The 115,343-nt window shown below is 70.2% G+C and carries 91 protein-coding genes, 2 tRNA genes and 9 pseudogenes (1 of these 102 running past the window's edge); 54 read left to right on the top strand and 48 right to left on the bottom strand.

Annotated elements, in window-relative coordinates; all coding sequences use genetic code 11:
- Nucleotides 1-217 (bottom strand): annotated as a pseudogene (locus tag ACWDAG_RS17285) (flavoprotein); its annotated part reaches 116 nt to the left of the window's first position; the annotation flags it as partial.
- A gap of 5 nt (nt 218-222) precedes the next feature.
- Here ACWDAG_RS17285 and ACWDAG_RS17280 point away from each other — a divergent pair.
- On the top strand, nt 223-876 hold the full coding sequence (locus ACWDAG_RS17280) for an ATP-binding protein (protein ID WP_450696418.1): 654 nt from the start codon (nt 223-225) through the stop codon (nt 874-876).
- Between the two features lie 4 nt (nt 877-880).
- Here the strand turns inward: ACWDAG_RS17280 and ACWDAG_RS17275 are convergent, their stop codons facing one another.
- Entirely contained in the window at nt 881-1,432 is a 552-nt protein-coding gene (locus ACWDAG_RS17275; RefSeq protein WP_450696417.1) for a hypothetical protein, read from the bottom strand.
- Nucleotides 1,433-1,484: 52 nt separating this feature from the next.
- A complete protein-coding gene (locus tag ACWDAG_RS17270) occupies nt 1,485-1,844 on the bottom strand; it encodes a hypothetical protein (protein WP_450696416.1) in 360 nt (119 codons plus the stop codon).
- 887 nt (nt 1,845-2,731) lie between these two features.
- On the opposite strand from ACWDAG_RS17270, the gene ACWDAG_RS17265 reads away from it, so the two are divergent.
- Nucleotides 2,732-2,863, top strand: a complete 132-nt coding sequence (locus tag ACWDAG_RS17265; protein ID WP_450696415.1) for a hypothetical protein — start codon at nt 2,732-2,734, stop codon at nt 2,861-2,863.
- Between the two features lie 144 nt (nt 2,864-3,007).
- Nucleotides 3,008-3,373, top strand: coding sequence for a hypothetical protein (locus ACWDAG_RS17260; RefSeq protein WP_450696414.1), 366 nt, complete (start codon nt 3,008-3,010; stop codon nt 3,371-3,373).
- Nucleotides 3,374-3,503: 130 nt separating this feature from the next.
- On the opposite strand, the gene ACWDAG_RS17255 is transcribed toward ACWDAG_RS17260, so the two are convergent.
- Both ACWDAG_RS17255 and ACWDAG_RS17250 read right to left on the bottom strand, forming a co-directional pair.
- Nucleotides 3,504-3,866, bottom strand: a complete 363-nt coding sequence (locus ACWDAG_RS17255) for a hypothetical protein (protein ID WP_450696413.1) — start codon at nt 3,864-3,866, stop codon at nt 3,504-3,506.
- Between the two features lie 254 nt (nt 3,867-4,120).
- Nucleotides 4,121-4,723 (bottom strand): hypothetical protein, encoded by a 603-nt coding sequence (locus tag ACWDAG_RS17250; RefSeq protein WP_450696412.1) that lies wholly within the window; start codon nt 4,721-4,723, stop codon nt 4,121-4,123.
- 626 nt (nt 4,724-5,349) lie between these two features.
- On the opposite strand from ACWDAG_RS17250, the gene ACWDAG_RS17245 reads away from it, so the two are divergent.
- Nucleotides 5,350-8,544 carry an amidohydrolase family protein gene (locus ACWDAG_RS17245; protein ID WP_450696411.1) on the top strand — a complete coding sequence of 1,065 codons (3,195 nt, stop codon included), beginning with the start codon at nt 5,350-5,352 and terminating at the stop codon, nt 8,542-8,544.
- A 79-nt stretch (nt 8,545-8,623) separates the two neighbouring features.
- Here ACWDAG_RS17245 and ACWDAG_RS17240 read toward each other — a convergent pair whose 3' ends face one another.
- Both ACWDAG_RS17240 and ACWDAG_RS17235 read right to left on the bottom strand, forming a co-directional pair.
- Nucleotides 8,624-11,026, bottom strand: a complete 2,403-nt coding sequence (locus ACWDAG_RS17240; protein ID WP_450696410.1) for an FtsX-like permease family protein — start codon at nt 11,024-11,026, stop codon at nt 8,624-8,626.
- Nucleotides 11,023-11,727 (bottom strand): ABC transporter ATP-binding protein, encoded by a 705-nt coding sequence (locus ACWDAG_RS17235; RefSeq protein ID WP_450696409.1) that lies wholly within the window; start codon nt 11,725-11,727, stop codon nt 11,023-11,025. Before ACWDAG_RS17235 ends, ACWDAG_RS17240 begins: the two co-directional genes overlap by 4 nt.
- Before the next feature lie 205 nt (nt 11,728-11,932).
- Between ACWDAG_RS17235 and ACWDAG_RS17230 the strand changes: the two genes are divergently transcribed.
- Together ACWDAG_RS17230 and ACWDAG_RS17225 are read left to right on the top strand one after the other, a co-directional pair.
- Nucleotides 11,933-13,261, top strand: a complete 1,329-nt coding sequence (locus ACWDAG_RS17230; RefSeq protein WP_450696408.1) for a sensor histidine kinase — start codon at nt 11,933-11,935, stop codon at nt 13,259-13,261.
- Nucleotides 13,258-13,947, top strand: coding sequence for a response regulator (locus ACWDAG_RS17225; protein ID WP_450696407.1), 690 nt, complete (start codon nt 13,258-13,260; stop codon nt 13,945-13,947). Before ACWDAG_RS17230 ends, ACWDAG_RS17225 begins: the two co-directional genes overlap by 4 nt.
- Nucleotides 13,948-14,049: 102 nt before the next feature.
- Here ACWDAG_RS17225 and ACWDAG_RS17220 read toward each other — a convergent pair whose 3' ends face one another.
- The 4 genes from ACWDAG_RS17220 to ACWDAG_RS17205 all read right to left on the bottom strand — a co-directional run bounded on the left by ACWDAG_RS17220 (nt 14,050) and on the right by ACWDAG_RS17205 (nt 18,233).
- A complete protein-coding gene (locus ACWDAG_RS17220; protein ID WP_450696406.1) occupies nt 14,050-15,081 on the bottom strand; it encodes a LacI family DNA-binding transcriptional regulator in 1,032 nt (343 codons plus the stop codon).
- Between the two features lie 75 nt (nt 15,082-15,156).
- Nucleotides 15,157-15,993 carry an ATP-binding cassette domain-containing protein gene (locus ACWDAG_RS17215; protein ID WP_450696405.1) on the bottom strand — a complete coding sequence of 279 codons (837 nt, stop codon included), beginning with the start codon at nt 15,991-15,993 and terminating at the stop codon, nt 15,157-15,159.
- Nucleotides 15,990-17,003: an ABC transporter permease gene (locus ACWDAG_RS17210; protein ID WP_450696404.1), complete on the bottom strand. Its 1,014-nt coding sequence runs from the start codon at nt 17,001-17,003 to the stop codon at nt 15,990-15,992. Before ACWDAG_RS17210 ends, ACWDAG_RS17215 begins: the two co-directional genes overlap by 4 nt.
- Nucleotides 17,004-17,216: 213 nt before the next feature.
- Nucleotides 17,217-18,233, bottom strand: coding sequence for a substrate-binding domain-containing protein (locus ACWDAG_RS17205; RefSeq protein ID WP_450696403.1), 1,017 nt, complete (start codon nt 18,231-18,233; stop codon nt 17,217-17,219).
- A 240-nt stretch (nt 18,234-18,473) separates the two neighbouring features.
- Between ACWDAG_RS17205 and ACWDAG_RS17200 the strand changes: the two genes are divergently transcribed.
- Nucleotides 18,474-19,418, top strand: a complete 945-nt coding sequence (locus tag ACWDAG_RS17200; RefSeq protein ID WP_450696402.1) for a carbohydrate kinase family protein — start codon at nt 18,474-18,476, stop codon at nt 19,416-19,418.
- A gap of 44 nt (nt 19,419-19,462) precedes the next feature.
- Nucleotides 19,463-19,756: a putative quinol monooxygenase gene (locus ACWDAG_RS17195; RefSeq protein WP_450696401.1), complete on the top strand. Its 294-nt coding sequence runs from the start codon at nt 19,463-19,465 to the stop codon at nt 19,754-19,756.
- An 18-nt stretch (nt 19,757-19,774) separates the two neighbouring features.
- On the opposite strand, the gene ACWDAG_RS17190 is transcribed toward ACWDAG_RS17195, so the two are convergent.
- A complete protein-coding gene (locus tag ACWDAG_RS17190; RefSeq protein WP_450696400.1) occupies nt 19,775-22,702 on the bottom strand; it encodes a SpoIIE family protein phosphatase in 2,928 nt (975 codons plus the stop codon).
- Nucleotides 22,703-23,340: 638 nt separating this feature from the next.
- On the opposite strand from ACWDAG_RS17190, the gene ACWDAG_RS17185 reads away from it, so the two are divergent.
- Nucleotides 23,341-23,646 (top strand): hypothetical protein, encoded by a 306-nt coding sequence (locus tag ACWDAG_RS17185; protein WP_450696399.1) that lies wholly within the window; start codon nt 23,341-23,343, stop codon nt 23,644-23,646.
- An 86-nt stretch (nt 23,647-23,732) separates the two neighbouring features.
- On the opposite strand, the gene ACWDAG_RS17180 is transcribed toward ACWDAG_RS17185, so the two are convergent.
- Together ACWDAG_RS17180 and ACWDAG_RS17175 are read right to left on the bottom strand one after the other, a co-directional pair.
- Nucleotides 23,733-23,906, bottom strand: a complete 174-nt coding sequence (locus tag ACWDAG_RS17180; RefSeq protein WP_450696398.1) for a hypothetical protein — start codon at nt 23,904-23,906, stop codon at nt 23,733-23,735.
- A gap of 75 nt (nt 23,907-23,981) precedes the next feature.
- Nucleotides 23,982-24,203 carry a hypothetical protein gene (locus tag ACWDAG_RS17175; protein WP_450696397.1) on the bottom strand — a complete coding sequence of 74 codons (222 nt, stop codon included), beginning with the start codon at nt 24,201-24,203 and terminating at the stop codon, nt 23,982-23,984.
- Between the two features lie 405 nt (nt 24,204-24,608).
- Here ACWDAG_RS17175 and ACWDAG_RS17170 point away from each other — a divergent pair, with 405 nt between their 5' ends.
- Nucleotides 24,609-25,451, top strand: a complete 843-nt coding sequence (locus tag ACWDAG_RS17170) for a serine hydrolase domain-containing protein (RefSeq protein WP_450696396.1) — start codon at nt 24,609-24,611, stop codon at nt 25,449-25,451.
- A 2,060-nt stretch (nt 25,452-27,511) separates the two neighbouring features.
- Nucleotides 27,512-27,703 (top strand): hypothetical protein, encoded by a 192-nt coding sequence (locus ACWDAG_RS17165; protein ID WP_450696395.1) that lies wholly within the window; start codon nt 27,512-27,514, stop codon nt 27,701-27,703.
- Nucleotides 27,704-27,813: 110 nt separating this feature from the next.
- On the opposite strand, the gene ACWDAG_RS17160 is transcribed toward ACWDAG_RS17165, so the two are convergent.
- The 3 genes and pseudogenes from ACWDAG_RS17160 to ACWDAG_RS17150 form a co-directional block, all read right to left on the bottom strand.
- A complete protein-coding gene (locus ACWDAG_RS17160) occupies nt 27,814-30,240 on the bottom strand; it encodes a non-reducing end alpha-L-arabinofuranosidase family hydrolase (protein ID WP_450696614.1) in 2,427 nt (808 codons plus the stop codon).
- 448 nt (nt 30,241-30,688) lie between these two features.
- On the bottom strand, nt 30,689-31,624 hold the full coding sequence (locus tag ACWDAG_RS17155; RefSeq protein WP_450696394.1) for a hypothetical protein: 936 nt from the start codon (nt 31,622-31,624) through the stop codon (nt 30,689-30,691).
- A gap of 598 nt (nt 31,625-32,222) precedes the next feature.
- A pseudogene (locus tag ACWDAG_RS17150) lies at nt 32,223-32,327 on the bottom strand (Uma2 family endonuclease); the annotation flags it as partial.
- 726 nt (nt 32,328-33,053) lie between these two features.
- Between ACWDAG_RS17150 and chvE the strand changes: the two are divergent.
- The 8 genes and pseudogenes from chvE (at nt 33,054) to ACWDAG_RS17110 (ending at nt 40,020) form a co-directional block, all read left to right on the top strand.
- Complete coding sequence (gene chvE / locus ACWDAG_RS17145; protein WP_450696393.1) at nt 33,054-34,139, top strand: multiple monosaccharide ABC transporter substrate-binding protein; 1,086 nt, start codon at nt 33,054-33,056, stop codon at nt 34,137-34,139.
- Nucleotides 34,140-34,197: 58 nt separating this feature from the next.
- A pseudogene (locus ACWDAG_RS17140) lies at nt 34,198-34,401 on the top strand (hypothetical protein); the annotation flags it as partial.
- 12 nt (nt 34,402-34,413) lie between these two features.
- Nucleotides 34,414-34,620 (top strand): annotated as a pseudogene (locus ACWDAG_RS17135) (transposase); the annotation flags it as partial.
- Between the two features lie 215 nt (nt 34,621-34,835).
- Nucleotides 34,836-35,069 (top strand): MarR family winged helix-turn-helix transcriptional regulator, encoded by a 234-nt coding sequence (locus tag ACWDAG_RS17130; protein ID WP_450696392.1) that lies wholly within the window; start codon nt 34,836-34,838, stop codon nt 35,067-35,069.
- A gap of 101 nt (nt 35,070-35,170) precedes the next feature.
- A complete protein-coding gene (locus ACWDAG_RS17125) occupies nt 35,171-36,121 on the top strand; it encodes an AraC-like ligand-binding domain-containing protein (protein WP_450696391.1) in 951 nt (316 codons plus the stop codon).
- 157 nt (nt 36,122-36,278) lie between these two features.
- Nucleotides 36,279-38,069 carry an FAD-dependent oxidoreductase gene (locus ACWDAG_RS17120; RefSeq protein ID WP_450696390.1) on the top strand — a complete coding sequence of 597 codons (1,791 nt, stop codon included), beginning with the start codon at nt 36,279-36,281 and terminating at the stop codon, nt 38,067-38,069.
- A 2-nt stretch (nt 38,070-38,071) separates the two neighbouring features.
- Nucleotides 38,072-39,127, top strand: a complete 1,056-nt coding sequence (locus ACWDAG_RS17115) for a maleylacetate reductase (protein ID WP_450696389.1) — start codon at nt 38,072-38,074, stop codon at nt 39,125-39,127.
- Nucleotides 39,124-40,020 carry an intradiol ring-cleavage dioxygenase gene (locus ACWDAG_RS17110; RefSeq protein WP_450696388.1) on the top strand — a complete coding sequence of 299 codons (897 nt, stop codon included), beginning with the start codon at nt 39,124-39,126 and terminating at the stop codon, nt 40,018-40,020. The genes ACWDAG_RS17115 and ACWDAG_RS17110 overlap by 4 nt, the downstream gene beginning before the upstream one ends.
- 461 nt (nt 40,021-40,481) lie before the next feature.
- On the opposite strand, the pseudogene ACWDAG_RS17105 reads toward ACWDAG_RS17110, so the two are convergent.
- A pseudogene (locus ACWDAG_RS17105) lies at nt 40,482-41,174 on the bottom strand (DUF3631 domain-containing protein); the annotation flags it as partial.
- 127 nt (nt 41,175-41,301) lie between these two features.
- Here ACWDAG_RS17105 and ACWDAG_RS17100 point away from each other — a divergent pair.
- The 6 genes and pseudogenes from ACWDAG_RS17100 to ACWDAG_RS17075 all read left to right on the top strand — a co-directional run.
- Nucleotides 41,302-41,622, top strand: coding sequence for a tyrosine-type recombinase/integrase (locus ACWDAG_RS17100; RefSeq protein WP_450696387.1), 321 nt, complete (start codon nt 41,302-41,304; stop codon nt 41,620-41,622).
- Between the two features lie 563 nt (nt 41,623-42,185).
- Nucleotides 42,186-42,674 (top strand): hypothetical protein, encoded by a 489-nt coding sequence (locus ACWDAG_RS17095; RefSeq protein WP_450696386.1) that lies wholly within the window; start codon nt 42,186-42,188, stop codon nt 42,672-42,674.
- Nucleotides 42,675-42,720: 46 nt separating this feature from the next.
- Nucleotides 42,721-43,275: a hypothetical protein gene (locus ACWDAG_RS17090; RefSeq protein WP_450696385.1), complete on the top strand. Its 555-nt coding sequence runs from the start codon at nt 42,721-42,723 to the stop codon at nt 43,273-43,275.
- Nucleotides 43,276-43,290: 15 nt separating this feature from the next.
- On the top strand, nt 43,291-44,511 hold the full coding sequence (locus tag ACWDAG_RS17085) for an MAB_1171c family putative transporter (protein WP_450696384.1): 1,221 nt from the start codon (nt 43,291-43,293) through the stop codon (nt 44,509-44,511).
- A complete protein-coding gene (locus tag ACWDAG_RS17080) occupies nt 44,508-46,082 on the top strand; it encodes an amidase family protein (protein WP_450696383.1) in 1,575 nt (524 codons plus the stop codon). Before ACWDAG_RS17085 ends, ACWDAG_RS17080 begins: the two co-directional genes overlap by 4 nt.
- A 41-nt stretch (nt 46,083-46,123) precedes the next feature.
- A pseudogene (locus ACWDAG_RS17075) lies at nt 46,124-46,381 on the top strand (transposase); the annotation flags it as partial.
- Nucleotides 46,382-46,457: 76 nt separating this feature from the next.
- Here ACWDAG_RS17075 and ACWDAG_RS17070 read toward each other — a convergent pair.
- The 8 genes from ACWDAG_RS17070 to ACWDAG_RS17035 form a co-directional block, all read right to left on the bottom strand.
- Complete coding sequence (locus ACWDAG_RS17070; RefSeq protein ID WP_450696382.1) at nt 46,458-46,793, bottom strand: deoxyxylulose-5-phosphate synthase; 336 nt, start codon at nt 46,791-46,793, stop codon at nt 46,458-46,460.
- A 752-nt stretch (nt 46,794-47,545) separates the two neighbouring features.
- Nucleotides 47,546-48,112 (bottom strand): Uma2 family endonuclease, encoded by a 567-nt coding sequence (locus ACWDAG_RS17065; RefSeq protein ID WP_450696381.1) that lies wholly within the window; start codon nt 48,110-48,112, stop codon nt 47,546-47,548.
- 465 nt (nt 48,113-48,577) lie between these two features.
- Entirely contained in the window at nt 48,578-48,760 is a 183-nt protein-coding gene (locus tag ACWDAG_RS17060) for a hypothetical protein (RefSeq protein WP_450696380.1), read from the bottom strand.
- Between the two features lie 296 nt (nt 48,761-49,056).
- Nucleotides 49,057-51,969 (bottom strand): NACHT domain-containing protein, encoded by a 2,913-nt coding sequence (locus ACWDAG_RS17055; RefSeq protein ID WP_450696379.1) that lies wholly within the window; start codon nt 51,967-51,969, stop codon nt 49,057-49,059.
- Nucleotides 51,970-52,178: 209 nt separating this feature from the next.
- Complete coding sequence (locus tag ACWDAG_RS17050) at nt 52,179-53,483, bottom strand: tyrosine-type recombinase/integrase (RefSeq protein WP_450696378.1); 1,305 nt, start codon at nt 53,481-53,483, stop codon at nt 52,179-52,181.
- Nucleotides 53,484-53,918: 435 nt separating this feature from the next.
- Nucleotides 53,919-53,991, bottom strand: a tRNA-Arg gene (locus tag ACWDAG_RS17045).
- Nucleotides 53,992-54,054: 63 nt separating this feature from the next.
- Nucleotides 54,055-55,767, bottom strand: coding sequence for an IclR family transcriptional regulator domain-containing protein (locus tag ACWDAG_RS17040; RefSeq protein WP_450696377.1), 1,713 nt, complete (start codon nt 55,765-55,767; stop codon nt 54,055-54,057).
- Between the two features lie 68 nt (nt 55,768-55,835).
- Complete coding sequence (locus ACWDAG_RS17035) at nt 55,836-57,122, bottom strand: M6 family metalloprotease domain-containing protein (protein ID WP_450696376.1); 1,287 nt, start codon at nt 57,120-57,122, stop codon at nt 55,836-55,838.
- Between the two features lie 290 nt (nt 57,123-57,412).
- Between ACWDAG_RS17035 and ACWDAG_RS17030 the strand changes: the two genes are divergently transcribed.
- Both ACWDAG_RS17030 and ACWDAG_RS17025 read left to right on the top strand, forming a co-directional pair.
- Nucleotides 57,413-58,072 (top strand): TetR/AcrR family transcriptional regulator, encoded by a 660-nt coding sequence (locus ACWDAG_RS17030; RefSeq protein WP_450696375.1) that lies wholly within the window; start codon nt 57,413-57,415, stop codon nt 58,070-58,072.
- 156 nt (nt 58,073-58,228) lie between these two features.
- A complete protein-coding gene (locus ACWDAG_RS17025; RefSeq protein WP_450696374.1) occupies nt 58,229-59,770 on the top strand; it encodes an MFS transporter in 1,542 nt (513 codons plus the stop codon).
- 106 nt (nt 59,771-59,876) lie between these two features.
- On the opposite strand, the gene ACWDAG_RS17020 is transcribed toward ACWDAG_RS17025, so the two are convergent.
- Complete coding sequence (locus ACWDAG_RS17020) at nt 59,877-60,416, bottom strand: MarR family winged helix-turn-helix transcriptional regulator (RefSeq protein WP_450696373.1); 540 nt, start codon at nt 60,414-60,416, stop codon at nt 59,877-59,879.
- A 97-nt stretch (nt 60,417-60,513) separates the two neighbouring features.
- Between ACWDAG_RS17020 and ACWDAG_RS17015 the strand changes: the two genes are divergently transcribed.
- Entirely contained in the window at nt 60,514-61,305 is a 792-nt protein-coding gene (locus tag ACWDAG_RS17015; RefSeq protein WP_450696372.1) for a dioxygenase family protein, read from the top strand.
- Nucleotides 61,306-61,326: 21 nt separating this feature from the next.
- Here ACWDAG_RS17015 and ACWDAG_RS17010 read toward each other — a convergent pair whose 3' ends face one another.
- Nucleotides 61,327-61,845, bottom strand: coding sequence for an N-acetyltransferase family protein (locus ACWDAG_RS17010; protein ID WP_450696371.1), 519 nt, complete (start codon nt 61,843-61,845; stop codon nt 61,327-61,329).
- 195 nt (nt 61,846-62,040) lie between these two features.
- On the opposite strand from ACWDAG_RS17010, the gene ACWDAG_RS17005 reads away from it, so the two are divergent.
- Both ACWDAG_RS17005 and ACWDAG_RS17000 read left to right on the top strand, forming a co-directional pair.
- The gene (locus ACWDAG_RS17005) at nt 62,041-63,039 is read left to right on the top strand and encodes a sigma-70 family RNA polymerase sigma factor (RefSeq protein ID WP_450696370.1); all 999 of its coding nucleotides are present in this window, start codon (nt 62,041-62,043) and stop codon (nt 63,037-63,039) included.
- 454 nt (nt 63,040-63,493) lie between these two features.
- Nucleotides 63,494-64,093 (top strand): TetR/AcrR family transcriptional regulator, encoded by a 600-nt coding sequence (locus tag ACWDAG_RS17000; RefSeq protein WP_450696613.1) that lies wholly within the window; start codon nt 63,494-63,496, stop codon nt 64,091-64,093.
- 111 nt (nt 64,094-64,204) lie between these two features.
- On the opposite strand, the gene ACWDAG_RS16995 is transcribed toward ACWDAG_RS17000, so the two are convergent.
- On the bottom strand, nt 64,205-65,170 hold the full coding sequence (locus ACWDAG_RS16995; RefSeq protein ID WP_450696369.1) for a helix-turn-helix transcriptional regulator: 966 nt from the start codon (nt 65,168-65,170) through the stop codon (nt 64,205-64,207).
- 61 nt (nt 65,171-65,231) lie between these two features.
- Here ACWDAG_RS16995 and ACWDAG_RS16990 point away from each other — a divergent pair, with 61 nt between their 5' ends.
- A complete protein-coding gene (locus ACWDAG_RS16990) occupies nt 65,232-66,809 on the top strand; it encodes an MFS transporter (protein ID WP_450696368.1) in 1,578 nt (525 codons plus the stop codon).
- 510 nt (nt 66,810-67,319) lie between these two features.
- Nucleotides 67,320-69,152: an HEXXH motif domain-containing protein gene (locus ACWDAG_RS16985; RefSeq protein ID WP_450696367.1), complete on the top strand. Its 1,833-nt coding sequence runs from the start codon at nt 67,320-67,322 to the stop codon at nt 69,150-69,152.
- 70 nt (nt 69,153-69,222) lie between these two features.
- Here ACWDAG_RS16985 and fxsT read toward each other — a convergent pair whose 3' ends face one another.
- From fxsT to ACWDAG_RS16965, 4 genes are all read right to left on the bottom strand, one after another.
- Nucleotides 69,223-73,062 carry an FxSxx-COOH system tetratricopeptide repeat protein gene (gene fxsT, locus ACWDAG_RS16980; RefSeq protein ID WP_450696366.1) on the bottom strand — a complete coding sequence of 1,280 codons (3,840 nt, stop codon included), beginning with the start codon at nt 73,060-73,062 and terminating at the stop codon, nt 69,223-69,225.
- Nucleotides 73,063-73,264: 202 nt separating this feature from the next.
- On the bottom strand, nt 73,265-74,185 hold the full coding sequence (locus tag ACWDAG_RS16975) for a MoxR family ATPase (RefSeq protein WP_450696365.1): 921 nt from the start codon (nt 74,183-74,185) through the stop codon (nt 73,265-73,267).
- Nucleotides 74,186-74,267: 82 nt separating this feature from the next.
- Entirely contained in the window at nt 74,268-75,815 is a 1,548-nt protein-coding gene (locus ACWDAG_RS16970; protein ID WP_450696364.1) for a VMAP-C domain-containing protein, read from the bottom strand.
- Entirely contained in the window at nt 75,812-76,657 is an 846-nt protein-coding gene (locus ACWDAG_RS16965; protein WP_450696363.1) for a TIR domain-containing protein, read from the bottom strand. Before ACWDAG_RS16965 ends, ACWDAG_RS16970 begins: the two co-directional genes overlap by 4 nt.
- A 237-nt stretch (nt 76,658-76,894) precedes the next feature.
- Here ACWDAG_RS16965 and ACWDAG_RS16960 point away from each other — a divergent pair, with 237 nt between their 5' ends.
- The 4 genes from ACWDAG_RS16960 to ACWDAG_RS16945 all read left to right on the top strand — a co-directional run bounded on the left by ACWDAG_RS16960 (nt 76,895) and on the right by ACWDAG_RS16945 (nt 81,429).
- Complete coding sequence (locus ACWDAG_RS16960) at nt 76,895-77,656, top strand: DeoR/GlpR family DNA-binding transcription regulator (RefSeq protein ID WP_450696362.1); 762 nt, start codon at nt 76,895-76,897, stop codon at nt 77,654-77,656.
- Nucleotides 77,653-78,600 carry a 1-phosphofructokinase gene (gene pfkB, locus ACWDAG_RS16955; protein ID WP_450696361.1) on the top strand — a complete coding sequence of 316 codons (948 nt, stop codon included), beginning with the start codon at nt 77,653-77,655 and terminating at the stop codon, nt 78,598-78,600. The genes ACWDAG_RS16960 and pfkB overlap by 4 nt, the downstream gene beginning before the upstream one ends.
- Before the next feature lie 319 nt (nt 78,601-78,919).
- On the top strand, nt 78,920-81,007 hold the full coding sequence (locus ACWDAG_RS16950; protein WP_450696360.1) for a PTS fructose transporter subunit IIABC: 2,088 nt from the start codon (nt 78,920-78,922) through the stop codon (nt 81,005-81,007).
- A gap of 137 nt (nt 81,008-81,144) precedes the next feature.
- Complete coding sequence (locus tag ACWDAG_RS16945; RefSeq protein WP_450696359.1) at nt 81,145-81,429, top strand: hypothetical protein; 285 nt, start codon at nt 81,145-81,147, stop codon at nt 81,427-81,429.
- A 15-nt stretch (nt 81,430-81,444) separates the two neighbouring features.
- Here ACWDAG_RS16945 and ACWDAG_RS16940 read toward each other — a convergent pair whose 3' ends face one another.
- The 4 genes from ACWDAG_RS16940 to ACWDAG_RS16925 form a co-directional block, all read right to left on the bottom strand.
- Nucleotides 81,445-82,191, bottom strand: coding sequence for a DUF6227 family protein (locus ACWDAG_RS16940; RefSeq protein WP_450696358.1), 747 nt, complete (start codon nt 82,189-82,191; stop codon nt 81,445-81,447).
- A 168-nt stretch (nt 82,192-82,359) separates the two neighbouring features.
- A complete protein-coding gene (locus ACWDAG_RS16935) occupies nt 82,360-83,598 on the bottom strand; it encodes a L,D-transpeptidase (protein ID WP_450696357.1) in 1,239 nt (412 codons plus the stop codon).
- Nucleotides 83,599-83,745: 147 nt separating this feature from the next.
- Nucleotides 83,746-84,774 (bottom strand): P1 family peptidase, encoded by a 1,029-nt coding sequence (locus ACWDAG_RS16930; RefSeq protein ID WP_450696356.1) that lies wholly within the window; start codon nt 84,772-84,774, stop codon nt 83,746-83,748.
- A 39-nt stretch (nt 84,775-84,813) separates the two neighbouring features.
- Complete coding sequence (locus tag ACWDAG_RS16925) at nt 84,814-86,070, bottom strand: low temperature requirement protein A (protein WP_450696355.1); 1,257 nt, start codon at nt 86,068-86,070, stop codon at nt 84,814-84,816.
- Nucleotides 86,071-86,210: 140 nt separating this feature from the next.
- Here ACWDAG_RS16925 and ACWDAG_RS16920 point away from each other — a divergent pair, with 140 nt between their 5' ends.
- Nucleotides 86,211-86,393, top strand: coding sequence for a hypothetical protein (locus ACWDAG_RS16920; RefSeq protein WP_450696354.1), 183 nt, complete (start codon nt 86,211-86,213; stop codon nt 86,391-86,393).
- A gap of 19 nt (nt 86,394-86,412) precedes the next feature.
- Here the strand turns inward: ACWDAG_RS16920 and mscL are convergent, their stop codons facing one another.
- From mscL to ACWDAG_RS16890, 6 genes are all read right to left on the bottom strand, one after another.
- Nucleotides 86,413-86,871, bottom strand: a complete 459-nt coding sequence (gene mscL, locus ACWDAG_RS16915; RefSeq protein WP_450696353.1) for a large conductance mechanosensitive channel protein MscL — start codon at nt 86,869-86,871, stop codon at nt 86,413-86,415.
- Between the two features lie 147 nt (nt 86,872-87,018).
- Nucleotides 87,019-87,561 (bottom strand): hypothetical protein, encoded by a 543-nt coding sequence (locus ACWDAG_RS16910; protein WP_450696352.1) that lies wholly within the window; start codon nt 87,559-87,561, stop codon nt 87,019-87,021.
- A gap of 166 nt (nt 87,562-87,727) precedes the next feature.
- A complete protein-coding gene (locus tag ACWDAG_RS16905; protein WP_450696351.1) occupies nt 87,728-88,561 on the bottom strand; it encodes an S-methyl-5'-thioadenosine phosphorylase in 834 nt (277 codons plus the stop codon).
- Between the two features lie 100 nt (nt 88,562-88,661).
- Nucleotides 88,662-88,973, bottom strand: coding sequence for an FmdB family zinc ribbon protein (locus ACWDAG_RS16900; protein WP_099929449.1), 312 nt, complete (start codon nt 88,971-88,973; stop codon nt 88,662-88,664).
- 67 nt (nt 88,974-89,040) lie between these two features.
- Nucleotides 89,041-90,303, bottom strand: coding sequence for an MFS transporter (locus ACWDAG_RS16895; RefSeq protein ID WP_450696350.1), 1,263 nt, complete (start codon nt 90,301-90,303; stop codon nt 89,041-89,043).
- 277 nt (nt 90,304-90,580) lie between these two features.
- Nucleotides 90,581-92,122, bottom strand: coding sequence for a potassium/proton antiporter (locus tag ACWDAG_RS16890; protein ID WP_450696612.1), 1,542 nt, complete (start codon nt 92,120-92,122; stop codon nt 90,581-90,583).
- A gap of 240 nt (nt 92,123-92,362) precedes the next feature.
- On the opposite strand from ACWDAG_RS16890, the gene ACWDAG_RS16885 reads away from it, so the two are divergent.
- On the top strand, nt 92,363-95,146 hold the full coding sequence (locus ACWDAG_RS16885; RefSeq protein ID WP_450696349.1) for a penicillin acylase family protein: 2,784 nt from the start codon (nt 92,363-92,365) through the stop codon (nt 95,144-95,146).
- Between the two features lie 68 nt (nt 95,147-95,214).
- Here the strand turns inward: ACWDAG_RS16885 and ACWDAG_RS16880 are convergent, their stop codons facing one another.
- A complete protein-coding gene (locus tag ACWDAG_RS16880) occupies nt 95,215-95,829 on the bottom strand; it encodes a 5-formyltetrahydrofolate cyclo-ligase (RefSeq protein ID WP_450696348.1) in 615 nt (204 codons plus the stop codon).
- Between the two features lie 94 nt (nt 95,830-95,923).
- On the opposite strand from ACWDAG_RS16880, the gene galU reads away from it, so the two are divergent.
- The 7 genes from galU to ACWDAG_RS16845 all read left to right on the top strand — a co-directional run bounded on the left by galU (nt 95,924) and on the right by ACWDAG_RS16845 (nt 101,436).
- Complete coding sequence (galU, locus tag ACWDAG_RS16875; protein ID WP_450696347.1) at nt 95,924-96,826, top strand: UTP--glucose-1-phosphate uridylyltransferase GalU; 903 nt, start codon at nt 95,924-95,926, stop codon at nt 96,824-96,826.
- Nucleotides 96,827-96,831: 5 nt separating this feature from the next.
- Nucleotides 96,832-98,154 carry a molybdotransferase-like divisome protein Glp gene (gene glp / locus ACWDAG_RS16870; RefSeq protein WP_450696346.1) on the top strand — a complete coding sequence of 441 codons (1,323 nt, stop codon included), beginning with the start codon at nt 96,832-96,834 and terminating at the stop codon, nt 98,152-98,154.
- A gap of 86 nt (nt 98,155-98,240) precedes the next feature.
- A complete protein-coding gene (moaC, locus tag ACWDAG_RS16865) occupies nt 98,241-98,720 on the top strand; it encodes a cyclic pyranopterin monophosphate synthase MoaC (RefSeq protein ID WP_390699167.1) in 480 nt (159 codons plus the stop codon).
- A complete protein-coding gene (locus ACWDAG_RS16860) occupies nt 98,717-99,223 on the top strand; it encodes a MogA/MoaB family molybdenum cofactor biosynthesis protein (RefSeq protein WP_450696345.1) in 507 nt (168 codons plus the stop codon). Before moaC ends, ACWDAG_RS16860 begins: the two co-directional genes overlap by 4 nt.
- A gap of 20 nt (nt 99,224-99,243) precedes the next feature.
- A complete protein-coding gene (locus ACWDAG_RS16855; RefSeq protein ID WP_450696344.1) occupies nt 99,244-99,846 on the top strand; it encodes a GNAT family N-acetyltransferase in 603 nt (200 codons plus the stop codon).
- A gap of 212 nt (nt 99,847-100,058) precedes the next feature.
- Entirely contained in the window at nt 100,059-101,273 is a 1,215-nt protein-coding gene (gene sepX / locus ACWDAG_RS16850; protein WP_450696343.1) for a divisome protein SepX/GlpR, read from the top strand.
- 89 nt (nt 101,274-101,362) lie between these two features.
- Nucleotides 101,363-101,436 (top strand) — tRNA-Ala (locus tag ACWDAG_RS16845).
- A gap of 120 nt (nt 101,437-101,556) precedes the next feature.
- On the opposite strand, the pseudogene ACWDAG_RS16840 reads toward ACWDAG_RS16845, so the two are convergent.
- A pseudogene (locus ACWDAG_RS16840) lies at nt 101,557-102,030 on the bottom strand (GNAT family N-acetyltransferase); the annotation flags it as partial.
- A 68-nt stretch (nt 102,031-102,098) separates the two neighbouring features.
- Between ACWDAG_RS16840 and ACWDAG_RS16835 the strand changes: the two are divergent.
- On the top strand, nt 102,099-102,902 hold the full coding sequence (locus ACWDAG_RS16835; RefSeq protein ID WP_450696342.1) for an exodeoxyribonuclease III: 804 nt from the start codon (nt 102,099-102,101) through the stop codon (nt 102,900-102,902).
- On the opposite strand, the gene ACWDAG_RS16830 is transcribed toward ACWDAG_RS16835, so the two are convergent.
- Complete coding sequence (locus ACWDAG_RS16830) at nt 102,890-103,516, bottom strand: MerR family transcriptional regulator (protein WP_450696611.1); 627 nt, start codon at nt 103,514-103,516, stop codon at nt 102,890-102,892. The genes ACWDAG_RS16835 and ACWDAG_RS16830 overlap by 13 nt on opposite strands.
- Before the next feature lie 152 nt (nt 103,517-103,668).
- On the opposite strand from ACWDAG_RS16830, the gene ACWDAG_RS16825 reads away from it, so the two are divergent.
- The 4 genes from ACWDAG_RS16825 (at nt 103,669) to ACWDAG_RS16810 (ending at nt 107,251) form a co-directional block, all read left to right on the top strand.
- On the top strand, nt 103,669-105,168 hold the full coding sequence (locus ACWDAG_RS16825; RefSeq protein ID WP_450696341.1) for a flavin-containing monooxygenase: 1,500 nt from the start codon (nt 103,669-103,671) through the stop codon (nt 105,166-105,168).
- Nucleotides 105,165-106,082: an alpha/beta fold hydrolase gene (locus tag ACWDAG_RS16820; RefSeq protein ID WP_450696340.1), complete on the top strand. Its 918-nt coding sequence runs from the start codon at nt 105,165-105,167 to the stop codon at nt 106,080-106,082. The genes ACWDAG_RS16825 and ACWDAG_RS16820 overlap by 4 nt, the downstream gene beginning before the upstream one ends.
- The gene (locus tag ACWDAG_RS16815) at nt 106,079-106,963 is read left to right on the top strand and encodes an SDR family oxidoreductase (RefSeq protein ID WP_450696339.1); all 885 of its coding nucleotides are present in this window, start codon (nt 106,079-106,081) and stop codon (nt 106,961-106,963) included. Before ACWDAG_RS16820 ends, ACWDAG_RS16815 begins: the two co-directional genes overlap by 4 nt.
- An 87-nt stretch (nt 106,964-107,050) precedes the next feature.
- Complete coding sequence (locus ACWDAG_RS16810; protein ID WP_450696338.1) at nt 107,051-107,251, top strand: hypothetical protein; 201 nt, start codon at nt 107,051-107,053, stop codon at nt 107,249-107,251.
- A 54-nt stretch (nt 107,252-107,305) separates the two neighbouring features.
- Here the strand turns inward: ACWDAG_RS16810 and ACWDAG_RS16805 are convergent, their stop codons facing one another.
- The gene (locus ACWDAG_RS16805) at nt 107,306-110,611 is read right to left on the bottom strand and encodes a S41 family peptidase (RefSeq protein ID WP_450696337.1); all 3,306 of its coding nucleotides are present in this window, start codon (nt 110,609-110,611) and stop codon (nt 107,306-107,308) included.
- A 176-nt stretch (nt 110,612-110,787) separates the two neighbouring features.
- Here ACWDAG_RS16805 and ACWDAG_RS16800 point away from each other — a divergent pair, with 176 nt between their 5' ends.
- The 4 genes and pseudogenes from ACWDAG_RS16800 to ACWDAG_RS16785 form a co-directional block, all read left to right on the top strand.
- On the top strand, nt 110,788-111,381 hold the full coding sequence (locus ACWDAG_RS16800) for a TetR/AcrR family transcriptional regulator (protein WP_450696336.1): 594 nt from the start codon (nt 110,788-110,790) through the stop codon (nt 111,379-111,381).
- Nucleotides 111,382-111,539: 158 nt separating this feature from the next.
- A complete protein-coding gene (locus tag ACWDAG_RS16795; RefSeq protein WP_450696335.1) occupies nt 111,540-113,756 on the top strand; it encodes an MMPL family transporter in 2,217 nt (738 codons plus the stop codon).
- Between the two features lie 237 nt (nt 113,757-113,993).
- Entirely contained in the window at nt 113,994-114,548 is a 555-nt protein-coding gene (locus ACWDAG_RS16790; RefSeq protein ID WP_450696334.1) for a cysteine hydrolase family protein, read from the top strand.
- A 36-nt stretch (nt 114,549-114,584) separates the two neighbouring features.
- Nucleotides 114,585-114,874: pseudogene (locus ACWDAG_RS16785) on the top strand (aldo/keto reductase); the annotation flags it as partial.
- 97 nt (nt 114,875-114,971) lie between these two features.
- Here the strand turns inward: ACWDAG_RS16785 and ACWDAG_RS16780 are convergent.
- Nucleotides 114,972-115,343, bottom strand: a pseudogene (locus ACWDAG_RS16780) (RICIN domain-containing protein); the annotation flags it as partial.

Raw genomic sequence — 115,343 nt, 5'->3', positions numbered from 1 at the left:
TGCTATCTCGCCCAGCCTCTCAGACTCTGGCGGTCCGGAGTGGGCGGCCTGTCCGGAGTTCAGGAGGACGGCGGTGGGGATGCCCATGCCGTACGCCTCGCACAGGATGCCCAGGGCGGGGGTGTCGGAGATCCCGCGGCCCACTTGTTGACGTGTTGAAGGTGGCCGGGGCCACGGCGATCGCGACTGCGGGCGGGAGAGGGCGGGCCTCACTGGGCGGACTTGGGCAGCGAGGTGGTACACACGGCCGCGTTGGTCATCAGCGAGTTCGTCACCAACACTGTCCGGTACGCCGGCAGCGGCCACATCTCGATGACCGTACAGCTCACCAAGGCCGCCCTGGAGGTCGACGTCCGCCACCCCAACCCGGCGCTGCCGCAGCCCGGCCTCCACAACGAGCACAGCGAGAACGGCCGGGGCCTGTTCCTGGTCGCTGCTCTCGCCGACCGGTACGCCGCCGAGCCGACGCCCACAGACAAACGGTGCTGGACCGAGATCGCCCGCGCAACCGGCCCGGGCCGCCGTATATCACCTTCCCTTGCAGAGGAGCCGATCGTGACAACCAGTCTCTCGGCCTCGAAACGGTCCGTCGAGATGATCGCCGTTCGCCCAGGTCCACCGCTCGCCGACACCGTGACCGTGGACGGCTCCAACAACGCGGCCTCGCCGCTGCTGGCCGCCGCCGCAGCGCTGGGCAGCCCGGTGCAGCTGAACAACATCCCCGGCAACACGGATGTCCAGATCATGCTCGCGCTCGAGGCAGAACCGTATGCCTTCATGTGCCTCTGCCTCCGGTGCGGAGCTGGGTATTTCCGCAAGCCGAGCAAGGTGACTGCCTGGCCGGAATCCGAGGATTCGGCGACGACTGCGTTGTGAGAGGTCACTCCGCGCCGTCCCAGAGCCGGTGCATCGAGGTCAATTGCATTCTCGCGACATGCCGGGAGGGGTAACCCGGCTGACAGATTTCGCACATCACGACCTCTCGGCCCTCCCGTAGGGCGCGATCCACCTCGTCGGGGGTATGGCATGCGCGCACGTCGTGCGCCTCGCGCACCGCTGCGTTGCGACGACGGTACGCCTTCTGGCGGCAGGCGTTGGAGCAGTACTCCCGGGGCCGCCGACCGCCCTTGGCCCGCCTGGCAAAAGGAACATCGCACTGCCGGCAACGTGGCGCGAACCGCTCCTCGATCCGCCACTCGCGGATCAGGGCCCGCAGGTCGTCGTCGATGACGATGGTGTCCCCGCCCTCTGGGAACAAGCTGCCGAGCAGCTCAACACCCAACAACAGGCTTTGCCGGTACGCGTGATAAGTGGCCCCCGATCGTTCGACAAAGGCACTGGTCCAGCGCTGCCCCAGAGCGTGGGAGAGCTCTTTCGGCGTTGTTCCGTACAATGCGCAGGCCAAGAATGTCTCTGCCTGTTCACGGTTCATGGCTCGCAGAACCGTGCTCCAGGACGTGATGCGCTCCACCCGGGGGCGCTGGTTAGCCCTCTCCCTGCGTCGGCCAGTCATCGTTCACCCCCGGGTTGTTTGGCCGCGGCGCTACCTCGTTCCTCGTGACCACCAGGGTCTGCGGTGGCGCAGTACTCGGCTCGGGGTCCGACCCGCCCGGCTTGAGAAGCGCTGCCGGAAGAGAGGGCTTGCCCCAGGGCAAGAGGCCGCAGGACGCGGAGATAACGTGGCTGAGCCCGAGCAGGACCTGCGGCAGATCAGCCGGCGTGGCCCGCCGCGCGATCAGCCAGCCCATGAAGGCCACCAGGCCGGGCACAACCACCAGGACGAACACGGCCAGCATCACGAGCCAGGTGGGTGCCCCCAACAGGGTGGCGGGCAGGGTGGGCAAGGCGTACCTCCAGAGACGAAAAGAGCCCCTGGGATGTCACCCAGGGGCTCAACAGTCGGGAAAACAGAAACGGCCCGTCTTCATCGAGGAGAAGAGGAGCCGTGATGCATGCGGGCATACGTATGGTGCAGCTCTCAGAGGATGCCAGAAGCGCGATCTCCGCGTCAACTTACACAAACGTGCTGGTAGTTGAACCAGGTCGCCCTACAGATATCTTTGCGGAATTTCGTAACGCAGGTCGAGGGCGGCGCTGGGCGCCACGGACAGGGGCCGACCGACAGCCGGGCCGTGGTCGTTCTCACCGAAAGTTTTCCAAGACTCGGCTCCCTCACCGGCGCACGTGCGCTCGCCAGCCCCCTCCCCTGGGGAGCACCGCGGGAACGGTCATGGTGTGCATGCCCGATCGCCCCTGGCACTCGCCCTGCGGGGCCCGCTCCAAGCCACCTCCACCCCAGGCTGCTCGGCCGCCGCCCCTTGTCCCCTATGTGCTCCTGCAACAACAGCCTTCCAATCAACCCTCGCTTCCATGGCTCGGCCGCTCGCCAGCTCCCAGAGGTGCCCGTCATGCCTACGAGCCGACGGCGTGCCCACAGCGTGCCCTTAAGAGTGGTAAACCACGGTCAACAGCGGTGCGATCCTAAGCCCCTGGCCGCCAACCCAGAGCACATACTTGCAGGTCAGGAGCTATCCAGCTCGGCAAGCGCCGTCGCTTCCCAAGCTGATGTTCCTGAGAACCGCGGCTGCGGAGCGCAGCCAGGCCGACTGAGGACGCCTCGTCCTTGCCAACCAGCACCTGTTCCAGCAGTTCCCGCCCCTGGACTGCAAAGCCCGACCGGCCGAGGGCTCGCATCGAAGCGCGTGTGTACCCGTCGCGTACCATCCCGCCCATGAGCGCAACGGCCGTCACCATCGCTGTGGCATTCGTCGGCTACCTCGCTACCTACCTCAACAACCTGCCACTGTCGCAGCGGCAAGAACGACTCTCACGCGTGAACCGACAGCTCAGCGAGTTCTACTAGCCCATGCTCGCTCTCGCGGAGACCGGAACGCAAATATTCAACGCTTTCATGGAGCGTGCTGCGACCCGCCCTGACGGCCGATCACCCTTCGCTGCCGGCGGGGAACCTCCAACAAGTGAGGAGTTGACGGAGTGGCGACTGTGGGTGAGTACGGTGTTCCTGCCGAGCATCCAAACCATGCGTGACATTGTGGTCACCAAGGCGGACCTCCTTGCCGAGCGGCAGGTACCGTCGGTGTTGCTTGAGCTGAGTGCGCACGTCTCCGGCTATGAAATCACTGCAGCCAAATGGGCGAACGGCGACTACACGCAGCACCTCTCCGTCACACCGTTTCCTGGCGAGGAGCTCACACGCTACGTGCGAACCAGCTTCACCCGGCTCAAGGAGGAGCAAGCCAGTCTTCTGGGCCACCGTCGGAGATGGTCACGCAGCCCTGTATCTGACAACGACACGGTTCCACGGGCAGGTTGGCGTCGCCTCGATTCGGCAACCAATGACATCACCAGGTGACATCAACAGCCGCGGACAGCAGCGGGACTGAACGTACAAGGGTGGCCACACCCAAGCGGGAGCACAACAGCCCAACTGCGAAAACTCAACCCCTGGATCGAACTCCTAAAGCGGGTGTCGAGGGCCGACGTCATTCCTCGCGGTGCTGAGCGAATACCTGCTGCTGCTCGTCTCGCCAGCTCCAGTTCGCCGGCCGGGAAAAGGGCTCTCTTCCGGCAAGGCCGGAGAACTGGTCGGACGGCTCCCGGCTGGCCTTGTTCACCACGATCGCCGAGAGCATCGGTGCTCGTCCGTCTTCGTTGCGGTGGAGGCAGACATCCTTGAGCAGGTAGGTCACGACTCCGCGGTGAGGCGGGATGGAGTCGAAGCCTTGTGCCGCCAACTCGACGCTCAGCTCCCCGTACGTGATGGTCTGTCCCTGCCGGGCCCGCTTCCGCAGGATCTCCACGGCCGCTTCGACCGCTGCCGGGTACTCCGGGTCCTTGATCCTCACTGTCCCTCCCCCACCGCATGGACACTGCTCAGCCTGCGCATCGTATCGGCCAGGAACCGCCCGTACTCCTGAAAGCGGACGAAGAGGTCGTGCCAGAACAGTGCCAGATGGCGCAGGGAGCCGCGGGGAATGACGAGGAAGCAGGGGCGCCAGCCAGTCCGGCCCCAGAGCCGCCCCGCCGCAATTCAGCGAAGCAGCCACCACCAAGCACCCAAGCTGAGCGCCCGCCGCCTGGCCACGAACCCCCGGAGGAGTCAGAGCAGGTCCCGCCAGAAGGGGACCGTCGCTCGCGGGTTCCAGCTCTCGTCGACCTCACCCCGAGCCTCGTCGAACTCCTGGTGCATGTAGTCGACCAGGTCCAGGCCGTAGTAGATGACGTCGGTCTGCCAGATTGAGAGCACTGGGTGCCCGAAGCTTCCCCGGCCGGCGGGCAGGTATCGGTGGGCATACACGGGCACCAGTACCGGCGCCTCCGCCAGTTGATACCGCGCCATTGCCAGTGCTGCCATCCTGTCGGCTGGACGCTTTCCCCAGCTCTTGTGCCAGAACCCGTTGTGCTCAACGTCGAACAGAACCCCCTCAACCGGACCGTCGAGCTGTCGACGCAAGCTGTCCAGGTCGCCGCCACGCCACTCAGGCCAGGGCCTGGACCAGGTCTGCCCTTCCTCAGGGGGGACGTTGACCGGAAGCCCGGCTGCAAGAAACGCACGGTGATCGTCTGCGAACTCGAAGCCATACTCGTGCTCGATACGCTCGAACTCGGCGTCCGTAAGCCCCGGCTCAAACTCAAAGAGGCCCGTCTCTGCCAGGCGGCGGGCGGCCTCCGCACCCAGACGTGCTCCCTCGCTACTGATCACCGCGGCACGCTAACGCAACCGGATGCCGTAGTCACCCGAGGTGCGCGCGGGTCCCGTCTCAGTTGGAAAGCCTGTTGGCACGGGAGCACGGCGTGTCAGCTGGACCGCTACTCCTGGACGGGAAGATCCGGATGGTTAGCCAGAAAGATCATGTAGGTGATCGCCGCTGTTGCCCCTTGGAGAGACAACACGGCACCCACTACGGCTCGCGGTTTGCTCGCTCGACCCGACTTTGATGCGTGGTACTCGACGCAGGCTCGCACGAGGCCGACGAGGGCCAGGGGCAGTGCGATGAAGGAGACCAGTATCCAAAACGGGCAGCAGAGCCAGCACGCCATGGACGCCCCGCCGAGCCAGACCGCGAGCTCTGTCCTCTCTCGTGTCTCGTCCGGTGCGACAGAAGTCATGGACTGATCCAAGCAGAACACTTGTGGGAGTTGGGGAGCAGGAGGAGTCCTACCACTCGGCTGGCGACGGCAGGCCAAGGCCGCCAGGACGGTGCCACAGCACAATTGCCGAGACGCACCGCGCTGACACGCGACCATGGCCGCGCGCCGGCGACACGACAGAGTGATGGCTGGGGACAGCGTTGAGCCCGAGGCTGCCGGTACAGCAGTGTTGCTGCCATGGACTGTGACCGGACCCCCCACATTTTCCGTCCGACCCGACGCCAACTCCTGGCCGCCACAGGCGCATTACCTCTTATCGGCACGACCGCACCGCCGGTACGAGCCCGCACCGGCACCCCCTCCCTGTCCTTCACCCGGGCCACCAACGGCTCGGCCACCCTCGCCCCGGCCGGTGACCGCCTGATCGCCGAGGCGCAGGGCACCCTCTGGTCCCTGCCCCGCACCGGCGGCAAGGCCCATCCCTTGACCCCGGCCGATCTCGAACCCAACCGGCCCACCCACTCCCCGGACGGCACCCTCGTCGCCTTCTGCGCCTACCGGGGCGGCGGCTTCCACCTCTGGACCATGCGCACCGACGGCTCCGATCTGCGCCGGCGCACCGACGGCCCCTGGGACGACCGTGGCCCGGCCTGGTCACCCGACGGCACCCGGCTCGCCTTCGCCTCCGAACGCGGCGGCGACCCCGAAGGCGCCGCGAGCGGAAGCCCGTACCGCATCCACGTGCTTGAGCTGCGCACCGGCCGCATCACCCGTGTCACCGGCCTGAGCGGCCAGGACGGCCCCCTCCAGGACGGCCCGTGGGAGGACTTCGACCCCACCTGGTCACCCGACGGCAGCCACATCCTCTTCGTCCGCGCGAAGACGGTCACCACCGCCCTGGGCCTGACCGTGGAGGCCCGTACGATCGCCGCCGTCCCCGCCGACGGCACCGGACCGGTCGTCGTGCGCCACACCGAAACCGAGGCCGCGCAGGTCATGACCCCGGCCCTGGCCCCCGACGGCCGCCTGGCGCACCTGCGCACCACGGCCGCCCCGAACGGCTCCTGCACGCTGGTCGTGGACGGGCACTCCGTCCCGGTGACGGGGGACATCGCCCCGGTGCCCCCGCGCTGGACGGCGGCGGGAGAGCTGCTGCTGACGCTCGACGGCGCCTTCACCCTCGTACGACCGGACAGCCCCGAACAGCCGGAGACCATCCCCTTCGAGGGCGTGCTCCCTGTGCGGCGGCCGCGGTACGAGACCAAGGAGTACGACCTGGGGGAGGCGGGTCGGGCGCGTCCGGTGCGCGGCATCCATCTGCCGGCACTCTCGCCCGACGGGCGGCAGATCGCCTTCGCTGCCCTCAACTCGCTCTGGCTGGCGGGGAGTTCGGGCGGGCTCCCGCCCCGGCGGCTGAGTACCGCCTCCCGCACCAGGTATCTGCTCGCGCCCGCCTGGGCCCCCGACGGCCGCTCGCTCGTCTACGCCGACGACCGCGACGGCCTCCTCGGTGTGTACCGTCACGATCTCGCCACCGGCGAGGAGACCGCGCTCGCGACCGGCGGCCGCGTCCACCCCGCGCTCTCCCCGGACGGGCAGCGGCTCGCCTGCCTCGACCTGACCGGCCGGCTCCTCGTCCGCGACCTGGCCTCCGGTGAGGAACGCGTCCTCGCCACCCCCCTCGGCGGCGGCGGTCTGCCCGGCCGCCCCAGCTGGTCGCCCGACGGCCGCCACCTCGCCCTCTGCGACCGCAACCGCCTCAACTCCCGCTTCCGGGAGGGCTACAACCTCGCCCGGATCGTCGACACCACGACGGGCACCGACCGGCTGCACACGGTCGCGCCCCACACCTCGATCTCCGACCGGTACGACTCCGGGCCCGTCTGGTCGCCCGACGGCCGCTGGATGGCCGTGATCGTCGAGTCGGCGCTCTGTCTGCTGCCCGTCGACCCCGACGGCACCCCGGCCGGCGAACTGCGCACCCTCACCACCGAACCGGCCGACCACCCGTCCTGGTCCGGCGACTCGGCCACCCTGCTGTATCTGTCCGCCGGGCGGTTGCGGCTCGTCGGCGTCGACGGCGGTGACGCCCGCACCGTCCGCGTCCCCCTCGACGCTCCCAGGCCCACACCCGCGGATGTGGTGGTGCACGCCGGACGCCTCTGGGACGGCACGGGCGAGACGACCCGGGAGGACGTCGATGTCGTCGTGAGCGGCGGACGTATCAAGGCAGTCGAGCCCCACCGCTCAAATCGCCGGTCTGCCCTCCGCCGTATCGACGCCTCGGACCGCACCGTGATCCCCGGCCTGTGGGACACCCACACCCACCCCTGGCAGACCACCTACGGCGGCCGCCAGACCGCCGGCCAGCTCACCTACGGCATCACCACGGCCGTCTCCCTCGGCGGCTTCGCCTACGAGCAGGCCCGCCTCCGCGAGGCGGTGGCCACCGGACAGCTCGCCGGGCCACGGCTGCTGACCACCGGCGAACTCCTCGACGGGGCTCGCGTCGCGTACAGCATGGGCCGCGCCCACCGCACCCGGGAGGGCCTGCGCCGCTCCCTGGAACGGGGCGCCGACCTGGACTGGGACTTCGTCAAGACGTATGTCCGGGCGCCCGGTTGGATCATGGAGGAGGCGGCCCGCTTCGCCCACGAACGCCTCGGCGTGCGCACCGGAGGCCATCTGCTCTCACCGGGCGTACAGCTCGGCCAGGACCTGACGACCCATCTGCAGGCCACGCAGCGCGCAGAGTTCGGGCACGCGATCACGGCAAAAGGGCGCGCGTACCAGGACGTGGAGGAGATCTACACCGCGAGCGGAGTGCGCTTCTCCATGATCGCCACCCCCTTCACCTCCGCCCCCCTCCTCGGCGCGGACCCCGCCCTCGCCGACGACCCGCGGGTCACGGTGGTGATGCCCCCGTGGGACACGGCCGCCGTCCGCCAGTCGGCGGGCGCCCCGCCCACCCCGGCCCAACTCGCCACCCTCCGCACGGAGACCGACATCTACCGGCGCATCCTGGCCGCCGGCGGCGTGGTCGCCCTGGGCACCGACCAGCCGCTGGTCCCCGTGGGCCTCTCCCTCCATCTCGGCCTGCGCGCCCTCCACCAAGGCGGCCTCTCCCCGGCCCAGGCCCTGCGCACCGCCACCGTCCTGCCCGCCCGCCTCTTCGGCGTGGACGGCGATGTCGGCACGGTCGAGGAGGGGAAGCTCGCCGACCTGACGGTGATCGACGGCGACCCGTTCACGGACTTCGCCGCACTCGTCCGTACGGTGTCCGTCCTCAGGGGCGGAGTGCCGTATACGACTGAGGAACTGGTCGCCGCCTTCAAGCCGTCGGAGGGGGCTGCGGCGGCGGCCGAGGAGGACTGGTTGGGTATGGGGCGCCTGATGAGGAGGGACGGGTGCTGCGACGGGCACGGAGGCTAGGTCCTGTTGTTCAGGGGCCCGCGACGCCGAGCTGATCCAAACGGCAGGGCCTGGGGTCCTTGGGCTGCGGAAGGCCGCCTCACTCGGTCCGGAGTGCGGCGGCCGTGTCCTTCCGCGCAGCCCAGCCCGCCGGGAGCAACGCCCCTGTCACCGCGATGACCAGCCCGCCGAGCGCGAGCAGGGCCAGCTGCGGGGCGTGGTAGACCGCGATGTCCGCCGTCGGCAGGGCCATGCCGACGGCCCGGCCCATGAGTGGAGTGACGTACCGGTGCAGGGCCACCCCCGCCGGGACCGCCGTCGCGCCGGCCACAAGACCGATTGCGGCGACCGAGGTGATGACCATGGCCACGGTCTGGCGGGGCGTCATGCCCAGGGCTTTGAGGACGCCGAGGTCGTGGATGCGGTCACGGGTGTCGAGGACGACCGTGTTGAGTACGCCCAGGCCCGCGACCGCGACCAGCATCAAGGTGAGCATCCCGACCAGGGCGTCCATGGTCACGATGACATCGGATCCCTGGGTGGTGTTGGCCTGCGCCATGGCACCGGTCGGGTCCAGTGCGGCGTTCAGCGAGGTGAGGTAGTGCGTCAGATCCGTGCCGGGTTGCGTCTGCACGGCGTACCGGCCCGGTTGCGCGTCGAGTCCCAGTGCCGCGAGGGTCGAGGTCCGGGTGAGGAGCTCCATGCCCTGGCCCACGGTGAAGAACGCCTCGCCGACGATTCGTACCGAGGTCCTGCGCCCCTGCTCCGTCAGGGTCACCGTGTCTCCGACCCGTATCCCGGCTGCCTTCAGGAACCGGGTGGTGACCACTGCCTGGCCCGGGCCGTCGAGCCAGTGGCCCGAGACCATCTGGGGGGCGGCCCACGCCGCGTCGCCCTGGTAGGCCACCACGTCGGTGGCGCCGGTGATCCCGGACGCGGCGACCTGCGCCTGGGCCGTGCCGTAGAAGCGACGGGTCCCGGGCTGTGCACGGAGTGCGGCGGCGACCGCCGCCGGGTCGGCCTGCCGGGTGCCGCGACCCCCGTCGGCGGGGACCGCCTGGGCTCCGGGCGGCGCCTGTCCGCCGCCGGCCTCCACCACGACCGAACCGGCCGCATCGAGCATGCGGCCCGACTGGACGGCCCCGAGCGTCAGGGCGAGCCCGACCCCGAAGGTGACGGTGGCCGCGCCGAAGGCGACCGCGGCGGCCGTCGTCGCCGAACGCGCCGGCCGGGCAAAGGGGTTCGCCAGCCCGAGGCCGACCGCACGCGGCAACGGCAGCCGTCCCGTCAGACGGCGGGCCAGGCGGCCCCGGCCCGCACCCGGCGTCCGCCCCACGGTGATCGCCTCCACGGTGCGCAGCCTGCCGGCCCGCAGCGCGGGCACCAGAGCGGCACCGGCGACCAGCGCGAGGGCGCAGAAAGGCACAACGGCGTCTATCCACAAGGGAATTGATGCCGAAGGGCCGTCGAAGGCCCTGCCGACCTCACCGATCACCGGAATGGCCAGCAGGTTGCCCAGGACCAGCCCGAGTGCGCAGCCGACGGTCGCCGGGACGAGGGCCTGTCCGACGTAGGCCCGTACGACCTGCGCCGGGGTGAAGCCGAGGGACTTGAGGATGCCGATGCGCCGGGTCGCCGCGCCGACCGCGCCGCTGACCACGATGCCGATGACCAGGACGGACAGCAGCAGTCCGAGGACACCGAAAGCGGCGAGGAACGGCACGAACGCCATGGTGTTGGCGGTCTGGCGCTGCCTGACGGTCAGATAGGAGGCGGACCCGGTCAGCGCGCCCTTCGGCACCGCCGCGGCGATCGCGGCACGGTCGGCGGACACTTGCCCGTCCGTACCCGCGTGGCGGAAGCGGTAGAGCATTTCGTACGTGGGTGGGCCGCCCTTCGTGGTCAGCGCCTCGGCCTGCGCGGGAGTCACCCAGGCGTCCGCGGTGCCGGTCACCGAACGGGCGAGGCCGACCACGGTCAGCGTGGGCCTGCCCGGCGCGGTGCGGAACGTCAGGCGTGCGCCCGGTTCCACGGGCAGTCCGCCGTAGGCCACCACGATCTGGCCGGGCCGGGTGGCCCAGGCGCCCGTGACCAGGCTGAGCCCGTCGACGCGGCCCTCGGCATCCGCCCGGCCGACGACGCTGAGCGGTGGCAGATCGACACCGGCCGGAAGCACGTCCGAGCGCGACGCCGTGCGCGGCCGTAGCGAAAGGGTCCGGAACGGGCCCGCCGCGGCGGTCACACCCGAGGCGCGGGCGGTTGCCGCGAGCTGGGGGGCCGTCACCTTCGTCCCGTCGAACTGCGCGGTCAGATGGGAGCCCCGCTGCTCGGCGAAGGCGTGGTCGAAGGGCGCGCGGGCCGCGACGAGCAGTCCGGCGGCGAGCACCGACGCTGTGACGGCCATGAGCGTGGTCAGGACCATCACCGCGGTCTGCACGCGCCGCCGTCCGACCCCGGCGCGCACCACGCGGCCAAGAGCGCTCACCGGGCCGAGGGCGCTCATCGGGCCACCGTCACAGTGTGCTCGGTGTCCCGTACGATCCGGCCGTCGACCAGCTCCACGGTCCGGGTCGCGGACGACTCGGCCAGGCCCAGATCGTGGGTGACCAGGATGATCGTCTGGCCTTCCGCGTTGAGTTCGGCGAGCAGTTCCCGGACGTCCTCGCCGGAGGCGGTGTCCAGCGCGCCGGTCGGCTCGTCGGCCAGCAGCAGCGCCGGACGGTTCATCAGGGCCCGGGCGACCGCGACCCGTTGGCGCTCACCGCCGGACAGCCTGCCGGGGTAGGCACCTGCGTACCGGTCGATACGGAGGTGCTCCAGCAGCCCGGCGGCACGCCGGCGGGCCTCGGCCCGGGGCAGGCCCGCCAACTGGGCCGGCAGCAGCACGTTGTCGGTGACCGTCAGGTCGTCCAGGAGGTTGAAGAACTGGAAGACCATGCCGATCTTCGCCCGCCGGTACCGCGCCGAGGCGGCCTCGCTCAGCCCGTCCACCCGCACTCCGTCGACCGTGACGCCGCCCGCGCTCGGCCGGTCGAGTCCGGCGATCAGGTTCAGCAGCGTGGACTTGCCGCTGCCGGACGGCCCCAGCACGGCGACTGCCTCTCCGGCACGCACGCTCAGTGTCACGCCGGCGAGAGCCGGCGGCCCCTCCCCGTACGTCCGGGTCACCTCGCGGATGTCGATGACGGGCGCGGTCGCTGCCACGATGCCTCCATGGGCCGGTGGTTGACGGTTCGGCCCGAAGGTAGGGGCCGGGCCGTGCCCGGGGCGTCGCCTGCGATGGGGAGACGATCTGGCGCCCCTGGACGACCCCGCCGGTCGCGTCATCCCTGCGATGTACACGCGGGATGTAGTAGCCGTCCGCAGCAGGAGGGATGTGGCCGGGCCCGGGGCTTGCCACACTGATCGCATGGGTGGGGCTGTTCGGGCGGAGATCGTCAAGCGGTGGCGGAGGGCTGTCACAGTGCTGCGGCACCGCAGCCCGCTGCCCCGTCCTACCCGGTGGATGTGGGCCGCCGACGCGATCCTTGCCGTCGTCCTCGCCGGCTGCACGCTGGGCGCCGCCCTCCGGCAGGGCGACGGCGCCGTCCCGGTGCCCCCGGTCATGGTGCCCACGACGCCGCCGGTGCCGACGCCGGCCACCCCGCCGGTTGCTCCCCTCCCGCCGCCGGGTGTGCTGCAGCACCTTGAGTCCGTCCATGCCTGGCAGTTGCTGCTGGGCGTGCTGACCGCGTTGCCGCTGGTGGTGCGCCGCAGGTATCCGCTGGCCGCGTTCTGGGCCGTGATCGGCACGAGCCTGCTGTTCAACCACAGCCTGGGCGGCGGCGACACGACCGTGTACACGTTCCTCTCCTGTGCGGTCGCCGCCTACAGCGCCGCCGTGTACAGCCCCCACCGCGCCCGCGCGCTCACGAGTCTGGTGGTCGGCGCCGGCCTGCTCGCGGTGTTCCACGACGAGAACTTCCCGTCCTTCGCCCCCGGTCTGGTGCCCTTGCTCGTGCTGCTCGGCGTGGGGCTCGGAGCCAACGCGATCCACACCTGGAAGCAGCGCCTGCGCGTCCTGCAGGAGGAGCACAAGGTCGCCACGAGGCTGGCGGTCGACCGCGAACGCTCCCGGATCGCACGTGAGTTGCACGACGTCGTCACGCACAATGTGAGCGTGATGGTGATCCAGGCAGGGGCGGCACGCAAGGTGATGGACACCGCGCCCGACCGGGCCCGCGAGGCACTGCTGTCCGTGGAGGCCGGCGGGCGCACCGCCATGGCCGAACTGCGGCACGTCATGGGCCTGCTCACCATGGCCGACGACGGCCCCGACCCGGCCACCGATGTCGACCTGGCACCGCAACCGGGCCTCGGCCAGGTCCCGGCCCTCATCGACCGCCTGCGCGAAACCGGTGTCCCCGTCGAACTGACCGTCACCGGAACCCCGCTGCCCCTTCCCCCCGGCGCCGACCTGGCCGCGTACCGCGTGGTGCAGGAGGCGCTGACCAACACCGTCAAACACGCCGCCGGCGCCCGGGTGCGCATCGCCGTCGACCATGCCGACGGCGCCGTGCACATCGACGTGTCCGACAACGGCGGCACCTCCGAGGCACTGGCAGGTCCCGGCGCCGGCCGCGGACTGATCGGCCTGCGCGAACGGCTCGCCGTCTACGGAGGCACCCTCAAGGCGGGCGAACACCCCACCGGCGGCTTCCGGGTGCACGCCGTCATACCGGTCGAGGAGCCCTTGTGACCCAGCCGCCGCGCGTGGTGATCGCCGACGATCAGGCGCTGGTCCGCACCGGCTTCGGCCTGATCCTGGCGGCGGACGGCATCGACGTCGTCGCCGAGGCCTCCGACGGGGACGAGGCGATCGAGGCGGTCCACCGCACCCGCCCCGACCTGGTCCTCATGGACGTCCGGATGCCCGGCACCGACGGCCTGGAAGCGACGCGCCGCATCCTCTCGGGGCTCGTGCCCGATCCGCCGCGTGTCCTCATCCTGACCACCTTCGACCTCGACCGCTACGTCTATGCCGCGCTCACCGCGGGGGCGAGCGGCTTCCTCCTCAAGGACGTCACCCCCGAACACCTGGTCGCCGCCGTCCGCCTGGCCCGCTCCGGTGACGCGCTGCTCGCTCCGGCCATCACCCGACGGCTCGTCGAACGCTTCGTCTCCCGCGACTCCGAGACCGCCGCCCTGCACCGGGACCTGTCCGTCCTCACCCCCCGCGAGCTGGAGGTCCTGCGTGCACTCGGCAGCGGCTTGAGCAATGCCGAACTCGCCGCGCGCTTCCACCTCAGCGAAACCACCGTGAAGACCCATGTGTCCCGGATCCTGGCCAAACTCCGTCTGCGCGACCGCGCCCAAGCCGTCGTCGTGGCCTACGAGACGGGGCTGATCGCTCCGGGAGCGGGCGCCCCGGTGACGGAGCCGTAGACAGGGAGACCAACTCCCGTAGGTGTCAGGCTTCTCGCAGCGCGCGGGCGCGACCAGCCACGACGGCGCAGCAGACGACCGATCGAGAATGGCGACCCCCGGTCAAACCGCCCGCACCGCAAGCGAAGACTGCTCCCCCGACCCCCGCACGATCAGCCGTGTGGGCACGGTAATGGTCCGCGCCCGCGACCGATCACCGTCCAGCCGCGCCAGCGCGGTCGCCGCAGCGGACCTGCCGATCTCCTCGGGGTCCTGGGCCACCACCGTCAGGGCCGGTTCGAGCGCCTCGGCGAGCGGTACGTCGTCGAAGGCGACCACGGCGACGTTCTTCCGCCCGCTGCGGGCGAGTTCGGCGACCACGCCGAGCGCGACCATGTTGTTGCCGGCGAACAGGGCTGTGGGCGGATCGGCCAGACCGAGCAGCTGGGCGGTCGCCGTCGCCGCCGCCGGCTGGTCGTGGGCGTTGGTGACGAGCGAGCGGTCGTAGGGGAGGCCGGCCTCCTGCAGCGCCGTACGGTATCCGGCCAGACGTTCGCGGCGGGTGTACAGCTTCACGGGCAGGTCGCCGATGAAGCCGATACGGCGGTGGCCGTGGGCGATCAGATGGGCGACGCCGTCTCGGGTGCCCGCACGGTTGGAGCTGACGATGCTGTCCGTGGACAGACCGACTCCCGGACGGTCGAGGAAGACCACGGGCAGCCCCGCCGAGCGGTGGCTCTTGAGGTGGGAGTGGTCGGCGCCCACGGACGGCACGATCATGAGGATGCTGACGCGGCGCGCCAGGAACTTGTCCGTCAGGGCCCGTTCCCGCTCGGGGTCGTCCGCGGAGGAGCCCATGAGCAGCGTCAGCCCGCGTTCGCCGACCGTGTCCTCTATGGCGCGGGCCACGGCCCCGAAGAAGGGGTTGGCGAGGTCGGGGATGACCAGGCCGATGGTGGTGTCCGGGCCGCCGACGCGGATGTTGCGGGCCATCAGGTTCGGCTGGAAGCCGAGTTCGGCGACCGCGGCGAGGACCTGTTCCCTGGTCCGGGGCGACACGGGGCCGTCCTCGTTGAGGACCCGGGAAACCGTCTTGGCACTGACACCTACTTCCCGGGCGACGTCGGCCAGGGTGGGGCGGCGGCTCGCAGCCATGGAGGAACGTCTCCTGTCAGCTCCCGGGTTCCGGCCGCGGCCTCGGCCGGAACATGAAGGAGCTGGGTCGTGGTGTCAGTTGGCCTGGACTCCGGCCGCCTTGGCAGCCTCGGAGTCCGCTACGACGGTACCTCCGGCCGAATCGACGGTGAGCGCGCCGGTCATGATGGCGACGACCTCCGCCATGGAGTAGTCGGACGGCTTGATCACGGCAGCCCGCTTGCCGAGCCGGTGGACGTGGATCCGGTCGGCGATCTCGAAGACATGCGGCATGTTGTGGCTGATCAGAACCACCGGCAGGCCCTTGTCCCGGACGCGCCGGATCAGGTCCAGGACCTGACCCGACTCCTTGACGCCGAGCGCGGCGGTCGGTTCGTCCATGACGACGACGCTGCCGGCCCAGGCGACGGAACGGGCGACCGCGACGGCCTGCCGCTGCCCGCCGGAGAGGGTCTCGACCGACTGCGTGAGCGAGCGCAGGCCGATCTTCAGGTCGGCCATGTGCTCGGAGGCCTCCTCGCGCATGCGCTTCTTGTCGAGCATGCGGAAGACACTGCCGAGGACACCGGGACGGCGCAGCTCGCGCCCGAGGAACATGTTCGAGGCGATGTCCATGGAGGCGGCCACGGCGAGATCCTGGTAGACGGTCTCGATGCCGTGGGCGCGGGCGCTCTGCGGGCCGGAGAAGGTGATGGGCTTGCCGTTGAGCCGTATCTCGCCCGCGTCGGGGACCAGCGCGCCGGTGAGGGCCTTGATGAGGCTGGTCTTGCCGGCGCCGTTGTCGCCGATGACGGCGAGCACCTCGCCGGGCAGCAGATCGAAGTCGGCGCCGTCGATGGCGGTGACATGGCCGTAGCGCTTGACCAGACCGCGGGCCTGCAGCACGGGCGTGGGGGAGGAGTTGGCGGTCATCGTGCCTTCTTCCGGGAGATCTGGTCGACGGTCACCGCGAGGATGACCAGCACGCCGGTGATCAGGGTCTGGTAGATGGAGGCGACGCCCATCAGCTGCAGGCCGTTGCGGAACACACCGACGATCAGGACGCCGATGAAGGTGCCCAGGACCGAGCCGCGTCCGCCGAAGAGGCTGGTGCCGCCGAGGACGACGGCGGTGATGCTGTCGAGGTTGTCGGTCTGACCCGCCTGCGGGTCGCCGACTCCGGTGCGGGAGATGAGCAGCAGGGCGGCGATGCCGTAGAGCAGGCCCGCGACGGTGTAGATGCCGATGGTCAGGCGGGAGGTGCGGATGCCGTTGAGGCGGGCGGCTTCCTGGCTGTTGCCCAGGGCGTAGACGTGCCGGCCCCAGCTGGTGTTGCTCAGCGAGTAGGCGAGCAGCAGGAACAGGGCGATGGTGACCAGCGAGCCGTACGTGATGTCGGTGTGGCCGAGCGGGAAGGTCTGGCCGAGAGCCGTCAGCGGGCCGGGCAGGCTGGTGATGGTCTGTTCGTTGGAGTAGATGTGCGTCAGCGCGAACGCCACGTTGAGCATGCCGAGCGTGACGATGAACGGCGGAAGCGGGATCTTCTGCACCAACAACCCGTTGAGCAGGCCGAATCCGGCGCATACGGCGATGCCCAGGGCAATGGCGACGAGCGGCGGCAGGGTGCCGTTGGCAGCCATCTTGGCGATCACGATGCTGCCGAACGCCATCACGGCACCGCACGACAGGTCGATGCCCGCGGTGAGGATGATCAGGGTCTGCCCGATGGCGAGGGTGCCGACGACCATGACCTGCTGGACGATCAGCGAGAAGTTCCCGCCGGTGAGGAACTGGTCGGTCGAGATCGAGAAGAAGGCGCAGGCCAGGAGGAGGGCGACCAGAGGGCCGGTGGTCGGTGCCGTGAGCAGCCTGCGCAGCGTGGTCGGCGCCTTGAGTTCGGCATACGGCGAGGACGTGCCCGGGGGCGTGGTCGTGGCAGTCATGCGAAGTCCTTGTCGGAAGACAGAAGTCCTTGTGGGAGGACCAAGGGGGCGGCCGCCCCGGGTCGGGGAGCGATCGGGGCGGCCGCCCCGCCAAGGGGAGAGACGTTTCGTACGGTGCTGGGGAGCGCCCCTTTAGGGGCGCGGGGAACTGCGCGACAAGCCACGACTTAGCCGCAGACAACTGACGGCCCATCGCGGCACAACCCAGCGGAGCTACCCCCAGCAGTTCTGCAGACCGAACCCGGTGTCCTTGGACGTAACCCCCGCCTGCGCCTTGTCGCTGATCAGGTTGACGCCGGTGTCGGTGTAACCGGACGCCTTCTTGCCGCTCTTGGCGTAGTCCACGACGGCCTGGACGCCCTGGGAGGCCATCTTCAGCGGGTACTGCTGCGAGGTCGCGGCGATCTTGCCGTCCTTGACCGCCTGAGTACCGGTGCAGCCGCCGTCGACGGAGACGATCAGTACGTCCTTCTCGCGGCCCTTGGCCTTCAGCGCGGTGTACGCGCCCAGCGCCGCGGGCTCGTTGATCGTGTAGACGAGGTTGATGCTCGGGTCCTTCTGGAGACAGTTCTCCATGGCGGTCTGGCCCTTGGCCTGGTCGCCACCGGTGTCCTGGGCGCAGGCGACGTCCTTGTCGGTGGCGCCGAATCCCTGCAGGAAGCCGTTGTGCCGCTGCACGCCGACGGAGACGCCGGGCGCGAGGTCGAGGGTGGCTATCTTGGCCGTCTTGCCCTTCATGGCGGCCTTGGCGTACTGGCCGATGAGCTTGCCGGCGTCGAGGTTGTTGGTGGCGAAGAGGGCGTCGACGGCGCTCTGCGGCTCGGTCGGGGTGTCCAGGGCGATGACCAGGACCCCCTTGGCGCGGGCCTTGGCGATGGCGGGCACGATCGCCTTGGAGTCGCTCGGGGTGATCAGGATGCCCTTCACTCCGGCGGCGACCATGTTCTCGATGGCGGTGACCTGCCCGGCGTTGTCCCCGTCGAACTTGCCCGCGGCGGTCATCAGCTGGGCGCCGTCCGCCTTGGCGGCCTTCTCCGCGCCCTCCTTCATCTTCACGAAGAACGGGTTGGTGTCGGTCTTGGTGATCAGACCGACCTTGACCTTGCCGGAACCGGAGCTGGTGGAACTCGACCCGGAGCCGGAACCGCAGGCCGTCAGGGTGAGGGCCGCGATGCCCGTGACCGCAGCGGCTCTGACGAGGGTGGGTGACAGACGAGTGGTGCGAGACATGAACGACTCCTGCGGGATAGCGAGCGGCGGGGTCGGCATCAGAGCGTGTGCGCATGTTGCCCGGTGTTGCGCAGTGTCATCGTTGACTTATGTCAACGTTGACACCGTCTGGCGAGGATGATGGACTCCGGCTCGCGGCAACGTCAATGCCTTGTACTCGTCACAAATCGGCAACGTCCCCTCCGCTGCAGGTCCGCAGCCGGAAAGCAGCCGGAAGGCAGCCGGAAAGAAGGCCAGCCCATGAGCCCGCGTCAGATCACCGTCCTGGGAGAGTGCGTCGCGGACGCCTTCACCGAACCGGCAGCCGCCCCGCACGAGCTCGCCCTGCGCGTGCTGCCGGGCGGCGGACCTGCGAACACGGCGGTGGCTCTGGCGCGGCTGGGCACCCCGGCCCGCTTCCTCGCCCGGCTCTCCGGCGATGTGTTCGGCCGCCTCTTCCGGGCTCGTCTGGAGGCCTCCGGAGTGGACCTGTCCCACGCCGTCGAGGCCACCGAACCCAGCACGCTGGCCGTCGCGGAACTGGATGCCCTGGGGCAGGCCGCGTTCTCCTTCCACGCCCAGAACACGGCCGACTGGCAGTGGACGCCGCCGGAACTGGCAAGGGTCGACCTGTCCGAAACCGCCTGTGTGCACACCGGTTCCCTCGCGCTGGTACGCGAGCCCGGCGCCGCGGTGGTGGAGGACTTCCTGGCGGCCGCCGCTCCCCGGACCACCATCAGCATCGACCCCAACGTACGGCCGCTGCTGGTGCACCCCGACGTCTACCGCTCCCGGCTGGAGCACTGGTGCGGCCTCGCCGACGTACTGCGGCTGAGCGAGGACGACCTGGCGCTCCTCCTGCCGGACACGCCCCCCGAGAAGGCCTGCGACATCTGGCACACCGCCGGAGCGCGGCTCGTCGTGATCACGCGCGGCGCCGAAGGGGCCCTGGCCTCCCTCGACGGCGAACGGCTCCAGGTGCCCGCGGTCACGACCCAGGTGGTCGACACGGTCGGGGCGGGGGACTCCTTCACGGCCGGTCTGCTGCACCACCTCGGCGCCCGCGGATTCCTCGGCGGCCGACTTCTGGACCTGGACCTGGCCGCCCTCGCCGAAGCCTGTGTGTTCGCCACCCGGGTCGCGGCCCTGACCTGCGCGGTCGCCGGCCCCAACCCGCCGTGGCAGAGCGAGCTGGCCGAGTGCTGATCACACCCACCGGACACCCCCTCGACAACGCAAGGAGACACCGCATGACCAAGACCCTGTTCGCCGAGTTCACCGCCCGCGAGGGAGCGGAGGGCGAAGTCGCCCGCCTGCTGCGGGAGTACGCCGAGAAGGTCCGCGAGGAGGAGGGCAACCTCGTCTTCGACGCCTACACCAAGGCCGACGGCCCGCGCGCCTTCTGGATCTTCGAGGTGTACCGCGACGAGGACGCCTTCCAGGCTCACCTGAAGCAGCCGTACGGCGCCCCCTTCAACGCCGCCCTCACCCCGCTGATCGAGGAGGACGCCTCCGTACTGACGTTCCTCGATCCGCTGAACTGACCTCGCCGACTCACGGCATCAGGCGTCAACTGGGCTGCCCGGCAAGGGCTGTTCGGTCCAGATGGACTTGCCGGTACGGGTGTGGCGGGTGCCCCAGCGCCGGCAGAGGGCGGAGATGAGCTGCAGGCCGCGACCGTCCTCGTCGGTGGCGGAGGTGTGCCGGATGTGCGGCGTGGTCAGGCTCGCGTCGGAGACCTCGCAGATCAGCGCACGGCTGCGGAGCATGCGCAGCCGGATGGGGCCGTAGGCGTGCCGGATCACGTTCCCGACCAGCTCGCTGACCAGGAGCTCGGTGGTCATGACCAGGTCCTCGTCGGCGAGGCCCCAGTCGGTGAGCTGGGCGCGGATCAGCTCGCGGGCCTGACCGGCCGCCACCGGGTCCTCCGGCAACGGCCACTCGGCGACGTTCTCCGCACCCAGCGGATGGGTGCGGGCCAGCAGCAGGGCGGCGTCGTCGGTCAGCGCGCGGTGGGCGGGGAGCAGGGCGGAGGTGATGGCTGCGCAGAGGCCGTCGAGGTCGGACCCGTCGGCCGGTGCGGCCGTTCTGGCGTTCACGGACTCGAAGAGCAGCTCGGCGAGGCGGTTCATGCCGGTGGTGACATCCCGGTCCTTGCTCTCCACAAGCCCGTCGCTGTAGAGGGCGAGCAGACTCTCGGCGGGCAGCTCGGTCTCGAGCGTCTCGAACGGGGGAGTGGCCACACCCAGCGGCGGGTCCGGGGTCATGGGCAGGAAGGTCACGGTGCCGTCGGGCCGGGCCACCGCCGGGGGCGGCTGACCGGCGCTGGCGTACGACAGCTGCCGGGTCACCGGGTCGTAGATGCCGTACAGGCAGGTCGCGAAGGCGTCGGTGCCGGGTTCACCGACGATGTCGTTGAGGTGGCCGAGGATCTCGTCGGGCGGCAGCTCCAGCTCCGAGAGGGTGCGCACGGCTGTGCGCAGCCCGCCCATGGTGGCGGCCTCGGCCATGCCGTGGCCCATGACGTCGCCGATCACGAGCGCCACCCGGGCAGCGGAGAGCGGGATCACGTCGTACCAGTCGCCGCCGACGTCGGCCCCCTGCTTGGCCGGCTGGTAGCGCGCCGCCACCGTCACCTCGGGCAGCTCGGGCAGCGCCTGCGGCAACAGGCTGCGCTGGAGGGTACGGGCCCGGGTCGTCGCCTCGTCGTAGAGCCCCGCCCGCTCCAGGGCCTGCGCGATCAGTCCGCTGAGCGCGGTCAGCAGCGTCCGTTCGTCGTCGTCCAGCGCCCGCGGCCGGTCGAAGCAGATCACCGCCGCGCCGATCCCGCGCCCCGACACCGCCAGCGGCAGAAAGGCCCACGCCTGCTCGCCGCCCTCCCGCATCAGGGCCTCGGCTTCCGGATAGCGTTTCCGGAACTCCTCCAGGGAGGCGATGTGGAGGGGGGTGCGGGTGCGCAGGGCGTCCCCCACCGGGTTGGTGGTGTCCCGCACCGTCCACTGCTCTTCCAGCACTCGTGTGAAGTGCTGCGGGTAACCCCGGGAGCCGACCACGGCCAGCCGGTCGTCGACCACGCCGAGCATGATCAGTCCGCTGGCGCCGAGAGGGGACATCACGCCGTCGGCCACCGCCGCCATCACATCCTGGGCCGTGACGGCCTCGGCCAGCTCCCGCGTGATCCGCTGCACGAGGGCCGCCCGCTCCGCGGCCGCCCGTTCCGCGGCGGCCCGCTCGACCTCCCGCAGATGCCGCTCGGTGGTGTCGGTGATGTAGAGGGTGAGACCTTCCGGCACCGGCACCAGCCGCAGGTGGTACCAGGAGGTCCCGTCGGGCCACGGCACGTCGAAGCCGGCGGGCCGGCCCTCGGCCGCGATGGCCCGGCACCGCTGCTCCAGACCCGGCACGGCACAGACCGCGGGAACGTTCCAGAGCAGCGCCCCGGCCACCTCTCCCGCGGGTCCGAAGAGGCGCTCGGCGGCCTGGTTGAGGAAGTCGATGCGCCAGTCCGTGTCCAGGGAGACGAAGCCGTCGCTCATGTGCCGCAGCGCCCGCCCCACCGACTCGGCGGCGGAGTGCGTCTCGCTGCTGTCCCGGACGGTGCCGATCACCTTCACCGGAGCCCCCGCCTCGTCCGTGATCGTCCGGGCCCGCGCCTCGATCCAGACGTACGTGCCGTCCTGCTGCCGGATCCGGTACTCGTGCTGGAAGCCGCCGCGCTCCTGGATACCCGTGTCGAAGCCGGCCACCGCCGCCGGCAGGTCGTCCGGGTGGATCAGCGCCGCCCACGCCTCGATGCCGCCGGTCATGATCTGCGGATCGATGCCGGGCAGCACCTCATCGACGGGCCCGTCGGCGGTCAGCTCGCCGGTACGCAGGTCCCAGGTGTACGTGAGGGCCGGCGCCCCCTCCGCGTCCTGAGCCGGGGCATCCCGGGGCCCCGGCCCGTGCGCCAGGGCCTGCAGCAGGGTGGGGGACGGATTGAGGATCCCGGACGACCTGAGCCTCCCGGACATCCAGGCCGCCACCTCGTTCAGGAACGCGTGCTCCGCGGCGCCCGGCTCGGCGCCCGGAGCGAAGAGCACGGAGAGAGCACCGCGCCGCCCGCCGCCGCCCGGAACGGGGACGGCCAGGTGCCCGATGCCCGCCGGGAGCCCGGAGGGCCACAGCGCGGCGGGGTCCCGGCCGGGCACGGGATCGGGCGGGGCGAGGTCGGGCTGCCAGGCGACGATGTCACTGCGGGCGGCCCTGCTCGGTGGCGCCTTGCCCCGGGCCGGGATGATCAGCCAGGGCCGGGTCATCGACTCCGGCAGCCCACTGTCGGCGACCAGGTAGAGAACGCCGCTCATTCCGCCGCCCGGCAGATGCACCATGCCGCCGAGGCCGTGCACCTCGGCCACCGCCTGCTGCAGCGCGGTCAACAGCACCTCGACATCGCGCCGGTCCTCGTCGACGGCGCCGAGCAGCCGCATCCGCATCAGCTGCCGCTCCAAGGGCCGCACGGTGCCTCTGGCATTCACCACGCCCGACTGTCGCCTCCGCTCACCGCTCGGGGATCCACTGGGCCGTCTGCGATCGGGACCTACAGCGATCTGCATCCGTCGAATTCAGCCCGCCTGAGCAACTTAGGCGATTTCACCTGTCTTGGGGAGGTTTTCGCAGCCGATCGACGAACCTGACCGGCCGTAGCCGCCCGTGCCGCCTCAGTGCGCGACGGGTCGGTCCGCCACGTTCTGTCGACCACCGGGACCAGCGCCGGTACGAGATCCTCGGCAGCCCGCGGCCGGATGAACGTCGTCCAGCACGGCGAACACCCGTCGCCGTAAGCAGGTCAAGGGGTCGGCGGACAGTCGTAACCACCGGTCGGCCGGGGGCCGAACGGCCCAAGTCGCCTCACGCGCGCGGCACCGCCGCACGGGTGGTTCCACGCGGACTGTCTTCGCTCGCTTCATCCTCCCAACGCCTCTGCCACGCAGGGGAGTTGGGACAGGAGCCGGAGCCGACGTCCGCGCTCGTTGATCGGACGATCCGGCGTGCCGACGAGCACATATAGGAAATTTGCGCATTAACCTCCAGTCACCTTATGACGTGGCGGATCTCGTTCGCGTCCGTTTCAACACCCGGAGAAGACATGCGCAAGCCTCACAAGACCGTTGTCGTGGCAGTCCTCCTCGGCACCGTCGGCTTCCTCGGCGCCGGCACCGCTTACGCCCACGGGGACGGGCAAAAACACGGACACGGCCACGCGCGCGAGCACCACGGCCGAGAGAGCCAGACGATCAAGGTCAACCAGAGCACCACGTGCACGGTGACCGAAGACAACAGCGACGTACAGGGCGAGACCGCCGCGTTCGGCCCGGACGGCCGGCCCGAGACGCAGAACACCAACGTCGGCTCGAACCTGGGCTGCAACAACACCGTCAGCTTCGGCAAGTAGCCCACCCGGGCACACATCAGAAAGGCCCTCCGTGATCTTCACGGAGGGCCTTCCTCGTGCTCGTGGAGCCCTTGAGATGGTTTCTCTCAGGCAGCCTCGGGCCGCGTCGCGCGCGTGCCCGAGGCGGACTCCTGCGCATCCTCGGACCGGAAGATCTCGTCCTCCCCGAAGTCCGGGGCCTGGAAGGGTTCCGTCGTCGGAGGCGGCGATGGTGCCGTGGAACGGCGGGGTTGCCCTTCGGGGGCGGAGAACAGCGACATCGTGTCGATGACAGATCTGCCTTTCGTTACAGGCCTCTGACGGGGCCTGGCGTGCCGTGACCGGGCACAGCGGCGCTACAACTTGGTCATCTTGGCGTACGGGCTCAAGATCCGCATTTGCGTGGACCCGAAATCCACGAGCGCGGCGATTCCGTCCTCCATGCCGATCACCCGGCCGAGGCCGTACACATCGTGGGTCACTTGGTCGCCCAGGGCGAAGTGCTTGGGGGCCGGAGTGACCGGGGCCTTGAAGGGGCTGGTGGGCAGATGACGCTTCGGTGCCGCAGGCTTGGTCATGGCTCAGTATGAGCCCACGATTCTCCCGCCCGCTGTGGCCGTGGGCACAGATCCACGCGGGATCAACTGCGTCACGCCGCTGACCTGGTGTTTCGAGACCCAGGGGCGGCGAAACTCGACCGAAGATCCCCTTCGCCGACGTGGCTGACCCGGCACTCGGCACGGTGGGAGTCCGTGGACTCCCTGCTCGGGGGCCCCGCGCGTCCGCGCAGAAGGGGCCGCACAGTCGTTCCGGCGCCCATGGCCGAAACCGGAGCATCGGCGCCGGGTGCCGGGCAAGCTGGGGCTGTTCTGGGTCTCGGCGTACGGCGTGTACGGGGGAGTCCCGGCGGCGGCACCGGCCCCCGACACGGGGCAGGGCACGCCAAGCGGCACCGCACACCGGACGTACGACGGAAGGCCGACATGATCCGAGTTCCCACCTGCGTGCTCAGCAGCTTCGAGCCGCCCCGGATACAGCACGGCCACAGCCCGGATCTGTTCGTGCAGATCGGGTCCCTGACCAAGACGTTGACCGCGACCGTCCTGACCGCCTTGGCAGGCCGCGGTGCCCTGAGCCTCGACGACCCGCTGGAATCGTTCCTGCCTGCTCCCGAGGGCACCGGCATCACCCTCCGCCACCTCGCCGAACACACCTCGGGCCTGCCACGGCTGCCCCCGGGCATCGGCGGCCGCGATCCCTACGCGACCTTCGACGCCCAAGCCCTGGACGCGGTCGTACGGCAGCTGGACACCCTGGTCACGGCTCCCGCGGGTACGACCGAGGAGTACTCGAACTTCGGATACGCCCTCCTGGGCGCGGCCCTGGTCGCGGCCACCGACACCTCGTACGAGGAACTCCTGCACCGGCATGTCCTCGCCCCCCTGGGCGTCACCGACGTCGCGGCCGATCCACCGTCCGACAGACGGCTGTGCCGCCGGGGTTTCTTCGGACAACCGCAGCGGCCCTGGACCATGACCGGCGCGATCCTGCCCGCCGGCGGCCTGTGGGCCACGCCCGAAGCCACCGCCCGCCTCGTCACCGGCCTGCTCGTCGACCGCAGACTCGGCGAACCCGCACCGGCCTGGCAGAAAGCAGGACGCCTGCTGTGGCACAACGGCGCTACGGGTGGCGCCTCGGTCTTCGCGGGCGCCGCACCGCAGGGCTGGATCCTCGTCCACCGCCTGTCCGGCCGGAGCGCGGCGACGGATCGACTGGCCTTGGAAACCTTCAGACGTCTCGTAGACGCCTCGTCCCACCAGAGTTGAGCCCTCCGGGCCGAGGCCCCGGCCGACATCCGTCCGGGGCGAGGCCGAGAACAACCATCGGGAACCGGGGCCTGGCAAACGATTCAGGCCGATTGCTCAGGCCCTCACTGGAGCCCGGCCATGTCCCGGGCTACGGAGCCCGGGACATGGCGCCGGGACATGGCACTGCGTGCCGGTGCTCCCTGACGACGGGGTCCTCATGCGCGGCGACCGGTCCCTGATCGCGCCCGCGCCGGTCTGTGTCACGGGCTCACCCCCAAGACCGCCCCAGGTCCAACTTGCCAGCAATCAGTGGCCCCTTGGGCGTCGATGGCCAGGGCTGCCGAGGTGGTGATCAGACGAAGCAAACTTGAGCAACGATCACTCAAGGCCATGCCAGGGGGGAGCAATGGTGGATTCATCCATGCCCCGGTAGCGACCCTCGTAGGTGAGCACCACACGCGGCATGACGCTTTGTCGACCCAACGGCCAAATAGCTCGCACGTCCGTGAGATGACTCTCCCGTGCCACCACAATCGGGGCTATCCTCGGCGATGCGCTCAGCGAAAGTGCGATGCCACGCTTGGGCGTGCATCTCTACGCTGGCGATGCAGAAACACATCAGACGTGGTCAACCCACATCTGGCGAGGACCGCCGCGCCCCAGCTTTGGCCAGAGGGGGCGCGGCGGTTTCTGCTTCTGGGCACTGAGCGGGCGCTCACCCTGTGTAACCATTATGCAGGCTCGCTGCATCACACGGGGGCGAGTATTCGCCAGGTCGATCAGCCCTCTTGAATTCTCGAATTCCTTCAGGAAAAGCGCATGAGTGGCTCATTAAGTGGCTTTAATATCCCGTTTAATATAAGCGGGGCGTAAGTTCCGCTTAAGGTGTTTGCTTCAGCAACTACATCACGGGCCGTCGATGACCCGCAACTTACGGCAATGTTCAAAAGTACTTGCTAGTCACTCATCGCCCGTAAGGAGCTTTTGCTCATAGATGTCCGCATTGGCGGCAATTGCAGACCATCGGCATGTGGCCTTGGTCATACCGATGGTGGTCGGTCCGTGCGCGCTTCGGATCGCAAGTGACCCCCAATGGGCGAAGGCTGCTCATGTAAAGAGTCTTCTTACCGAAGGGTAACTGACATGAGATGACCCCGTTTCAGGTGACTGGCCATCAAATGTCCACCAGGGTGGAAGGGATTCTACTCGCTCCCCCTGACAGTCGACCGGACAGCCTGAACGCGCCCATATGCAAGTCCAGTTGCTATCGCGTATCCGGATGGCGTATTACTTCGGTCCACTGCACTGGCGCAGAAGACTCTGAACGCCTCTGGCCAAGAAGCTGAGTTCAGAGCCTTGTCCCTCGTCAGGAAGGGCGCCCTAAGGAGCGCTCGAGAAAGTGGAGTCAGACCCATGAGTCAGATCTCAAGCACCACCCCGGGCCCCAACGGGGCCCAGCCGGGCACGGGAAGTAACCTTTCCTCCCCGCCTGCCGCCGCGGCCGCCACCCCGGGGGTACCCCCCGATGACGGCCGCCGCCGGCTCGAACTCAGCGTCGACCGGCACCTTGAGCTGCGGCTGTACATCTCGCCGCAGCTGCTCCGCTGGGCGACCGGCGCCCTCACCAGCCTCGGCGCCGGCGCCTGGTACCTCACCCACTAGAAGCTCAACCCGCCAGTGCAAGGAGCCCCGGGGCGTCCCCCGGGGCTCTGTCCGTTTGTTCGCCCAGTCCTCCCTCTCCAGGACGACCGAGTGCCGCCTCGACGTGCCGACGCAGGAGGCCCCGGCAAGCCCCCTGGAGGCCCTCCTGGGCCCCTCCCGTCCCTGCGCCGCGGATTGCCCCCGGGCGCCTCCGAAAATCGCGACGAGGCGACGGGCTTCCTCGGTGAAGAGGCTTTGCCATCCCGCCGGTCCGTAGATATGAGCACTTTGGGTCGATTGTCATATTGTGCTCACGTGAGTGTCATCGGCCTTCATTTCCTGGCACTGAGTGCCGCCTGCAGCCTCCGTCACTCTCACGCAAGCGCCGTCGGGCGGCCACCGGTGTTCCCCGCGGGCGACAGGTTTGTACATCGTGGATGCGCGCGTACGGCGCCATCGCCCTGGTCGTCAAGAAGGTCTTCGACAACAGCCGCCCAACAGCGAGCCCAAGCTGCGGGCCGGGTTCGACAAGCCGGTGGCGAAGGGCGGCGAAGGCCGGCACCGTCCTGGTGATCGTGGACCAGCCCGGTGAAGGACTGCCGGCGGTGCCGACAGGACGGGACCGGTGAAGATGCCGATAAAAAGGTGGCTGTGGGACGAGGTCCTCTGACGCGGAAAGGCCCCTGAACTGCCCATATCGGCAGTTCAGGGGCCGTCCGAGTCTCGCTGGTCGGGCGGGTCAGCGCTGCAGGGTGAGGACGCCCGGACGCCACGGCAGCTGGTCGTAGGGGCCGCTCGCGGAGGGGGACTTGCCCTGGTAGAGGAGCTGCAGGTTGCAGGGGTCGATGGTCATGGTCTGGTCGGGGTTGTTGCGGACCAGGTCACCGTGGCTGATGTCGTTGGTCCAGGTGGCGCCGCTGTTGGCCTTGCCCGCGAAGGGGTTGGACTCGGTGGCGGCCTGCGGGGTCCAGGAACCGTTCAGGCTGGAGGCCGTGAACGAGCGGAAGTAGCGCTGCTCGTTCGCACCGCGCGCCTCGACGATCATGAGGTACTGGTTCTGGCCCTGGACCTTGTAGACCTGCGGCGCCTCGAACAGGTTCTTCACCGTGTCGCTCATGACCGTGGTGTACGACGAGCCGAAGTTGCCCGGGAAGTTCCCGATCGGCATGCTCGCCCGGTAGATGCTGCCGTTGTCACCGGCGAAGAACAGGTACATGTTCTGGCCGTCGCCGATCAGGGTCTGGTCGATCGGACCGGTTCCGGAGCCCGGGATGCTGCCGGTGAACAGCGCCTGCGGCGCGGACCAGCCGTTGGGGTTGGTGGGGTCGCTGGAGGTGCGGTAGACGAACGGCGCCGCGCCCCACTGGGACACCAGCACCCAGATGTTCTTGGGCGCGAAGTAGAACAGGGTGGGCGCCACCGCTTTCTGGCTCATGCCGGTCTGGCCGGCCGACGCCATGTCCGCCCAGTTCGTGAACGGGCTGAACGCCATCGAGCCGTACGACGATCCCGACACGTTCGACGCGTAGACCAGGTGCTTGCCGTTGTACACCACGTCGGTGAAGTCCTTCACCGAGGCCCACCCGTTCGCCGGCTGCGCCAGCGCACCCGTCGAGGACCACCGGTAGGTCGACGGAAGAGCGCAGGTGCCGCCCGTCGATGTCGATACCGGCGTCGGCGTGGACGCGGGCGTGGACGTGGCCGATCTGAAGTTCCAGTGCTGGTTGGCGGCGCCCCAGGAGTCCCAGATCTGGACGGGGGTGCCGTTGGCGGTCTTGCCGCCGGGGGTCTCCAGGGCTCGGCCGCTGGCGACGTTGGTCAGCGTGTAGGAGCCGTCGCTGTTCCGGGCGGCCTTCCAGTGTTGGTTGGCGCCGCCGTTGGAGTCCCAGACCTGCGTCTTCGTGCCGTTGCCGGTCTGGTTGCCCGGCTCGTCCAGGACCCGGCCGCTGGCGACGTTGGTCAGCGTGTAGGAGCCGTCGCCGTTCTTGGTGGCCCGCCACTGCTGGTTGGTGGCGCCGCTGGCGTCCCAGACCTGGAGCGGGGTGCCGTTGCCGTTCTGGCCGGCGGGCTCGTCGAGAACACGTCCGGTGGCCACGCCGGAGAGGGTGTAGACAGTGCCGGAGGTGATGTCTCCGGCCGCTGTGCCGCCGCTGCTGCCGCTGCCGCCGCTCGCGCCGTTCAGGGTGGTGAGCACCGCGTCGTAGGCGGGCTTCTTGTTGCCGTTGTTGTCGAACAGCAGCGGGTTCTCGCCGGTGCGCCAGGAGTCGCTGTCGCGGATGCCCCACACGGTGATGCCGGTGCAGCGGGCGACGTTGAGGCAGTCCTGGACGGTGTTGGCGTACGCGGTGGCGGACGCCTGCGCGATGTCCAGCTCGGTGATCTGTACGTCGACGCCGAGCGCGGCGAAGTTCGACAGCGTGGTCTGGAAGCTGGCCGGCGGGCCGCCGGTGCCGAAGTGGCTCTGGAATCCGACGCAGTCGATGGGCACGCCGCGGGACTTGAAGTCCTTGACCATGTTGTAGACGCCCTGGGTCTTGGCGTCGGACCAGTTCTCGATGTTGTAGTCGTTGTAGCAGAGCTTGGCCGCCGGGTCGGCGTTCCGGGCTGTGCGGAAGGCCTCCTCGATGAAACCGTTGCCCAGCACGTTCTGGAACACCGAACTGCGGTGCTGGCCGGTGCCGCCGTCGGCGAACGCCTCGTTGACCACGTCCCAGGCGTAGATCTTGCCCTTGTAGTGGGTCATCTCCTGGGTGATGTGGTTGTCCATCACACTGCGCAGGGTGTTGGCGTCGGTGATGGAGCTGACCCAGGACGGGAGTTGGGAGTGCCAGACGAGCGTGTGCCCGCGCATCCTCTGGCCGTGCGCGGCGGCGTGGCCGACGATCTGGTCGCCGGGCCCGAAGTTGAAGTTGCCGCGGGACGGTTCGATGGTGTCCCACTTCATCTCGTTCTCCGGGGTGATCATGTTGAACTCCCGGTCGAGAAGGGTGGAGTACGTCGAGTCTCCGAGCCTGCCCGCGGCCACGGCCGTGCCGAAGTAGCGGCCGCTGCCGGCCGCCGCATCGGCGAGCACGGTCGGCGTGCCGGCGTTCGACGTCAATGCGGCCTGGGCGACCAGCGGTACGGCAGCACCCACGGCGGCGAGCACCGCGGCGGCGGCGATCAGGCGGCGGGTCGCCGGACGGCGGCGATGAGAGGGGTTCTGATCTTGCAACGGCTTGTCCTTCTGGCGAAGCGGGCCTTGGTCTCGGCTCCCGTTTCCTGTCAGTCGCCGCCGCGCACACAAAGGTTGCCGCGATCAGGGAGACACGTTCTGCCGATCCGGAGACTGGCGCGATGCTCCTGTTCAGAGACGGCGCGCCGGGTGCCTCGGCGGGCGCCGGCCCCCGAACGCCGGTTGAGGAACCACTGACACAGACCTCCCGTGTATCCACGAGGCACGGCAGGGTCCCAGGGTCGTGCTGCAGCCAAGAGTGAGTGTCGCCGTGCGCAGGACGACAGGCAGGCCGGCCGGTGAACGATGTCGGAAGCCGTATGCGGAGAGCCGCACGTACGGTTCGAGAATGCGGGGAGTCGACACGGAGCGGCAGCCACCGCGCCGGTCCCCGACGCCACTACGCGCGGTTCTGGGCAAGCGCCGGGTTCTGGGCGGGGGTGTCGGTCGGGGCCGGGACGTCCTTCTCGGCGTTCTCCGTCGCGCCGAACCAGGCCACCGCGACCGCGCCCGAGACCGCGAGGACGAAGCCGATCACCGCCGGCCAGGCGAAGCCGGGGCGTGAGGCGTCCCCCAGCCACCAGACGCCGATCATGCCGGGCAGCACGGTCTCGCCGACCACCAGCGCCGCCGTCGCCCCGTTCACCGAGCCGAGCTGCAGCGCGACGGTGTGCAGGTACATGCCGCCGATTCCGGCGACCGCAATGGCGTACAGGGCCGGGTCGGTGAGCAGCGTGCCCAGGTCGAACGGATCGATCCCGCTCAGCACTCGCACGCCCACGCCGAGCGCGCCGAAGCCGAGACCGGAGAGCAGACCGGCCAGGATCGCGGCCCGGGCGCCGAGCCGCCGGACCAGGACCGTGCCGCCCGCCATCAGGAGCAGCGAGATCGTGAGGAGCCACCAGTGGGTGGTGATCGGCGTGTGCCCGCTGCCCTCAGGGCCCGCCGCGCTCGCGAGCAGCACCAGCGCCGAGCAGACCACGGCGATCGAGGTCCACTCCGCCCGGGTCAGCCGGATGCCGAGCAGCTTGACGCTGAGGACGGCCGTGATGATGAGGTTGGCGCTGATGACCGTCTGGGAGAGGAACAGCGGCAGCAGACGGGCGGCGAGCGCGCCGAGCCCGAAGCCGACGAAGTCCAGGACCGTGCCGACGGCGAACTCCCAGGTCATCGCGGCCTGGGCGGTGGAGGAGAAACTGGGGCCGCCGTGCGTTGTGACCTGTCCGGCGGCGGCCGCCTCGCGGCGGGCCGACTTGCGGGAGCCGACGGCCTGGAGGACGGAGCCCGTGCCGTAACAGATCGAGGCCGCAACGGCGGTCAGGAGTCCTATGAGCACCGAGCACTCCGTTCAGGGGGTGGTTCCTGGCTGTTCTCCCTGCCAGATGCGGGATCGACCGCCCGCGTTGCGCGGGACCGGGTCTACGTCGAAATGGACGTGAAGAGGGCCGTCCGGCATCCCGCAGGGACGGACGTACCGATCAAACGGAGATGCCAGCCACCTGTTCACGCTGGAGTACGCACCTGCGATGTTCGGTTACTGAGGTGCGCCGCGTGCGGTCGCAGCAGGCCACGGGCTGCGACCGCCGGCAACGCAGACACGACCCCTGCAGCGCCGCCCCGGGGCTCGACCGGGGCCGGACGCGTCAGGTCCACTTGGCGGCGAGCGCTTGGCAGACGCGCTTCTGCATGGTCGTCAGGTCGGCCTTGCCGTTGCCGGATCCGTTGGATGCGGACTCTCCGAACAGAGTTGAGCTTGGTGTTCCGCATCCTGTGGAACCATCGGATCCTTGCCGGACGGTGCCCGGTGCTGCCGTCTGGTGCTGTTTTCCCTGTTCGGAACGGCACGGCGAGCCACTTGATCCGGCTCATGCCGCCCTGTGTCGGGCCGTCCACTCACGCATCGCTCACGCCGCCGGCTGCTGAGCAGCGCCAGGTCAGACCTGCCGCAGGTCGATCTCCACCGGGAAAGGGGCCACTACCTTGAGGACGCCGGTGAACACGTATCCGTCCCGGTAGGTCTTCGTCGCGGGGTCGAGAACGTCTCCTGAAGCCCGACGCAACTGAAGGCTGCGGTCCGGCCTGGTGCCGGCGGGTGCAGACGCAAGCAGCGCAGGGGGGCGGAAGAGCCGAAGGACAAGGACGGCGGCTCGAGCCGCTCTTGAAGTCGTACGGGCACGGCGGCAGTTCGGGCTCTGGCCAGATGAATGAGCGATCTCCAACCTCTTTCTGTAACCGTTCCAGTTCGCCCCGTTGACACCCCGCACACCCGCCCCTAACGTCACGCCAGCATTCCGAACATGTGACGAGATTTCGAACATTCGAAAGGCGATTGTCCTGTGCATCCCCGGAATCAGCCCGCACGTGGCCGGAACGCCGTGGCGAAGCCCGGTGTACGTACAGGAACACACTGGCGACGGGATCGGTGATCTGCGGGACATCGAGGCGCATGAGTACCGACTCGTGCAGCGTGCCGGGCCAACCTGGCCTCAACCACTCGAGCGAGCCCGCCGGTTGTTCACTCGCCTTGGAACCTGTGCACCAAGACCCCCGACGACATCGGCGGCTACGTGCGGATCCACGAGTGCGCCGAGCCGGTCCGCCCCAGCGCACCGCGCTGTCTGAAGTTCGGTAACCCCGGGAGCGGGTACGGCGCGTCCGACTCGCTCGCGACTCGCCTGCCTGTCGCCCGCCGGCTCCACCGCCCCCGTCGACGCCTGATACGCCGTCATCCTCCTCAACGACGAGAAGAACAAGGAACGATCACCATGCTCAACCGAAGATCCGCCCTCGCTGGAGCCGCCGGCCTCGCCCTCGCCTTGTCCGCCTGTGACCAGAAGAGCGAGAGCAGCTCCGTGCGCAGGTCCGGGCGCGGTACCGTCGGCCTCGCCATGCCGACGCGGGCCTCCGAGCGCTGGCTCACCGACGGCAAGAGCCTCGTCGAGGACCTGAAGGGCAGTGGGTACGAGACCAAGCTGGTCTACGGCGACGACGACCCGAAGGCCCAGGTCTCACAGATCGAGAACCTGATCAAGCGGGGCGTCGACGCACTGATCATCGCGGCCATCGACGCCAGGTCGCTGAACGGCGTGCTTCAACAGGCCGCCGATGCGCACATTCCGGTGATCTGCTACGACCGGCTCATCCTCGGCACCAAGAACGTCGACTACTACGTCAGCTTCGACAACGAGATGGTCGGCCTGATCCAGGCCCACCACATCATCAAGAAGCTCGGCCTGGAGGACGGCAAGGGTCCGTTCAACATCGAGCTGTTCGCCGGCTCCCCCGACGACAACAACACCAAATACTTCTTCAACGGTTCGATGACGCTCCTGCAGCCGTTCCTGGACAGCAAGCAGTTGGTCGTCCCGTCCGGCCAGACCGAACTCAGCAAGATCACCACCCTGCGCTGGGACGGGCCCACCGCGCAAAAGCGCATGAGCGGCCTCCTCACCAAGTGGTACGGCAGCAAGAAGGTCGACGCGGTCCTCTCGCCGTACGACGGCATCTCCAGGGGCGTCCTGTCCGCACTGAAGCAGCACGGCTACGGCTCCGCCGGCAAGCCCCTCCCGGTCATCACTGGTCAGGACGCCGAACTGCCCTCGGTGAAGTCCATCATCGCGGGCCAGCAGTCCCAGACCGTCTTCAAGGACGTCCGCGACCTCGCCAGAGCCGCCGCAGACATGGTCGACGACATACTCAGCGACAGGGGGCCGTGGGTGGACAACAGAACTGACTACAACAACGGCGTCAAGGACGTGCCCGCCCGCCTGCTGCAGCCGGTCGACATCGACAAGACCAACTACAAACTCCTGCTCACCGACGGCTACTTCACCGCCGACGAGCTCAAGTAGCGGCACGGCCCCTGCGTGATACGCCGCCACGACGCTCACCACGGCATTGCCGGCCGGAGTACGCGCCGGCCACGCGGATGAGGGCCGTCGGGGACTGCTCGATCTGTACCAGTCCGTCGAGGCGGGCACCGCCGCTCGGTTCGGGGATGCCGCGGTGCCGGCGGGCCTCACAGGGAACGGTGAGGCCCGCCATGAGGTCCGCGCGTGGCTGTGGCGTGGGCTCCTCCACGACGGCACCCGAGCCCTCACCACTCAGGGACGTCGGACCGACAAGGAGCTGCGCCGCCGCACCGACGTGGTCGGCATCTTCCCCGACCGCACCGCCCTGATCCGCCTGGTCGGCGCGGTCCTGGCCGAACAGAACGACGAGTGGACCGAGGCCCGCCGCGGCATGGGCCCCGACCTGCTCGCCAAGGCCCGCCTCCACCCGATCGAGTCGGAAACCGACGGCACCGTCCTCCCGACCGAACTCACCGCATAGCCTCAAAGAAGAGATCACCGAGTGGCCGTTGACACACCACTCCAGCGGACGTGACCTAGGGATGTCATCACCGAAAAGCAGGTTCGGCACGATCCCGGCGAGACCGCCCACGACACCTGCCGACAAGAGGCTCACCAAGGCTACGCGGGCTCGCGGAACACACCATCGGAGTCGTTCCAATCTCTGCCGCCTCACGCCCAAGGGCATTCACCACATTGCTCGACCGTCTGGAGGGACGCCGGCTCGTCACCAGGACCATCGATCCGGCCAACCGGCGCATCCGCATCGTTGCCCTTACCGACGAAGGCCGCGCATACCTGGACGAAGCCTTGGTGAAAGCGGCGCGACTCCAGGAGTACCTGGCAGGGTTCTTCGACGACGATGAGCTGGGCCGCCTCGTGGTCCTCCTACGGCGACTCGGCGATGTGCCACCACCCCAGGACGCCTAACTGGCTGTTGTCGTTCCGATCTTGAGCGGTGGCGGTCGAACGGAACGACGACAGCCACTGACGGGTTGGGAACCCCCGATTGCGGACCTACGCTCTGAACCATGCACCCGGCACCCGCAGCAGCGCCCCGCCCGGCGCAGGTGTTCTCGACAGCGCACCTGCCGCCGGCGGAGCGGCTGCGGGCCTGGGAGGCGCACAACGCCGACGCCCTGATCGCCTTGATGTGCCGCACGCCGGGCGGCGAGGACTTCCGGGCCCGTGAGGACAACCTCGAACTCGGGCGGGTGCATCTGGCGCGTGTGCGCACCACGGCGCACGTGGTCGAGCGTCCTGCCGACCTCATCGAACGGCGGCCCACGGGCTCCGTCGCGATCTACGTCTCCCTGCGCGGGGAGGCCCAGTTCCAGCAGGGCGGCCGGCGGCAGGTCGTCCGCCCCGGCGACGTCCTGGTCTGCGACGCGGATGGCAGCTTCGTCCGCGGGTTCGGCCAGGGGCTGGACGAGCTGGCGGTGCGCGTGGACCGCGGTGCGCTGCCGGACGGTGTGCAGGTCGGGGAACCGCTCATCGTCCGGCGTGACGAGAGCAACCCGTACGGCCGCGCGCTCGCCCGCCTCGTCGGACGCGCCGTCGGTGTCGAGGGCGCGACCCGGCCCGACGAGCAGGCCCTCGTCGATCTCGCGTCCGTGCTCGTGAGCGACGGGGCCACGCGTCGGCCCGTCGTCCACCGCGCGTTCGCCTGCGCCCTCGTCGAGGACCGACTGCACGATCCGCGTCTGTCGGCCCCCGAGGTCGCCGGCGCTGTCGGCATCAGCGTCCGTCAGCTGACCCGCGTCTTCGCCGACGCGGGCACGACGTTCCCACGGTATGTGCTCGGCCGGCGCCTCGAAGTCGCCTACGGCCTGCTGACCGGACCGGCCGCCGCCGAGGTGCGCACGGCGATGGTGGCGACCAGGTGCGGATTCAGCTCGGCCGCCCACTTCTCGCAGACCTTCCACACCCGGTTCGGCATCACCGCGGGCGAGTTGCGCCGTACGGCCACGAAGCGGGACTGAACTCAAGCAGGCGACAACGGGCGCCACAGCGACGAAGCGCCCTCGAAAGAGCCGCGTCATACGGATTTCGGCCGTTCTCCACCCCGTCCCGCCCGATGCGGTCGCGGCCGGGGGCACGCTGCCTTCAAAGCTCCGCGAGAAGAAGGCGAGAGGCCTCATGCCCGAGTTCAGCGACGGTCAGCCAGAGACCGAACTCCCGACATCGGCGCACGTCGAGACCGATGTCCTGATCGTCGGCTCCGGCCCGGCCGGCGCCTCGGCGGCGCTGTTCCTGTCGACCCTGGGGATCGACAACATCGTGATCACCAAGTACCGGTGGACCGCGAACACACCCCGGGCGCACATCACCAACCAGCGGGCGATGGAGATCTTCCGCGACATGGGGATCGAGGACCAGGTGCTGGCCGACGCCACCGGCCACGACCTCGTCGGTGACACCGTCTTCTGCACCTCCATCGCGGGCGAGGAGATCGGCCGTATCCACACCTGGGGCACCCGGCCCGACCGGGAGGCCGACTACCGGCTGGCCTCGCCCTGTCTCACCGTCGACATCCCGCAGACCTATCTCGAACCGATCCTCGTCAAGAACGCCACCGTCCGCGGCACCCAGACCCGTTTCTCCACCGAGTACCTCTCGCACACGCAGGACGACACGGGCGTCATCGTCCGGGTCCGTGACCGGCTCACCGGCCAGGAGTACGACATCCGCGCGAAGTACCTCATCGGCGCCGACGGCGCCCGCTCCCGGGTCGCCGAGGACATCGGCCTGCCCTACGAGGGCGCGATGGACATCGCCGGTTCGATGAACATCACCTTCAAGGCCGACATCGAGTCCTACGTCGGCCACCGGCCCTCGGTCCTCTACTGGGTGATCCAGCCGGGCGCCAACGTCGGCGGTATCGGAGCCGGCCTGGTCCGGATGGTCCGCCCGTGGAACGAGTGGCTCATCGTGTGGGGCTACGACATCGCGGGCGAGCCCCCCGTGGTCGACGAGACCGAGGCGATCCGCATCGTGCGGCAGCTGCTGGGCATCCCGGACCTGGAGGTCGAGATCACCGGCACCAGCCTCTGGGGCAACAACGAGATGTACGCCACCCACCTGCACAAGGGCCGTGTCTTCTGCGCGGGCGACGCCATCCACCGTCACCCGCCGAGCAACGGCCTGGGCTCCAACACCAGCGTCCAGGACTCCTACAACCTGGCCTGGAAGCTCGCCGCCGTGCTGCGCGGCCAGGCCGACCCGTCGCTGCTGGAGACGTACTCGGTGGAGCGGGCGCCCGTCGCGAAGCGGATCGTCACCCGGGCCAACAGGTCCAGCCGCGAGTTCGTCGACATCTTCCAGGCCCTCGGCGTCCTCGACGCCAAGGACGAGGACGAGATGCGGGCCCTGATCGAGGAGCGCAAGGCCAACACCCCCGAGGGCGCGGCCAAGCGGGCCGCTCTGGTGGCGGCGATGGAGACCAAGAACTACGAGTTCAACGCGCACGGCGTCGAACTCGGCCAGTTCTACGAGTCCGCCGCCGTCGTCTCCGACGGCACCCGCCCCGCCCCGAGCCGGGACGAGGACCTCTACCACGTCATGTCCACCAGCCCCGGCGCGCACCTCCCGCACGCCTGGGTCGGCGACAACGTCACCAAACTCGCCCTGATGGACCTGGCGCCGTACACCCGCTGGACCCTGCTCACGGGCATCGCCGGTGAGGACTGGGCCGGTGCCGCCGACAAGGTTGCGCAGGACCTCGGCATCCCGCTCGAAACGGTGGTGATCGGCCCCGGCCGCGAGGTGACGGACCTCTACTACGACTGGGCCAAGCTGCGCGAGGTCGAGGAGTCCGGCGCGATCCTGGTGCGCCCCGACAAACACGTCGCCTGGCGCTCGATGAGCCTCGCCAGCGACCCCGAGGCGGCCCTGCGCGGCGCCCTCGCCCAGCTCCTCGGAAAGGTGTGACCGTGCGGTTCATCCACGAGACCCTGCCGCAGCGGGTCGTCTTCGCCCCCGGCGCGGCGCCGGCCGCGGTGGCCGCCGAGGTGGCCGCGCTGAACGCGACGAAGGTGATGCTCGTCGCCGCACCGGGGGAGGCGGCTCTCGCCGACCGTGTCGGCGCGGACCTGCCGGTGGCGGTGCGCCACGACGAGGTCGTCATGCACGTCCCGGTCGACGTCGCCGAGCGCGCCCGGAAGGCCGCGACGGAGGCTGCCGTGGACGCGCTGGTGTGCGTCGGCGGCGGCTCGACGACCGGTCTGGCCAAGGCGGTGGCGCTGACGACCGGCCTGCCGATCGTGGCCGTCCCCACCACCTACGCCGGTTCGGAGGCGACGAACGTCTGGGGCCTGACCGAGGGCGAGGTGAAGACGACCGGCGTCGACCCGCGGGTCCTGCCGCGCTCGATCGTCTACGACGCCTCGCTGCTGACGAGCCTGCCGCTGGAGATGTCCGTGGCCAGCGGACTCAACGCCCTTGCCCACTGCGTCGACTCCATGTGGGGGCCGCGCGCCGACCCGATCGACCGGGCCCTGGCCGCCGAGGGCATCCACGCTCTGGCCCAGGGCCTGCCCGCCGTCGCCGCCGACCCCACCGGACTGGAAGGGCGCGAACAGACGCTGTACGGCGCCTACTTGGCCGCCGTCGCCTTCGCCTCGGCCGGCTCGGGCCTGCACCACAAGATCTGCCATGTGCTGGGCGGCATGTTCAACCTGCCGCACGCCCAGACCCACGCGGTGGTGCTGCCGCACGTGCTCGCCTTCAACGCCCCGGCCGTACCGGAGACCGAGCGGCGCATCGCCGAGGCCTTCGGCAGCCCCACCGCGTCGGCGGGGCTCACCGCACTGCGCGAGACGCTCCATGCCCCCCACGCCCTGCGCGACTACGGCATGCCCGAGGACGGCATCGCCCGGGCGGTCGCCCCCGTCCTGGCCGCCGTCCCGGTCGGCAACCCCACCGCTGTCACCGAGGAGAACCTGACCGCGCTGCTGCGCGCCGCCTGGGAAGGAAGTGCCCCCGTATGACGCTCCACGATGTGTCCTCCGAGCAGGCGGCCCGGGAGGAAGACCTGATCGCGCGCGTACAACGCTCCTTCGACACCTGCCAGGACCCCCGTCTGAAGGAGCTGATGCAGGGGATCGTCAAGCACCTGCACGCCTTCCTGCGCGACGTCCGCCTCACCGAGGAGGAGTGGAACAAGGGCATCGAGTTCCTCACCGCCGTCGGCCATCTGACCGACGACAAGCGCCAGGAGTTCATCCTGCTCTCCGACACGCTCGGGGCGTCGATGCAGACGATCGCCATCAACAACGAGGCCTACGGCGACGCCACCGAGGCCACCGTCTTCGGCCCCTTCTTCGTGGAGGGCTCCCCGAGGATCGAGCCGGGCGGGGACATGTCCTTCGGGGCCGCCGGCGAGCCCTGCTGGGTCGAGGGAACCGTCTCCGACGCCGACGGCACCCCGATCGCCGGAGCGAAGATCGAGGTGTGGGAGGCGGACGAGGACGGGTTCTACGACGTCCAGTACGACGACGACCGGGTGGCCGCCCGCGCGCACCTGTTCACGGAGGCCGACGGGAGCTACCGCTTCTGGGGCGTCACTCCCACGCCGTACCCGATCCCGCACGACGGCCCCGTGGGCAGGATGCTGGCGGCGACCGGCCGCTCGCCGATGCGGGCCTCGCACCTGCACTTCATGGTCGAGGCGCCCGGGTGCCGCACCCTGGTCACGCACATCTTCGTCCGGGGCGACGAACTGCTCGACTCCGACACGGTCTTCGGCGTCAAGGAGTCCCTGGTCAAGGACTTCGACCGGCGTCCGGCGGGCACGCCGACACCCGACGGGCGGGCCGTCGACGGCACCTGGACACAGGTCCGCTTCGACATCGTCCTCGCCCCTGCCGACGGGCGGGGATGACCGGGTCCGCGGCGGGGTCGTGCCTGCCTGAGACCTGCCGGACGTCGTGCGCATGACGGCCGTGGGGCGTGGCCTCCTCGCTGCCCGGCCACGACGGTGCCGTCGCCGCCAGGCAGGTGGAGCGGGTCCGTCGCGGCCACCGGCACGCAGTCGACAGGCGTCGCGGTGGCGACCAAGTCGGCCCAGTCGGAGTCGTCCGGCCCCAACTCGGCCCGCCCCTGCAGCCGTTGCACGATCACCCGCTTCTCCGGCTTGTGCCCGGCGAGTTCGGTCGCGCGGTCCAGCAGCGGCTTGTACGGGATGACCTGCTTGCCCTCGATGCCGCAGGAGGCGGAGACGACCATCTTCGGGGCGGCGTCGTCGATGCGGACGGCGAGTTCGAGCGCGGCGAACCCGCCGAAGACGACCGAGTGGATGGCGCCGATGCGGGCGCAGGCCGGCATGGCGACGGCCGCCTCGGGGATCACCGTCTGCTCGTCCTGGACGGCCTCGTACCGGGTCCTCGCGACACAGGCCGCACGGGCGCTGATGGGCCAGTGGCCGCCGGCCAGGTCGGCGATGACGACCAGCGGTTCCCAGGTGTCCGCCGCCCGGTCCTCCACCGGCATGGTCGGCGCCATGCGGCCGGCCGTGCCGCGCAGCGGTCCCAGCCAGGCGGCCAGATTGTCCCGCAGCGCGTTCAGTTCCGGTGTGGCGTAGCGCGAGCGGAACGGGGTCACCTTCTCGCCCGGCTTGCGCTTTTGCATGCGGAGCACGATCGCGCGGTCCGTGATCGTGTCGGGCAGGTCGCCGATCGAGGCGAGTGCGGCCATGGCGAAGGTCGGATACGGGGTCGGCTTGTGCTCCGGACCGGAGATGCGCCGGGCGGGCCGGTTGCGCTGGTGTCCGGCGTTCAGCAGGCCGCGCAGTTCCTCGTTCTCGCCGGCCTTGCTGGAGACGGTGTCGGCCTCGTCCACCAGGATCGTGCGCGGGTTCTTGCCGATGATGCGGAAGAGCACCGCCGTGGACATGTTCACCGTCATGATCGGCTGGTGGACGGTCTCGTGAAGCACGTCCAGCACCCGGGACTTGCCGCAGCCCTTCGTCGGGCCTACGACCGCCGGACGCGGCGCGTGCTGCAGCGCGGTCTGGATGTGCGTGGCCGCCACCCACAGGGCCGGGAGCCGGTCCCGTGATCACGGTCCCCGTACGTCGACGGGACCGGTCCCCTCCTGCTGGGCGGTTCCCGCCGCGGGGTTGTCAGTCCCCGACGACTGGCGGAGACCGTGATCACGGTCCCCATTGCGGTCCCCTGGTGCAAAGGCCGGGCTGGGGCATCTCAAGGTCACCCCGCACAAGCTGCGCCACACGGCGGCCTCGCTCGCCATCGCCGGCGGCGCGGACGTCAATGTCGTACAGACGATGCTGGGCCACAAGTCCGCGACGCTGACCCTGGACACCTACGGGCATCTCTTTCCCGACCGCCTGGACGAGGTCTCGAAGAAGATGCGCAAGCGCCGCTCCAAGCAACTGGCCAAGGCGAAGGCCAAGCTGGAGAAGGCGGAGCAGAAGGCCCGCAAGGCTGCCGAGGCCGTGACCGTCCTGGAGGATCCCGCGGCGTGATGTGTGCCTTGTCCGTGCTGTCTATGACAGCAGGGGTCGCTTCGGTGGCGCGGCGGAACGCCCCCCGCTGTCGGGCTGCCAGGGCCGGTTAGCCTGGTTGGGTCGTGAAGAGCCACCCATGCACGAACGGGGCATCTGTGCACACCGTCACCCTGGCGCGGCTCGGCAGTCCCGAGGTGCCTCAACCCGCCGAAACCCGGGATTCCCGGGCGTGTCCGCCCTATGTTCGGCATGTTGCGCCGAGCCCGAGGAGCGAGCTTCCCGGTGTCGCATTCCGTTGTTTCTCGCAGCGGGTGCGCCGCATCGGATTCGAGCATTCGGCATCACGAATTCGGGAGGACCAGCCGGGGCTGGCGCCCCGGTACTGGTCCCGCCCACACGCAGCCGGGGCGGTGATCTGGTCAGTCCGGCGACTCACTCGTCACGAGTGCCCCCCTGACGGTCATCTTCCTGGGCTCCCCTGTGGCCCAGGAAGAATCCCGCTGCTTGCGAAGGTGAAGGTAGCTTCCAGCCAGCCACAGCGTCAACTATAGTTTAGATACGTCGAGAGAGAGCAGCGCATCGTGCCCCGTGCAGGCGAGACAGCGGACCGTGAGACGCCATCGCCGGCGCCCCCGGTTCCCGTACCCGGTCCTGGCGCGTCCTTCGCCGACCGTCTGAACTACCTGTTCGACAGGGTCCGGGCTCCGGGCGCGGACGAGTTCAGCAACGCCCACGTGGCGCGGACGATCTCCTCGTACGGCCAGGAGAGCATCACCGGCGCGTACATCGGCCAGCTCCGCAAGGGCAGCAAGACGCCCACCGTCAAGCTCGTCCCGCTGTTCGGCCGGTTCTTCGGCGTGGAGGCCGGCTTCTTCGTCGAGGACGAGGTGACCCGCAAGGTCGCCGAACAGTTCGAGCTGCTGCGCAAGCTCAGCCAGGCGGGTGTGAAACAGATCGCACTTCGTGCCATCGGACTGTCCCCGCACAGCCTCAACGAGGTCATGCAGAAGATCGATTCAGTGCGGGAGAAGGAGGGCCTGCCCCCCTCCCTCGAAGACGACCTTTCCTGACCAGCCACTACGCTCAACTCCCACGGGGCTCTCGAGAGGAACACGCATGTGGCACAGCCGCCGTGCGCGCCGGCCCGTCGACCGAACCGAAGAAGTCGAGCGGCGCAGCAGAGCGTTCGTCGAGGAACTTGAGCTTCCCGCCGTCAACAGCGTCCTGGAGTTGCGTCCGTTCATCGAGCGGAAGCTCAACCGAGAGATCCGGTTGATGCCGTTCACGCCGGACCTCTCGGACCCGGCCTCTTTGGACCCCTCGACGCCGTGCGGTCTTTGGCTTGCCACCGTCGACACGGACTACCTCTTCTACGACGAAGGGGTCAGTGCGGCGTACACCGAGATCATCGCCGGCCACGAGTTCGCCCACATGCTCAAGCACCGCCACAAGAAAGAGTCCTTGAGCGTCGCCGGCCTCGGCGGCCTCATCACGGACATCGACCCTGCCACTGCTCAGCTGGTCCTCGGCCGGACCCAGTACGACGAACCCGACGAGTTCGAAGCTGAGATGATCGGCTCCCTCCTGCAGGAGCACGTGCGCAAATCCCGCGAGGCTGCCGCCCGCGGCTCGCAGGACGACGACCCCATCGCCCGTACGCTGCTGCGCTGACCAGAACAGATCACCGTGAAAGACATACTCCACCCCCTGTGTCTCGCGATAGCCGGCACAGGGTTTCTCCTGCTGCTCCGTGACCTGGGCAAGCGCCGACGCGACCCCGCCCTGGTCGCCCTCGCCTTCACCTTCGCGTTCTCCGCGCTCAGCTACTTCATCGCGCTCACCTGGGTATGGGTGCGCATCGACGGCGTCCTCGGCCTGACTGACATCGCCGTGCCGCTCGCCCAGAGCTGCGTAATCTTGGTCTTCGCCCTGCAGGCCACCGTCTTGGCCCACTGGTCCAAGCCCGCCGACGCCGCCCGGCGCCGCGGCCGCCAGATGCTCATCGCAGCCGCCTGCGTCATCGCGGGCATGGCCTTGCTCTTCACGCTGCTGAACCCCACCGTCGAGCGGCCCTTCGACTTCTCGCTCTACTACGCACACGAGCCGCTCTTCCAGGCGTACCTGTGGCTCTACATGAGCGCGTACACCGCCGCCGAGATCTACCTCGCGCGCTCCTGCTGGAAGCACGCCCGCGCGACCACCAAGCGATCGATCGCCGTCGGCCTGCGTCTCGTCGCCATCGGCGCGACCATCACCCTCGGCTACAGCGCCATCCGCATCAGTGCCGTCCTCGGCGTGTTCTTCGGATTCAGCGTGAAGGGCCTCGATCCCTACGCGTGGATCTGCGGCGATGTGGGTGCCACCCTCACTCAGATCGGCTACTTCCTCCCCACGCTCGTCCGCCGCATCGAAGACGGCAGGAACTGGGCGGCCGCGCACCTCGCCTACCGGCGCCTGCAGCATCTGTGGGCCGCCCTGGCCCAGGCGCACCCCGGAATCACCCTGCTGCAACCGGACCGGCAGCGCGAAGCCATCCTTCACGGCCGCAGCGCACACTTCCCCCTTCTGCGACGCCGTACGGAGATCCGCCACGGCCAGAAGCTGCTGCGCCGCTACCTCGACCCTGCCGTACGCACCGAGTCCGAAGTACGGCGCGCGGCCAACGGGCTGACCGGCGCTGACCTGGTCGCCGCCGTCACCGCCGACCAGATCCACGCGGCGCTCACCCGCTTCCACACGGACTCCCCCGTCGAGGCGCCGGTCGAGTACGTGGACGCCCACCTGCCCCTGCCGACAGCCGAGGACGAACAGCTTCACCTCGAACGCGTCGCCGACTTCTTCACTCCGCCCCGTCCAGCGACACCTACCACCGATCTCCCCAGCACCGCTTCAGGAGCCCATTCGTGATCCTCCGCCGCACCGTGCTCGCCATCACGACGGCCCTGGCCGCCGTCACCACCCTGAGCACCTCCGCCAGTGCGCGGCCCCGCGCCGGCTCAAGCCCGCGCAGGACTGCCCCGCTGCGCCTTGCGTCCGCCGGCGACCAGCTCGCCGCCCTTCGCGAGGGCAAGATCACGAGCCGTGCCCTGCTGGAACAGCACCTGGAACACATCGAGCGGGCGAACCCAGGGTTGAACGCCGTCATCACGCTCGACAAGGAAGGCGCCCGCGCGGCCGCCGACAAGGCCGACCGGCATCTCGCCGAGACCGGCAAGGTGCTCGGCCCGCTCCACGGCCTGCCGATGACGGTGAAGGACGCCCTCGAGGTCGAGGGGATGCGCACCACCTGCGGGACGCCCAGTCTCTCGGACCATGTCCCCGACAGCGACGCCGACGCGGTCGCCCTCCTGCGCGCCGCCGGCGCCGTCATCATCGGCCACACCAACGTCCCGACCATGTGCCAGGACATCCAGACGTCGAACCCGGTCTTCGGCAAGACCCTGAACCCCTTCGACTCCGAGAAGACCGCCGGCGGCTCCTCCGGCGGCCCGGCCGCCGCGGTCGCCGCGGGCTTCACCAGCCTGGAGGTCGGCTCCGACCTCGCCGGCTCGCTGCGCCTGCCGGCCGCGTACTGCGGTGTCTACGCGCTGCGGACCTCGCGCGGAGCCAGCCCGATCGTGCCCACCCGCGGCCACATCCCCCGCCTGCCCGGCTGGGCCACCAGCAGCGACATGGTCACGCTCGGCCCGATCGCCCGCACCGTCGACGACCTCGGTCTCCTCCTGGACGTCATCGCCGCGCCCGCCCCCGCCGACCGCGGCGGATGGAAAATCGAACTGCCGGCTCCGGCCAAGGCCAAGCTGGGCGACTACCGGGTCGGCATCTGGGCGGACGACGCGTACTGCCGCATCGACGGCGACAGTCGCGCACTCCTCGCCCAGGTCGCCGAGCTCGTGAGGGGACTTGGTGCCACTGTCGACGACTCCACCAAGCCCGTCGACTTCGCCGAGAGCGACAAGCTGTTCCAGCGCCTCATGTACGCCACTGCCTCGGCCACCGCCACCGACGCCGCGTTCGCAGCCGACGTGGCGGCTGCCGACAAGATCCCCGCCGACGACCCCAGCGGGTTCTTCCTCCGTTCCCGCACCATGCGTCACCGCGACTGGTGCGTAGCCGACGAAGCACGGCAGAAGCTGCGCGGCGCCTGGGACGCCTACTTCACGGACCACGACATCCTGATCACCCCCGCTACGCCGACTGCCGCCGTCCCTGACCAGTGCAGTACTCCCCTCCCGCAGCGGTACATCACGGTTGACGGCAAGAAGCGCCCGTTCTTCGACCAGACCAGCTGGCTCAACCTGGCCAGCCCGGTAGGACTGCCGGCCATCGTCCTGCCTGCCGGCAAGACCAGCGACAGCCTCCCGCTCGCCATCCAGATCATCGGCCCCTATCTCGCCGACCGCACAGTTCTCCATGTGGCCAGGCAACTCGCACAGCGGCTCCCCGAACCGATTCGGCCGTCCGTGTTCTCGGCGTAGCCGAATCGGCAGCTCGCCAGAGATACGCAAGAAAGTACGACGCGGAGTTCCGGGCCGGCGCGGTCCGGATCGTCCGTGAGACCGGGAAGCCGGTCGCCCAGGTCGCATGGGATCCGGGGATTGACGAGGGCACGCCGACGACGTGGGTTTCCCGGGAGAAGGAGGCCACCCGGGCCGGTCTGGATCCCGATGAGCGGGCCGAGCTCGCGCGGCTGCGCAGGGAGAACCACGAGCTGCGGATGGAGCGGGATGTCCTCAAGCGATCGGTGGTCCTCTGTGTCGAGGAAGCGACGAAGTGACGGTTGCTGACTTCATCGCCGACCAGAGGACCAGCCACCAGGTGCCGCACACCGTCTCCTGCCGGGCCCTTGAGGTCTAGGGCAGGTCGCGGCGGACCAACGCCTGAGCGAACGGTTCACCGGTGGCCCGGGCGTAGGCCATCCGCTCGCGCACCTCGCTGAGGGTGCGTGGGCGGTAGCCGGGGCCCCCGCAGCAGCTCTTGTGGAAGCGCACACCGGCGTGCAGCAGCACCGAGAGGGTGCGCCAGGCGGCGGCGTCCCGCCTCTTGGGTGCCGCGAAGGCGGAGCCGACGTGGATCAGTGGTTCGGCGCAGCGTGGACAGACCCGGTCGTGGTCGTGGTAGCCGGGGTAGGGCTGCTTGTACGAGGCCCGGCAGGGCAGGCAGACGTACGAGGTCTTGGCATGGGCCATGCGGGAAGGGTAGAGCCACCACAGGGCCGGGCTCGACAGATTTCCGGCAGCCTGCGCAGGCCCTTCGGCAAGGGAGGGGCGGCGACGGCCGACCGTACTTGCCTCTGCTCGCCTCTTCGGAGTGCTGCGTCGACGGCGTCAGCAGCATCCCTCGCGGCCAGCTCGCTGATCTCCCTGGGGACCTCGCGGTCGTCATACACGAAGAGTCTTGCGTCGACGACATGGGTCTTCGGGTGCCAGCCGAGGCGACGGCCCGCCTCGCGTGCAGCACGACGGACGTCCTTCAGCTCGCCCATCTCCTCAAGATCGCCGCTGCTCAGGATCAGCTGCCCGTGGTAGCCCCGGTAGCGAGGCTTCAGCGTCGCCCGCATCAGGCCCTCCAAGCGGCCGACCAGCTTCTCGTGCCGGCGCCGCCAGCTCGTCGTTCGCGGGCATCTCGCACAGCTCCCCACCTCTGCCCGCAGCCGCATGTGTGCCATATGTGTGCTGCGAGGACGAAGGCCCTCCCGTCCGACGGACGGAAGGGCCTCTGACCAGGTGATTCTCTGTGCCCCCGGCAGGATTCGAACCTGCGACACCCGCTTTAGGAGTGGGATCGGATCCTTGCCGGGAGGTGCCTGGTGCTGCCGCGCGGTGCTGTTTCCCCTGGTCGGAACCGCGCGCGGCGAGCCACTTGATCCGGCTCATGCCACCCTGTATGGGGCAGTCTCACGCATCGCTCACGCGCTGCGGGCTGCTGATCAGCGTGTGGGTCAGATCTGGCCGAGGTCGATCTCCACCGGGAAAGGGGCCGCCACCTTGAGGACGCCGGTGAACACGTCTCCGTCCCGATAGGTCTTCGTCGCGGGGTCGAGAACGTAGGTGTACACGAGAGGAACGCCTGTCGCGGCCTGCTCGATCCGCCAGTAGAAGCCGATGCCTGCCTTGGCGTACTGGTCGACCTTCACGATTCGGTCGGTGGTCTCCGAGCCCGGCGATACCACTTCCACGACCAGCAGCACGTGCTCGGGGCGGGTGGGGGTGATGTCGATCGTGTCTGCGCGGTACACGACGACGTCCGGGCGGCGATTAGTGAGCGGGAGGTCCTGAAGCCGGACGTCGAAGTCCGTGTCGGCATTCCACTCCGGGCCCGAGGCGGCATCCAGGGCGTTCGCCAGAATCCGGGCCAGCCGGTTGTGGCGCTTGGATGCACTCGGACTCACGACGACCATCCCGTCCACGATCTCGATACCGGCGCACTGTTCCTCGGACCAGGACTCGTACTCCTCCGCCGTGATCTGCTCATGCATCCACGCCGGGGTCACCATCTCGGCCGTCATGAAGCACCTCCCGGACACTGTGCTGCGGGCCCGATCCCGCTGGATTCAGCGTACTGTCTGCCGTCCGTCCGGCACGCTGATCTCGCACACGCCCCTCCCCGGCGGTCGTCATCCGACCGGCGAGCTCACGACGAGTGAGGAACCAGCGTCGGCCTACGGAACGTCCCGGTCGGCAGCCGCGCCTGCCTCGAGGGACCGTACGGGCGTTCACCTCGCTGCGCCGGCCCCGGCCCGGCACCCAGCTGATCGCGGGGCGTGAGGATCACGCCCGTGCGGGCCATGCCGGGGGAGGAGGCGCCAGGCGACGTCGTCGTGCTGTACCGGGCGCGCAGCGAGGCCGACGCCGTGCTGCCGAAGGGTGCGCAACCTGGTCGCGCTACGGGGCGGACGGCTGCACCTGCTCACCGGCAGAAGCAGCGAGGGCGGCACCCCGCCGTTCGGCCCGGGCAGCCTGCTTGGTGTGCGTCACGACGAGACTGGGGTGTGGAACGGCGCCTCCTCCGGCCATTCCTGCTCGCCGAGGTCGAACATGCGCTTGCCCATGACGCTCGCGCCGGTGCGCTCGAACGTCTCCCGCGCGGCGTCGTTGTCGCAGCCCTCGCCCAGCTTCAGGTTCTCCCGGATGAATCGCAGCGGGAGCCACAGCATGCCTCCTGAACGGCCGTGAGGCGACGACCCACTGGGCCTCGACGGACTACCTCCGCACCGAACTTCGACGTGACGGTCCAGCCCCAGAGGTACGTCCGCTCCGGAAATTACGTCACCTCGGCAGGCGTGGACATGTCCCTCTGCCTGGCCACCCTGATCACGGACGAGGCCACGGCGAAGGCGATCCAACAGGCAGTGGAAACCACCCCCAACCGCCCTGCGACTCCGGGAACGCGGCGGAGGCATCCCCCGAACTCAATCAACGCGCACTGGAGTTGCTGCTGGCGTCGGAGGCGTCACCGGACCGGTGACTCGGCGAGCTGCTCCTGCAACCGCGCATGCCGGAACTCGTACGCCGCCCCGGCCTGCCGCAGCACACCCCGCCGGTGCGCCTCGTCCAGAAAGGCCATCAGCCGCCAGGGCAGACGCCCCGTGCCGCACAGCCAGAACCGGGTGACGAGGAACCAGCCCCAGGCGCTGAGGAAGACGGCGAAGGGACCTACGAAGATCCAGGCGAGGAAGGAGACGCCGATGTAACCCGTCTGCTCCTCCATGCCTCCCGGGAGGTAGAGGAGGACGTCGGACGTCAGGACCGCGGCGATCATGCCCGTAGCGGTGAGCGTGACGCCCCGGGTGATGACGGTGGCCCGGTCGATACGGAGTCCGGCACGTGGGCTGACCGCGCGCGCGATGTCGGCGGGAGCGACGAGCCAGGCGTGGAAACTGGAGGCCAGCCCACTGATCACGCCGAGAGCGAGACCGACGGTCACACCGAGGCCGAGCGCTCCGCCGAAGAGCGTGACGGGCGATGCCTCGTACAGCCACTCGGCCGACCGCTTGGGCGGTTCGTTCTGGAAGTCGCCGTCCTCGACGTACCTGCCGTTCGGGAGCCGGACCTCGGTTTGGGCGAGAGGTTCCCGCAGGCGGAGCTCGATGCGGCCGTGGAAGGGCGTGCAGCGTTCCGCGTCCGAGCAGTCCCAGTGCGCCGCGTCCTCGGGGGACCGCGCGGTGACGGCGTACCGGGTGCCGTCGGAATACTCCTCGACGACCCCGTCGACCGGCTTCGGGAACCGGAGGTACCGGTCGCCGTTCGAGCGCAGGCCATGGAGCCAGCCGTCCTCGGTGACCACATACCGGGTGCCGTCGGCCAGGCGGTGCACAGCCCCGTGAGGGAAGTCCTCGCGCACGGCGGCGCGGGTGCTCAGCACGGTGGCGTCGGCGATCCCGAAGGCGGCACCCAGGGAGAGGCCGACCAGCAGCCCGGCCGCGAGCCTCCTCGGCAATGAACGGCCGAGCCGGTCGCGAGTTTGCCGGGTGGCAGACCTCGGTGCGGTCCGCACGGGCCCACCCGTGGCGCCGCGCAACCCCAGGGAGACCAGCCCGCCGACGGACAACGCGGCGATCACCTCGACCCAGACGGGGGCCATGAACATCAAAGGGACGAAGTACGCGAAGGCTGCGGCCAGCAGCACGACCACCGCGGTCGTGACCCGTCCCCGCCTGCCGAACGGCCCGTGTGCGGGGCGAGGTCCCCCGGCGATTCCCAATACGGCGAGGGCGGTGGCCGTGGCCATGCCACAGGCGACCGCCAGCGCCACCGCGCTGAACCACTCCGCGCCCTGAGCGGGGTAGGGAAAGAAGGTGCTCCACATGAGGCTGGTGTTGGTGGTCCAGCCGACCGCCATCCCCACCGGCACCGCGGGAATCGCGACGAGCAGAGCCTGGCGCGCCACCCGCCGTCCTGCGCCCGTGCTCGCCGAGATTCGCGTGGGCCGGGCCCACGAGAGCGCCAGGTATCCGAGACACACTCCGCTGATGAAGGCGGCCGTCACCACCGGCACGATCAGGCCCACGATCCGGACCCACACCAGGGCCACGGCCACGGCCACACACCCCAGCAACAAAATCGGCCCCAGCCTGCGTAGCACCCAGGGCAGTTCGAGATACAGCCGCCACCACGCCAACTGCCGGGTGGTCCGCCGTTGCATATGATCCGCGAGATACCCCAACCACCCGCGCGCCCGCTCCCCCTGTGGACTGTCCGCGAACGCGGCAGGCACGAACGCCTCCAGCAGATGCCGCTCCAGCACACCCGGATCCGCGAACCGACCGTCGAGCAACTCAGCCGGATCGTCCCCCGTGTCCCCGTAGACGGCCCGAGCCATCGCCACCATCAGGGGCGTACCGAACACCTGCCGCAGCGCTTGCGCCACCGCCGCATCCGGCTCGGCACGCAGCGCCGCGAGCACCGGATCCCACAAGGTGACCCGTCGCCCGTCGACACCCCGCACCGGCCGAGCCGTCCGCACCAGATACGCACACGCGGCCTCGAACGACAACGGCCGCAACTCCACCACCGCCGCCGCGGTGAACACGTCCCCGGCCTCGACGGCCTTTGCGTACGCCTCCGTACGACAGGTCAGCAACACCCGTTCCCCGGGATCGAGTTCGGCGTTGAGCCGCCGCAGGGCCGCACCCCAGGAAGCCTCGGGCATCTCGTCGAGCCCGTCCAGCACGGGCAACACCAGCCCGGCCCGCAACAACTCCCGCACCCATGGCGCCCCGGGATGGGTGGCGGCCAGATGCCCAGCCATCCACTCCCGCAACGACTCCCGCTCGGCCCGCCACCCGGACAACGGAAACACCACGGGCACAGGCTCTCCGGCCACTCGATGCTCCAGCCGCTCCAGAGCGAACCGAACGGCGAGCACGGTCTTCCCGCTCCCCGGCCCGCCCAACACCACGAGCCGCCGAGAGGGTACGGCGTCAAGGGCGTCCGAGACGCTGTCGACGAGCGGGCCGATGAAGCCGGCCTCATCGGCGAGCCACGCCTCGGCAGGTGCCCAGTGCACCTCGAACGGATGCGGATCCTGCAGCCGCCGTAACCGCCATTCGGCCCGCCACTGCTCCTCCACGGCCGCGGCCAGCCGCCCGGCGAGTCCCTCGAGCCGCTCCCGAGACGACCCGCCGGCGGCATCGTCGGCGGGACGGCTGCGCCAGAGATTGACGGCGAGCCCGGCGACGGACAACCCGAACCCGAGCACAGCCGTCAGCGACGACGTGTTCCCGAGATCCCCGTTCCGCAACGCCACGACGAGCACGACCCCCGTGACCGCCACGGCCCCCAGCCAGATCCCATGCCGCCACCACCGCATCGCACGGCCCCCGTCCCGCCCGGCGTCCTGCACGGAGGATAGAACCGCGATCACGCTCCGTAAAAGAGATGTGTCCGCCTCACACCGAAACGCCCACCGCAACTTCGCCTCCACGACAGCCCGGAACACCCGCCGAACAGGCGGCGCGCACAGCCCGGTGACGACGAGAGCGGCGACGAGGCTGACCCGTCCCGCCCTGAACTCCTCCTGCACCCAGCCGAGTTCCAGAGCGACGGACCGAGGGGGTGCGGAGAGCACGGGGCCTATGCGGCATCGGCGGTCTCCTCCTGGAGCTGGCAGACGACGGCTCGGCGGCCGCGGCTGACCTCGATCAGGCCGTCCTTCTTCAGCTGGGTGAAGGCCCGGTGCGCGGTACCGACCGAGACACCGTGGGCCTGCGCGATGTCGCCGACCGTGGGTACGTCCTCGCCGGGGAGCATCGTGCCGTCCTTGATGGCGTCAGTGAGTTCCTTTGCGATCACTTCCCAGGGAGCGAGCTCGCGGGGCGGGGCGGCTTCGGCCTTGATGGTCTTACCGATAGGGCCCACGGCCGCGTCCGGGCGGGCCTGGACCGCTGATTCGCACTGGCCGCACAGGGCCTCAGCGCCGTCCTCGGTGACCACGAGCATGGCCCACAGCGATTCGTTGCCGCACTCGCAGAGCAGGCGGAGCCCGTTGATGACGGTCGTCACCGGCTGCTCGGCGAGTAGCCCTTCTGGCACCGGCAACTGCTTGGCGAAGGCGGTGACGGCCTGGCGGTCGGAGGTGGCCAGGAAGGCCGCGTAGTACTTGAGCGTGGTCGCTCCTCCGCCGCCGTGCCCGACGCGGCCGGCGACCGTTCGTACGTCGGCACCGGCGCCCAGGAGCTCGGTCACGTTGTACGCACGCAGGTCCTTCAGCCGGTGGGTGTGGATCTTCAGCTTCTCCGCGAGGCGGCGGTAACGCTGGCTGACGCTCGACGGCACGAGTGGGGCGGAACTGTCGGCTTCGCCGGAGAACACGAAGGAGTCGCGGGGGAGTTCGCCGCCGAGCGCCTTGCAGCGTTCCTCGGCGCGGGCTCGGTGGGCGGCGAGGACGGAACGCGTGATCACGTCGATGGCCTGCTTGCGGCGCTGGTGGGTCTTGGTGTCCTTGATCCTGCGGCCGTTGGTGGAGTGCTTCACGAAGAGTTCGAGGCGGTCGAGGTTGATGTCCGACCAGCGCAGAGCGCACATCTCGCCGCGGCGCGAGCCGGTGACCATGGTCATGAACAGGAACGTTCCCCAGTCCAGGTCCCGCTGCCAGGCAGTGTTCAGAACCAGGACTGCCTCTTCGGGAGTCGGCGGGTCGGGGTTCGGCTTGGGCTGGGATGGGGGCTCGGCGAGGGCCGCCACGTTCGTCGTCACGTAGCCCCAGCGCAGGCCGCGGTTGAGCGCCGGGCGCAGGATGAAGTGAATCTTGCGGACTGAGTTCGCGGAGAGCGGCTCGCAGACGTGTTTCTGCTTCGTCTTGGGGTCGGTCTTGCCGTTGCGCCGGCCTTCGCACTGGTCCTGGCACTGCCGGAGACGGGCGTAGAACAGCTCCAGCATCTCGGCGGTCAGCTTGGCCGCCTTGAGGTCGCCGAACGTGGGCTTGAGGTAGTTGCGGATGATGCCCTCGGCCCGCTCGTACGACGTCTCGTCGAGCTCGGCGACGCCCAGCCACCGGTCGAGCTGGGAACGACATGGTCACCTCGCGCTTCGGGTGGCGCTGCTCGTCGACCTGGTGGAGGAGCTTCGTGCGGGCCTTCTCCGCTTCGGAGAGCGTCGCGGCCTGCTCGTAGAGGTAGGTCTTCTTCTTTGTGAGCGGATCGCGCCCGACGTAGACGCTCGCTTGGTAGCCGGATCCGTTGCGCCGGATGCGGCCTCGTTGGGTGGTCTCGATCTTGGTGTTTGCCATGACGTGGAACCTACTGACGGCTAATGCCACGGCTACGACGAACAGCGCGCCTACCCGAGAAGGGTAAGCGCGCTGGTCAGACACTGTGCCCCCGGCAGGATTCGAACCTGCGACACCCGCTTTAGGAGAGCGGTGCTCTATCCCCTGAGCTACGAAGGCGGGGTCGTGGCCGTGAAGGTCACTGGCGTCAGCGTACCGGATCTGGTGGGGCGGGGTGTGGGGTCAGGTCACCTGTACTCGGGTGAAGCGGGATGCCACGTGGAGGTCCTGCTCGATGCGGGTCGCTGTGGCCCGGAGCTGGGGCAGGATGTCCCGCTCGCACTCCTCGGGCGTGTGGCGGGCCGCGTGCATGGCCACGTTCAGGGCGGCTACCGCTCGGCCCGTGCGGTCGCGGACCGGGACCGCGATGGAGCGGAGGCCCTCTTCGAGTTCCTCGTCGACCAGGGCGTAGCCCTGGGAGCGGACCTCGGTGAGGACGCGGGTCAGCGCTTCAGGGTCGGTCAGGGTGTGGGGGGTGAGGGGGCGGAGAGGGACGGGGAGGGGGCGGTCGGACGGGAGGAGGTCCGACAGCAGTACGCGGCCCATTGACGTTGCGAATGCCGGTAGTCGGGTGCCCACCGTGATGTTCACGCTCATGATGCGGCTCGTGGCGACGCGGGCCGTGTACTGGATGTCGTCGCCCGCCAGCACCGCCAGCGATGTCGACTCGTGGACCCGCTGGGCCAGTTCGGCCATGTGCGGGGCTGCGATCTCGGGGAGGGACGTGCGGGAGAGGGGTGGGAAGCCGAGGGACAGGGTGCGGGGGGTGAGCGTGAAGGTGCGGTCCTGCGCCTGGACCAGGCCCAGGTGCTCGTATGTGATCAGTGCCCGGCGGGCCGTCGCCCGGGCCAGGCCCGTCGTCTTTGCCACCTCGGTCAGGGTCAGGGCGGCGCGGCCCTCGCCGAAGGCCGTCAGGACCGTCAGGCCGCGGGCCAGGGACTCGACGAACTCCCTGCCCAGTTCCTGTTTCGAGGCGCCGGTCCAGGTCGCGAGGCCCGAGGGCGCGGCGGACGGATGGGGCGGCGGTACCTCGCGCAGGTCGTCCTCCATCGTCCGTACCGCCGCCCGCAGCCGGGGGAGCAGGGTGTCGCGCAGGTCCGCCGCGGTGTGCCGGCTGGTGTGGCTCACCACGTTCGCCGCGCAGGCGATACGGCCGGTGCGCGGGTCCCGTACGGGGACGGACACCGCGACCAGGCCCGGTTCGATCAGCTGGTCGTCCAGGGCCCAGCCGTTCGCGGCCGATTCGGCCACCCGGTGCTCGAAGTCCCGGTCGGGGGAGGGGTGTCGGGGTGGTGGTGCGGCCGGGAAGAGCGTCTGCTCCTGGGCTGCTGCCCTGCGCTGCCGCCATGCCCGCCAGTCGTTCTGCGTCCACTCCGTTGCGAACAGGGGGCCGGGCGCGGTGCGTTCGGCCGGCAGCAGGTCGCCGATGCGGAAGCTCAGGGACATCGCTCGGCGGCGGGTGGCCTGGTGGATGAAGCGGATGCCGTCGCGGTCGGCGACCGCCAGGGACACGGATTCGTCCAGTTCGTCGGCGAGGGCGTCGGCGCGCGCGTCCAGCAGGGCGGGCAGGCGCAGGGCGGAGAGGTAGGCGTTGCCCAGTTCCATCAGGCGGGGGGTCAGGATCACGTCCCGGCCGTCGAGGCGGACGTATCCCATGCGGGCGAGGGTGGCGGTGATCCGGTCGACCGTGGAGCGGGCGAGGCCCGTGGCCCGCTCCAGGGCGCTCGGGCTCAGCGTCCCACCGGCCTCCGTCAGCCGTTGCAGCACGGCGACCCCACGGATGAGCGGCGCGACCGCCTCGGCCGGTACGGCGGAGGAGCCGGCCGGTACGGCGGAAACGGCGGCGCGTACGGCGGGAGAAGCGGCGTCGGCGTCCATCGTGGGCTTCGCGGGCATCGGGTCTCCGGTACGGCGGTGGGGGCATGCCTACCGTAATGCGGAGACGCCCGGCCCATTGCGGCCGCTCACCGCCGGGTCACCAGCACCCGGTAGCTGCGGGAGCTTCCGGAGCCGGTCGTCCCCGCGACCGTGATGCGGATCCCCCGCTTCGGGTCCTTGAAGACCTCGCCCGGGGTGAAGGGGGCGTCCGAGAGTTCCGCGTGGACGTTGGGGCTGCGGGTGCAGCCGCCGCTGTCGCGCCGGGAGTCGTAGACCTTCACCGGTCCCATGCCGGTGTCGACATCCGCGTCGACCTTGTAGATCAGTACGCCCGGGCGGCACACGGCCTCGTCGTTGCCCGCGCGGACGCGTACCTCCATGGCGTACCCGGTGCGGCTGCTGAGGGGTACGAAGACCATCTTCGGGCCGCCCGCGCGTTCCAGCGGCGTCAGCGTGTGCTCCGTGGTGCCGTGCCGCGCGGCGCAGCTGACCTGGGACGGGTCCAGCCAGCCGAGTTTCCACTTGTGCCAGCCGAGCAGGTCGTTGTTGGCCCCCCAGTCCTCGCTCATGATGTCCCAGTGCCCGACCGATCCGCCGCCCGCCTGGGTGTAGAGGTCGGGCAGGCCGAAGACATGGCCGTTCTCGTGCGGCAGCACCCGGTAGCCGGTCTTGCCGTAGGAGCCGGAGCCGTCGTCCTGGCGGGAGTAGACGAAGGAGGCGTTGGCGACGGGTACGCCGTCGGCGACGGGTGCCTCCGCGTTTCCGGCGAAGGTCACCGACAGGACCGTGTCCAGGGCGGACGGGCCGGCGTTCGGCGTCACCAGCACGTTCAGGAAGTCGTACTCCTGGAAGTTCACCTCGGGGTCGGCGGCGCTGACGATGTCCTGGACGAGCTCGCGGTAGCCGGAGTCGAAGGGGGCGCCGCGCTCTATGCCGTACGCCTTGAACGGCTTGGGCATGCGCAGCCAGTGCGGGATCGGGGTCTCGGGGCGGTAGTCCAGGCGGCCGTAGGAGGCGGTGCGGAACCACTGGCGGGTCTTGGGGAAGAACTCCCGGAAGCGGTCGAGGGCGTTGCCGGGGCCGGGGGCGTCGGAGAAGTCGACCATCAGGGTCAGGGCGCGGACGGTGCCCGTGGAGCGGGAGTAGCCGGTGCCGGTCGGGACGCCCTCCGACAGCTGGATGGCGTGACCGCCTCTGATCATGCAGGGGTCGAGGAGGGCGCTGCGGGCCGGTGCGATGGGGCCCGCCCCGGCCGTCGTGGAGGGCGCCGTCAGATGTCCGGTGCCGGCCGAGGTGCTGACCGCGAAGGTCAGGGCGGTCACGGAGGCGAGGGCGGCCGCACGGCGTGGACGTATCCGACGGCAGAGCTGCATGCACGCGTCCTTCGTCCATGGCAGCCGGCGGCATCGGACTGCGCCCTTTCGATCACCCTGATCGGGGGGCTGCGCGGGCGCGCGCTGGAGGAGCCCGAACGTGGGGTTTCGACCCGAGGGCGGTGTGACTCAGGTCACATCAAATCTCTCTGTCAACCTGAAATAAGCGGGGAGCGTCTCCCCGTTTAGTCAGGTGTCCAAGCGAAACGGGGAGTGGTTCCCCGGATCGCACCACCGACCGCTTGCAGTGGCACCCACTGCTCGCAGCAGCACTCACCGAGGAGCAGACCGTGACCGTCACGACGACCGCGAAGCCCGCGCAGCGCAAGGTGACCCGGCCGCGCGCCGACGCCCTGCGCAACCGGGAGCGGATCGTCGCCGCGGCCCGGGAGATGTTCACCGAGTTCGGCCCCGAGGTGCCGCTCGACGAGATCGCCCGCCGGGCCGGCGTGGGCAACGCCACGGTGTACCGCAACTTCCCCGACCGCGACGCACTCGTCCGCGAGGTCGTCTGCTCCGTGATGGACCGGACGTCGGAGGCGGCCGAGCTTGCGCTCGCCGAGACCGGGGACGCCTTCGAGGCGCTCGAGCGCTTTGTGCACACCGCCGCCGACGAGCGGATCAGCGCGCTGTGCCCGATGGTCCAGAGCACCTTCGACCAGAACCATCCCGATCTCGAAGCGGCCCGCCAGCGGGTCGAGCAGACCGTCAACGAGCTGATGGATCGCGCCAAGGAGGTCGGCCAGCTCCGCCCCGACGTCGCCGTCGGGGACCTCATGATCGTCGTGGCGCAGCTCAGCCGACCCCCGGCCGGCACCGACTGCCTCGTCAACGACCGCTTTGTGCACCGCCATCTGCAGCTGTTCCTGGACGGACTGCGGGCCCCGGCCCGCTCGGTCCTGCCGGGCGCACCCGTGACCGTGGAGGATCTGCGCCGGCCCTGCGATTAGTTCCGCACCCCAAGCCAGTCACTACACCGACTCACCGACTCACCGACTCGCCGAGTTACTGAATCGCTGAATCACCGGCCGTCGCCGGAAGCCCGTAGACGAGCCGTCCCCGTAAGACACCTTTTTCCGTCACGAAGTCCCGAAGTGGGTACCCCCATGTCTGCAACAGCCTCAAAGGCTCCAGGCGCCGTCGAGAACACCGGCGACGCCAACCGCTGGAAAGCGCTGGTCTTCATAGCGCTCGCCCAGCTGATGGTCGTGCTGGACGCGACCATCGTGAACATCGCCCTGCCGTCCGCCCAGACCGACCTGGGCATCTCGGACGGCAACCGTCAGTGGGTCGTCACGGCCTACGCCCTCGCCTTCGGTGGTCTGCTTCTGTTCGGCGGCCGGATCGCCGACCTGTGGGGCCGCAAGCGTGCCTTCGTCGTGGGTCTGGTCGGCTTCGCCGCCGCCTCCGCGCTCGGCGGTGCGGCGACCACCGGGGCCATGATGTTCGGCGCCCGCGCCCTCCAGGGCGTCTTCGGCGCGCTGCTCGCGCCCGCCGCGCTCTCCCTGCTCGCCGTGATGTTCACGGACGCCAAGGAGCGCGCCAAGGCGTTCGGCATCTACGGTGCGATCGCCGGTGGCGGTGGCGCCGTCGGCTTCATCCTCGGCGGCGTGCTCACCGAGTACATGGACTGGCGCTGGACGTTCTTCGTGAACATCCCGTTCGCCATCGTGGCCGCGCTGGGCGCGTACTTCGTCATCCGTGAGCCGGAGGGCGGCCGCAACCGCAACCCGCTCGACATCCCGGGCGTGCTGCTCTCCACCGCCGGCCTGGTCTCGCTGGTCTACGGCTTCACCCGCGCCGAGTCCGACGGCTGGGGCGACACCACGACCGTTTCCCTGTTCGTCGCGTCGGCCGTCCTGCTGATCGCGTTCGTCGTCACCGAGGCCAAGGTCAAGGCCCCGCTGCTGCCCCTGCGTGTGGTCACCGACCGCAACCGCGGCGGCATCTACCTCTCGCTCGGCATCGCCATCATCGCGATGTTCGGCACGTTCCTGTTCCTGACCTACTACCTGCAGGTCATCAAGGGCTACTCGCCCATCAAGACGGGCTTCGCCTTCCTGCCGATGATCGCGGGCATGATGGTCGGCTCGACCCAGATCGGCACCCGTCTGATGACCCGGGTCCCGGCCCGGGCGCTGATGGGCCCCGGCTTCCTGGTCGCGGCCGGCGGCATGCTCTTCCTGACCCAGCTGGAGATCGGCTCGTCGTACGCCTCGGTGGTGCTGCCGTCGATGCTGCTGCTCGGTCTCGGCATGGGTACGGCGTTCATGCCCGCCATGTCCCTGGCCACCCTGGGCGTCGAGCCCCGTGACGCCGGTGTCGCCTCCGCGATGGTCAACACCTCGCAGCAGGTGGGCGGCGCGATCGGTACGGCCCTGCTGAACACGATCGCCGCCTCCGCGACGACCTCGTACATCAAGGACCACATCGCCGGCGCGACCTCCAAGTCGCAGGCGCAGCTGGTCCAGATGCAGGGTGCGGTGCACGGCTACACCAACGCCATCTGGTTCGCCGTCGGCATGCTGGTGCTCGCCGCCGCGATCGTCGTGACCTTCGTGAACGCCGGCCGCCCGGGCTCGACGACGGTGTCGTCCTCCGAGGACGGCGTCGAGGACGAGCTGACCGTTCCGGTGGTCGCCCACTGACGGTGGCCGTCCGGCGGTACCCCTTCGGAACCATCCGTACGCGAGAGGAAGGGGACGCCTCCCGCGTACGACCCCAGGACCTGCCCTGGCTCCCTGAGTGAGCGGCTCAGCGGAGCCAGGGCAGGTCCGCGCCCGCATCGCTGGGCTGGAGGCCCTCGGCGACGATCTCCATGATCTCGCCGAGGGCCTCCTGCTGCTGCGGGGTGAGCCGTTCGAACAAGGCCTGCCGTACGGCCGTCACATGGCCCGGCGCGGTCCGCTCCAGCACCTCGGCGCCCGCGTCCGTCAGCACCGCGAACTGCCCCCGCTTGTCGGAGGGGCAGTCCTCGCGACGCACCCAGCCGTTCTTCTCCAGCCGCGCGATCGCGTGCGAGAGACGGGACCGGGTGATCTTCGACTTCATGGCCAGCTCGGTCATCCGCAGCCGCCGGTGCGGGGCCTCGGCGAGGCCGACCAGCAGTCCGTAGTAGATGTGCGGCATGCCCGCGTCCCGCTGCAGCTGGCGGTCGAGGTGGTCCTCGAGAAGCATGGTGGCATGCAGGTAGGAGCGCCAGATGCGCTGCTCGTCGTCGCTGAGCCAGCGGGTCTGCCCGGCGGGTTTCGCTGCCGCGTGTGCTTCTTCAGCGGATGTGGGTGCCGTGTTCATGTATCCATCGTACGAGAGCGCTCCTTGAAAATTAAACAAACGGGGCGTATGCTCCGAAGCAGGGAGTTTGAGAGTTCAAGCATTGGGAGTCACTGTCATGTCCGCCGCCACTCAGGAGCGCATGCCCGCCCTCTATCTCAGTCATGGTGCGCCGCCGCTCGCGGACGACCCGATCTGGCCCGGCGAACTCGCCGCATGGTCCGCAGGCCTGCCGCGCCCCAAGGCGATCCTCATGGTCTCCGCCCACTGGGAGGAGGCCCCGCTCGCGCTGGGTGCCGTGCAGACGATCCCGCTCGTCTACGACTTCTGGGGCTTCCCTGGGCACTACTACCAGGTGAAGTACGAGGCCCCGGGCGCACCCGAACTCGCCGAGTCCGTACGGAAGCTGCTGCGCGCCCCCGGCATACCCGTGCAGGACATCCCGGACCGCGGCCTCGACCACGGCGCCTATGTCCCGCTCGTCGAGATGTTCCCGGCCGCCGACATCCCCGTCCTGCAGATCTCGATGCCGACGCTCGACCCGGTGAAGCTGATGGAGATCGGCCGCAAGCTCGCGCCGCTGCGCGACGAGGGCGTGCTGATCGTCGGTTCCGGCTTCTTCACCCACAACCTGGCCGCGCTGCGGCACACGGGCGGGGGAGTGCCGACCTGGTCCTCGGAGTTCGACGACTGGGGTCACAAGGCGCTGGAGGCCCGGGACTGGGACGGCCTGCTGGACTTCCTCCACAAGGCCCCGGCCGGCCGCTACGCCCACCCGCGCACCGAGCACTTCGCCCCGCTGTTCGTGACCATGGGCGCGGCGGACGTCACCGGTGAGCTGGATGCACAGAAGTCCGTGATCGACGGCTTCTGGATGGGGATGGCGAAGCGGTCGGTGCAGTTCGGCTGAGGCCTCACTGGCCCTGCGGGCCTACAGCTCCTTCTCGTACCAGGCGACGTCCCAGTACCTGCCGAACTTCCGGCCCACCTCCCGGTAGGTGCCGACGTACCGGAACCCGAAGCGTTCATGCAGCCGCGTGGACGCTTCGTTGGGCTGTGCGATGCCCGCGTAGGCGCGGTGCAGGTCCTCGTCCGCCAGGGCCTCGAAGAGCGCCTTGTACAGGAGTGTGCCGATGCCGCGGCGGCCCGCGTCCGGGGCCACGTACACCGTGACCTCGACCGATGTCTCGTAGGCCGGTTTCGCACGGTAAGGGCTGGATGTGGAGTAGCCCAGAATTTCCTGTGTGTCCGCATCCGTGGCAACCATCAGCCGGTACGGGCCGTCTACAGGGTGGGAGAGCAGCCAAGGGCGGCGCTCTTCCGGAGTGAACACGGCGGTATCGAATGTGATGGGCGTCTCACGTACATAGTGGTTGTAGATGTCGGTGAGGGCTTCGAGGTCCCCCTCGACCCCAGGCCTGACCTGCACCTCTGTACGTTCCGACGGCATCGGTCCTCCTCACGTGGCCGGACAGGGTACTGCATGATCAGAAAAATCGGGGGGCGGGTTGGGAATTCTGTCCGGATTCCAGTCGTTGTTTCCATCGGATGCAGGGCACCCGACCAAAGTGCTCAGAGGCACTCGAAGGCGAGTGCCCGGCGTCTGAACGACCACCCGCCAGCCCACCATCGCAAGGGAGCACGCATGGCAACCCGTGCCGTCGCCCGTCGTAAGTCCGCCTCTGGCGAGACGGCCGACAGGGCAAGCAGTGTTCGCGCCCACGCCGGCGAGATCGCCGACCGTGACCTGGTCGGCATGTACCTCGACGAGATCGCGCGCACACCGCTGCTCGACGCCGCCAAGGAGGTCGAGCTGTCCCAGATCATCGAGGCGGGTGTGTTCGCGCGACAGGTTCTCGACGGGTACGAGGAGTCCAAGGCCGAGGCCACCCGCGAGGAGCTAGAGGCCCTCGTGGCCGAAGCCGAGCGCGCCAAGGACATCTTCATCCGTTCCAACCTCCGCCTGGTCGTGGCCGTGGCGCGTCGTTACCCCCGTAGCGGTCTGCCCCTGCTCGACCTGATCCAGGAGGGCAACGCCGGTCTGGTGCGCGCGGTGGAGAAGTTCGACTACCGCAAGGGCTTCAAGTTCTCGACGTACGCGACCTGGTGGATCCGTCAGGCGATCACCCGCTCGATAGCGGACCAGTCGCGCACCATCCGCCTCCCCGTCCACCTGGTGGAGGAGCTGGGCCGGATCCGCCGTGTGCAGCGGGAGTTCAACCGCGAACACGGCCGCGACCCGGAGCCCGCGGAGATCGCCGCCGAGCTCGGCTCGAACGCGGACCGCGTGATCGACGTCCTGGACTGGGCCCGCGACCCGGTCTCGCTGAACATGTCGGTGGACGACGACGGCGACACCCAGTTCGGCGACCTGCTCGAGGACACCTCCGCGGTCTCCCCGGAGCAGTCCGTCCTCACCCTGCTCCGCAGCGAGGAGCTCGACCACCTCATCGGCCGCCTCGACCCGCGCACGGCGTCCATCATCAAGATGCGCTACGGCATCGACGACGGCCGCGAGCGCACCCTGACGGAGGTCGGCAAGGAGCACGGTCTGACCCGTGAGCGGATCCGGCAGATCGAGAAGCACGCCCTGCTGGAGCTGAAGAAGCTGGCACGCGACACGGGCTTCGAGGCAGCGGCCTGACGAGCGGTCACGGGGCGCGTACGTCACCCGGTGAGCGCCGGGTGGCGTACGACGCCCGCGGACGCGCACGCCGGGTGGCGAAAGACCGCGCAAACATGGCGATTCAACGCCGCTTCAACCGTCAGAACGCGGGAACAAGACTTCAGGGCACAGGAGTTCGCCTTCATCCGGCCCCTGAACGATCAGGCCACTGGAACCACCGGACCAAGTCCCGACGCACATCCCCCCCGGCGGCGGGACTTTCCTGAGCCGGGCTTCGGCGCCCCTCCCCCCGGGCGCCGGGGCCCGGTTCTTTTCTACGGGGTCTCTTCTGCGGGCATGCTGGTGGGCGGGGCACCCCGGACCTGAACCCCGGGGTGGCCCGCCGGTGGCAGATTGTGCCACAGCGGCATAGCCTGCCGGTGTGAGCAGCTCCACCCCCTCCCTCACCGAACGGCGCAAGGCCGCGACCCGCATGGAGATCGCCCGCGCCGCGGCCGGTCTGTTCGTGAAGCAGGGCCTGCGCGCCACCCGTGCCGAGGACATCGCGCAGGCCGCAGGCATCGCGCCGCGCACCTTCTACCGCTACTTCGCGACGAAGGAGGAGGCGGTGGCCCCGCTGTACGAGGCGGGCGCCCGGCGCTGGACGGAGGCGGTCGCCGCCGCCCCCGCCGAACTCTCGGTCCCGCAGGCCCTGGAACACGCGGTGCGTCATACGTTGACGCCGGGGGCCGGGGTCTCCGCGGCGTCCTGGGAACTGGTCCGGACCCTGATCCGGCTCACCGAGAGCAGCCCCGCGCTCGGGAAGGTGTGGGCGGAGGTGTGCCGAGGGGCGGAAGAGGCCTTGGCGGAGGTGTTGGAGGGGCGGGACGGCGGGTCCCTCGACAACGTTGGCAAAGAGTCCGCCGCGGTGCGGTTCGCTGCCGCGGTTGCCGGGGCGGCTGTGCGGGTGGCTGTGGAGAGTTGGGCGGCCGACCGCGCGCCGGCGGGTGGGCCGGAGGGTCCTGCCGCACTGGCGCTGCGGAACCTTGCCGCGTTGCGGGAATTTCCTTGGACGGGTCTTGTGGGGGGCTGAGCGTTTTCCCGTCTGTGGGTCTGCTGTGGCTGGTCGCGTAGTTCCCCGCGCCCCTTCACGGGCGCGGTTGTGCCGCGGCGGATTTCGCCGAGGCCGCTTGGGGGCTATGCGTCAACGTCCCCCTGCTCGCATCAGCCGTCCCCCCAACTCCCGTACGCTCTCCGCCAGTTCGGTCGGTTCCCGGACCGTGAACTCGAAGCCCAATAGCGCCAGTCGGACCGCCAGCCAGTCCGCCGCGTCGCTCGTGCGGCCGCGCAGGCGGCAGGTGTGCTCGTCGATCGGCTCCGGCGTGCCCAGCCACGACGGAACGTGGGGCGCGACGGTCTCCGCGGAGGCCGCGAAGGTGACCTCGAAGTCGTACGACTCCTGGTGTCGTTGCATCGAGCGGCGGAGGTATTCCGCCGCGCTTCCCGTCGGCAGCTCCCGCGGAGCGAACCGGGCGCCGGTTGCGAAGGGGGCGCTCACGCGGTCGACGCGGAACGTGCGCCAGTCGGCGCGGTCGATGTCGTAGGCGACGAGGTACCAGCGGCGGCCGGTCGAGACGAGGCGGTACGGCTCCGTCAGGCGTCGTGACTCGGTGCCGTCGCCGGCGCGGTAGGCGAAGCGCAGGCGCTCGTGCCCGGCCACCGTGGACGCCATGACGGTCAGCGTCTCGGGTGCGATGGTCGCCCCGTCCCCGCTGGTCAGCGGTGTGGTCGCGGCCTGGAGCGTGGAGACGCGGTGGCGCAGGCGGGAGGGCAGCACCTGTTCCAGCTTGGCCAGCGCCCGTACGGACGCCTCGTCCACGCCCTCCAGGGCGTGCCCGGCGCCCGCCCGCAGCCCGACCGCGATCGCCACGGCCTCCTCGTCGTCGAGCACCAGCGGCGGCATCGCCTTGCCCGCGACCAGCCGGTAGCCGCCCTCGGCACCCAGGGTCGCCTGCACCGGATAGCCGAGCTCGCGCAGCCGGTCGATGTCCCGCCGCACCGTGCGCCGCGACACGCCCAGCCGCTCGGCGAGCTCGCCGCCGGGCCATTCGCGGGGAGTCTGGAGGAGGGAGAGGAGTTGGAGGAGTCGGGCCGGGGTGTCCGTCGTCATGGTGAGAGCATGCCGCAGAAGTAGGACACGATCTGACCTAATGGGGGTCTAGCTTCGGGGTATGACCTCCACCGAGATCCCTTCCGTTTCCACGGGCGCCCCGGGTGCCCCGCCCGCCGCGGGCGACCGCAGGCGCTGGCTCGCCCTCGCCATCGTGATGACCGCGGCCTTCATGGACCTCGTCGACGTCACGATCGTCAACATCGCCATCCCGTCGATCCAGCGGGACGCCGGCGCCTCCGTCAGCCAGATCCAGTGGATCACCGCGGGCTACGCCCTCGCCTTCGCCGCGGGGCTGATCACCGGCGGACGCCTCGGCGACATCCACGGCCGCAAGCGGCTGTTCCTCATCGGCATCGGCGGGTTCACCCTCGCCTCGGCGCTGTGCGGCTTCGCCGCGAACCCGGAGATGCTGGTCGCCTCCCGCATCCTCCAGGGCGCCATGGCGGCGATGATGGTGCCCCAGGTCCTGTCGATCGTGCACGCCACCTTCCCGGCACACGAGCGGGGCAAGGTCTTCGGCCTGTTCGGAGCGATCGTGGGGCTCGGGGCCGTCTCGGGGCCGCTGCTCGGCGCGCTGCTGACCGAGTGGAACCTGTGGGGGCTGGAATGGCGGCCGATCTTCCTCATCAACCTCCCGGTCGGCATCGCGGGCCTGCTCCTCGGCAGCCGCTTCATCACCGAGTCGAAGGCACCGCGGGCGCTGAAGCTGGACCTGGTCGGGGTCGCCCTCGTCACCCTCGGTCTGACGATGCTGCTCTACCCGCTGACCCGCGGCCGTGAGCTGGGCTGGCCGCTGTGGGGGTACGTCTCGATGGCCGGCGCGCTGGTCGTCTTCGCGGTGCTGGTGGCGTACGAGAGGCGCAAGGCCGTACGGGACGGATCTCCGCTGGTGGAGCTGTCGCTGTTCCGGGTGAAGAGCTTCGCTGCCGGTATCGCCGTGCAGACCGTCTTCGGGATCGCGCTCGGGGTGTTCTTCCTGGTGTGGACGCTGTACATGCAGACCGGCCTGGGCTGGAGCCCGCTGCGGGCGGGTCTGACCGGGGTGCCGTTCTCGATCTCCGTCTCCACCGCGGCCGGCCTGTCCGTGCAGAAGCTGGTGCCGCGCTTCGGCCGCAAGGTGCTCCAGGCGGGCGCGCTGCTCATGGCCGCGGGCGTCCTGCTCTACATCTGGGAGTCCGGCCGCTACGGCCTCGCCATCGCCTCCTGGCAGATGGCGCTGCCCCTGGTCGTGATGGGCGTCGGCATGGGCCTGATCGTCGCCCCGCTGACGGACGCTGTGCTGTCGGACGTGCCGCGCGAGCACGCCGGCTCGGCGTCGGGGCTCATCAACACCGTGCAGCAGATGGGGAACGCACTGGGCCTCGGGCTGGTCTCGGTGGTGTTCTTCGGGGAGATCGGTGACCGGCTGACGCGGTCCGAGGTGGGCCCGGCGTTCGTGAACGCCTTCCAGCATGCGCTGGGGTGGGTCGCCGCGGTGATGGGGGCCATCTTCGTATTGATGTTCGCCCTGCCGAAGCGGGCCGGGGAGGCGGGAGAGGCACAGGAGCCGGCGCAGGAGCGCGAAGCCGCGGTCCCGCACCCCGGGGGTCCGCAGGACGCCCCCGCCCACCAGGAGAATCTGGCCCCGGTCCGGTAGCGGACCTGACACCCTGTCCCTAGTCTTTGCAGGGGCAGGGTGTTGTGTAGCAGGGTGTCCTCGACACGTGTTTATCCGGGGAAGCGACGGGACGTCATGGCATCGAGGAATCAGGCCACTCCATCCGAGGCGGCAGCGTCGGAAACGGCCATGTCCAGCTGGCTTCCCGACCTCTCGGGGCTTTCCCTCGGAGAGCTCAGCAGCCTGGACAGCGTGGTTCTGGAATCCTCCGTCAAGCATCTGAGGCGCTGCGTCAACCAACCGCTCTCCACCATCGGTGGCAGCAGCGGTAGCTGAGTGCTCCGCGGGGTGCGCCGTTGATCGACTGCGGCCCCATCGTGGCTGGTCGCGCAGTTCCCCGCGCCCCTTTGGGGCGCGGCAGACTTCACCGCGGCCGCTCGGTTCCTGCACAGTCCTCGAAAGAATCGGCAACGCGGTCTCCGTGCCGTGCCTGAACGGTTAAATTTCACGGCACGTCACCCCCCGGCCGGGAACGAGGAAATCGTGCCGATGCACCATCACCAGCTCTCCGTGTCCGTCCTGCGGTCGCTGCTGGCCACCACCGAGGACGACACGGCGGTCGCTGTGCTCCTGGACGTGGAGTACAGCCGCCGGCTGCTGCTCATGCGGGGGATTCTGGACTCCTGCGCCGGCACCCCCGAGGCCGAGACCGCCCGGGTCGCTGAGGCGTGGCGGCTGCTGGAGAGTGTCGAGAAGCGGGCCCCCGAGGCCGTTCGCGCCGTACTGCTCGATCCGCAGGTCGGCCTGTGGGCGGCCGCGCTGTTCCGGAGGCTGTCCCGGGCCGAGCGGGACGAGGGCGCGGAGGAGGTGCCGCTATGGGTGGAGCTGGGTTTCCTCGCCCAGTTCGCGGCCGCCGTGTCGGTCAGGGCGGGCGCCCCCTTCCGGCTGCGGGTCCCGGTGCGGGACGGAGCCGTGTTCCTGCCGTGCCTGGGGCGTGCGCGCCTCGACACCGCCGAGCGCTGGGGAACCGCAGAGGTCCGGGCACAGGACGGCGTGGTCAGCGTCGTCGGGGACGGTACGGCGGTGACGCTGCCGGAGGATTCCGAGCGCGACGCTCCCGGCTGGCAGGGTTTGCGTCGGCTGCGCGCCACGGCAGAAGGCCTGACCCTCACGCTCGCCATCGACGACCTCGGCACGTACCCGGCGGTGACCGGGCTGGCCGCCTCCCGGCGGCTGGCACCCGAGCAGTTCGCCGACTGGCAGCGCTGGATCTCCGCCATGTGGCCCCTTCTGGTGGCGGACCACCGGGCCGACGCCCGCGCGCTCGCCGCCGGACTGCTCTCCCTCGTCCCGCTGCCCCACCGGGAACGCCTGCGCGGGCGCACCGCCTCGTCCAGCGACGCCTTCGGCTGCGTACTGCTGACGGAACCGGACGAGGACACCGCGGTGCTGCCGGCCCAGCTCGGAGTGGCCCTCATCCATGAGTTCCGGCACACCCTGCTCAACGGGCTCATCTTCCTCGCCCCGCTCTTCGAGGACTGCGGCGATCTGTTCTACGCCCCCTGGCGCGACGATCCGCGTCCGCTCGGCGGGCTGGTGCACGGCGCGTACGCCTTTTCGGGGGTGGCGCGCTACTGGCGTGCACGAGGGGATGGGGGCCTTGCGGGCTTCGAGTTCGCGCTGTTGCGGGACGCCCTGGAACAGGTGCTCACCACCCTGCGGGGCCACCCCCTGCTGACCCCGCTCGGACACCGGCTCTGCGAGGCGCTCACGGAGCAGACCGCACCCTGGCGCGCGGAGCCGGTGGGCCGGCACGAGCAGAACCTCGCCCGGCGTGCGTCCGCCCACCACCACGCGACCTGGCGCGCCCACCACCTGCACACCCCCAAGGCCTATGCGCAGGCGCTGGCGCAGGCATGGCAGCACGGCCACCGGAAGGCCGTCGACGATGCGGGCAACCCACTGGGGCCGGTGCCGGAGCCCGAACTGCGCACGGACCCCGGCGCCTGCCGCCTCGACACCCTGGCACTGCTGTCCCGCCTCAGCCTCGTCGACCCGGCGGAATACGCACGGCTGCTCGCCGACGACGACCCCGCCGCCCAGATCCCCGGCGCCGCCTCGGCAGACCTGGCACTGGTGGCGGGCGACGCGGACACCGCGGTCAAGCTCTACGCCGAGGAACTGGCCGTCCCCGGCGCCAGACCAGCCGCCTGGGCAGGCCTCGGCCTGGCACTGACCGAGACGGGCGAGGAGGCTGCCGGGGCCGCCCTGACCAACAGCCCCGAACTGGCCGTAGCCGTAAGCCGTTTGTTGCCGGAACCCCCGGATCCAGTGGCGCTGGCGCACTGGCTGGTGCCCCTTCAGGGGCGCAGGGCTGTATAGATATGCGGCTCCGCCGCGTGGGCGCGATCAGCCACGACGATGCCGCAGTCAACCAACGGCCGAGTCACCGCTACAACGGCATGGGGTCGATGTCACAGTCAGCCCGGTGTTCCCAATCGGCGGCCAGCCGAACCGCAGGGTGGCTGCTGCCGAGCTTGCGGCTGAGCCGTTCGTGGGTGTCGGTGTGGAGAGTGGCCGCTTCTTCCGTGTGGCCGAGTGCACGCAGGTCCATGGCGAGGTTGGCGGCGCAGGCGAGGGTGGAGGGATGGTCGTCGTCGAAGACCTCACGGGAGCGGCGCAGGGTTTCGGTGTCCAGCTCGTGGGCGGTGGCGGGATAGCCCAGGGCGTAGTGGTCGCTGGCGAGGTTGGTGCGGCACACCAGGGTCGACGGATGCATCTCGCCCAGGGTCGCCGTGAACTCCTCCAGCACCAGTGAGTTGATGTACTGGGAGGCCGCCGCGTTGCCCAGCAGCCGGTAGGTGATCGCCAGGTTCAGCGCGGCCGACAGGGCGTGCGGATGGTGCTTGCCGTACGTCTTCTCGTACTGCTCGCAGATCTCGGTGCCCAGCCGCAGCGCCTCCGGGAGGTCGCCGCTGTGCCGCAGATGCACCGACAACTCCAGTGTGGCGGCCATGGACTCGGGGTTGTCGGTGCCGTACCGGTGGATGAGGTCGGTGCGGGCCTGCTCGGCCGTCTCCATCGCCTCCCGGTGCTCGCCGGCCTTGCGCAGGGCCACCGCGAGGTGGCGGAAGCAGGAGAGGCTGAGCGGGTTGTTGCTGCCGAGCAGGGAGCTGGACCGCTCGACGAGTTCCCGGTGGTACGTCAGCGCGACGGCGTACTCGCCCAGTTCCCGGGTGTCGAGGATGAAGCCGAGCCAGCTGCGCAGCGAGGAGACGTGGTCCTGGCCGTAGATCTCGGTGAAGCTGTTCCAGGTCTGTTGGTCGACCTCGCCTGCCCGGGCGAAGTCGCCGACGAGTCGGAGACTGACGCCGAGGTTGTGGGCGGCGCGCAGGGTCTCGGGGTCGTCGGGTCCGAGCAGCCGCAGGTACTGCTGGTGGACGGATTCCGAGAGCGTGAGGGCCTCGCTGAAGGCGCCGCGGACGCGGTGGTCGATGGCGACGTTGCCGAGGGCGTCGGCGGTGTCCTGGGCGTCGGGGCCCATGGTGCGCCGGTAGGCGTCCAGGGTGGCCGAGTTGAGTTCGGCGGCCTCCCGGTAGCGGCCCAGGCTGAAGAGCAGGAAGCCCAGCCAGCGGGCCACCTGGAGGGTCTGGGGGTGGTCCTGGCCGAGCTTCTCGGACCAGGTCTCGTGCGCGGTGCGGGCGAGTTCCAGGCAGGGCTGGTAGTCGCCCCAGCGCAGGAGGTAGATGACCTCGTTGACGACGAGGGTGCGCACCCAGCCCTCGTCGGACTGGGCCGCTTCGGAGACGAGCACATGCGGATAGAGCGCGCCGTACCGGTCCCAGCGCAGCACGTTGTCCGGGTCGTTGGGATCGCTCGCGGCCAGCAGCAGATGCGCCCCCCGCCGCATCGTCGACCGGTCCTCCTCCGTCATCCGGTACAACAGGGCGGCCTGGACCAGGCGGTGCATCTGGAGGGAGTTGTTGCGGTGGTTGAAGCGGGCCAGTGAGTAGCGGCCGATCTCCCGTATGACCTGGCCGAGACGGATCGGGTCCTCCAGCGCCAGGTCCAGTTCCGGTGCGATCGAGCCGCGCGGCATACGGGCGAAGAGGGAGCGGGCGATGGGCTCGGGGGCGTAGAAGGAGCAGACCTGGAGGAGCTGGTAGGCGGCCGGGTTCTTGGTCTCCAGCTGGTCCAGGGAGATGTTCCAGGCCGCGATGACCGGGTGCTGGTTGTCCAGCGGTGCGGTGCCGCGCAGCAGGTCCACGCGTTTCTCGGTCAGCAGGCGCAGGTATTCGTCGACCAGCATGCCGGTCTCCGCGTGCCAGGCGGCCGCCTGCTCGATGGCCAGCGGCAGGTCGCCCAGCGCCTGGGCCAGCCGGTCGGCGTCCTCGTCGCTGATCTCAGGACCGCGCAGCCGCAGCAGCTGCTTGCTCTCCTCCCGTAAGAAGACGTCCACCTCCAACGGGCGGGCGATGGACGCCCATTGGGGGTTGCGGGAGGTGATGAGGATGTTGCCGGGGCCGCCCGCCGGGAAGAACGCCCGTACCGCCTCCGGGCTTTCGGCGTTGTCGAACACCAACAGCCAGTTGGCGTACGGCCGTCCGATGCGCAGCGCCTCCAGGACGGCCGCGACCGTCGAGGAGGCGTCGCTGCCGGCGGGTATGCCGAGACGCGGGGCGAGCTCCACCAGGGACAGGGAGATCTGCGCGGTGCGCTCGGCGGAGATCCACCACACCACGTCGTACTCGGACATCCGGCGATACAGGTACTCCACCGCCAGCAGACTCTTGCCGACGCCTCCCATGCCGTGCAGGGCGTGGGGCAGGACGGCTGTCGTCTTCTCCTGCAGCAGCCGCTGGTGGAGGGCCTCCAGGAGATCCTTGCGGCCGGTGAAGTTCGGGTTGCGCGGCGGGATGTTCCCCCAGACCGTGGGGGTGTTCCTGGTGCGCTCGGTACCCGCCGTGTGCGCCGGGGCCTGCTCTGGCATCACCGGCCTCCTGTTCCCCTGATGCGTCGGGTGGTCGGCGTCGCCCGGGGTGCGGGCGACGGGGTCGCTGGATGGAAAAGGTGCGATGGTGCTGGACGAGGACCGGTGCGCAGGCTCCTTTCGGAGGTCCGCGACCGCCTTGTCCACCTCTCCGGCCGGTTTCAGGAACGGCCCGGACAGGGCGTGGAGCACGGCGCTTTCCGACAGCAGCCACGGACCGGACTCCGCGTCCACCGGAGGGACTTGGGACACGGACTCGCCGCGCAGCAGCCGGGGCAGTCGCCACAAGTGTTCCCCGCCGGGTCCCCGGCGATCCCCCACCAGTTCGACAACCCGCACCAGGTCGGTACGGCGTCCGGCGGCCAGCAGCTCCTCGCGTACGCCGGGTGCGAACTCGTAGGCGGGGAACGCGCGGTCGGCCGGGCGGACGATCCCCTGCGCGAGCAGCAGCGCGAAGTCCGTGAGCGAACTGCCCGGCAGCAGCGCGTCCTGCACCTGCCGGACCAGCGGGTCGGTGAGGGGGATCGCGGCGAGCATGGTGGCCAGCGTGAACACCTGCTGGGGTGCTGCCGACCGCAGCCGGGCCACCAGCGCCGGGGCGTCCTGCTGCAGCGGGTCCGGTTCGGCAGGGGCGGGCACGTGCGCCCGCGGGAAGGTCACGGTCAGCGGCAGCCAGCGTGGCGCCCCGCCCAGCAGGCCCGACCAGGCGTCCAGCCAGCGGGCGGACAGCTCCAGCACGGGGACCGGTACGTCGGGCCGCCCCGGCGCCGACGGCAGGTCGTACGGGTCGGGGCCCAGCCCGCGGGCTCGCCAGCGCAGCCGGTTGTTGGGCGCTCCCGGGGCGGGCGAGCGCAGCTGCACCTGCCAGCCGCGCAGACCCGTCACCGGCCACACCGGATGCGGCAGCAGATGGATCAGACAGACCGGCCCGGCCTGCGCCCAGCGACGCAGCAAGGGCTCCACGCCGTGGTCACGCCAGTGCGGTCCGGCACCATCGGTGAGCAGCAGGGTCAGCCGCCCCGCCGCCCCCTGCCGGGGCAGTGTCGCCGGGGCCCTTCCGCGCCCGTACGGAAGCCGGTGTGCGGTGATCCTTCCAAAGGAACCGGTGTGGTGCAGCTCGCACCCGAACGCCCGCACCGTCGGCTCCCAGATCCCCATGGTGGGACCGGAGTCGGCGACCACGGCGACATCCCAGCGGGTGCCTGCGGGGTGCCCGGCGGGTCGCCGTAGGGCGGTGCCGGTGCGGCGTAGTGCTTCGGGTAATTCGGGGGGCAGTGGGGGCCAGGTGGGGGGTGGGGTCATGGGGTGTCGGCCTCCGCTCCGGTGGTGGGGGCCGTCACGGTGCCTCGCCCTGACCAGGGCGCGCGGTGTCCCCTGCGGTCCGGCAGCGCCCCAAAGGGGCGCGGGGCTGTGCCGATCAGCGGCTCCGCCGCGGGGCGCGACCAGCCACGACGGCGCCGCAACTGACACACGGCATCTCGCGCTCTCTTCAGCGGAGCGCCCTTCACGGCTGTTCCGCCTCCGTCCACGCCCACACCGTGTCCAGCGCCTCCTGCCAGCTGCGGTCCTCGGCGAGGGAGGTCAGTGCCCCCTGGGCCGCCAGGTGCAGTGCATCGAGGAGCCGCCGCACCACCGGCCCCTGGGCCGCCTCGGCGCGGTCCAGGAAGGCGGACAGGACGTCCTCCGCGAGGCCTTGCGGGAAGCGCGCGGCCGCGATGGCCTGCAGCGCCGCCCGGTCCGGCCGCGCCAGCGTCAACGGCACGCACTGCTCGGCCAGCGCACGCGACACGTCGCGTTCGCCGCCGGTGGTGATCACCACGAGAGGGAAGGCGTGACACTGCACGGCGCCGCCGCGCAGCGGCACCGCCGCCTCCGCGTCGTCGTCGGTCGCGAGGTGCGCGGGAGCCCCGGGCAGCGTGAAACCGCCCGCGTCCAGCACCGTGCACAGGTCCTCCGGCAGTGCGATCTCCGCCCGGTCCAGCCGGTCGAGGAGCAGTACCCGCGGTCTGCGGTACGGCAGGAAGGCGGTGCCCAGCGGGCCGAGCTGGCCGGCCCCGTCGTAGAGCCCCTCCTGGAGTGTGGACGCGCTGGTGAGGCGCCAGCGCAGCACCCTGCCGAGGTCCAGTTCGCGGCTGATCCGGTACGCGAGTGCCGACCTGCCCGTGCCGGGCTCGCCGGTCACCAGCAGGGGACGGCACAGTGCCAGCGCCGCGTTGACCCGCTCGACCTCGCCGGGGGCGGCCGGCAGCGGCTTCGTTCCGTCGCCGAGCACGGTCGGTGCGTACGGGTCGTCGGGCGGCGGGGGCAGGCAGGGGCCGTGGTGGAACCGGCGCCAGGGCGGCGGCTCGGGCCAGGGACGGGAGGCCGCAAAGCCGGGCAGGCCGGTTCCGCGGTAGACGCCCCAGGGCTCGGCGGTCGGCGACATCAGCGGTGTCCTCTCCGGTTGCCGGCCGCACTGCGCGGTCCGGTCGTACGGCTGTGCACGTGCCCCGGCCCCCCGAAGACCGTCAGGCCGGGTCCGGATCCATCGGGTTGCGTTCGGCGTCGTCCCACAGGACCGTCAGATGGCGGCCGATATGGCCGGTGCGGCCGGTGGCGGCGGCGTCGCCGTTCTGGCCGGCGGCCTCGCGGCGATATGCGTCGACTCTGGCCGGGAACCGCTTCAGGCCACCGCCGAGCAGATCGTCCAGGACCTCCCGCAGCCCCGACGTGGCCCGGTCGGCCCGGTTCCAGATCACCACCGGCAGCCCCATGCGCAGGGCGGTCTCCAGTTCCTGGCTGCCGTGCCCGGTGCCCGTCAGCGGAGGTTCGCTCAGCACCAGGGCGACCAGGTGCTCGTCCTCGTCGAGGCGCTGCTCCAGGGCGTGCGGCGCACCGGACCGGACCCGGGTGTCGGCCGCGTAGCAGACCGAGCGCGAGGGCGGTTCGTCCGCGCCGAGCTGCCGCCAGCGGGTGTTCCAGAACTCGTGCCACTCCCGTGTCTGCAAGCGGTCCAGGCTGCGGATGACCACCGAGAACTCGCTCGCCGACGTCATCTGCGAGGCCCAGTCCCAGTCGTGCGGCCACCACTCCACGGGCAGGTTCAGCAGCTCGAACGGCAGCACGAACTCCAGGAAGAGCGGCGCCGGTTCGGCCGCGTCGGCCGGTCCCGTGCGCCGGTGCCGCTCGGTCTGCCGGACGATCGAGCCGACCACGTCCTCCAACTGCTCCACCGGCACCTGGTGCCGCGGCTGCCCCTGCACCCAGCCGCGCCCCGGCCCGTCCGACATGTGCGAGGGGAACACGTTGTACTGGGTGTTGTTCAGCGGGTCCGTCTCGATACGGATCGCCAGATACCGCCTCAGCTGCCGGGCCACCCCGGACACCGACGACCCCCGCGCCCGATTCCGCTCCTCGTCCAGCAGCTCGGAGAGTCCGAGGCCCAGCGACCAGTGCCGGTTGCGGGCCATCACCTCCTCGCTGAGCTCCCGGCTCATGTACGGGGCGCACACGTCCAGGTGGAGCATCCACGGGGGCAGCTCACCGGGGGCCGTGTTCTGCCCGGCCAGATAGAGGAAGTCGTGCCAGGGGTTCTCGGCGTGCGGCGGCGGCTCGGTCAGCCGCTTCCCGGTGGCGAGCCAGACCAGGGCGGACCGCATCTTGTACGGATACGGCAGCGGCTGCAGCGGCTGCAGCGCCTCGGCGAGGAAGCGCCAGGAACCGAGGACCGCCAGTCCTTCCAGCGAGCCCACCGCGGTCCACTCGTCGGCGAGCCGCTGCACGGCGAACACCTGCGGACAGTACGGATCCATGCCGTGCAGCACGCCCGCCAGCACCGACAGCCCGTCCGGGTCCACGGAGCAGTGCCGGAACACGTCCAGGAACTGCTCGGCCACGGTGTCCTCGTCCCGCGTCGCGAGCGGACGCCCGGTCTCCCGGCCCACCGCGGCGACCAGCCCGGCGCGCCCCTCGGCCGTGCCCAGCGCACGCATCTCGATCAGGGTCCGCGCCGCCTTTCCGCCGATCCGGTCGCGTATCCGGGAGGCGTTGCGGTCCTCGCCGCCCGCCTCCGTCAACGTGGCCCGTCCGAGCGGGGGAAGGGCGGTGCCACGGTGGGTTTGGAGCGGCCGGTGCGCGCACCGCCGACGCCCGCCAGCAGAAGCTCCTGGGCGGCCTCGACGCCCAGCTCCGGCGAGGACAGGTCGATGTACACGACCGAGCCCAGCAGGCCCTGCGGAGCACACCGGTCCACCATCACCGGCACGAGATTGCGCAGCAGACCGTGCGGGTCGCCGTTCTGGACCGCCTGCCACTCCAGCCGGCCGTAGGCGGAGTCCAGATACGCCGGCGAGAGGACCGCGATGGTGCGTTCGCACTGTGTCACGCCCCCGTCCATGCCGAACAGCCAGTTGGTGCCCGGGACGAAGTCCCACTCCTGCACCAGGACGCTGTAGCCCGCCTTCTCCAGTTGCCACGAGATCCACACGGCCCACCTGCGGTCGGTGGCGGTGTAGGAGACGAAGAAGTCCCGGCGGTCGTCGATCCGTCGGTGCGCCGCAGCGGCGGCCCCGTTGACCCCGGCCGACGGCGCCCGGGCCAGCCGCTGCCGCACCAGCTCGCCCACCACATGGGAGGTCCAGCTCGGGCCCTCGATCTGCTCCACCGCGTGCGCCAACGCCATCAGACCACCCTGCTGCTCCTCGCAGTACCGCACCAGCTCCAGGAACTCGCGCATCAGGCTCGGCTGGTCCGCCGCCTCCAGCGGCTGCTCCAGCTCCGCCCCCACCAGCTCGAACAGCAGCGCCCGGGTCAGGCCGTCCGCGAGCTTGGGCGAGGCGAGCAGCGCCTGGACCACATTGATGGGCCAGTTGCGACCGCCGTCCGCCCGGGCACGCGGGTTGGGGTCGTCCGTGTCCACAACACCCCCCGAAGAAGTTGCGTCCAGGAGTCCAGGATACGGACGGGGTGACTGCCCGTCAGGGCTTCCGCAGCGGGCTGCTCACTTCTCGGCGTAGATCTCTCCGTGGATCTCGTGTATCTGCCATCAATGCCCGTTTGTGTCCGAGTGGTGCCCGAACCTGTTTACTTTCCGGAAATCCGGGCGTAGCCTCCGAGTGAAACCACAAGTTCGGGCATGGGTCGGAGGTGAACGGACATGTACGCACCGGAGCGACAGCAGGAGATCCTCCGGCTTGCCCGTGACGGCGGGCGGGTGGACGTGGTGTCGCTGGCCGAGGAGTTCCAGGTGACGGCGGAGACGATCCGCCGGGACCTGAAGGCCCTCGACCGCGCGGGGCTCGTCCGGCGGGTGCACGGCGGTGCCATACCGGCCGGACGGCTCGACTTCGAGCCGGACCTCGCCGAGCGCGAGGGCACCTCCACCGACGAGAAGGACCGCATCGCCAAGGTGGCCCTCACGGAGCTGCCGAGCGAGGGCACGATGATCCTCGACGCCGGTACGACGGTGGCGAGGCTCGCCGCCGCGCTGCCCCTGGAGGCGTCGCTCACCGTCGTCACGCACAGCCTGCCCATCGCGGCCCGCCTCGCGGACCACCCCGGCATCCAGCTCCACCTCGTCGGAGGGCGGGTACGGCACCGTACGCGCGCCGCCGTGGACGCCTGGGCGCTGCGGGCCTACAGCGAAATCCGGGCTGATGTACTTTTTGTGGCGGCCAACGGCTTCTCTGCCGACCATGGCCTGACCACCCCCGACCTCGCCGAGGCCGCGGTGAAGCGCGCGGCGGTGGCCGCGGCCCGCCGGGTGGTGCTGCTCGCCGACTCGTCCAAGCACGGCCAGGAGCACTTCGCCCGCTTCGGAGACCTGAGCGATGTGGACCTGCTGATCACCGACAGCGGGCTGAGCCCGGAAGACGCCACCGCCATCGAGCGCGGCGGCACGGAAGTAGTGCGCGCATGATCCTCACCGTCACCCCGAACCCCTCCCTGGACCGTACGTACGAGGTCCCCTGGCTCGACCGTGGCGAGGTCATCCGCGCCACCGGCGAGCGCATGGACCCGGGCGGCAAGGGCGTGAACGTCTCGCGTGCGGTCGCGGCCGCCGGGCAGCGCACGGTCGCGGTGCTGCCCCTGGGCGGTGCGCCGGGCGCGCTCGTCGCCGATCTGCTCGACGCGCAGGGCATCGAGGTCGCGCCGGTCCCGGTCGCCGGGGCCACCCGTTCGAACATCGCGCTCGCCGAGGCGGACGGGGTGCTCACGAAGATCAACGCGCCCGGACCGGAGCTGTCGGCGCAGGAGCAGGAGCTCCTGCTGAACACCGTGCACCGGCAGTCGCCCGACGCGGACTGGATCGCCTGCTGCGGGAGCCTGCCGCGCGGGCTCGGGCCGGCGTGGTACGCCGATGTCGTCGCCCGGGTGCACGCAGGGGGCGCGCGGATCGCCCTGGACACCTCCGGGCCCGCCCTGCTCGCGGCCCTGCGCGAGCGGCCCGACGTGGTGAAGCCGAACGCCGAGGAACTCGCCGAGGCCGTCGGGCGCCCCCTGTTCACCGTGGGCGACGCGGTGAAGGCGGCCGAGGAGCTGCGCGAGATGGGCGCGCGCGCCGTCCTCGCGAGCCTGGGCGCCGACGGGCAGCTGCTCGTGGACGCCTCGGGCCTCTGGTTCGGCAGCGCGCACGTGGACGTCGTACGCAGCAATGTGGGTGCCGGCGACTCCTCGCTGGCGGGTTTCCTGATCGCCGGCGGCAGCGGCCCGGAGGCCCTCGCCTCGGCGGTCGCCCACGGAGCGGCGGCCGTCCAGCTGCCGGGCAGTGTGATGCCGACACCGCGTGACCTGGATCCGGCGGCGGTGACGGTGACGGCCGAGGTGCCGGTGGACCGCGTACTCAAGGAGCCGGTGTCATGACGTATCCCGTATTGTCCGGTCTCGTGCCGTCCGGGCCGGTCCCGGCGCAGGTCGGGCGAAGTCCGCTGCAGGATTCGCGGCTCCGCCGCGGGGCCCTGTGCCGTCGACCGCCTGCGGCCTCGTCGTGGCTGGTCGCGCAGTTCCCCGCGCCCCTTTGGGGCGCTGCCGTACTCGGCGCAGCCAGTGGAGCGCTGGGGCGGCGCAGCTCCCCGTTACTCGCCGCGGCCCCCACCCCCACCGATCCCACCCCCCGCAGCACCCCCGTCCCCACCCCCGCCCTCCCCACCCCCCGGGCGATACGCGTGCGAAGGAGCCCGCGATGAGCGACATGATCACCGCGGACCTGGTCGACCTCGACCTGTCCGCCGATACGAAGGAAGCGGCGGCGCGTGCCCTCGCCGAGCGCATGGTGGCCCTGGGCCGGGTGACCGACCTGGAGGGCTTCCTCGCCGACGTGGCCGCGCGCGAAGCGCAGATGCCCACCGGCCTCGACGGCGGCATCGGCATCCCGCACTGCCGCAGCGAGCACGTCACCGAGCCGACGCTCGCGTTCGGACGCAGCGCCGCCGGCATCGACTTCGGCGCGGCGGACGGCCCCGCCGACCTGATCTTCCTGATCGCGGCCCCCGCCGGCGCCGACGACGCCCACCTGACGATCCTGTCGTCGCTGGCCCGGCAGCTGATGAACGCCGAGTTCACCGACGCGCTGCGGTCGGCGGGCGACGCGGCGGCCGCGGCCGCACTGATCCGCGGGGACGAGCCGGCCGCGGCCGGCTCCGAAGACTCCGCTGCGGCGTCGGGGGCGGCCTCCGCCGACGCCGCAGCGGGCAGCACGGCCCCGGCGCCGGGAGCGAGCGTCGAGGACGCCTCCGCCCCGGCACCGGGCGCCCCCTCGGCGGACGAGCGCCCCTTCCGTATCGTCGCCGTCACCTCCTGTCCGACCGGCATCGCGCACACGTACATGGCGGCCGAGTCGCTGGAGAACGCGGGCCGCGAGGCGGGCGTCGAGGTCACCGTCGAGCCCCAGGGCTCGGCGGGCTTCACCCGGCTCGACCCGGCCGTCATCGCCGCGGCGGACGCCGTGATCTTCGCGCACGACGTCCCCGTACGGGAGAAGGAGCGCTTCGCCGGCAAGCCGACCGTCGACGTCGGCGTGAAGGCGGGCATCAACCGCCCCGGCGAACTGATCACCGAGGTGCGTGGCAAGGCCGAGCGCGGTGAGGTGACCGCGGGGGCCGCGCCCGGCACCCCGGTCGAGCGCGCCGGTGAGTCCGGCGAGGGCTACGGCACCAAGCTGCGCAAGTGGCTGATGTCCGGTGTGAGCTACATGGTCCCGTTCGTCGCGGCGGGCGGTCTGCTGATCGCCCTCGGCTTCGCGATCGGCGGCTACAAGATCAAGTCGGCGCCGTCGGTGATGGACCACTTCGTGTGGACGCAGACCGACAGTTGGGCCGCCCTGATGTTCCAGATCGGCGCCGTGGCCTTCGGCTTCCTGGTCCCGGTCCTGGCGGGCTACATCGCCTACGGCATGGCGGACCGGCCGGGCCTGGTCCCCGGCTTCGTCGGCGGCATGATCGCCTCCACGATCAACGCGGGCTTCCTCGGCGGCCTGGTCGCCGGTCTGCTCGCCGGTGGCGTGGTGATGGCGATCCAGAAGATCAACATCCCGGCGGTGCTGCGCGGCATCATGCCGGTGGTGGTGATCCCGCTGATCTCCTCGGCGATCGTCGGGTTCCTGATGTTCGTCGTCGTGGGCAAGCCCATCGCGTCCGCGCAGAAGGGCATGACCGACTGGCTGAACGGCCTCTCCGGTTCCAACGCCATCCTGCTCGGCCTGCTGCTCGGCCTGATGATGTGCTTCGACCTCGGCGGCCCCGTCAACAAGGTCGCGTACACCTTCGCCACCGCCGGTATCGCGGTCTCCAACCCGAGCGACTCCGCGATGAAGATCATGGCCGCGGTCATGGCCGCCGGCATGGTCCCGCCGCTCGCGATGGCGCTGGCCACCACGGTCCGCGGCAAGCTCTTCACCGAGACCGAGCGTGAGAACGGCAAGGCCGCCTGGGTCCTGGGCGCCTCCTTCATCTCCGAGGGCGCCATCCCGTTCGCCGCGGCCGACCCGCTGCGCGTCATCCCCTCCTCGATGGTGGGCGGCGCGATCACCGGAGCCCTGTCGATGGCCTTCGGCGCCACCCTGCGCGCCCCGCACGGCGGCATCTTCGTGGTCCCGCTGATCGGCAACGCCTTCCTCTACCTGATCGCCATCGCGGTCGGCGTGTGCGTCACCACCGGTCTGGTGGTCTTCCTGAAGGGCATGCGCAAGTCGGCCCCGGGGACCGTGAGCCCCGGCACGGCGGACGACACGTCGACGGCGACGGCCCAGGCGAAGCAGCCGGTGGCCGCCTGACATCGAGGCCCTCATGCCCCTTTGGTGCACTGTGAGTCGATCAGTGCAGCTGAGGGGCATGTGCCTTACCTGCGAAGACTGCGAGATACATCACGGTCCGGGGTCAAAGTCCCGGACCGTGGTGTCTACTGGGGCGCATGCCCGATGAGCACGTCTCGATCCTCCAGTCGCTGGGCCTGGCCGTCCTCGCCTTCGCGGCCGTCGTGTGGACGCTCGGCCTGATCGGCCTGGTGCGCCGCGGCCGCTCCGAAGCCGGCAGCCTGCGGCTCGCCTTCCGCACGCTCTGGTACACCGGCCGCACCCCCCTGCGCTCCCTCCCGCACCAGCGGCAGTTCCCTCCCCATCTGGAGTACGTCGAACTGACGCCGACCGAGCGGGACGCCTTCGCGGGCCTGGTACGACAGCTCAGCAACGGCCGCTGACCCGCGGCCGACGGGTCAGGAGACCTGCGCCGCCCGCCGCTCCATCGCATCCCGGGCCGCGTCCTCGCTGACGTACACCTCGCACATGTGCCGCCCGTCGGGCGTCGCCGTGTGCTCGACCTCCCAGAGGGAGACCTCCGCGCCGTCACGCAGCAGGAACGCGTGCTCGTAGAGCGCGAAGCACAGCCCGGCCCGCCCCGCCCGGCACGGGCGCCCGAAAGCCTGCGTGATCTGGTGCGCGAACGCCGTGGCGAGCAGCGCGGCCGTCTCCGTGCCAGGCCGGTCCGGGTTCTCCGCGCGGCGCAGCAGCCGACGCGCATGATCCGCGGAGTCGTCCGGCACATACGCGTGCCTCGGCGCCGGGATCGGCGACAACTGCACCGTCACCGGCAGCTCGAAGTCCGGTGCGTCCGCAGGCAGCGGCAGCCGCGAGGTGGCCGCACGCAGCTCCTCCTCGTCGACATACACCTCGTGCTGCGCGAGGCTGCCCGGCGCGGTGTTGTGCACGAGCTCCCACAGCGTGAGCGCCGAGCCGTCGACCAGCAGCCAGGTGTGCCGGTACGTCTCGCGGTGCAGCCCCGCGCTGTGGTGCGCGGAGTGCAGCGAACTGTCGTACGCCAGCGCGCAGTCGAGTTGCCGTATCGTCTCGTCCGGCAGCTCGAAGGAGTTCAGGGCACGGCCGAGGAGCCGCTCGAGATGCTCCTCCGGAGACTCGGGCGACTCGGCTGGTTCGTACGCTGTCGTCTCGTACGGAACGCTCAAGGTTTCTCCCGGCGTTGCTGCATGTCACCTTGTGGGTGCATACCGTAGCCCCTCGGTCGGACATCATGTCCGGGAACCGAGAAAACGTACGCACAGAAAACGCGCGGGCCGTGTGAGAAGTTCCCACACGGCCCGACGATCTGTCAGAAGTCGCTGCTCAGACGGTGATTACGCGGCGCTTCCCGCCGTCCACTCGCTCCATGGCATGTTCCAGCCGTTGAGCCCGTTGTCGGGGGCGACCTTCTTGTCCGGGGAGTTCTTGACGATCACGACGTCGCCGATGAGCGAGTTGTCGTAGAACCACTTGGCGTTCGTGGCGCCCTGTGCGCCCTGCACATCGGCGAGCCCGACGCAGCCATGACTGGTGCCCTGGCGGCCGAAGGGCGGATTGCCCTTGTTGTACCAGTAGTTGCCGTGGATGAAGGTACCGGTCCGGGTCAGACGCATGGCGTGCGGCACATCCGGGATGTCGTACTCGCTGCCCAGGTCCACCGACTGGCTGTTCATGCGCGTCTGCACGAACTTCTCGGAGATCACCATCTGCCCGTTGTACGTCGTGTGCTCCGGGCTGCCCGAGGAGATCGGCACCGACTTGAGGGTCTGGCCGTCCCGCACGACCGTCATGGTCTGCGTGTTCACATCCACCGTGGAGACCTGGGAGCGCCCGATGGTGAAGGTGACGGTCTTCTTCTGCACCCCGTAGACGCCGTTCGCGCCCTCGACGCCGTCCAGGTCGATCTTCATCGTGACCTTGGAGCCGGCCTTCCAGTACTCCTCGGGCCGGAAGTCGAGCCGCTGCGCCCCGAACCAGTGCCCGACCACCTTCTGCCCGCTGCTCGACGTGACCGTGATGTGCGACTGCACGGCCTTCTTGTCGCTGATCACCTTGTTGAAGTCGAACGAGACCGGCATGCCCACGCCGACCGTCGTCCCGTTGTCCGGCGTGTACGTCCCGATGAAGCTGTTGGCCGAAGTGACCGTGGTGAAGATGGAGTTGGCGGCCGCCGTACGGCCGCTCCCGTCCTTCGCGGTCGCCGAGATCTGGTACTTCGTCCCGCGCTCCAGCTGGTGCTTGGGCTTCCAGACCCCGCCGTCCGCGGATATCGACCCCGCTACGACCTGTCCCGACCCGGCCACCGTCATCTTCACGTCGGTCAGCCTGCCGTCGCTGACCTTCACGCCGGTCGTGTTGATCGACGCGTCGGTCGAGCCGTCCTTCGCCGAGATGACGATCTTCGCCGTCGACGTCTTGGACGAGCCCCCGCCGCCCTTGCTGTCGCTCGATGAGTTGGAGGAGTTGGCGTTGGCGTCGCCACCGCAGGCGGTCAGGGTGAGCGCGCCGACCATCAGGGCGGCACAGGCCCCCAGTACGCGTACGCGCCGCGCGGCAATGTCCGGCGTTGTCACGGGCTGCTCCAGGTTCGTGTGATGTGCGTTGTCCGTTCCAGTGCGTGTGAAAGGAGGGATTCGGCGGACCGTGGGGTTCCCTCCGTCCGCGATGAACGCGATCACGTGACAGAACCGGGACAATCGCGTGCGAACGCAGCCCTGTTGTTACAGACCTCCGTACAACTCCTCGTACGACGGCCACATCCCGCCGGGCCCGTCCACCGGCTCCGCGGCGCGCACGGCCCGCACGATCGCCCGTGTCACCACGTCCGCGCCCGCCGCGAGGACCTCGTTCAGCGCGAGGGGATGCCCGGCGTCGAGCGGCCGTGCTCCGGTCGCCAGCGCGAACACCGTGTCGCCGTCGTTGAGCAGATGCACCGGCCGCACGGCGCGCGCGATGCCGTCGTGCGCCGTACCGGCGAGCTTCTGCGCCTGAGCCTTCGACAGGTCCGCGTCGGTGGCGACCACGGCGAGCGTGGTGTTCAGCGGGGGGAGCTCGTTCTTCGCGGCGCTCTCGGCGAGACGGCCGCGCGCGGCCTCGTGGACGTGTGGCTCGGGGTAGTTCACCCGGCCCTGGAACAACTCCCCGTACAGGACGCCTGTTTCCGGATCCATCGCCGATCCGGCCGCGTTGGCCACCACCAGGGCGGCCACCGTGATCCCCGAGCCGAGCACCGTGCTCGCGGTGCCGACCCCGCCCTTCATCGGCCCCACGGCCGCCCCTGTGCCGGCGCCCACGCACCCTTCCTGCACGCGTGCCCCGGCCTCGCTCGCCGCGGCCGCCTCGACCGCCGCCCGCCCGGTGGCGGCATCGGGCCTGGCCCGGAAGTCGCCGCCCCGCCCGAGGTCGAAGACGCAGGCGGCGGGCACCACCGGAACAACATGGGCCGGGTCCGCCCCGGCGCGCACCCCGCGCCCCTGCTCCTCCAGCCAGGCCATCACTCCCGACGCCGCGTCGAGCCCGTACGCGCTGCCGCCGGTCAGCACGATCGCCTCGACCTTCTGCACGAGGTTGCGCGGGTCAAGGGCGTCGGTCTCCTTGGTACCGGGGCCGCCGCCCCGCACATCCACGGCGGCGACCGCTCCGCCCTCGGGAGCCAGTACGACCGTGGTGCCGGTGAGCCAGCCGCCGCCGGTGCGTGTCGCATGCCCCACCCGCACTCCGGTGACGTCCGTCAATGCGTCAACTGTCATGGAGCCAGTCTCGCCCGGCCCGGCACGACAGCGCCCCGGTCAGCCCACCGGGCTCGTCGCGCGCTCCCCGCTCGATCCGCTCGCCCCGCGCTCTCCGCCGACCCTGCGCGCCGTCAGCATCACCCCGGCCGCCACCGACAGCGCCGACACCAGGCCCGCCGCGAACACCGCCCAGTCGCCCAGGAAGGTGCAGACGATCACGAGCAGCGCCGTGGTCGGCAGCACCAGCTGCTGGGCGATGCCCACCTTGTAGTAACGGGAGTGCAGCGCCCACACGGTGAGCAGATACAGCGCCGTCGGGAGGGTCACCGCCGCCGACGCCTCCAGCGTGGAGATGTGCGCCTTGCCGACGGCCTGCTCCACCGCCACCTCCAGGCCCGCCCCGACGGCGGCCGCCGAGGCGAAGATCAGGTAGTGGCCGTAACCCCACAGGAACGCCTGCCGGTTCGTGCGCAGATGGCCGTGGATCGGAACCGCGAAGTAGATCCACCAGGCGGCGAAGATGATCAGCAGTCCGCCCGCCGCGATCGGCAGCAGATCGCCCAGGGCGTCGTTCTCGTCGATGCCCGACTTCACCGCGACGGTGGCCGCCGCGATTGTCTCGCCGAGCACGATGATCGTGAACAGCCCGTACCGCTCGGAGATGTGGTGCGGATGCCAGGACGTGGGGTGGTCCTTCTCGGCGTACGGCGGCACGCACATCTCCAGGACCGCCATCACCACGAAGACCCACACCCGGGCGCCCGCCGGCAGAACCACCAGCCCGAGCCAGCCGATCATGCACAGCGACACACCCGCGGCATACCGCAGCCCCATGGTCCGCTCGGCGCCCTCGGTCGAACGGGCGGCGCGCAGCCACTGCGCGGTCATGGCGACCCGCATGATCACATAGCCCAGCCAGACCACCAGGAACTCGTGGTCCTCGAACGCCCGCGAGATCCCGGCCGCCAGTACCAGCACCCCGGCGATCTGGACCAGGGTGACGACCCGGTAGAGCACGTCGTCGTTGTCGTACGCCGAGGCGAACCAGGTGAAGTTCATCCACGCCCACCAGATGGCGAAGAAGACCATCGCGTAGTTGAGGATCCCCTCGCCCGCGTGCCCCTCGGCGATGGCGTGCACCAGCTCGACGCCCGCCTGGGCGACCGCCACGACGAAGCACAGGTCGAAGAAGAGCTCGAGCGGCGAGGCGACGCGGTGCGCCTCCCCGCGGCCCCGGGCCGCGAGCCTGCGCAGGGGGCGGCGGTTCGCCGGTGTGCCGGAGGACGCGGGCGGCGGAGTGGAGCTGGTCGTCATGGGACCAAGCACAGCAGACAACCGGCGGGAATTCCTGGGCAGCAGGTACCGCCCTGCCCGCACGGCGCCCGGCCCGCAGGCCGGGCGGGCGGCCGGTGCGACCCGGCCGCCGCGCACCGCCGGGGCCGTACCCTGGACGCATGACCTCCGCCCCCGCCCCCGAGCCGCGCGCGCCGAAGCCCGCGCTGATCTTCGACGACCCGCTGGACCAGCAGTCCTCGGACGACACCGACCGCGGCTGGGGCGAGCGGCCGGGGGCGGACGGCGACTCCGCGGCCGACCTGAAGCGCTTCCTCGACGAGAAGCCGCCCCACCACCTCTGAACCGCGCGGCCCGCTGCCGCTACCGCTCGTCGCGCCCGGCCGCACGCTGTGCGACCAGCTCGTCGCGGATCTGCTTCAGCACCTCCAGCTCGGTCACCTCGATCACCTCGTGCGTGCCCTCGCGCGCCTTGCGGCGGGCCTCCACGCGAGCGAGGTACTTCGCCATGGGCAGCACCATCAGGAAGTAGACGACGGCCGCGGTGATCACGAAGCTGAGGGTGGCGCCGAGGACCGAGCCCCACATGAGCTGGATCCCGTGGTTGCCCGGGCACGACTCGCTCAGGCACGACTTGTAGTTGTCGAGGTTCGTGGTGCCGATCGCCCCGACCAGCGGATTGATGAGCCCCTTCACCACCGAGTTCACGATGTTGGTGAACGCGGCGCCGATGACCACCGCCACCGCCAGATCGACGACGTTCCCGCGCATCAGGAAGGCCTTGAAGCCCTGCCAGATGCTCGGTTCCTTCTTCTCGCTCACCTCGGGTCCTCTTCTCGCACGCACAGGTTGGGGAACAAACAGTTCCGCAACCTACGGCACCGCGCGACCGCCCTGCCCGACCGGGTGGCCCGACCGTCGGACTCGACAGGAATCCGCGCAGGATGCACACATCGCGGACGTCGTGAATCAGCACACCGTCACCGCCAGCCGTGCCGTCGCGCTCGCGCCGGCGAGGTGCGCCGCCGTGGAACGAGGAACCGAGAGCACGACCAGCGCCCCGCTGTCGGCCCCGTCGTCCAGGGGCTCGGGCACCTCGGTCACCCGTGCCCCGCGCGCGACCACACGGGCATCGCCGCCCGTCGCCGTCTGCTGGGCGGCGACGACGTCCACCCGGTCGCCGGGCCGCAGCAGCCGGACCGTGGCCCCGTCGGCGATCCGCACCGGCGCGGCCACCATCTGTACGGCGCGGTGCTTCCGTACGGGATCCGCCACCGGATGGCCACGCGCCGGGCCGGTGGCCCGTGGCCCCGCCACCAGCGCGGCCGCGGTCACCGCGAGGCCTGCGGCCACGGCCCGCCTGCGGTGCCGTACGAGCCGCCGTAGCTGATACCGCCCGCCGCGCACCCGCACGGGAGCGAAGTGCGGAACCTCGCAGGTGGCGGGGGTGTCGGTGCCGGGTGGGCACGGGGTGGAAAGGGCGGGGAAGAGCAGCGGGGGAGGGAGGGACACGTGGATCACCACCTGCGTCGAGGAATCGGCCTGCAGGCCCACGATGAGGCCTCGCGGCGATCTCTGCCGACGCCGGTGGACTACCGACGGGTTGTGGACAACTCCCTCACCGGAACGGGGAGTTCCGGAGCTTCGGCTCCCGCCGAGGCTCGTCCCCGGAACCTCGTCACGGCAGCTCGAAACCCGGATCCATCCCACCCAGCGCGTTCGTGCACAGGCAGTCCCGGTCCTCGTTCGCCGGCAGGGCGGCCACCGCGTCGAAGAGCACGCCCCGCAGCCGGTCCACGTTCGCCGCGAACACCCGCAGCACCTCGTCGTGCGAGACGCCCTCACCGGTCTCGGCGCCCGCGTCGAGGTCGGTGACCAGCGTCATCGTCGAGTAGCAGAGCTCCAGTTCCCGGGCGAGCGCCGCCTCGGGATGGCCGGTCATGCCGACCACCGACCAGCCCTGCGCCTGATGCCACAACGATTCTGCGCGGGTCGAGAAGCGCGGTCCCTCGACCACGACCAGCGTGCCGCCGTCCACCGGCTCCCAGTCCCGGCCGCGCGCGGCCTTCAGGGCGGCCGTGCGTCCGACGGGGCAGTAGGGATCGGCCAGGGACACGTGCACCACGTTCGGGATGTTGCCGCCGGGCAGCGGCAGCCCGTCGAAGTACGTCCCCACCCGCGACTTCGTACGGTCGACCAGCTGGTCCGGCACGAGCAGCGTGCCCGGACCGTACTCGGGGCGCAGACCGCCCACCGCGCACGGGCCGAGCACCTGGCGCACGCCGAGCGACCGCAGCGCCCAGAGGTTGGCCCGGTAGTTGATCCGGTGCGGCGGCAGATGGTGGCCGCGTCCGTGGCGGGGCAGGAAGGCGACCCGCCGGCCGGCGATCTCACCGAGGAAGAGGGAGTCGCTGGGGGGCCCGTAGGGGGTGTCCACCTGGACCTCGGTCACGTCGTCGAGGAACGAGTAGAAGCCCGAGCCGCCGATTACACCGATCTCTGCGTTCGCCATGGCGGCACAGTATCCGGCCCCGGCGGTGGGCGGAGAGGGGGATCCGGAGACGACGAGAACCCTGTCGTCGTACGACGACAGGGTCCCGGTGAGCGAGTCCTTAGGCGGCGGAGCTGCTGCTGGAGGAGGTGCCGGTGCTCGACGGCTTCGAGTCCGAGGACGACGAGGACGGGGCCGACGACGAGGTGGACGTCGACGACTTCGAGGACGACGCCGGTGAGCTGCTCGAAGAGGAGCCGCGGCTGTCGTTCCGGTAGAAGCCGGAGCCCTTGAAGACAATGCCGACCGCGGAGAACACCTTCTTCAGGCGGCCACCGCAGTTGGGGCACTCGGTCAGGGCGTCATCGGTGAACTTCTGCACCGCCTCGAGGCCCTCGCCGCACTCGGTGCACTGGTACTGGTAGGTGGGCACTGTCTTCCTCCTGGCACTCTCACTCAATGAGTGCTAACGAAGGTCCATAGTGACGTATTCCCGGGGATCAGTCCACCGTCACCGGCACTCGGTGACCGACGCCACGTGCGACGGTCAGGCTGCGGGGGCGTGCCACGAGCCGTGACCGAAGGGCCACGAGGGTCGTCAGCGCCAGTACGGTACCGGCCATCGGCACCAGGAATCCGGCCCCGCCCCAGAAGCGGTCCTCCAGCTGTCCCGCGACCGTGACGGCCGCCGCCTGGCCGAGCGCCACCGCGCCGGTCAGCCAGGTGAAGGCCTCGGTGCGGGCGCCGGCCGGGACCAGGCCCTCGACCAGCGTGTAGCCGGTGATCAGCGCGGGCGCGATGCACATGCCGACGAGCAGGCCGAGGCCGGCCAGAACGAGCACCGAGTGGGCGGCCCACAGGCCGGAGGCCGCCAGGGCGAGGGCGCCGTACCCGAGGACGAGCCGCCGCTGCGGGGCCACCTTCCAGGCGACGGCGCCGCAGACGATGCCGGAGAGCATGTTGCCCGCCGCGAAGACGCCGTAGAGGACGCCGTTCAGGCCGGGCTCGCCGATCGACTCGGTGAACGCGGCCAGCGAGACCTGCATGCCGCCGAAGACGGAGCCGATGCCCAGGAAGGCCACGATCAGAACGCGCACACCGGGGACGCGCAGCGCGGAGGCGTGCTCCACGCGCGCGTGCCCCGTTGCGCTGACCTCGGGCTGCGTGCTCTTCTGCGCCGCGAACAGCAGACCGCCGACGAGCGTCAGCGAGGCCTCCGTCACCAGGCCGGCGGCCGGGGTGACGGCGGTGCACAGAGCGGTGGCGAGGAGCGGGCCGAAGACGAAGGTCAGCTCGTCCGTGACGGACTCGAAGGCGGCCGCGGTGGTCATCAGGGGCGAGCCCTGGAGCTTCACGCCCCAGCGGGCGCGCACCATGGGGCCGACCTGCGGCACCGAGGCGCCGGTCGGCACCGCCGCCGCGAACAGGGCCCACAGGGGTGCGTGGGCCAGCGCGAGCGCGGTGAGGGTCAGGCCCGACAGCGAGTGCAGCAGCACGCCGGGGATCAGCACGGCGCGCTGCCCGTAGCGGTCGGCGAGGCGGCCGCTGTAGGGCGCGAACAGGGCCATGGAGACGCCGGTGACGGCCGCCGCGGCGCCGGCCGCGCCGTAGGAGCCGGTGGTGTGCTGCACGAGCAGCACGATGGAGATGGTGAGCATGGCGAACGGCTGGCGTGCCGCGAAGCCGGGGAGCAGGAACGTCCAGGCGCCGCGGGTGCGCAGCAACTGTCCGTAGCCCGGGCGGGAGGTGACCGTGGATGCCACGGCCCGTGCCTTTCTGCCGCCTGGTAGCGCGGCCCCCCTTTGCGGGCGGCGCCGAGAGCTGTCCTCTTGCGCGGAACTGCGGTAGATACCGGCGGTCCACTGCTCAGGGACGTCCCGGCCGCCATACGGTCGCGCCAGCACTGCGTCAGGCAGAGTTGGTTCGATCAGGGTGCGCCTTCATCGTACAGGGATCAATTGCTGATGTGCCTGTGAATATGAGCACCATGCGTGCGTTCACCTGGGATTACCGGGGGTGTGAACCGTACGAAACATGCCATTAACGCCCAGCGCCCGCTTCCAGTCCGTTGGTCCCGAGCCATCCGGCCAGCTTGCCGCCGTGGCCGACCGAGCGCAGCCGCCGCTCGGCCGCGTCCCGCACCGGGTCCGTGGCGACCACGAGCAGTTCGTCGCCGCGCCGCAGCACCGTCGTGGGCAGGGGGACAAACGATTTTCCTTCGCGGACGACCAGGGTGACGGCCGCACCGGCCGGCAGGCGCAGCTCGGCCACCTCGACGCCGTGCATCTTCGAGCCCTCGGGGATCGCGACGGACAGCAGATGCCCGCGCAGCCGCTCCAGCGGGGCGGACTCGATGCCGAGGTCGGCGGCCTCGGCATCCTCGCCCAGGCGCAGTGTGCGGGCGAGCCAGGGCAGCGTCGGCCCCTGGACCAGCGTGTAGACGACGACCAGGACGAAGACGATGTTGAAGATGCGGCGGCTGGCGTCGACGCCCTGCACCATCGGGATCGTCGCCAGGATGATGGGGACCGCACCGCGCAGCCCGGCCCAGGACATCAGGGTCTGCTCCTGCCACGGCACCCGGAACGGCGCCAGGCACAGCACCACGCTCAGCGGGCGCGCCACCATGGTCAGCGCCAGGCCGATGACGAGCGCGGGCCACACGTCGTCGCCGAGCTCGTGCGGGGTGACCAGCAGGCCGAGCAGGACGAACATGCCGATCTGGGCGATCCAGCCGAGCCCTTCGGCGAAGCCGCGGGTGGCGGGCCAGTGGGGCAGTTTCGCGTTGCCCATCATCATCGAGGCGAGGTAGACGCCCAGGAAGCCGCTGCCGTGCGCCAGTGCGCCGCCCGCGTACGCGGTGACGGCGATGGCCATGACGGCGATCGGGTAGAGGCCGGAGGCGGGCAGCGCCACGTGCCGAAGACCCCAGGAGCCGAGCCAGCCCACCGCGAGACCGATGGCCGCTCCGATGGCGAGTTCCAGGGCTATCTCGCCCAGCAGCACGTACCAGTGGTCGACCGGGCCGGCCGTGGAGAAGGCGACCACCAGGATGACCACCGGGGCGTCGTTGAAGCCGGACTCGGCCTCCAGTGTGCCCGTCACGCGCGCGGGGAGAGGGATCCTCCGCAGCACCGAGAAGACCGCCGCAGCGTCGGTGGAGGAGACCACCGCCCCGACGATGAGCGCCTGCCGCCACTCCAGCCCGATCAGGAAGTGCGCGGCCGATGCCGTGACCCCGACGCTCACCGCGACCCCGCCCAGTGCCAGCGCGGATGCGGCCGGCAGGGCCGGCTTGATCTCCTTCCACTTCGTGCCGAGTCCGCCCTCGGCCAGGATCACGACCAGGGCCGCGTATCCGATGACCTGGGTCATCTCGGCGTTGTTGAAGTGGATGTTGCCGATGCCGTCCTGGCCCATGAGGACCCCGATCCCCAGGTACACGAGCAGGCTGGGGAGCCCGCTGCGTGAGGAGATCCGGACCGCGGCCACGGCGACGAGCAGGACGAGCGAGCAGACGAGCAGAAGCTGGTTGAGGTGGTGGACAGTCAGCGGCCGTTCCCTTCCCTGACTCACACGCATCCCGCGCGGGAGCTCACGTACATAGGACACGAAGTCGAGAAACTCCGCACCCAAGTACTTCGTTACCTTACCTAACTCTTGACGATTTCTTGACGCTCGCCGAGGCAAGATCGAACGCGCGTCCGCGCCGGTTCCCGACTCCGCGTCAAGGCCCGCAGGGCCCTGCGCCTATGGTTGCTCCAGCGCTCATTCAAAGTCACAGCCCCGCCTGCCGCTCGCGTTAGGACAGCAAGGACAGCGATGCCCTCCAACACCACCGCCACAACGGGTGACAAGCCCGGCAAGTCCGGCAGGAAGAAGGGGCGCAAAGCCCGACTGGTCGTGCTGGTACTGGTCCTGGCCATCATCGGAGGCCTCGCCTACGGGGCGTACTGGTCCATCAGCACCGTCCGCGCGTCGTTCCCGCAGACCAAGGGCTCCATCACGCTCGACGGCCTGTCAGGACCCGTCGACGTCAAGCGCGACGGAAACGGCATCCCGCAGATCTACGCGTCCTCCGACGAGGACCTGTTCATGGCGCAGGGCTACGTCCAGGCGCAGGACCGGTTCTACGAGATGGACGTGCGCCGCCACATGACCTCCGGCCGCCTCTCGGAGATGTTCGGCAAGGACCAGGTCAAGGACGACGAGTTCCTGCGCACCCTGGGCTGGGACCGGGTGGCGAAGCAGGAGTACGACACCAAGCTGTCGGCCTCCACCAAGAGGTACCTCCAGGCGTACGCCAAGGGAGTCAACGCCTACCTGAAGGGCAGGAGCGGCAAGGACATCTCCCTGGAGTACGCGGCCCTGGGCTTCGTCAACGACTACGAGCCGGCGCAGTGGACCCCGGTCGACTCGATCTCCTGGCTGAAGGCGATGGCCTGGGACCTGCGCGGCAACATGCAGGACGAGATCGACCGCGCCCTGATGACCAGCCGCCTCGGCCCCAAGCAGATCGCCGACCTGTACCCGGACTACCCGTACAGCCGCAACAAGGCGATCGTCCAGGAGGGCCAGTACAACGCGCTCACCAAGACGTTCCAGCAGAACGGCAGCTCGTCCACGAGCGGTACGTCCGGTACCTCTGGTACGTCCGGTAGCTCCACGAGCAGCGCGACCGGCTCGGCCCTGACGAGCCAGCTGTCGGGTCTCTACAAGGTCCTCGACAACGTCCCCACGGCGGTCGGCGTGAACGGCCAGGGCATCGGCTCCAACTCCTGGGTCGTCGCTGGGAGCCACACCATCAAGGGCAAGCCGCTGCTGGCCAACGACCCGCACCTGTCGGCCTCACTGCCGTCGGTCTGGTACCAGATGGGCCTGCACTGCCGCAGCGTCTCCAGCAAGTGCCAGTACGACGTGACCGGTTACACCTTCGCGGGCATGCCCGGCGTGGTCATCGGCCACAACCAGAACATCGCCTGGGGCATGACCAACTCCGGTGTCGACGTCACCGACCTGTACCTGGAGAAGGTCTCCGGCGACGGCTACCTCTACGACGGCACGGTGCGGCCGTTCAAGACCCGCGAGGAGACCATCAAGGTCGCCGGCGGCAAGTCCAAGACGATCGTCGTCCGCCAGACCGCCGACGGGATGCCCCTGCTCTCCGACCGCGACGACGAGCTCGTGACGGTCGGCAAGAAGGCCGCCGTCAACACCGCCGCACCCGACCGCGGCGACGGCTACGGCATCGCGCTGCGATGGACCGCGCTCGACCCCGGCACCTCCATGGACGCCGTCTTCGCCCTGGACAGGGCCTCGAACTGGAGCGACTTCCGCTCCGCGGCCGCCCTGTTCGACGTGCCCTCGCAGAACCTCGTCTACGCCGACAAGGCCAACATCGGCTACACGCTGCCCGGAAAGATCCCCACGCGCGCGAAGAAGGACGACGGCTCGATCCCCGCGCCCGGCTGGGACTCCGGCTACAAGTGGACCGGGTACATCCCCAAGAACGCGCTGCCCTACGAGTTCAACCCGAAGCGCGGCTACATCGTCACCGCCAACCAGGCCGTGATCGACCCGGACAAGTACCCCTACACGCTCACCAAGGACTGGGGCTACGGCACCCGCAGCCAGCGCATCACCGACCTGATCGAGTCGAAGATCAAGGGCGGCGGCATGATCTCCACCGACGACATGCGTCAGATGCAGCTGGACAACAGCAGCGAGATCGCCAAGCTGCTCGTGCCCCAGCTGCTGAAGATCGACATCAAGGACAAGGACGTCCGCGGCGCGAAGGCCGTCCGTGAGGCGCAGGACCTGCTGGAGGGCTGGGACTACACCCAGGACGCCGACTCGGCCGCGGCCGCCTACTTCAACGCGGTCTGGCGCAACATCCTCAAGCTCGCCTTCGGCAACAAGCTGCCCAAGGAGCTGCGCGTCGAAGGCCAGTGCCTGTGGGTCGACCCGGTCAACAGCACCGGGCCCGCGGACGAGACGAACAAGGTGCGCGAGTGCGGCGAGCGCGCTGCCGACCAGGCGCAGCCGGACGGCGGCGACCGCTGGTTCGAGGTCGTCCGCAGGCTCATGGACGACCAGAAGAGCGACTGGTGGTCCACGCCCAAGTCGCTCACCAGGCCCGGGGCGAGCGACAATCGCGACGATCTGTTCAAGCGCGCCATGATCGACGCCCGTTGGGAGCTGACGGCCAAGCTCGGCAAGGACATCGACACCTGGAGCTGGGGCCGGCTGCACCGCCTGTTCCTGAAGAACCAGACCCTCGGCACCGACGGCCCCGGCTTTGTGAAGTACGTCCTCAACCGCGGCCCCTGGAAGCTCAGCGGCGGCGAGGCGACGGTCAACGCCACCGGCTGGAACGCGGCGGGCGGTTACGGCGTCGTCTGGGTGCCGTCGATGCGCATGGTGGTCAACTTCGACGACCTCGACAAGTCGAAGTGGATCAACCTCACCGGCGCCTCGGGGCACGCCTACAGCGCCCACTACACCGACCAGACGAGCAAGTGGGTCAAGGGCGAACTGCTCGACTGGAACTTCTCGGACAAGGCCGTCGACAAGAACACCAGTGACACCCTCGTCCTGAAGCCATGAGCCACCGGCCCTAGGCCACGGATCAGGATCACGGAAAGTGCCCTCCACGCGCGCGTGGAGGGCACTTCTCATGTGAACCGCCGTACCCCCGACGGCGTCACCACCGCATGCACCGGCCGGTCGTGCGGCTCCTCCGGGACGTGCCCGACGACCTCCGAGTCGTACAGCAGCACCACCAGCGCGGGGTGGGCGTCCGCGCGCTCCAGACGCGTGAGGACGCGGTCGTAGGACCCTCCGCCGCGCCCCAGCCGCATCCCGCGGGCGTCGACCGCGAGACCGGGCAGCAGCACGACGTCGGCGCCGGTCACGGCGTCAGGGCCGAGCCGTTCGCCGACGGGCTCGAAGAGGGCCATTTTTCCGCCGTGTTGGATGCGCGCGAGGGAGCCCTCCCCGGCGTAGGCGCCCCAGTCGAGATCGTTGTCCGGGAGAAGGGCGGGGAGCAGGACGCGCACGCCCCGCTCGCGCAGCGCGTCCAGGAGCGCGAGCGTCCCCGGCTCGCTGCCTACGGAGACGTACGCCGCCACCGTGCGCGCATGCGCCAGCTCCGGCAGCTCGAGAGCGCGACCGGCCAGTGCGTCCGCGGATTCCCGCACGTCATCCGCTGTCAATCTGTTTCTCACCGCGAGGAGCTCTCGCCGCAACATTCGCTTGTCAGCCTCGGTCGCACGTCCGATGTGACTCATAGGTCGCACCCGTACCCTTCTATATACGCTCATATGAGAGCCAATTAACCGGAGCCTCAGATTCCCTGCCAAGGCACCGGATAAGGTTGCCGCCATGACCCAGTCGCACCCCAGGATCAGCAAGGCTGTCATCCCTGCAGCGGGCCTCGGCACGCGGTTCCTGCCGGCCACCAAGGCCACTCCCAAGGAGATGCTGCCGGTCGTCGACAAGCCGGCGATCCAATACGTGGTCGAAGAGGCGGTGTCGGCGGGCCTCGACGACGTCCTCATGATCACGGGCCGCAACAAGCGCCCCCTTGAGGACCACTTCGACCGCAACTACGAGCTCGAGTCCGCCCTCCAGAAGAAGGGCGACGCGGGCCGGCTCGCCAAGGTCCAGGAGTCCAGCGACCTCGCGACCATGCACTACGTGCGTCAGGGCGACCCCAGAGGCCTCGGCCACGCGGTGCTGTGCGCCGCCCCGCACGTAGGCCGCGAGCCCTTCGCCGTTCTCCTCGGCGACGACCTGATCGACCCGCGCGACCCGCTCCTCGCCCGCATGGTGGAGGTCCAGGAGCAGCGCGGCGGCAGCGTCATCGCGCTCATGGAGGTCGCGCCCGAGCAGATCCACCTCTACGGCTGTGCGGCTGTCGACCCCACCGAGGACGCCGACGTCGTCAAGGTCCACGACCTGGTCGAGAAGCCGGCCGCGGCGGACGCCCCGTCGAACTACGCGATCATCGGCCGGTACGTCCTCGACCCGCACATCTTCGACATACTGCGCAAGACCGAGCCGGGCCGCGGCAACGAGATCCAGCTCACCGACGCACTCCAGCAGCTCTCGCAGGACGAGAAGGTCGGCGGCCCGGTGCACGGCGTCGTCTTCAAGGGCCGCCGCTATGACACCGGCGACCGCGGCGACTACCTGCGTGCCATTGTCAGACTCGCATGCGAACGTGAAGACCTGGGCCCGGACTTCCGGACCTGGCTTCGCAGTTACGTAGCCGAGGAGATGTAGCAACGTTGAGCAGCGCCGCGCCCCGCACCACCGGCCAGGACCACCTCTGGTCGGTGGACGAGCACCTGGAGGACATCCTCACCACCGTCCGCCCCCTGGAACCCATCGAGCTGCAACTCCTCGACGCCCAGGGCTGCGTCCTGGTCGAGGACGTCACGGTGCCGGTCTCGCTGCCGCCGTTCGACAACAGCTCCATGGACGGGTACGCGGTGCGGGTCTCGGATGTCGCGGGCGCGAGCGCGGAGTTCCCCGCCGTCCTGGCCGTCGTCGGGGACGTCGCGGCGGGCCAGGCGGACCTGCTCCATGTGGGCCCCGGCCAGGCCGCCCGCATCATGACCGGCGCTCCGCTGCCGCCCGGCGCGGAGACCGTCGTCCCCGTCGAGTGGACCGACGGCGGCCTCGGCGAGGGCCCGGCGACCGGCATGCGCGCCCGGTCCCTGGCCCCCGAGGGCGCCGAGGGACATGTGCACGTGTACCGCCCGGCCGAGGCACGCGCGCACGTACGCGCGAAGGGCAGCGACGTGAGGTCCGGCGACCGCGCCCTGGAGGCCGGCACGGTCCTCGGACCGCCGCAGATCGCCCTGCTCGCCGCGATCGGCCGCGGCACGGTACGCGTGCGCCCCCGCCCGCGCGTGGTCGTCATGTCCACCGGCAGCGAACTCGTCCAGCCCGACGAGAAGCTGGGCAGCGGCCAGATCTACGACTCCAACAGCTTCGCCCTCACCGCCGCCGCCCGCGACGCCGGCGCCATCGCCTACCGCGTGGGCGCCGTCGCCGACGACGCGGAGACCCTCCGCTCCACCATCGAGGACCAGCTCGTGCGCGCGGACCTCCTGGTCACCACGGGCGGCGTGAGCGTCGGGGCGTACGACGTCGTCAAGGAGGCCCTGTCGTACGTCGGCGACGAGGACGAACCGGGCAGCGGCGTCGAGTTCCGCAAGCTCGCCATGCAGCCGGGCAAGCCCCAGGGCTTCGGCTCCATCGGCCCCGACCACACCCCGCTGCTGGCGCTCCCCGGCAACCCGGTGTCGTCGTACGTCTCCTTCGAGCTCTTCGTCCGCCCCGCCATCCGCACCCTCATGGGGCTCGACGACGTGCACCGGCCGCGCACTCGCGCGACCCTTACCGCTCCCAAGGCGCTGACCTCGCCGAAGGGCCGCAGACAGTTTCTGCGGGGGACGTACGCCGACGGCTCCGTGACCCCGGTCGGCGGCGCCGGATCCCACCTGGTCGCGGCCCTCGCGCACGCCGACGCACTGATCGTCGTCCCCGAGGACGTGGAGTCCGTCGAGCCCGGCTCCGAGGTCGAGGTCGTCCTGCTCGGCTGAGTCCTCCCGGCTAGCGGTACCGTGTCGCGCACAACAGACCCACGCGCCGCACCGCGAGGGGCCCGGACGGGAGCGCCACACAACCAATGAGTACGGACGATCGACTGACCCACATCGACGACGCGGGCGCCGCCCGCATGGTCGACGTGTCCGGCAAGGACGTGACCGCGCGCACCGCCCGCGCCAGCGGACGCGTCCTCGTCTCGCCCCGAGTGGTCGAGCTGCTGCGCGGTGAGGGGGTCCCCAAGGGCGACGCTCTCGCCACCGCGCGCATCGCGGGCATCATGGGCGCCAAGCGCACCCCGGACCTCATCCCGCTGTGCCACCCGTTGTCGGTGTCCGGTGTGAAACTGGACCTGTCGGTCGCGGACGACGCCGTCGAGATCCTGGCCACCGTCAGGACCACGGACCGCACGGGCGTCGAGATGGAGGCCCTCACCGCCGTCTCCGTCGCCGCGCTCACCGTGATCGACATGGTCAAGGCGGTCGACAAGGGAGCGGTCATCACGGACGTACGGGTGGAGGAGAAGACGGGCGGCAAGTCGGGCGACTGGAGCCGGACATGACGTATCGCGCGCTTGTCGTCACCGCCTCGAACCGCGCCGCCGCCGGGATCTACGAGGACAAGGGCGGCCCGCTGATCGCCGATGGCCTGAGGGGCTTCGGCTTGGCCGTCGACGGACCGCAGGTCGTGCCCGACGGGGACCCGGTGGAGGCCGCCCTGCGCGCCGCCGTCGAAGCCGGGTACGACGTGATCGTGACCACCGGGGGCACCGGCCTCACGCCCACCGACCGCACCCCCGAGGCGACCCGCGCGGTCATCGACCACGAGGTGCCGGGCATCGCCGAGGCCATCAGGGCGTTCGGACGGGACAAGGTGCCCACCGCCGCGCTCTCCCGGGGCCTGGCCGGAGTTGCGGGAGGCACACTGATCGTCAATCTGCCGGGCTCCACCGGCGGGGTGAAGGACGGCCTCGCCGTCCTGGAACCCGTCCTGGTCCATGCCGTCGACCAGATCCGCGGCGGCGACCACCCCAGACCCGGCTCCACCAGTGGGGGTGCGAGCTGAACAGCCCATCCTGGCCCGTCGTGCTGACGGACGGCGACATCGTCCTGAGGCCGATAAAGCTGCGCGACCAGCGGGCCTGGCGCGAGGTCAACCGGCGCAACCGGGACTGGCTGCGACCCTGGGAGGCGACCATTCCGCCGCCCACCCCGAGCGGGCCGATCGCGCACCGGCCGACCTACCGCCAGATGGTCCGGCACCTGCGGTCCGAAGCGAACTCCGGCCGGATGCTGCCGTTCGTCATCGAGTACCAGGGGCGTCTGGTCGGGCAGTTGACGGTCGCCGGGATCACCTGGGGCTCCATGTGCTCGGGGCACATCGGCTACTGGGTGGACGAGTCGGTGGCCGGACGCGGAGTGATGCCGACCGCCGTGGCGCTTGTCGTGGACCACTGTTTCCGCACCGTCGGACTGCACCGCATCGAGGTCTGCATTCGCCCGGAGAACGGGCCGAGCCGCCGGGTCGTGGAGAAACTCGGATTCCGTGAGGAGGGCCTCAGGCCGCGTTATCTCCACATCGACGGGGCCTGGCGCGACCACCTCGTCTTCGCGCTCACCGCGGAAGAGGTCCCCGAGGGGTTGCTGAGCCGCTGGCAGCGGGCACGTACCAGGGGGAATCCCGCATAGCCCGGGAAGACCGGGGAGCCGGGAAGCCCGGGGAAATTGAATATGTGTTCGAAATTGATCGGGTGGCGACCGCCTCAAGGCGTTAAATTCACGCCCTCGGTGGGGTGCTGATCGCATCGGTCACAAAAAAAGTTCGAAATATCAGCCAGATCGTGCGACACACCGGCTCAATTGGCAGATGGCCTCATGCAAACCCCTCTACCGTGTGAGGCGTGAGCAGCAGCGGCCTCATCTACGCAGTCATTGTCGGGGCCTGGGCCGCCTACTTGGTGCCGATGTGGCTCCGTAGGCAGGACGAGCTGAACGAGGCCCGTCCGACGGAACGCTTCAGCACCGCCATCCGGCTGCTGTCCGGACGGGCGGGTATGGAGCGCCGGTACGCCAAGGACCTGCAGGCGCGCTCCACCGAGGAGGGGGAGTCCAGCGCCGGTCGTCCGGACGCCGTCACCGACTCGGTGGACGTCCGGGCCTTCGCCGTGCCTCCGATCCGCCCCCAGGTGCGCGCGGACGTACCGGCACAGGCGCCGCCGGTCCAGGCGCAGGCGCCAGTGCGCGCACAACCCGTGAGGGAACAGGCGGCAGCCCCGGCGCCCGCACCGGCCCCCGCCCCCGCCCCGCCGCGGAAACGGGTGCCCGCGGCCCGGCGCTCCCCCTCGGAGGAAGCCGCCCTGGCGCGCGCCCGACGCATGAAGGCGCTCGCGCGGCGCCGCCGCACCACCGTGATGCTCTTCATCGCGTTCACGCTCGGCGCGATCGTCGCCGCGGTCGGGGGGCTCGCGTTCCTCTGGGCGCCCGGAGTGCCCGCCGTGCTGCTCAGCGCGTACATCGCATACCTGCGCTCCCAGGAGCGACGCCGCTTCGCCTACCAGATGGACCGGCGCCGCGCCGAGGACGCCGCCGAGCGACTCCGTGAGCGCGCTCGCCAGCCGCGCCGCCGCACGGCCGTCACCGAGGCGGACGCCGACGAATCGGACGAGGGACCGGCGCAGGACGCCGACCCCGGACTGTCCGCGCTCGCCGCCGACCGGCGTGCCCTCGTCGAGCAGACCGACCACGCCGAGTGGGTGGACCAGCAGCGCGAGCGGCAGCGGCGGCCCGGGCACGGGGACAGCTGGGACCCGGTGCCGGTGCCGTTGCCGACGTATGTGACCGCGCCGGTCGCTCCGCGGGCCACCGCGGACGTCGACCTCGGGGCTCCGGACACATGGAGCTCGGCGCGGTCGGGCTCCGTGGCCCGGGGGCAGGAGGCGCAGTCCGCCGACGCCGTGGAACCGGGCACGGCCGCTCCCGCCGAGGACAAGGCGGACGACGACGGGCGCAGTGACGCCCGCCGGGCGGCCTCCGCGCGGCGGGCCCGGGAGCGCGGGCGTACGCCGCTGTTCGACCAGTACGAGGACGGCGAGCGGCCGCGGGCCGCCAACGAGTAGCCCCCCGACCTGTACCGCTGCCTCGGCGGCGGGGCGGGAACGGATTTCCAAGCACGCGGATCGGGGTGCTAGAGTTTCACTCGTTGCAAGGGCCTGTGGCGCAGTCCGGTAGCGCACCTCGTTCGCATCGAGGGGGCCAGGGGTTCAAATCCCCTCAGGTCCACCGCAACAACTGGTCAGGGAAACCTGAGGCAGTTGATGAGATCCCGTCCGATCGGAAGATCGGGCGGGATCTTTGTTGTGTCTGACGCGGTGCCTGACGTCCTGTCAGGCGGGCCTGTCGCAGCCCCTTCGCGAAGCACCGGCTGCTCTCGTAGTGCCGGTAGTAGCCGAACTTCTCGCAGGGCTCGTACCCGCTGGACGTGTACAGGGCGATGGCCTCCGGCTGCTTCGTCCCCGTCTCCAGGACCATCCGCAGGCGGCCGGCCGCGCGGGCGTCGTCCTCCAGGGCGGCCAGGATGCGCCGGGCGAGTCCGCGGCCGCGTGCCGACTCCACCACGTACATCCGCTTGACCTCGGCGTCCCCGTCGAGGTTGCCCTCGCCGTTGGTGTCCTTGGCGCGCCAGCCGCCCGTGGCCACGGGGGCGTCGCTCTCGTCGTACGCGATGAGGTACACGCCGTTCGGCGGCTCGAAGTCCGCCGGGTCCAGCGATGTTGCATCCCCGCCGTCGCCGTAGCGCACGTGGTACTCCGCCTGGACCTCGTCGTTCAGCTTGACGGCGTCCGGGTGATCGAAGGAGACGCGACGTATATTCATGTGATGGATCGTACATCTATGCATAGAGGGGGTCTGGTCGCGATCCAGTGTGCCGGTATCGTTCCCGCGTGCTCACTGTGACCTCCGTCAATGTCAATGGCTTGCGTGCCGCCGCCAAGAAGGGCTTCGTGGAGTGGCTCGCCGGCACCTGTGCCGATGTGCTCTGCCTGCAGGAGGTGCGCGCCGAGCCGCAGCAGCTGCCCGAGCACGTGCGCACGCCCGACGGCTGGCATGTCGTCCATGCCCCGGCCGCCGCCAAGGGCCGTGCCGGTGTCTCCCTCTACACCCGCCGCGAGCCCGACCGCATCCAGGTCGGCTTCGGTGCCGCGGAGTTCGAGACCAGCGGCCGCTACGTAGAGGTCGACCTGCCGGGTGTCACGGTCGCCTCCCTCTACCTCCCCTCCGGCGAGGTCGGCACGGAGCGCCAGGACGAGAAGATCCGCTTCATGGACGAGTTCCTCGCCTATCTGAAGGCGCTGCGGGAGCGCGCCGCCGCCGGCGGACGTGAAGTCGTCGTCTGCGGCGACTGGAACATCGCCCACCAGCCGGCCGACCTCAAGAACTGGCGCGCGAACCAGAAGAACTCCGGGTTCCTGCCGGAGGAGCGTGCGTGGCTCGCCCGGGTCTTCGACGCCGAGGACGGCGGCTATGTCGATGTCGTGCGCGCTCTGCATCCGGAGGTGGAGGGGCCGTACACCTGGTGGTCGTACCGGGGGCGGGCTTTCGACAACGATTCAGGTTGGCGCATCGACTACCAGGTCTCCACGCCCGGGCTCGCCGCGAAGGCCGTCAAGGGCTACGTCGAGCGGGCCGCCACGCACGACGAGCGGTGGTCGGACCATGCGCCCGTGACGGTCGTCTACGACCGCTGATCCTGCTTGCGCAACCGCCGGTCCAGCGCCAGCGAGAGTTCCGCCTCCACCACGCTCCGGGCCAGGGGGCGAAGACGTTGGAGGTCGTCCTCGCCGGCGTGGCGCAGGACCAGTTCGGCGAACATCTCCGCCAGGTCGTCCACGTGTTCCCGGACCTGCTTGCCTGCTGCCAGGACCTCCGCGAGTGGGATGCCCTCGCCGACCAGGGCGGCGGAGACGTCCAGGAGGCGGCGGCTGATGTGGACGATCTCGTCGCCGTCGGTGCCGAGGTAGCCGAGGTCCAGGGCGGCGGCGAGGTTCTCGGGGGTGACCTGGCCCTCGAAGCGGGCGGCGAGTTCCTCGGGGGTGAGACGGACCGGTTCCTCCTCGGTCGGCTCGACGCCCAGGAGATCGGCGACGTCCCGGCCGTGGTCGAGGGCCTCCGCCAGTTCCGCGATGCCGGTCAGGGTGTGGCCGCGTTCCAGCATTGCCGCGATGGTGCGCAGACGGGCCAGGTGGTGGTCGTCGTACCAGGCGATGCGGCCCTCGCGGCGGGGTGGCGGTATCAGTTTGCGTTCTCGGTAGAAGCGCAGGGTGCGTACGGTGATGCCGGCCAGGCGGGCCAGTTCCTCCATGCGGTACTCGCGCTTCTCGGTCACGAACGCAGCCTATGTTGTACCGCCAGTAACATTCATGGCCCTCCACCCCTACCCATCGGTACGGAGCTGCTCTACCCTCCCATTGCGCCAGTGTTCACTGGCGGAGTCGCATGAGGAAGGGCGTCGGCATGGCTGAGCGGGAGCATGTGCGGGTGGCGGTGATCGGGTCCGGGTTCGGCGGACTCGGGGCCGCCGTGCGGCTGCGGCGCGAGGGCGTCACCGACTTCGTCGTCCTGGAACGAGCCGCCAGCGTCGGGGGCACGTGGCGCGACAACAGTTACCCGGGGTGCGCCTGCGACGTGCCCTCCCACCTCTACTCCTTCTCCTTCGCACCCCACCCCGACTGGCCGCGCACCTTCTCCGGGCAGGAGCACATCCGTGCCTACCTGGAGCACGTCACGGACGTCTTCCATCTGCGGCCCCACATCCGCTTCGACTCCGAAGTGAAGATGATGACCTGGGACGGCGAGAAGCTGCGGTGGGAGATCGAGACCAGCAGCGGGTCGCTGTCCGCGGATGTCGTCGTCTCCGCGACCGGGCCGCTGTCCGATCCCAAGGTGCCCGACGTTCCGGGGCTCGACTCCTTCCCCGGCAAGGTCTTCCACTCCGCCCGCTGGGACCATGACTACGACCTGCGCGGCAAGCGCGTCGCCATGGTGGGGACGGGGGCCTCCGCGATCCAGATCGTGCCCGCCATCCAGCCCGAGGTCGGCCGGCTCACCCTCTTCCAGCGCACCCCGCCCTGGGTCATGCCGCGCGTCGACCGCGCCATCACCGGCGCCGAGCGGGCCCTGCACCGCGCGCTGCCCTTCACCACGCAGGCCCGCCGCGGACTGCTGTGGGGGATCCGGGAGCTGCAGGTCCAGGCGTTCACCAAGCACCCGAACGAGCTCGGTTTCGTCGAGCAGCTGGCCAAGCGGAACATGATGCGGGCCATCAAGGACCCGGCGCTGCGCGCCAAGCTCACCCCCGACTACCGCATCGGCTGCAAGCGGATCCTGCTGAGCAGCACCTACTATCCGGCGCTCGCCCGGCCCAATGTCGATGTGGTGGCCAGTGGGTTGAGCGAGATCCGCGGGTCCACCGTCGTCGCCGCCGACGGGAGCGAGGCCGAGGTCGACGCGATCATCTTCGGTACGGGCTTCCATGTCACCGACATGCCGATCGCCGAGCGAGTGGTCGGCGCGGAGGGCAGGACCCTCGCCGAGGCCTGGAAGGGCGGGATGGAGTCCCTGCGGGGCGCGTCCGCCGCCGGGTTCCCCAACTGGATGACCATCATCGGGCCCAACACCGGCCTCGGGAACTCGTCGATGATCCTGATGATCGAGTCACAGCTCAACTACATGGCCGATTTCCTACGGCAGTTGGATGTCCTCGGCGGCCGTGCCGCCCTCGACGCCCGGCCGAGCGCCGTCGCCGCCTGGAACCGGCGGGTGCAGGAGCGCATGAAGCGGACGGTGTGGAACACCGGCGGCTGCACCAGCTGGTACCTCGACCCGAGCGGTCGTAACACCACCATCTGGCCGGGTACGACGACCGAGTTCCGGCGGGCCACCCGGCAGGTGGATCTCGCCGAGTACGAACTGCTCCGGGTGCCCGCCGGGCAGAAGGCGGAGGTGGACGCGTGAGCCGGCTGATGCACGTGAAGACCGGGCCCTACGCCCCGCCCACCCCCGCCCGCGAACTCCTCGCCGTCTCCGCCGACGGCGCCCGGCTGCACGTGGAGGTGCACGGGCCCGAGAACGCGCCCGCCGTCGTCCTCGCCCACGGCTGGACCTGCTCCACCGCCTTCTGGGCCGCGCAGATACGGGACCTCGCCGCCGACCACCGGGTCATCGCCTACGACCAGCGCGGCCACGGACGCAGTCCGGCGAGCCCGGCGTGCAGTCCGGACGCCCTCGCCGACGACCTCGAAGCCGTACTGGAGGCGACCCTCGCGCCGGGTGAGAAGGCCGTGATCGCCGGGCACTCCATGGGCGGTATGACGGTGATGGCGGCGGCCACGAGGAAGAGCTTCCGGGAGCATGCGGCGGCCGTACTGCTGTGCAGCACCGGCTCCTCGCGGCTGGTCGCCGAGTCGACCGTCGTACCCCTCGGGCCCGGGCGGTTGCGGACCTGGCTGACCAGGCACATCCTCGGGGCTCGGGCACCGCTCGGGCCGGTCACGCCCGTCGCCCGGCGGATCCTCAAGTACGGGACGATGGGCCCGGGTTCGGCGCCGCACATGGTGGAGGCGTGCGCGCGGATCGTGCACGCGTGCCCGCGCAAGGTGCGCCACGCCTGGTCGCAGGTCCTCGCTCTGCTCGATCTCGACCACGGCGTACGGGAGTTGAGGGTGCCGACGGCCGTCGTCGTCGGGACCGCGGACCGGCTCACCCCGCCCGTGCAGGCGCGGGCGCTGGTGGCCGCGCTGCCGAACTGCGTGGGCAGCACCGAGCTGCCGGGCCTCGGCCATATGACTCCGGTGGAGGCGCCGGAGCTGGTCACGGGCCGCATCCGGGAGCTTGTGACGACGTACGCAACGATCAAGGAGGGCGCATGAGCAAGGTCAGCCTCGAAGGACAGGTCGCCGTCGTCACGGGCGCCGCGCGCGGTGTCGGTGAGCTGCTCGCGCGGAAGTTGTCGGCGCGGGGGGCCAAGGTGGCGCTGGTCGGGCTGGAGCCGGACGCCCTCAAGCAGGTCTCCGAGCGGCTGCACAGCGACAGCGACCACTGGTACGCCGATGTGACGGACCATGAGGCGATGGCGCGGGTGGCGGGGGAGGTCAAGGAGCGGTTCGGGAAGGTCGACATCGTCGTGGCGAACGCCGGTGTCGCCACCGGCGGTCCCTTCGTGGACTCCGACCCCGAGGCCTGGCGGCGGGTGATCGAGGTGAACCTCATCGGGTCCGCGGTGACTGCCCGTGCCTTCCTGCCGGTTCTGATGGAGAGCCGCGGCTATCTGCTGCAGATCGCGTCCCTCGCGGCGATCACTCCGGCGCCGATGATGACCGCGTACTGCGCCTCCAAGTCCGGTGTGGAGGCGTACGCGCACAGCCTGCGGGCCGAGGTCGGGTACAAGGGCGTACGGGTCGGGGTCGGGTATCTGTCGTGGACCGACACCGACATGGTGCGGGGCGCCGACCAGGACGAGGTCATGCGGGAGCTGCGGCAGCGGCTGCCGTGGCCGTCCAACAAGACGTATCCGCTGGGCCCTGCCGTCGACCGGATCGTCGCCGGGATCGAGCGGCGTTCGAGCCATGTGTACGGGCAGTGGTGGCTGCGCGGGATGCAGGGCGTGCGGGGGTATCTGCCGGGGCTCATCGGGACGGTGGGCCAGCGCGAGATGCGGCGCTTCGGGTCACGCCTGGAGGGCATGCGGTCCGGGCTCGTCGGTGCAGGTGGGGCGGCGGACGAGGAAGCCCGCGCTACGCACCGTAGTTGATCGAAATGCGCTCCGTGGTGGGCCGTGTGAATCTGGTCGAGGCCCGGTCAAGGGCCTTCCCCCCACCCACTACGGGAGTGAACCCACATGGGTATGAAGGACAAGTTCCAGGACCAGTCGCAGCAGTGGCAGGAGCAGGCCAAGCACAAGGCCCAGCAGGCCCGCGAGCAGGGGCAGCAGCGCGGCCAGCAGCAGCGCGGCAAGCCGGGCGAGCGCCTGCGGGACGAGGAGACGGAGCGGTTGCAGCGCGAGGAGCAGGACCGCTTCGACCAGGACTATGACGTCTGATGTCGACGTCCTGCACTGACTGGAAAGGGTGCCCCTGACGAGGGGCACCCTTTCTCACTGCGTCCTGGGCGGCAGCTTTGGGCGTGAGCGGTCGGGGACATTGCTGTAATCCGGAGGGGTCGCCGGGGGGTTGGATTCCAGCAACTCCACCGCCAACTGGACCGCGTCGTCCAGCTGTGCATGTCTCCCCTCCGCCCAGTCCAGGGGGGTGCGGAGGATTTCCAGGTCCGGGGTGACGCCCTTGTTCTCCACGGTCCAGCCGTAGGCGTCGAACCAGGCCGCGTTCATCGGGACGGTGATGACGGTGCCGTCGCCGAGGCGGTGGCGGCCGGTCATGCCGACCACTCCGCCCCAGGTGCGCTGGCCGATGACGGGGCCCAGCTTGAGGAGCTTGATGGCGGCCGTGATCATGTCGCCGTCGGAGGAGGTCGCCTCGTCGGCCAGGGCCACCACCGGGCCGCGGGGTGCGTTGGAGGCGTAGGAGACCGGCTGGGCGTTGCGGGTGAGGTCCCAGCCCAGGATCGTGCGGGACAGTTTCTCGACGACCAGTTCGCTGATGTGGCCGCCCGCGTTGCCGCGTACGTCGACGATCAGGGCGGGCCGCGACACCTCCATCCGCAGATCCCTGTTGAACTGGGCCCAGCCCGAGCCGCCCATGTCCGGGATGTGCAGATAGCCGCAGCGGCCGCCGCTCAACTCCCGTACGACGGCGCGGCGTTTGGCCACCCAGTCCTGGTAGCGCAGGGGGCGTTCGTCGATCAGGGGGACCACGGCCACCCGGCGTGAGCGGCCCGCCTCGCCCTCCGCAGAATCAGAGGGGCCCGAAGGGCCTTCCTTGGAAGGGTGGTGGTGGGCGACGGGTCGGGCGAAGGTGAGCTCGACCGTGGTGCCGCCGGCACCCGCCAGCAGCGGGTACGGCCCGGTCAGCAGGTCCACCGGGCGGCCGTCCACGTGGGTCAGTACGGCGCCGTCCCTGATGCCGGTGCCCGCCAGCGGTGAGCGGGCCTTGGAGTCGGACGACTCACCCGGCAGGATCCGTTTGACCACCCAACCCTCCTGCCTGCGGACGAAGTTGGCGCCGAGCAGGCCCTGGAGGCGCTGGTAGTGGGGTGGGCCCTCGTTGCGGCGGGCGGCGGTGACGTAGGCATGGGAGGTGCCCAGTTCGCCGAGGACCTCGCGCAGGAGGTCGGCGAACTCGTCGGGGGACGCGACCCGTTCGACCAGCGGGCGGTACTGGTCGAGCACCGCGCCCCAGTCGACCCCGCACATCCCCGGATCCCAGAAGTACGCGCGGATGAGCCGGCCGGCCTCCTCGTACGACTGGCGCCACTCGGCGGCCGGGTCGACCTCGTGCAGGATGCGGCGCAGGTCGATCCAGACCGTCGTGTCGCCGTCGCCGGACTCGGAGGAGGGGACGGCCCGCAGGTCGCCCTCGTCGACCACGACCAGGCGGGTGCCGTCGCCGCTGAGCGCGAACCAGTCCAGGTGCTCAAGGAGTTCGGACTTCTTCGCCTTGCTGATGTTGAAGTGTTCGAGGGTCGGGCGGCCGGTGGTGTCGTCCGGGTTGGCGAACGTCTCGCCGAGCGCCCCCGAGATCGGCCAGCGCAGCCAGACCAGGCCGCCGCCCGCCACGGGGTACAGCGCCGAGTACTTGGAGGCGGTGACCGGGAAGGGGGTGACCCGGTTCTCCAGCCCTTCGATCTCGACGGTCACCGCGCCGTCGCCGCCCTCCTCCTCGTCCTCCACCGGGTCCAGGCCCCCGGCGGCCGGCCGGCCCTCCGGGGTCAGGGCGAAGGGGGAGGGGGTCGCGGAGGACAGCGGGACCAGGTACGGGCGGCAGCCGAGCGGGAAGGACAGGTCCCCGGTGTGGACGTCGTACACCGGGTCGAAGCCGCGCCAGGACAGGAAGGCGAGATAGCGGCCGTCTCTGGTGAACACCGGGTTCTCGTCCTCGAAGCGGCCGTTGGTCACGTCGACGATCAGGTGGTCCTTTATGCGCGCCATCTTGATCTGCCGAAGGGAGCGGCCGATGCCCGGGTGGGACCAGGTCAGCCAGGCGCCGTCCGGGGAGAAGGCGAGGTCGCGCACGGGGCCGTTGACCGAGTGGATCAGCTCGGTGACCTCGCCGTTGGAGTCCTCCGTCGCATCGAGGAGCAGCAGGCGGCCGTCGTGCGAGGCCATGGCGAGGCGCTCGCCCCGCGGGTCGGCGACGAGTTCCTGGACGCGTCCCACCTCGCCGGAGGCCAGTCGGCGCGGCTCGCGGTCGCCGGTCGCGCGCGGCAGGTAGGCGATCTCGACGGCGTCCTCGCCCTCCGCGTCCGTCACATAGGCGACCTGGCCGGTCGAGCCGAGCATCTCCGGGAGGCGGACCCGTACGCCCGGGGTGTCGGTGATCGTGCGCGCCGGACCGTCCCGGTGGGTGAGCCAGTACAGGCTGCCGCGTACGACGACGGCGCTCGCGCGGCCCGTCTCGTCGACCGAGATGCCGTCGACGTGCTGGGCGGCCGGGACCTGGTAGGTGCGCCGGCCCGCGCGCGGCCCGCTCAGCCGTACGTCGAGGCGGCGCGGCCCGGAGTCGGCGGCCAGGTCGTCGACGATCCACAGGTCCCCGGCGCACTGGTACACCACCCGGGTCCCGTCGCTCGACGCATGCCGGGCGTAGAAGGCGTCGTGGTCCGTGTGGCGGCGCAGGTCGGAGCCGTCGTAGGCGCAGGAGTAGAGGTTGCCGATGCCTTCGTGGTCGGAGAGGAAGGCGATGCGGCCGCCGACGAACATGGGGGAGTGAAGGTGGCCCTCCAGGTCGGCCAGGAGGCGTTCGCCGTGCAGCCAGAGGCGGCCCATGGCGCCGCCGCGGTAGCGCTTCCAGGCGGCGGGTTCATGGGGCGGGGTGCCGGTGAGCAGGAGGGTCCTGCGCTCTCCTGCGATGTCGGCGACCTGGATGTCGGAGACCGGGCCCCAGGGGAGTTTGCGGCCGGGGTCGCCGTCGGGGGAGACCTTGTACGCCCAGGTGAAGTACGAGAAGGGCTCGCCGTGGGAGGCGACGGCGAGAATCGTGCCCCCGCTGTCCCCTTGGGAGGGTGTCCAGCCGCAGACCTGGGTGTCCGCGGAGCCCCAGTAGGTGAGCTGACGGCCCGGCCCGCCGTCCACCGGGACGGTGTGGATCTCGGGGACCAGACTGCGCCAGCTCGTGTACGCGATGGTGCGGCCGTCCGGCGAGAAGCGGGGGTGGCCGAGCTTCGTACGGTCGACCGTGAGGCGCCAGGCGCGGCCCGGACCGTCCAGGGGGGAGAGCCAGAGGTCGTCCTCGGCCACGAAGCACAACAGGTCACCGCTGAGATGGGGTAGACGCAGATAGCTCACCTCCCCATGCTTTTCCGCCGGATGGGGCCGGGCAACTCGTGGGAACTTATGGATCTTTCACACACGTGAGCCGGGACACGTACGAAACGGTTTCGTTTCGCAGGCGCACAGGGTATCTTCATGAAGGTACGAAGCAGGCGCCGAGGCGGCGCATCCCGAGCGGGAAGGTGAGTGGCATGACTGAGGTCGCAACGGCGCGTCGCAGTCGGATCACGCCCGAGCGTGAGGCCGAGTTGTACGAGGCCGTGCTCGACCTGCTCCGGGAGGTGGGCTACGACGCCGTCACCATGGACGCCGTGGCGGCCCGCACCAAGTCCAGCAAGGCGACGCTCTACCGCCAGTGGGGCGGCAAGGCCGAGCTGGTCGCGAAGGCGGTGCGGCACAACAAGCCGGGACCCTCGTTCGACGAGATCGACACCGGCTCGCTCCGGGGCGACCTGCATGCCCTCACTCTGCGGTCGGACGACTGCGATCTGGAGGCGAACTCCGCGCTGATGCGCGGTCTGGCCATGGCGATCCACGGCAACCCGGACCTCCTCAAGGCGTTCCGGGAGCACCTGATCGAACCTGAGATGGCGGAGTTCCGCCGTGTGCTGCAGCGGGCGATCGACCGCGGTGAGGTCCGTGCGGACAACCCCGCGATCGACTACATGATCCACATGATGATCGGCGGGTTCGCCGCCCGCAGCATCATCGACGAGCAGCCGCCGAACCAGGCCTTCCTCCTCTCGTACATCGACGCGGTGGTCCTCCCCGCCCTCCGCGCCTGACACCTCCCCACCCTCTCCCCAGCACCTGACGTCACCGCTCAAGTCGTCGGGACGATCACCCCTGCCTCCCCGCCGGGCTGATCACCCCTGCCCCGGAGCCTGTGTCGGAACCCCGATACGGGCCCCACACCCCACGACCTGACCGGGAGTACGCCTCCGTGGCCACGTTCCTCTACAAACTCGGCCGGTTCGCCTTCAGGCGACGGCACTTCGTCGCGCTGTTCTGGGTGGCGCTGCTGACCCTCGCGGGGGTCGGCGCCGCCCATGCCCCCGCCGCGGGCTCCACCTCCTTCTCCATACCCGGCACCGAGGCGCAGAAGGCCTTCGACCTGCTGGAACAGCGCTTCCCCGGAATGAGCGCCGACGGCGCGACCGGACGCGTCGTGTTCAAGGCGCCCGCGGGCGAGAAGATGACCGACGCCGCCAACAGGGCGACCGTCGAGAGGACCGTGAAGGAGTTGGCCGACGGCTCCGAGGTGGTCTCCGTCGCCGGCCCCTACCAGGCGCACGCCGTCAGCAAGAACGGCTCGGTCGCCTACGCGTCCGTGAAGTACAAGGTCTCCGGCATGGAGCTCAAGAACGCCTCCCGGGACGCCCTCAAGGAGGCCGCGCAGGACGCGCGCCACGCCGGGCTGACCGTCGAGATCGGCGGTGACGCGCTGCAGGCCGGGGCCGAGCCGGGAGCCGCCGGTGAGGTCGTGGGCCTCGCCATCGCCGCGGTCGTCCTCGTCATCACCTTGGGCTCGCTGGTCGCGGCCGGACTGCCGCTGCTGACGGCGATCATCGGCGTCGGCATCGGCGTCTCCACCATCACCGTCCTGGCCAAGGCACTCGACCTGGGCGACACCACCTCCACCCTCGCCCTGATGATCGGTCTCGCGGTCGGTATCGACTACGCGCTGTTCATCGTCTCCCGCTACCGAGGCGAACTGGCCGAGGGCCGCGACCGGGAGGAGGCCGTCGGACGCGCCGCCGGAACCGCGGGCTCGGCGGTGGTCTTCGCGGGCCTCACCGTCGTGATCGCACTCGCGGGCCTCTCGGTCGTCAACGTCCCGATGCTGACGAAGATGGGCCTCGCGGCGGCGGGCACGGTCGTGGTGGCCGTCCTCATCGCGCTCACCATGGTCCCGGCACTGCTCGGATACGCGGGCAGGAAGGTCAGGGCGGCGGGCGAGAAGCGCCGGAAGAGCGCGGCCGGCACCCCCGGGAAGCCCGGTCTGGGCGCCCGCTGGGCGAGCTTCGTCATCCGCCGTCCGGCCGCCGTGCTGCTGCTCGGCGTGGTCGGTCTGGGCACGATCGCGGTCCCGGCCACCCAGCTGGAGCTGGGCCTGCCCGACGACGGTTCGCAGCCGACGTCCACGACGCAGCGGCGGGCGTACGACTTGTTGTCGGAGGGTTTCGGCGCGGGCTTCAACGGTCCGTTGATGATCGTGGTCGACGCCAAGGACAGCGACGCCCCCAGGGCGGCGGCGGACAAGGTGACCGACGGGATCAAGGGCCTGGGGGACGTCGCCACGGTGACCCCGGCGGTGTTCAACAAGGCCGGCGACACCGCGACGATCACCGTCATCCCGGGCTCGAAGCCGTCCTCGGTACAGACCGAGGACCTGGTGCACGCCATCCGTGACCAGGGCGGCGACATCAAGGCCGACACGGGTGCGAAGGTGCTGGTCACCGGCACCACCGCGATGAACATCGACTTCTCGCAGAAGCTGAACGACGCCCTGATCCCCTACCTGGCCCTGGTGGTGGGCCTCGCGTTCCTGCTGCTGATCGCAGTCTTCCGCTCGATCCTGGTCCCGCTGAAGGCGGCACTCGGCTTCCTGCTGAGCGTGCTCGCCGCGCTCGGTGCGGTGGTCGCGGTCTTCCAGTGGGGCTGGCTCGGCGGCCTGCTGGGCGTCGAGCAGACCGGCCCGATCATGTCGATGATGCCGATCTTCATGGTGGGCGTGGTCTTCGGTCTCGCCATGGACTACGAGGTGTTCCTCGTGACCCGCATGCGCGAGGCGTACGTCCACGGCGAGACGCCGGGCCAGGCCGTGGTGACCGGCTTCCGGCACAGCGCGCGGGTGGTGGCGGCCGCCGCGGCCATCATGATCGCGGTCTTCGGAGGCTTCATCACCTCCAGCGAGTCCATGATCAAGATGATCGGTTTCGGCCTCGCGATCGCCGTCTTCTTCGACGCGTTCGTCGTGCGGATGGCGATCGTCCCGGCGGTCCTCGGCCTGCTCGGCAAGAGGGCCTGGTGGCTGCCGAAGTGGCTGGACCGGGCGGTGCCGAACGTGGACGTCGAGGGCGAGGGCCTGAAGACCCTCGGCGACGGCGACGCGAGGGACAGCGACCCGGACGAGGACCGGGAGCTGGTGCGGGCCTGACGGCCTGGACGGTGGCGGGTGGCCTTCCGAGTCGCATGGTGTAGTGCGCTGCACCATGGGTTCGGGAGGCCGCTCCCTCGTTGCGGGAGGCGCCGGACGGATCAAGGCGTTCCTGTCCCGCCCCGGCATGCTGTGGTTCCTGGTCCTGTTCCTGTTCAACGGCGGGACGGCGGTGGCCATGTACTTTCACGATGGAGGCGGAGGCGATTGTCAGTGGCCGGGTCTAGCCTGCGGGACATGACCACACTGTCTGCACGACCCAACACCGCCCTGCTGGTGATCGACGTCCAGCGGGGCGTCGTGGAGTCCGCGCACGAGCGGGACGCCGTCGTCGCCAACATCGCCGCCCTCGTCGACCAGGCTCGCGCCGCGGACGTGCCGGTCGTCTGGGTCCAGCACTCCGACGAGGGACTCAAGAAGGGCAGCGACGACTGGCAGTACGTCCCCGAACTGCCCCGCCGCGAAGCCGAACCACTGGTGCACAAGAACTACGGCGACTCCTTCGAGGGCACGGACCTGGAGCAGGTCCTCGCCGCGGCCGGAGTCGGCCGTCTCGTCGTGACGGGTGCGGAGACGGACGCCTGCATACGCTCCACGATCCACGGCGCCTTCGTACGGGGCTACGACGTCACGCTCGTCGCCGACGCGCACACCACGAACGACAACAGCAAGTGGGGCGCGCCGCCCCCGGACCAGGTCATCGCCCACACGAACCTGTACTGGCAGTACCACTCGGCACCGGGGCGGACTGCGGCGGTCGCGGAGACGAAGGACGTGACGTTCGGCGGCTGAGAGAGCCGGTCACTTGGAGCCCTGCGCAGGGCGCTGGAGGTCATCGAGCTTGCCGAGGAGTTGGGCTGCACCCTGCCGGAACTGGCCGTCGCCTTCTCACTGGTGCACCCGGCCGTCACGTCGGTGATCACCGGTCCGCGGACCATGGACCAGCTCACCTCGCTGCTCGCGGGCGCGGACCTGCTGCTCGACGACGCGGTACTCGACCGTATCGACGAGATCGTGCCGCCCGGACCGACCTCCACCGCGCCGACGGGGTCTGGCGGCCGCCGTCGATCAGCGAGAGCGCGCTGTGCAGGCGCCCGGCCGGGGAGCGGGCGGCCGCGGTCCAAGCGGTCGTTTCCGGCCCGAAGGCCCAGAGGGGAAGCAAGCCCCAGGCGAGAGGCCTGGGGCTTGCTCTTTGTGCGCCCGATCTGCGGGTGGCTACTTGAGCGGCGTGCCGCCCGAGTTGTGGTACGCGATCGTCTTGTTGATCAGGTTTCCGCCGTCGGTCTCGACCGTGGTCTGTTCCTGCTGCCCCGAGCCGAACAGGAGGGCGGCGACGTGCGCGTTCGCCACCTGGTCCATGTGCGAGAAGAGCCAGTCGACCTTGTCGTCCTGGTAGTGCTGGAAGGTGTTGTTCTGCGCCATGTTGCCCAGGGGGATCTGCCACAGGACGACCGGCTTGCCCACCGACTCGGCCATCGTCTTGTAGAACTGCAGTGCGGCGGCGGCCTTCTGGTCGTTCCAGAAGTGGTCACTGCCGCCGTGGGCCGGCTGTGCGTACCAGCCCGCGTCGCGGTCCGACACGTCGGT

It is taken from the genome of Streptomyces sp. NPDC001157, assembly GCF_053598255.1.
Note: the sequence above shows the minus strand (reverse complement) of the source record. Positions and strands in the feature narration are given on the sequence as shown.

Bases quoted from the DNA above. Each gene is read 5' to 3' on its own strand.
- ACWDAG_RS17110 (WP_450696388.1), top strand. From the start codon at position 39,124: ATGACGCTCCACGATGTGTCCTCCGAGCAGGCGGCCCGGGAGGAAGAC.
- ACWDAG_RS17125 (WP_450696391.1), top strand. From the start codon at position 35,171: ATGCACCCGGCACCCGCAGCAGCGCCCCGCCCGGCGCAGGTGTTCTCG.
- ACWDAG_RS17050 (WP_450696378.1), bottom strand. From the start codon at position 53,483: ATGCTGGAGCTGTTCTACGCCCGTCTCCGGCAGTGCCAGGACCAGTGC.
- ACWDAG_RS16905 (WP_450696351.1), bottom strand. From the start codon at position 88,561: ATGGCGAACGCAGAGATCGGTGTAATCGGCGGCTCGGGCTTCTACTCG.
- ACWDAG_RS17230 (WP_450696408.1), top strand. From the start codon at position 11,933: ATGGGTGGGGCTGTTCGGGCGGAGATCGTCAAGCGGTGGCGGAGGGCT.
- ACWDAG_RS16810 (WP_450696338.1), top strand. From the start codon at position 107,051: ATGGGTATGAAGGACAAGTTCCAGGACCAGTCGCAGCAGTGGCAGGAG.
- fxsT (WP_450696366.1), bottom strand. From the start codon at position 73,062: ATGACCCCACCCCCCACCTGGCCCCCACTGCCCCCCGAATTACCCGAA.
- ACWDAG_RS17170 (WP_450696396.1), top strand. From the start codon at position 24,609: ATGATCCGAGTTCCCACCTGCGTGCTCAGCAGCTTCGAGCCGCCCCGG.
- ACWDAG_RS17060 (WP_450696380.1), bottom strand. From the start codon at position 48,760: ATGCTGTGGCTCCCGCTGCGATTCATCCGGGAGAACCTGAAGCTGGGC.
- ACWDAG_RS16920 (WP_450696354.1), top strand. From the start codon at position 86,211: ATGACCTCCGCCCCCGCCCCCGAGCCGCGCGCGCCGAAGCCCGCGCTG.
- ACWDAG_RS17025 (WP_450696374.1), top strand. From the start codon at position 58,229: ATGTCTGCAACAGCCTCAAAGGCTCCAGGCGCCGTCGAGAACACCGGC.
- ACWDAG_RS17220 (WP_450696406.1), bottom strand. From the start codon at position 15,081: ATGGCTGCGAGCCGCCGCCCCACCCTGGCCGACGTCGCCCGGGAAGTA.
- ACWDAG_RS16880 (WP_450696348.1), bottom strand. From the start codon at position 95,829: ATGAGTCACATCGGACGTGCGACCGAGGCTGACAAGCGAATGTTGCGG.
- ACWDAG_RS17165 (WP_450696395.1), top strand. From the start codon at position 27,512: ATGCGCGCGTACGGCGCCATCGCCCTGGTCGTCAAGAAGGTCTTCGAC.
- ACWDAG_RS16990 (WP_450696368.1), top strand. From the start codon at position 65,232: ATGACCTCCACCGAGATCCCTTCCGTTTCCACGGGCGCCCCGGGTGCC.
- moaC (WP_390699167.1), top strand. From the start codon at position 98,241: ATGAGTACGGACGATCGACTGACCCACATCGACGACGCGGGCGCCGCC.
- ACWDAG_RS16950 (WP_450696360.1), top strand. From the start codon at position 78,920: ATGAGCGACATGATCACCGCGGACCTGGTCGACCTCGACCTGTCCGCC.
- ACWDAG_RS16815 (WP_450696339.1), top strand. From the start codon at position 106,079: ATGAGCAAGGTCAGCCTCGAAGGACAGGTCGCCGTCGTCACGGGCGCC.
- ACWDAG_RS17020 (WP_450696373.1), bottom strand. From the start codon at position 60,416: ATGAACACGGCACCCACATCCGCTGAAGAAGCACACGCGGCAGCGAAA.
- ACWDAG_RS17040 (WP_450696377.1), bottom strand. From the start codon at position 55,767: ATGCCCGCGAAGCCCACGATGGACGCCGACGCCGCTTCTCCCGCCGTA.
- ACWDAG_RS16825 (WP_450696341.1), top strand. From the start codon at position 103,669: ATGGCTGAGCGGGAGCATGTGCGGGTGGCGGTGATCGGGTCCGGGTTC.
- ACWDAG_RS16860 (WP_450696345.1), top strand. From the start codon at position 98,717: ATGACGTATCGCGCGCTTGTCGTCACCGCCTCGAACCGCGCCGCCGCC.
- ACWDAG_RS17245 (WP_450696411.1), top strand. From the start codon at position 5,350: ATGGACTGTGACCGGACCCCCCACATTTTCCGTCCGACCCGACGCCAA.
- ACWDAG_RS17120 (WP_450696390.1), top strand. From the start codon at position 36,279: ATGCCCGAGTTCAGCGACGGTCAGCCAGAGACCGAACTCCCGACATCG.
- ACWDAG_RS17035 (WP_450696376.1), bottom strand. From the start codon at position 57,122: ATGCAGCTCTGCCGTCGGATACGTCCACGCCGTGCGGCCGCCCTCGCC.
- ACWDAG_RS16925 (WP_450696355.1), bottom strand. From the start codon at position 86,070: ATGACGACCAGCTCCACTCCGCCGCCCGCGTCCTCCGGCACACCGGCG.
- ACWDAG_RS17215 (WP_450696405.1), bottom strand. From the start codon at position 15,993: ATGACCGCCAACTCCTCCCCCACGCCCGTGCTGCAGGCCCGCGGTCTG.
- ACWDAG_RS17005 (WP_450696370.1), top strand. From the start codon at position 62,041: ATGGCAACCCGTGCCGTCGCCCGTCGTAAGTCCGCCTCTGGCGAGACG.
- ACWDAG_RS16945 (WP_450696359.1), top strand. From the start codon at position 81,145: ATGCCCGATGAGCACGTCTCGATCCTCCAGTCGCTGGGCCTGGCCGTC.
- ACWDAG_RS17090 (WP_450696385.1), top strand. From the start codon at position 42,721: ATGTGGCACAGCCGCCGTGCGCGCCGGCCCGTCGACCGAACCGAAGAA.
- ACWDAG_RS17200 (WP_450696402.1), top strand. From the start codon at position 18,474: ATGAGCCCGCGTCAGATCACCGTCCTGGGAGAGTGCGTCGCGGACGCC.
- ACWDAG_RS17015 (WP_450696372.1), top strand. From the start codon at position 60,514: ATGTCCGCCGCCACTCAGGAGCGCATGCCCGCCCTCTATCTCAGTCAT.
- ACWDAG_RS17010 (WP_450696371.1), bottom strand. From the start codon at position 61,845: ATGCCGTCGGAACGTACAGAGGTGCAGGTCAGGCCTGGGGTCGAGGGG.
- ACWDAG_RS17180 (WP_450696398.1), bottom strand. From the start codon at position 23,906: ATGTCGCTGTTCTCCGCCCCCGAAGGGCAACCCCGCCGTTCCACGGCA.
- ACWDAG_RS17210 (WP_450696404.1), bottom strand. From the start codon at position 17,003: ATGACTGCCACGACCACGCCCCCGGGCACGTCCTCGCCGTATGCCGAA.
- ACWDAG_RS17175 (WP_450696397.1), bottom strand. From the start codon at position 24,203: ATGACCAAGCCTGCGGCACCGAAGCGTCATCTGCCCACCAGCCCCTTC.
- ACWDAG_RS17070 (WP_450696382.1), bottom strand. From the start codon at position 46,793: ATGGCCCATGCCAAGACCTCGTACGTCTGCCTGCCCTGCCGGGCCTCG.
- ACWDAG_RS16890 (WP_450696612.1), bottom strand. From the start codon at position 92,122: ATGCGTGTGAGTCAGGGAAGGGAACGGCCGCTGACTGTCCACCACCTC.
- chvE (WP_450696393.1), top strand. From the start codon at position 33,054: ATGCTCAACCGAAGATCCGCCCTCGCTGGAGCCGCCGGCCTCGCCCTC.
- ACWDAG_RS17240 (WP_450696410.1), bottom strand. From the start codon at position 11,026: ATGAGCGCCCTCGGCCCGGTGAGCGCTCTTGGCCGCGTGGTGCGCGCC.
- ACWDAG_RS16800 (WP_450696336.1), top strand. From the start codon at position 110,788: ATGACTGAGGTCGCAACGGCGCGTCGCAGTCGGATCACGCCCGAGCGT.
- ACWDAG_RS16790 (WP_450696334.1), top strand. From the start codon at position 113,994: ATGACCACACTGTCTGCACGACCCAACACCGCCCTGCTGGTGATCGAC.
- ACWDAG_RS17205 (WP_450696403.1), bottom strand. From the start codon at position 18,233: ATGTCTCGCACCACTCGTCTGTCACCCACCCTCGTCAGAGCCGCTGCG.
- ACWDAG_RS17195 (WP_450696401.1), top strand. From the start codon at position 19,463: ATGACCAAGACCCTGTTCGCCGAGTTCACCGCCCGCGAGGGAGCGGAG.
- ACWDAG_RS17185 (WP_450696399.1), top strand. From the start codon at position 23,341: ATGCGCAAGCCTCACAAGACCGTTGTCGTGGCAGTCCTCCTCGGCACC.
- ACWDAG_RS17275 (WP_450696417.1), bottom strand. From the start codon at position 1,432: ATGAACCGTGAACAGGCAGAGACATTCTTGGCCTGCGCATTGTACGGA.
- ACWDAG_RS16960 (WP_450696362.1), top strand. From the start codon at position 76,895: ATGTACGCACCGGAGCGACAGCAGGAGATCCTCCGGCTTGCCCGTGAC.
- pfkB (WP_450696361.1), top strand. From the start codon at position 77,653: ATGATCCTCACCGTCACCCCGAACCCCTCCCTGGACCGTACGTACGAG.
- ACWDAG_RS16930 (WP_450696356.1), bottom strand. From the start codon at position 84,774: ATGACAGTTGACGCATTGACGGACGTCACCGGAGTGCGGGTGGGGCAT.
- ACWDAG_RS16985 (WP_450696367.1), top strand. From the start codon at position 67,320: ATGCACCATCACCAGCTCTCCGTGTCCGTCCTGCGGTCGCTGCTGGCC.
- ACWDAG_RS17065 (WP_450696381.1), bottom strand. From the start codon at position 48,112: ATGACGGCCGAGATGGTGACCCCGGCGTGGATGCATGAGCAGATCACG.
- ACWDAG_RS16885 (WP_450696349.1), top strand. From the start codon at position 92,363: ATGCCCTCCAACACCACCGCCACAACGGGTGACAAGCCCGGCAAGTCC.
- ACWDAG_RS17265 (WP_450696415.1), top strand. From the start codon at position 2,732: ATGAGCGCAACGGCCGTCACCATCGCTGTGGCATTCGTCGGCTACCTC.
- galU (WP_450696347.1), top strand. From the start codon at position 95,924: ATGACCCAGTCGCACCCCAGGATCAGCAAGGCTGTCATCCCTGCAGCG.
- ACWDAG_RS17000 (WP_450696613.1), top strand. From the start codon at position 63,494: ATGGAGATCGCCCGCGCCGCGGCCGGTCTGTTCGTGAAGCAGGGCCTG.
- ACWDAG_RS16975 (WP_450696365.1), bottom strand. From the start codon at position 74,185: ATGTCGCCGACCGCCGAGCCCTGGGGCGTCTACCGCGGAACCGGCCTG.
- ACWDAG_RS16995 (WP_450696369.1), bottom strand. From the start codon at position 65,170: ATGACGACGGACACCCCGGCCCGACTCCTCCAACTCCTCTCCCTCCTC.
- ACWDAG_RS16830 (WP_450696611.1), bottom strand. From the start codon at position 103,516: ATGGAGGAACTGGCCCGCCTGGCCGGCATCACCGTACGCACCCTGCGC.